Raw genomic sequence first — 93499 nt, 5'->3', positions numbered from 1 at the left:
TGACGAAGCCCGGGATTCCCAGAACCGGGCGGTCCAGACTTCGGGGTCAGCGCAGATGCCCGGGATTCCCAGAACCGGGCGGTCCAGACTTCGGGGTCAGCGCAACCAAGCATGGTCACGCTGCAAACCAGTCCGGGAAAGGGGGACCAGCTCACTCTGCCGAGCTTCGCGACTTGATCGGGACCGCTGGAGTCGACCAGAGATGCCCACGCGAGGGCTCTTTTACATGAGAATATCAAACGGCCTCTGCGCGCCATGCTCGGAAGAGAGATCTCCTGGACGGCGCGGGCGCGCGTCAGCGAGCCGCCCTCGTCCGTGGCTCACGCGAATGCGGCGAAGTCGTATGCGATGGCTCGCCCGCGACGGCATCGGAGGCGGGCGTGGCTCCCTCTTCAGCGGGGGGCGAGGAACCTGCTCGAATTCCGCCGACCAATTCGTCTATTATCTCGCCACGACCGGCAGCGATTTCCCGGGGGGACCGATTTCCTATGGACGACCCACTCTGCTTCATCCTGATGCCTTTTGGTGAGAAGCCCGATCCGATCCGCAACTTTCGCGTCGACTTCGACGCGGTCTACGAGATCGCGCTGAAACCCGGGATCGAGCGGGCGGGGATGGTCCCGCTGCGTGGAGACCTCGAAGCCGCGGGCGGAATCATCCACAAGCAATTCTTCGAACGGCTGATCTTCTGCGACTTCGCCGTGGCCGACCTGACCACATCTAACCCCAACGTCTACTATGAACTGGGCGTCCGCCATGCCGTCCGGCCGCATACGACTGTCGCCGTGACCGCGCACCCCGATCACATGCCGTTCGACGTCTCGCCCTTGCGCGCCATCGCCTACATGCTGGATGACGAAGGGCGGCTCGATTCGGGCCGGGTCGACGCCTTCATCGCGTCACTCGCGGCGGCCCTCACCGCGGCGCGCAGCCAGGCCGACGACGCCCACGGGCGCTCGGACAGCCCGCTGTTCCAGTTGGTCAATGGCTACCGCGCTCCCGACATTGCCCATCTGCGCGCCGACCTGTTCCCGGAGCGGGCGCGCAGCGAACAGGCGGTCAGCGCCCGCATTGCGGCAATCCGGTCGGGAGCCGACTTCCGCAATGTCGCTTCGGTCGCGGCGGCGGTTGAAGCGCTCGACGCGGTCCGCCGGGAATTGGGCGCGGCGGCGGGCGGCGAGGCGACGCCGGCGCTGGAGCTTATGCTGGCCTATCGCGCCCTGAAGGCCTGGGACCGCATTGTGGCGGTCTTCGACGACCTTCCCGAGCCGCTTCGCCGGCAGGCGCTTCCGCGCGAGCAGACGGCCATGGCGCTGAACCGCCTGGCCGAGCGTGCGAAGGATCGCGCGAAGGCGCACGCGCTTGCCGCTCGGGCCCTCGAACTCCTGAACGCTTTGGAGGCCGAGCGCGGAGCGAACGCGGAAACATGCGGTCTGATCGGCCGCGTGCACAAGAACCTCTGGCGCGCGGCGACGGCGGAGGGCTTTCCGATCGTCGCGGAGGGCCAGCTGGACCTCGCCATCCAGGCCTACAGGCGCGGGTTCGAGGCGGACTCTCGCGATTATTATCCCGGGATCAATCTCGCGACGCTGCTTTCGGTGCGCGCAGCGCCCGAGGACATGGCCGAGCTGGGGCGCCTGGTTCCCGTGGTGCGATGGGCAACCGAGAAAAACCGCCGCGAGGACTACTGGAAGCACGCGACGCTGCTCGAGCTCGCCGTGCTTGCCCGCGATCCGGCAGAGGCTCGCCGTCGCCTCGTCGGGGCGGCGACCCGGGTGACGGAAGGATTCCAGCCCGGCACGACCGCCGACAACCTTGAGATCATCGTCGACACGGCCGCCGACCCCGAGGCGGTCGCCTTCGCCCGCGACCTCGTCTCCGAACTCCGCCGTCTGTCGCCCTGAACGCTCTCGGCCCGCCTGCGACCGAGAGGCGGCTCAGCCGATACGCTCGGGGGACTGCGCGTCGACGGAGGCCGCAGGCAGGTCCGGCAGGGGAGAGACGATCATCTGGCGCTCGGCGGCCACGCAGCCGATCCGGTAAGCGAGGGGGATGATCGCAGGGTCATCCATCCTGCGCAGCGACCGCTCCTCCGCCGAGGCGATCCGCATGTTCAACTTGCGCGCCAGCCAGTCCTGCTCCAGCTCCACATCGAAGCGCTGGAAACGGAACAGCGGCGTGGGCCGAGGGCCGGCCGGCACGCCGGGGCGCGCGTCGATCGGCCAGGGCGCGTCGCATTCTCCCAGCCACTGGCACATCGCCAGCGCGTGGGTCTGTCCGTCCGTGATCAGACCCCGCAGAGCGCGCAGCGCCAGCGACGCTGGAAGCATCCGGCGCGGCGCGTCCGGCCCGATCCGGTCGCGGCTTCGTCCGGTCCCGACCGACACCAGGGAAAGCCTCTCCGCGCCCAGTGGCCAGCCGAAGCCATGGCCGGTCGACGTCGCGACCATCGCCAGCAGCATCGCTGGGGTGTTGTAGGGCGACACGCCGCCGTCCACGAACAGTCCCGGCCGCCGCCGCGTCAGCACCTCGATCAGCTGGGGCGCGAAGAAATAGGGCGCCGCGGTCGAGGCCCGGATCAGCGCCTTGAGCTTGTAGCGGCGGTTGCCGATATAGGCGCCGTCGGGCGGATCTTCCCAGAACGGCGCCGCGGGGCTGTTGGTGATCACCCATGGAGACGCCGTATCCAGCCACTTGGTCACCACCCCAAGACGGGTCAGCAGGTCGGGCGTGTCGAGCGTGCGCTCGCGCACCACCTTCTCGATCTCCTCCATCAGGGGGCGTGCGTCGAACCGGCTCTGCAGCCCCGCTTTACGCCAGCGCGAGCTGCGGAAGACCCTGGGCGCGAGACGCATTAGAACTCCCGCACCTCCGAGGCGGAGCGCCCCATGGCCAGCGCGCCCGCGAGGATCGCCCCGGTCGAGACGCCGCCTAAGAGATCGAAGGCCTCGGACAGCCGCTCCCGGCCCTGTGCGGCCAGCAGCGTCTCCATCCTTTCCAGGAAAGCGACGGATCCCATGCCGCGCACGCCCCCGCCGTCAAGCGCCAGGATGGCCTCGGGCCCCTCGTCCTGCATCCCGCGTTCCCCGTCTGAAATCCGGTCTTGTCTGTCCCCGCAGGCTAGCACGTTCCCGGTCTCCTCGACGGCTTGGCGCTTGAGCGTCGCCCGCGGATCCGGGCAAGGTGAACGGGCAGCCAAGGGGGCCCGCATGATTGATCCCAGACCCATAGATCCGCGTCCCGCGCCAACATTGCGCGCGGGTGTGACCGGCCACCGGCCGCCGAGGGTGACGCCCGATGTGGAGGCCCGTCTCGCCCCCCGCGTCGAGGCGCTGCTCGACGCCCTTTCACGGCTGGCGGGAGACGTCCGGGAGCGCGATCCGAGGGCCTGGCGCGAGACGCCGCCGCGGCTCCGGCTGGTGGGCTCTCTCGCGGCGGGCGCGGACATGCTCGTGGCCGAGCGGGCGACAGCGCGTGGCTGGGCCCTGGACGCGCTGCTGCCGTTCGAGCGTGACGCGTTCGCCCGCATGCAGGACTTCGACGCCCTCGCCGACGCACGGTTCCGCGCCCTATGCGCCGCGCCCGGTCGGGGCGCGCTGCTCGAGCTTGACGGCGACGCGGCCGACGAGGACGCCAGGACCGAGGCCTATGTCGCCGTGGGGCGGCGCATCGTCGCCAACGCCGACGTGCTGATCGCGGTGTGGGACGGAAAGGAGGGCCCGGCTGGCGGCACCTCGGACGTGGTCGGCATGGCGTTGGCCGCCGGTCGGCCGGTCGTCCGGCTGTCGCTCGAGGGCGAAGCGCGGCTGCTGCTGACCCCCGCCGATCGCGCCGCGCCGGACGACGGTCCCGCCGCGATCGTCGAAACCGCAGACGGACCGGCTCCCTCGGCCGACCTCGAGGCGGCGCTGCTGGCGCATCTCGCCCCCCCGACCGGAGAGAGGGCGCATCGCGACCTGCTCCTCCACCTGGAGGAGCCCACCGCGACCCGCACCGGATGGTTCCCCTTCGACCTGCTGCGGCGGCTCGCAGCCGGCCGTCGCATGTCGATCCCGGTGAACATCGCGCCCGACGACGTGACGCGCGCGCAATGGGCCGCCTTCCTCGGGCGGGCCGAGACCCTAGGGGGAGCGGTCTTCGCGGAGACCTTGCGCACGCGACTCGAGCCCTGCTGGCGGCACGCCGACTCCGTCGCCATGCGCAACGGCCACGCCTATCGCTCTGCCTATGTGGTCAACTTCGTGTTCGCCGCGCTCGCCGTGCTCGCGGGCCTGTTCAGCGTCGTCGCGTGGACGTCGGACGAAAAGTTGTATTTCAAGATCGCCTGCGTTTCAGTCGAACTGTTGCTGATCGTCGTGATCCTGATCATCACCCGGCGTGGCGGCGCGAACGGGCTCGACTGGCACCGGCGCTGGCTGCAGGCGCGTTCGGTCGCCGAGATCCTTCGTCCGGCCCGACTGACCCTCCTTCTGGGCCGAACCGATGCGCCGGAGCGCGCGGGTGAGGGTCTGGGTGAGACGGCGTGGGTCGAGTGGTACGTGCGGGCCACCCTGCGCGAGATCGCCCCGCCCACGTGCCGGCTGGATGAGGACGCCCTGCGCCTGGCTATCGACGCCGCGCTGTTGGACGAGCTTGCGGGGCAGGTGACCTACCAGCGCTCCGCCCGGGAGATCGCCGGCAAGCTCGATCACAGCCTGCATCTGTGGGGCGAACGCCTGTTCGTCGGCGCCGTGGTCGTGGGCGTCGCGTTCCTCGGCTTCGCCGGGCTCTATCACCTCGCCGACAAGGTCGAGGCGCTTGCCCCCCTCAAGGAGACGCTGGTCGCCTGCAAGACCCCGGCGAAGGCGGCCGCCACCGTTCTGGGCGCCGGGCTTCCCGCGATGGGCGCGGCGCTGTTCGGGATCCGCGCCATCGGCGACTTCCGGGTCGCCGAGACGCAGGCCGCCCGGACGCTTGAGGAACTGGAGGCCATCGGCGCGCAGCTTTGCAGTCTGCGTGAGATGCCGAGCCGGGCGGAGGCCGTTGTCCTCTTTCTGCGCATCTCCCAGGCGGAGGCGGCCGACCTGCGGGACTGGACCCGCGTCTACAGCCTCCGGCCGCTGGCGTTGCCCGGATGAGGGCCGCGATCAACCCGGCGCCCGTGCGTATCCTGCGGAGGCCTGCTGCGGCTGCGCGCTCTCCCGCGCCTGGGGAAGAGCCGTTCGGAAGAAGATGCGAAGCAGCAGGATCGCGGTGATCCAGGAGAACTCGCTGCTTTCATAGGCGACCAGCCGACCCCGCGCATCGGTGTGAAAACCGATCAGCTGCCCCGGCCGCCGTTGGCGCGCGTAAGCATCCAGCGGCGCCAGCGTCGACGTCCCGGAGGTCTGCGCGATCTGGCACAAGCGGCTGACGACAGGCTCGTACTCGTGCACGCTGCCGTAGCGGGGGTGGATGATGAAGAGCGTCTTGTCGAGATAGCCCCGCGCGATGAGGCTCTGGGCCTCCGTCCAGATACCGTCCGAATTCTCGAGCACGATGACGATCGCGCGGGCGCTGTGCATCAGGTCCTCCACCGCGCCCAGCCAGCTGCCGTCGCCGCGATACTCGCGCGCCGCTCCGAAGGGCATGCGGCCAGCGTCGTCGGGATCGCCGAGCGCGACCACCGGGCCCAGTGCGGTGCCTTCCTCCAGCAGCAGTGTGTCGATCGTTTCGGCCGGCCGTCCGAGGCGCAGCAGCCGGGTCAGGAACGAGCGGCTGCTGGGTTGAAGCCTGATCTGGTCGTCGTCGAAGCTGCGCAGGAAGAAGATCGGCCGCCGACGGTCTACGGCGGCGATCTCCTGCAGGCGCGATGCCATCAGCTTCTGCGTTTGTCGGCGCACAAAGGCGCCCAGTAGAAGGCAGGCCGCCAGCGCGGGCGCCGCGATCAGCACCAGCTTTACCAGCCAATCCTTGGCGATGTTGTCGTAGGCGGGCGCCAGTTTCTGGCGAATCGCATCCGAGATCTGGGGCTTGCTGTAGGTGCTGCCAAACTTGTCTTCCACGCCCTGCGTGAGGACATTGTGCAGCTGGCCGTATTCGCGGACCCGGCGGTCCATCTCGTTCATCAGCAGGACCGGTCCCGCCGTGATGGCGAGCGGCAACGTGGCGTAGAGAACCCCGCTCAGCGCCATCATCAGCAGCGTGCGCTTGACGTAACGATTGGTGTGGCGGAGCCGCGCCGGCACGTCGAAGACCCCCATCAGGCCGGCAAGGCTGAGAAGGCTCGCCTGTCGGGCCGCGAGCACGATGCGCTCGGTCCGCGAACTGATTCCCATCACATAGAGAAGCTGCCCGCAGATCGCGAGCATCAGCGCCGCGTAGGCCACGTAGCAGATCACAATCAGGACCGTGGTGTATGTCGAGATCGCATGGAACTCGATTGCCCGCACGGCGGCCGTCGCGGTCGCCGACATCAGCGAGAGCATGATGAGCCCGGCCATGATGCCGGCGGCGACCTTGTTGAGGTTCATGATGCCGACGATCAGCAGCCCGTAGCAGAACACGCCCCCCACCATCAGCGCCAGCAGGACCAGCGCGGTTAGAAAGGACATCGAGGCCGCGGCCGCGCCCAGCATCGGCCCGACCGCCAGCAGCAACGCCGCCCCGACCACGGCCAAGGCCAACGCGAGATAGCTTGAGATCGCAATGGTCTTGAGAAAGACGAACAGTCCCGCCAAGCCGGCGAAGCGATGTTCGAGAACGGAGAAATTCCGGATCTTCATCAGCAATCGGCGTCCTAAAAAAATGTGGAAACCAGCGCCTAGATTGGCTCGATTCTCAAAGTCACTTCCCCCGCCAATTCGACCAGGCACGGGCGATCGCACGGAAAGGACTGGCCGGGCCTCATGCGACGACCGTTGACGACCGTGCCGCCCTTGTCGCTCAGGTTGCGCAGGATGGCGCTGTCGCCCTGACGGCGGATGAGCAGGTGCTTGCGCGAGACCTTCTCGTTGCGCAGCTTCACGTCCGCCCACGTCCCGTCCCGGCCCACCTGGATGACGCCAAGTTGCCTGAATCGCAGGAATTCGCTGGCCTTGAACGTCGCCCTGCTTCCGCGGGTCCGTATCTCGATGACGAGATCCGAGGCGCGGCGCGGCGATGAGGGCGCGGGGGGCGATTGCGTCTCCAGCAGCACACTGCGGTAGACTATGCCCAGCTTCAGGTCCTGGTGCAGGGTCGAGCCGGAAAACAGGCCGCCGTTGACCACGCCGATCGTGCGCCGCGCCAGGCGCTGGGCGCGCATGCTTGCGCTCAGGGGCGCGCGGTCGACGCGACACGCGGCTAGCCCCATCGCCAGCCTGCCGAAAGTCCAACCGCCCAGAAAGATCTCGCAGACCAGGAAATAGCCCGCGATCCAGACAAAGGCGGTCAAGGCAAGCTGAACGCCGGTCAGGCTGTCGAGCCAACCGCTCTTGAGCGCCCAGATCGACACGAGCGCCAACAAGAGAATGTCGTTCAGCGTCGCTGCCGCAATAAGCCTCGACAGGGCGCGGACATGCGCTTGCGACATGGTCTTATATCCCCCGGCGACGCGCGGACGCCCTCTCTAAAATCGAGCCTGTGCGGCGAATAGGGCCAGGCCATCCTTCAGCCCAAGCTCGCAAACTCATCCCGATTCGCAATATCCTGTTGGAGCATAGCATGTCGGAGATACAGTCGATTCGCATTTAAGGGGGGTGGTTTCTAGAATGGCGGAAAAAAGCTCGCGCCTTTCGATCGGCGACTGGCTGTCCGGCTTCGGGTCGCTGGTTGCGGTGGTTACCATATTTCAGGAGCTAGGCTGGCTTGAGGCGACCCCGTTCGACATTTCGTTGGTCATGGGGCTCAATCCAGTCGTGCGCTTCTTCATCCTCGTCGTGGTGAGCGTGTGCATCGGCGCCGCGGCGGCGGTCGCGCTCGATGTCGTGGCGAGATGGGCCCGTGGCGCGCAGGCCGCCGCCCCAGTCCTCATCGCGCTGGCCTGGGGCATGGGCGTCGTCGCGGTCGCCTCCTGGCTGTTTGGCGCGGACCAGCCGCAACAGGCGGGTTTCACCGTGGTCGTCGGCTTTGGCGCGGCCAGCGCCCTGCTGGGCGCCCATCTGCGCTTCGCTCAGGGAGGCGTCGCGAAACCCGAGGACCGGGCGTTGCTGTTGCTGTTGACCGCCCCTGCGGTGTTCGTCTTCTACTTGGCCGCCCTGCTCATGCCCGCCGCCTGACAGGAGTGGTCGAAGTCGCCGGCCCGCTTAGCGTCGTCGTGGCCTCAAGCGAAGGTCGACCCGGCCCAGTCGCAGGCGCGCGGCCTCGCGCAACCCGACAGAGCGGCGCGGCGGAATCCGCCGCCCGTCGATCCATGTCCCGTTCGTCGAGCCCAGGTCCGTCAGGCGGAGACGCCCCTCCTGGAGGTGCAAGACCGCGTGCCGGCGACTGACCCCCGGTTGGTCGATGACGACAGCGCAGTTCGGGTCCCTCCCGATGACGACCCCGTCGCCACGGGCAAGGCGGGCCCGGGCGACGAACGCGTCGACACCCGACCCAACCAGCGACAGCCCACCGACCGAGGCCGGCAAGACGCCTGGCAGCGCCGACGGCCGGCGATAGGCGATAACGGCCAGGCCCGCCGCCGTTGCGGCGCCCAACCCCGCCACGGCCCAGAGCATCAGGCCGGAGACGCCAGCCCCCGAAGCCGCGTGACTCTCGCCGGTCGGGACGCAGGCCGCTCTGGTTGCGCGAACGTCAACACTCGCGAGCTGCAGCACCCGAAGGAGCGTCTCCGAGGTCAATGCGAGCGAGATCGCCCGCTCTCCTCCCCCGCCCAGCAGCGCCGTGTTCACGCCCACGACGCGGCCGCAGGCGTCGAACAAGGCTCCGCCGCTGTTGCCGGGCGCCAGCTCTGCCGTGTGCTGGATGACAGTCAGGTCGCGCCCGTCGGCTCCCCAGGCCATCGTCGTCTCCCGGCTGACCACGCCGCCGGTCAGCGAGCTCTCGGCGAAAGCCGCTTCGTCCGGGTCCAGTCGCCCGCCGTCCGCTATTGCGGGAAAGCCGAGGGCGAAGACATCCTCGCCCTTCCCCGGAACCGTCGCGGCGATCACCCCGCCTTGCCCCAAGCCCAGGTCGGGGATCCGGAGGACCGCCAGGTCCACGTCGCGATCCTCGGCCACGACCTCTGCGCTGGCGCGCAGCGGCCCGTCCGGCCCGTTGACGAAGACCCCAATCACCTCGGCGTCCATGACGTTGTGCTGGTTCGTGGCGAGCAGGCCGGGAGCGACCAGGAAGCCGGTGCCCAGGGCGATCCGTCCGTCGCGAAGACGTGCGGCGATGCGCACGGTGATACGGTCGGCCACAGCGACGGGGTCCGTTTCCTCGTTCGCAGCAGCCTCTGACGTGGGGCCCGCCACGACCATGGCAAGGAGCGTGAGCGTGATCCCGCCGACCCTCGCCAATGGGCGACGCGACACGCGCGGCCGGTTCATTGCTGCGAACTGGAAATGGCGACGGCGGCGGCCCCGACCGCGGCGAGGATCGCCATCATGATCAGGATATTCACCCAGATGCGATTACCCGCGATCGACCGACCCGAATTCGCCGTCGCGAAACCGTCGCCTTCCCGGCTGGAAAAGAACGAGGCGCCGATGTCAGCCTCCGGCCCCTCCCGAACCGTTTCGGAGCGGCGTGGCCCCGCCTCGCCGGCCGCGGCCTGGGCCGGCGCATCTCGTCTTACCCTTGCCACAGCGATCGCGAGCACCGGGGCGGCGCCCCATCCGACATGGACGCTGTGATGGGGTTTTGCCCGTCCCTCCAGCGCCTCGACCCACTCCTCGGCACGCGCCGGACGGCGTTCGGGATCAAGCGAAAGCGCCCAGTCGACGGCGCGGCAGAAGGCTGGCGAGTAGTGGCCCCGCGCCTGCGTTCCGCAGGGCGCAAAGGGGTCGGGCGATCCGTTTGACACCATCTCGTAGCGGCGCCAGGAATCCGCGGGAACCTTTCCGGTGGCGAACTGATAGGCCAGCGCGCCTGTAGCGTAGAGATCCGTCCACGGTCCTTCCTTGAGGCCGAGGCTCCGCGCCTGGCCCAGCTGTTCGATCGGTGCGAAGCCGGGCGTGTAGATCGAGGTCAGGAAATCGCGATCGCCGGTCAGCCGCGCCGCGCCGAAGTCGATCAGGACCGGGCCGCCCTTGCGGGTGATCATGATGTTCTGGGGTTTGATGTCCCGGTGCAGCAGGCGCCTGTCGTGGATGAGGGTCAGGCCGCGACAGATGCGGCGGAGGGTGCGGAACAGCTCCGCTTCCCCGACCGAGCCCGGTTGATCAAGGTAGTTCGCCAGCGGCACGCCCTCGACCAGCTCCATCAGCATGTAGATCGTGTCGTGCTTCTCGAACAGTCCGAAGACGCCGACGATGTTGGGATGGCGCGGCAGGTCGCGCAGCACCTCCGCTTCGTTCACAAACGAGCGGAAACCGTCATGGAACGATCGTTCCCGTCCAGGGATCGGCATCACATCGTTTGACCCTGGGCGGCGTTGAGCGGCTCTTTCGGGGAAGTACTCCTTCAGCACGCGCGCGGCGCCCGTCCGCTCTTCCCGCACGACATAGGTCTTGCCGAACCCGCCGTTGCCAAGAACGCGCTCGATGACGTGCCCCGCGATCCGGACGCCGGGGGGCAGGACTCCTTGCTTGGACGCGGCCATCTAAGGCGTCTCCCTCAGCTTCGCTGGTCTTCGATCTTCCCGGGGACGCGACCCGCCGCTCCGGGGACGTTCAATTCCCCGCACCCGTATCGCCGATGGCCGAAGGATCCTTCTGCTCCCGCTCGCCCCCTCCGTCCACCGCGGGATCGGCGACGCCATCGGCCTGCGACGCGCCGCCTGCCTCGGGGTCGGGGGCCGCTCCGCCGGCGCCATCATCGACTCGGTTGCTCGCTGTGGTATCCGACACCCCGTCCGAAGCTGGGCGCTGTGTCCCGGTCCTGTCTATCGCCTCGTCGACCAGCCCGGTCCCTTCCTCGTCCTCCCCAAGCGCGTCCATCGTGCTGTCGGAGCCTTCGAGCCTTGGTTCCTCGACACCGCCTCTCGGCGCCTCGGGCTGCACCGGCTCCCGATCGGAGGGCCGCTCCGCGGGACCCCTCGTCCCTTCGGCCGGGGCGGGCGGCTGAAACTCACCGGAACTCGCGGCGGGCGGGGCGGCGCTCTCGGAGGACGGTTCCTCTCCCGAGAACAGGATCCACCCTGCGCCGAGGCCCGCAGCGAACCCTGCCGCCAGGCCGCCCGCCGCCAGGGGCATCCGACCGAGGCGGAGACTCGCGGTCCGCGTCGCCGCGCGCGGTATGGCGACCGCCGCAGGCGTGCCGGGATGATCGATGATCACGACGGTCGTGTTGTCCTGGTGCGGCGCGCGTCTGGCGGTCACCTCGTCCAGAAGCGCATCCACGGCGACCGACGGCGGCTGCCTGCTTACTCGCGCCAGGACCGCCTCGATCTCGTCGGGCTCCAGCGTTTCGACTCCGTCACTGGCAAGCAGGATCCGATCGCCTGGCGCCAGAGCGATCTGGCGCAGGTCGATCTTCGAGATCGGCCGGCCGGTCACGGCCGACGTCAGCGCATGTCGCTGCGGATCCTCGCGCGCCTCTGCGGCCGACATTTCGCCCCGCCGAACCCGCTCTTCGAGGTCCGTCTTCAACGAGTGGTCAGCGTTCAGCCGCTCCAGCCGCCCACCGGCGAAGCGCCACATCGGGCTGTCTCCGACGCTGATCCAGCCCAGGCGGCCTGCCTTGATTCGCGCGGCAACCAGGGTGCAGCCCATTCCCGTCAGCATAGGGTCACGGGCAGCTTCCTCGCCGATCGCCTCGTTGGCGGCGCTCAGAGCCCTCCGCAGCCGCTCTTTCGACCCAAGATCCGAGCGCGAGCGGTAGATGCGCACGAACGTGTCCACGGCGAGCCGGCTGGCCGCCTCGCCGCCCGCGTGCCCTCCCATACCATCGGCAAGGACGCACAGCGCCCGAGGATCGCCCTCCGCGCTGGTTTCGGCGAAGAGGAAATAGTGATCCTCCTGCCGCTCGCGACGTCCGATCCAGTCCCCGCCATGCGCCAGTTCTGCGGGGGGCGGCTTCATTTTCCGTCCGCCGCGATGTCGTTCCAGTCGAAGCCGGCGCCGCAGAACGCAGCGAACCGGCAGCGTGTGTTGCGCCCGAATTCCAGGGTGTCGCCATCGCTCAGTGGCGTCAGGTTCACCACCACCTCGCCGTTCAGCCAGGTCAGGTTCTTGCCGCTGGCATGCTGGACGTAGAACTTCCGCGCGCGGTCGTCGTAGACGATCACGGCGTGATTTTCGCTCGAGATCTGGTCGTCGCCGAACGGGAGCGCGGCGCGCTCGGATCCTGCGCGGCCGACGGAATTCGCCCCGGCGCCCAGCGGGATCGCCCGGCCGCGTCCGGGACCGCCCACGATCACCAGCCACCCGACGATTGGGTCGACATCGTCCTCGAACAACGCGACGTCCGCCCCTTCCGGGCCTTCGGGCCTGGCGATGATCGTTGAGCCCAGGGGCGCGGCCGGCGGCTCCTGGAAGCCTGGCCTCTCATCGGCCTGGTATTCCTTGGTTGACCGCCAACGCTCGGCGTCGACGCTGTCGCTGCCGCCGATCGGTGGCCGCGCGCCCTGATCGGGCTCCTTCTTGTATCGCCAGAACGTCTTGTTCTTGTCCTTGTTCGACATGTTCGCCGCTCCGTGTCTGATCGCCAAGCGCGTCGGCCGTCACCTCGCCTCGAACCGCATCTCCACCTCGCCGAGACGCAGGGTGTCGTTGTGCTTCAACGCGCCTGTCTGCACCTTCTGGCCGTTGACGAAGACGTGGTTGAGAGAGTTGAGGTCGCTGATCGAAACGCCGCCGTGGCGCGGATCCGCGTAGATCTCGGCGTGATTGCGCGAAACGCTGTCATGCTGGATCACAAGGTCGTTGCCCTCTGCGCGCCCGATGCTGATGCGATCCGCGCGGAGTTCGAACACGCTCCCGCCTTCGACGGGGATCAGGCGGCCTCGCGATGGAGCGCTCATCACAGTCGCTCCGGGCGAGGCGGGCGACGCCGCGCTCGACCCGGCGCCGCTGTCGGGGAGCTCTTCGCCGTCCAGTTCGTCTTCGCGGGAGGGACGTTTGCGCAGCGCAAAGATCAGAAGCCCGACGGCGATGAGGACGGCGGCGCCCAAGCCGGCGAAGATCCACAGATCAGGCACGCCGAGGCCGAGCAGATCGTCGCTAGCGTCGGCATCGGGCGCCGGTTGACGTTCCGTGTCCGCCTTCACGTCGCTCGCCGGCGCGTCGGAGGTCGCGGCGCGCTCGGCGGCGCACTCGGCCAGCTCACGTGGGGGCGGGCACGTCGGGTCGAGACCTGCGCCAAAGGTCATTTCTACGTTCGAGCCGAAGCTCGCCTCTGCGTCTGCCTCCATCACCAGCTCGACGCCGGCGGTCTGGTAGCCGCTCTTCACGACGACCACGCCGCTGCGGTTGCGGCGCTGGTCGATCGCGGCGATCAGCGCATCCGCGCCCTGGGACGAGGCATCGCTTAGCGACACCTCCTCGAAGGCGCCTCCGGTCTCGCGTGCGAGCAGCCGCAGCGCTTCGCGGCCCCGGCTCCGCTCGGTCGAGCCATCCCCGGCCCAGAACAGGCCTAGCGCGTCCACCCTCACGCCGGCTTCCCGCGCGACCGCGGCCGCCTGGTCCGGCGTGACCAGAGAATCCTCGGCCAGGCCGTCGCTCAGCACCACGATCCTCTTTAGCGCCGCCCTTTCGGGCAGCAGCCGCTTTGTCGCGTCAATGACGCCGGAGAAAATGAACGTGCTGGATCCCTCCAGCGGCGTCGTCGAGATCCATTCCTGGACCTCCGACAGGCCGACGGCCGGCGATCGGTCGAGGCCGTTGGCGAAGCCGACGATCATCACCGCGCGCCCGGGTCGCCCGCCGACTGCGCCGGCGATCTTCTCCGCGGCCGCGCGGGTGCGGGTCAGTCGCGCGCCCTGGCCACGGCCATCGTTGCGGCTGACATCGTAGAGGATCAGCGTCAGTTCGTCGTATCCGAGGTCCCGCGCCTTGGGATCGTCCAGCCGGACGTACTCGCGCTCGATATTCTTGCCGTCCTGGTCGCGCACGGTGACGAAGGTCGCGCGCGTGCCCGTGGGCAGAGCGATCAGACATCGTCCGGCGCCGAGCGTTTCGGGGCGGCAATCGAGCGGCCCGTCGCTGCGGACCGTCGGCTCGGCTGCCAGCGCGGCCTGCGGGAGAACAAGAAGCGCCAGGAAAAATGTCGCTATCAGCGCAACTTGTCGGGCCAGAGGCCGCGCTGATGCAAGACCGAATCTCTGCACGAAAATCGCCTCGAAAATTGAAACACCTTTTGTGAACGCAAGGATAGCGTCGGTCGACTGCAGCCTGTCAATCCATCGCCGCACTTCGGGCGCAATTAAAAAAATTACCATGTCTCGATAGCGTGTTGGCGACCCTGGCGGCGCCCGCTGACGGGTCACTGACGGCCTTGGTGCAGCAGCGCCATCTCCGAGCAGCCTGCGGGTGCAGCTATGGAGCAGTAAGGGATCGGCGCGCCTTTATCGGTCGTAGAGGCGGGTCTCGAAAGCCTTGAGAATGGCGGCGCCGTCCATCATCCCGAAGCGCGCGAACCCCACCGCCGCAGCGTGGCCCTCCTTCAGAATCGCCATCGCATCGTTCTTGCGACCCAGCTCAGCAAGGAGCTCGGCCTTGAACCAGGCGATGGCCGCAGATTGGCGGAGACCCAGCGCCGAGGATCGCAGGATCGATGCGTAGTCACGCTCGGCCTGCTCGAAGGTCTGCATGGCCTCGGCGGACTGTCCCAGGCGCATCTGCGCCAACCCGAGTACGATCGCCGCATCGACCGCCTTCGGTCCGAGGCTCTGAGGCTGAAGGCTGGCGATCTCATGCAGCGCCGCCAACGTGGCGGCTCCAAGACTTGCCGCCGCCACCGGATCGCCAAGTCCCAGCTGGCATCGAGCGATATCAGCAGCGACTATTTCAGGCCAGCCTGATCCGACCTGGCTGTATCGGGTCTCCCAGTCTCGGAAAGCCTCGGACAAGGTCTCAAGCCTCAAGGCGAGCTCCTCATCCGCGCCTGCGGCGGCCTCCAGCGAGAAGGCTCTCACCCAAGGCGCGTCCCCGACGAGTCCGTCTGTCAGGCGCCTGTACTCCAATCCCCGCAGCCAAAGTCTGCTCGAAGCCGTTTGCAGGGCGGCATGGGCCATCGCCGCGAGTTCGACCGCTTCTCGCCGGAGGCTGGCCGACTGAGCGGGGCCCTCCAGGGAAAAGACGCTGCCTGCGAGCTTGTCGATGGCTCCGACGAGGTCGAGGGCGGCTTGCGGGGTCGGCTGCGCCTCGGCCAGGGCGCGGCAGATCGAGGTCGCCTCCTCGAACAGGGGGCGCGCCGCGGCGGGGCCGTCGAGGGCCTGCACCACGTCGCCGAGCCTCCCGAGCGCGATGGCCAGATCACGCCGGGCGCCGGGGGTCGGCTGCGCCTCGGCCAGGGCGCGGCAGATCGCGGTCGCCTCCTCGCGCAGGGGTCGCGCCGCGGCGGGGCCGTCGAGGGCCTGCACCACGTCGCCGAGCCTCGCGAGCGCGATGGCCAGCTCGCCCCGGGCGCCGGGGGTCGGCTGCGCCTCGGCCAGGGCGCGGCAGATCGCGGTTGCCTCCTCGCACAGAGGGCGCGCCGCGGCGGGGCCGCCGAGGGCCTGCACAACGTCGCCGAGCCTCGCGAGCGCGATGGCCAGATCGCGCCGGGCGCCGGGGATCGGCTGCGCTTCGGCCAGGGTGCGGTGGATCACGGTCTCTTCCTCGCGCAGGGGGCGCGCTGCGGCGGGACCGTCGAGGGCCTGCGCCACGTCGCCGAGCCTCCCGAGTGCGACGGCCAGATCACGCCGGACGGCGAGTGTAGGCCGCGCCTCGACCAGAGCGCGGTGGATCGCGGTTTCCTCCTCTCGCAGAGGGCGTGCCGCGGCGGGGCCGTCGAGAGCTTCCACCACATCGCCGAGCCTCCCGAGCGCGACGGCCAGCTCGTGCCGGGCGCTGGGGCTCGGCTGCGCCTCGGTCAGCGCGCGGTGGATCTCGGTTTCCTGCTCGCGCAGGGGGCGCGCCGCGTCTGGGCCGTCGAGGGCCTCCACTACGTCGCCGAGCCTCCCGAGTGCGACGGACAGCTCACGACGGGCGCCTTGGGTCGGCTGCGCTTCGGCCAGAGCGCTGAAGATCGCGGTCTCCTCCTCGCGCAGGGCTCGCGCCGCGACGGGGCTGTCGAGGGCCTCAACGACGGCGGCAAGTGCACGAAGTGCATAGGCCAGGTCGCGCGGGGCTTCGGGATCGTGTTGCGTCTCGGCCATTGAGCGGAGGATCCAGACCGCCTCTTCGCGCAGGGGCCGCCCCGCGGCCGGGCCGTCAACGACCTCGATCGCGTTACTGAGGCGCCCGATGGCAGCGGCAAGCTCTCGCCAAGCCGACGGCGATGATTCAGACTCAGCGAGCAGGCGAAAGGTTGCGGCCTGCTCTCTTCGCAAGGGAAGAGACGCAGCGGGCCCATCTAACCGACTGACCAAGTCGGCAAGGGTCGATAACGTGTTGACGAGATCGCGCTGAGACTCCGGGGTGGGTTGTGCCTCTGCCAGCACTCGTCTGATTGCAGCCTCTTCCTCACGCAAAAGGCGAACTGAGGCGGGGCCGTCGAGAGCGTCCACCATGTCGCCCAGCGACCCCAGTACGTCTGCAAGCTCTCGCTGGGCGCCAAGTGTGGGCTGCGCTTCGACGAAAGTACGTAGAGCTTCCACCGCTTCCTTGCGGAAGCGAAGTGCCGTATCGAGGTCGTCAAGGGCCTGCATAACGTCGCTTATGTCATTAAGCACCTGAGCAAGATTGCGCTGCGCTTCTTGTGTCCGACGCACTTGGGCGGCCGCACGGAGCGGCTTGGCTATCTCTTCAAATATCTTACGCTGAAAATGCAGGTCATGCGTATGCCCATCTGCGAACTCCGAGGCCAGCATCATCATCAATTTGCGGGCCAATGACCGAGAGGTCATCCTATTCTCATTTGAATTTGCACGGCGAATAAGCTCGGAAGCGATTGCAACCAGTAATAAGCTGCTTTCTGGCCCATCGGTTGGGAGGAGCATTGCACCTTCAAATGCAAGTATAAGCTCGATTTCATCTGCCTCGGAGACGGAGGTCGCAGCCTCCTTCAGCCCCTGCGCCAGAGCCCTTTCCGTTTCGGCCTCATCATGATGGTTCTCGAGATCCTCTCGGGCCGCGTCGCGATACGGACCGAGGCGGAACTCGCCCTCATCCCCAATCGTGACGAAGCTATGGGGGTCGTCGCCTTCTTTCAGCCCCGTCTCGACGTCGACCACCTTCAGCCCCTCCGCCACGCGACGGACAAGGCGCGGCGAGAAGGCGACGCCCTGGAGGCTGGCGATGGCGAGCGCCCGCCGGACATGGATCGGCGCCTCCTCGAGCCGGTCCGCAACGAATCCAGCGAAGTCCCGCGTGAGCGTCTCGGCGAGCCCTCGAGCGGCCAGCTCTCGTCCGGGGTCACGATCCACGAAGAGCTTCGGGCGACGCTCGAGAAACATCAGCATCTCGTCAAGAAGCCGGGGATTGCCGTCGGCCTTTCGGGTCAGCGCGGCGCGCTGATCGTCGGTCAAGCCAGGGAAAGAGACTTCAATCGTTGCCTCGAGCCCCTCGGCGCGGCCAAGTTCATGCACTACGTCCTCAGATGTCGCGAATGCGCCCGGCGCCTTGCCCACCGTGGCGCTGCTCCGCCACTCGGCGCGCCAGCTCGTCAAAATGAGGAGAAGCGGCCAACCCTCCTCCCGTGCCCACTGGAGCAGGGCGGGAAGGAAGCTGGCCATGCCGGGATCAGCCGACAACCACTGGACATCGTCGACGAGTATCACCAGCGGGACAGAGGAGAAGCCCTCAGGAGGCGCCATCGCGATCCGATGCAGATCTGCGAGGATCGTCTCGGTCAGCAAGTCTCTGCGCCGGCGCTCGGTCGCTGCCGGAGATGCATCCGCGTCTTCCAACTGCTCGATGTCCCGCAGGATCCCGCGCTGGGTACGGACTTCTTCGATAGCCTGCTTGCCCATTCCGAGCAGACCGAAGGTGCCTGCATTCGCAAATTCACCGATGAGGGTCTCTGCGATGCTCCACGCCATATCGACGCCAACGCCTTTGCCGCTGAGCAGGCTGCGTCGGCGCAGCGCGTCGAGTTCGACCTCTCGCGCGTAGGCCTCAAGGTGCGCCTTCAGGACATCCACGCCATGTCGTAAGGCGTCTTCGAGCCCTTGGTTACGGCTGCCGGGATCCGAGATCCTCAGGCCCCACCACAGGAACGGCATCCGCTTGCCGTCGTCGCCGCACTCGTCGAGCGCGGGATTGACCTGAAGGTTGTTCTCGCGCCGCAGCAGCTTGTCCGGCCAGTAGCCCTCGCCGCCGATGCCATCATGGACGGTGGAGAGCCAGCCGTAGAACTCCTGCGCCAGCCGGGTCTTGCCGAAGCCGCTCTCGGCGACCAGCGCCACGACACGGGTGCTACCGCCGCGAACCTCCTCGAAGGCTGTCCGCAGGATCTCCATGTCGGCTTCCCGACCAATGAACGTTCCGCGCCAATCCATGCCGCCCGCCCCAAGCGATCCTCAATGGGACGACCTTAGGCGCGGCCTTCATCAACGTGAAGCCTGAACGGCAGAACCTCGTTTCGATCCGCAGATCCGGGCGCCGGCCCTGTCTCAGGCCACCACGGCGGCGAACAGGTCCTCGGCCGAGCGTCGCTGCTGTATGAGGAACCAGTTCAGGTAACCGCCCAGATACTTCGACGCCGGGCCCCTGAAGGGCTTGATGAACTCCTTGTATCGCGAGTGCAACGCGTTGACGTTCTGGATGTGGTGAGCTGGCGAGGCGACCCGCCGCCCCGGCGCGTTCTCCACCTCGAAGTGCTCGAGCCCCTGCGTCCTGGCCTAGTGGGAGTAGGCCGAGGCCTTGTCGGAGCAGATGATGGCGTCCGGCGCCACAACCGGCCGAAGCGCAGCCGCGATCGTCGTCGTTCGCCGATCCGGAATCCTTTCGAGCAGCCGGGCGCCGCTGCGATCGACGAGCGTGAGCAGGGGCAGCTGCCAGCGCGACAGGCCGCGCTGCATCCTCAGCCGGCCGCCCTTTTAGCGATGCCACTGGAGCCGGGGCGGCCGCGGATGTCGGTCGGGATCGGCGCTGTGGCGAACCCACTCCCGGGATCCCTTCCGGCTCTCGCGCCGGTAGGCCTCATCGACTTCGACGATCCCATCGAAGCGCTCGCTGGAGGCGCCCGATATCGCCGAGAGGATCAGCATCCCCCAGCGCCAGATGGTGTCCTTCCTCCGCCCAAGCTTCTTGCCCAGCTTGCGGCAGGACGGCGCGCGCACGGATAGCATGTCCTCGACGACCTCGAGCAGCTGATCGAGGTGGCGGAGCCCGCAGACCCGCGTGCCCGTCAGGCCGGACCAGGTGCGCCCGCATCCCGCGCACCGGAACCGCTGCGCCCCGGTTCGCGTGGTTCCCCACTTCTTCCGGCTGTCGTGCCCACAGTGCGGACAGTTGCGGGTGGAGTCACCCCGTGCTTCGATCACGCCCAATGCAAGGCGGCTGGATCTGATCGCGACCGCGCGCTCCAGGAGCTCCTCGATCTGGCACGGGCTCATCCGTCGAACCGCGGCAAGGCAACGGTCGAAGGCGTGGGGCGGCACGGACTGGCTCTTGTGCATTGGGTTCTCCATTCGAGGGAACCCCAATCTTGGCCAGGCGCCTTGAAGCCGAAATCCGCCAACACGCTATCGAGACATGTCCAAAAAAATTAGGACGTCGAGGGAGAAGTCGCCTAGGCTCCAAGCAGCGCTAGCAGGCGCGAATGTGATTTGTAAAATGTCTTGGAGCGGTCATGGGCGAATCGACCCGGCCCGGCGATTTGAACTCGCCGCAACGCGCATTGCGAGACCTCGGCCCCGGCGAGCTGATTGCGAACACCTATCGGATAGAGCGCAGGATCGCGAGCGGCGGCATGGGCGCCGTGTTCCTCTGCCGGCATGAGGTGCTGGGCGACCAGGTTGCGGTGAAGGTCATACTGGACGGCGCATTCGAGGCGGAGCGCGCCGCCGCCCTCTTCCAGCGAGAGGCGGCTGCGCTTCGCAAGGTGCGCGACGACGCCGTCGTCGGCTACGAGTCGACCGGCCGCGACGCGCACGGCAACCTCTACCTGGTCATGGAGTACGTCGACGGCCTCCCGCTGTCGGCCTTTCTGCGCGATGGCCGGAGGTTGGATCCCGAAGGCGTGGTCGCGCTGGGCAGCCGTCTCGTCGCGGGATTGGCCGCGGCCCATGCCGCGGGCGTCGTCCATCGTGATCTTTGTCCGGACAATGTGCTGGTCCCCGACGAAGACATTTCCCGCGCGAAGATCATCGATTTCGGAATCTCCAAGCGGCTCGCCCCCGGCGCCGGAACCATCATCGGCGGAGAGTTCGCGGGAAAGTACGCCTACGCCTCGCCCGAGCAGATGCGCCTGTTTCCGACGCCCGTCGACGCCCGCTCCGACGCCTACAGTCTCGGGCTCGTCCTGGCCGAGATGGCCGACCTGCAGCTCGACGTCGCTGCGCGGGATCCGGTGGAGGTGATGCAGGTCCGCCGCCACGACGCTGCTTTGCCGGGCGACCTTCATCCCGACCTCCGGCGACGGCTAGCGGCGCTCTTGATCGCTGATCCGGCCCGCCGTCACCTTGACATCGCGCGCGCCTGGGACGGCGAGACCGCGGGAGCGGCGGCGCCGCAGCCTGAGGCGGTTGCCTCTGCGGGCGGGAAGGATGCCGGTCGCCAGAACGACCCGACCGGATCGGACAACGACGGCTTCTTGCCCAGCAGCGCCCCGTCGCGGTCGACGCGCGCTCCGGTTCCGCCGCCGCCCGACGGGCGCCGCGGCGGGCTGATCGTGGCCGCGGCGGCGTTGCTTGCGGTTGCCCTAGGGGTGGGCGGATGGCTGGCTTATGCGCGGCTCGTGCCGGACCAGGCTGGGGTCGCGCCGGCGACGTCTCCGTCCGAGCCGACGTCCGAGAGCGTGGCGAAGGCCCAAGACATGCTCAACAAGGACGACCCCCTCGCAGAAGCCCGCAGCACGGCCGGGAGCTCCGATCCCGTCGACCGGGAGGCGGCGCTCGCCACGCTCATGAAGCTTGCCGGCGGCGGGGACGGCGAGGCCGCGCTGGAGATCGCGCGCGCCTACGATCCCGATACGCCCCGGCAGGATGCGCTTGTCCCCGAGGCCAACCTCGCCTTCGCCCGGCTCTGGTACCGCAAGGCTGCGGACCTGGGCGTGACCGAGGCCTCGAGCCGACTTGCGGAGTTGCCGGAATGACCCGCGGTTCCCGCCACGTCCCCCAACTCATCGGTCCCGTCCCCCAACCGGCGGGGCTGGAGCCGCTTCGTGCGCTGCGGGTCCTGCTGGGGCTGCTGGCCGCCTTCGGGTGCTTGCTCGCGGCGCCAGCGCCGGCGCGGGCGGAAACGCCGCTCGTCATGGAGGGAAAGGAGACGCTGCCCCAGCGGGTCCTGACCCGGACCGAGGCGGCTCGGCGCTCCGCGCCCGGCGAGACTCCCGGGGCGACAGTGCCGCCCATGGTGCAGCTCTTCGTTTTCGAACGCGCCGAGGCGGACGGCGAGGAATGGCTCCGGGTGGCCGCCGCCGAGGCCGGCGACGACGCCTTCTGGCTGCCGGCGTCCGAGACGATCGAGTGGAGGCAGAACATCGTCCTGATCTTCGAGCAACAGGGCGGCCTCGAGCGCCTGCTGGTCTTCGAGCATCCCGATGACCTCTACGAGGTGATCGAGTCCGAGCGTCCCGACGAACTGTCGAGCACGCGCCGCGAGGACGCCGTCCGGCGCGAGCGCGGCGACCTGCCTCCGGGCGGCCCGGTCATCGCGCTGGGCCCGCGCGACGGCGTCGACCTGTCCTCCCAGTTCTATTTTCTGCCGATTCTCGACTGGGAGCCGGCGATCTTCGAGGAGAGCGGCGCACGCCTGAACGCCCTTCGCGTCGCCGTGGTGCGCGACACGGGCGAGGACCCGGCGCCGGACGCCCCCCCGCGGCGCCAGAGCAACCGCAAGCTGCTGAAGGACTTCAAGGTCGGCATCGTTTTCCTGGTCGACACCACGACCTCGATGGGGCCCTTCATCGAGGCGACCCGCGATGCGGTCGCCGAGATGTACGACCGCCTGCGCGCCTCGCGTCTGGGCGACCAGATCCGGTTCGGGCTGGTGGGTTATCGCGACTCCCTCGATGCGGCGCCGCAGGCTGGCTACCTGACCGAGGTTTTCGTCCCGGTCAGCGAAGGCGGGGATCGCGATCGCTTCATGTCGGGAATGAGCCGGATGCACGCCTCCTCGGCGCCGACCCGACATTTCCGCGAGGACGCCTACTCCGGTGTCATGGCCGCGGTCGACGACCTTGCCGCCAGCGGGCTGGACGCCGGCTGGGTCGTGCTGGTGACCGACGCCGCCCCGCGTGAGGCGGGCGACCAGTTCAGCGGCACCGGCCTCTCGGGCCGAGGCCTGGGCAACTATGCGCGCGAACGGGGAATCGCGATCGCGACCATGCACCTGCTGACTCCGGGCGGCGCCCGCTCGGGAGACCACGCCGACGCCGAAAGCTCCTACCGCGGGCTGACCGAGGTTCCCAACGTCGGGGACCTCTACTTTCCGGTCGCCGGCGGCGACCCGGGCCGCTTCCAGCAGGCCGCGATCCAGGTGTCCAGCGAGATCGCCGACGACCTCGCCCGCAATGCCTACGGCGAGCGCGTCACGCCCGACGATGGTCCCGGCGAGCGAGAGGCCGACGCCCACTTGATCGATCGAGTCGGCCGCGTCGCGGCCGCGATGCGGCTGGCCTATCTCGGGCGAGTGAAAGGCGAGTCGGCGCCTGACGTGTTCTCGGGCTGGATCGCGGACCGCGACTTCGACAAGGTCGGCCTGCGCCCGGTCTCGATGCGCCTGCTGTTGACGCGCAACCAGCTCAGCGACCTCGAACAGTCGCTTCAGTCAATCTTCGACAAGGGGCTCGAGGGGGCGGCCGCGCCAGACCAGTTCTTCCGCCAGGTCGTGGCGGCGGCCGCGGACATGAGCCGTCGGCCCGACATCGTCGGACGCAGAGCCGAGAACCTGGCCGAAGCCGGTCTGATCGCCGAGTACCTGGAGGGGCTTCCCTACAAGTCCGCCGTGATGAACATCACCGAACGCGACTGGATCCGAATGAACCCCTCCCAGCAGTTGACCTTTCTGACCGGCGTGCAGGAGCGGGCGGAGCGCTATCGTCGCTTCAACGCCTCGCCCGAGCTCTGGGTTGAATTCGAGCGTGGGGAGACCACGGAGTCCTACTACCCGATGCTGCTGGACGATCTGCCGTGACCGACCGCCCGGCGTCCGCGACGGGCGTGGGCCCGGCCGTTTCGGCCGAGGCCGTCGAAATGACGTTCGCGCAAGCTGGCGGCCATCTTACCCTGCGGCTCGAAGGGCTCGAACTGTCGGCGGGGGGCATCGCGCTCCTCGTCGGGGAGAGCGGCTCGGGCAAGAGCACCATTCTCGCCATGCTGGGAGCCGCCTTGCGCCCGACGCGCGCCGCGCGCCTTGAGCTGTGTGGGAGGACAGCCCGCCTGTCTACGCTCGAGGCCTGGCGCCAGCGGGACGAAGGCGCGCTGCAAAGGTTCCGCGCCCGCGAACTGGGCTTTGTTCTGCAGACCGGCGGCCTGCTGCCCTGGCTGAGCCTGCGCCGGAATATCGCCGAGACCGCGATGCTTTCGTCGCTCTCCGGCGGCGCCCCTCCGCCGGGGCGAGGCGAAGAGATCGCCGTCCGGCTCGGCGTCGGCCACGTGCTGGATCGCCGGCCGCGGGACGTCTCCGTGGGGCAGCGCCAGCGCGCCGCAGTGGCAAGGGCGATGGCGCACGGTCCCAGCCTGCTGCTGGCCGACGAGCCGACGGCCGCGCTCGACGGCGCCAACGCCGACGCGGTGGACCGGCTGATGATCGAGATGGCGCGCGACTACGGCATGGCGGCGGTGATCGCCACCCACCGTCCCGACCGGCCGCACTGGCGCGACCTGCCGCGGCTGACCCAGCGGCTGAGCAGCGGCCCCGAGGGCGTCGTCTCGGTCTTCGCGGCCTGACCCGGGATGGGGCGCTGGTTTCTGCACGCCCTCTCGCTCGCCTGGGCCGAACTGCGGGCAGATCCGCGCAGCACCGCCTGCTTCATGCTGGCCTTCGTCGGCGCGGCCCTGCCGCTGCTGCTGCTGCTGGCGCTCAAGCAGGGCGCGATCGGGGCCATCGTCGACGAACTCGTCGAGGATCCGCGCAACCGCGAGATCATTCCCGTCTCCTCTGCGGTATACGACGGCGACTTTGCGGCCCGCGCGATGGCGCTGGACGGCATGGGCTTCTTCATCCCGGACACGCGCAACATCTCCGCCCGGCTGGCGCTGGCGCGCAACCCTACGGCGCGCCGGTCGTATCCGGGCCTGGGGCTGCTGCCAACCGGCCCCGGAGACCCCCTCTACGACGGCCCTGCGCCGCGATGGGAGGCGCGGGAGGTGGTGCTCAGCGCCGCGGCCGCGCGCGAGCTTGCGCTTTCGCCGGGCGAGCGGATGGAGGCGCGAGCCGAGCGCATCCTGCGCGGCGAGCGACAGGCGGTGACCCTGGAACTCACCGTTATCGCCATCGCCCCGGCCGAGCGCATCGGCCAGCCTTATGCCTTTGTGCCCCTGCGCCTGCTGGAGGCGATGGAAGCATTCACCGACGACGCCTCGATCCGTCCCGAAACCTGGCTCGAGCAGCCGCCTGCCGGCTTCCATGCCAGCTTCCGCGCCTATGCGGCCTCGGTTCACCGGCTTGAAGATGTGCGCGACGGACTGAAGGCTCTGGGCGCGGATGTTCGCGTGCGCGCAGAGAACGCCGCTATTGTGCTGCGTCTCGACCGGGTCCTGACCGGCCTCTATGCGCTGATCGCAACTTGTGGGGCGGGCGGGTTCTTCCTCGGACTCGCGGCGAGCTTGCGCGCCAATCTCGAACGCCAGCGCGCCGCGTTCGGAATGCTCCGTCTGCTCGGCGCCCCGGCCCTGCTGCGCGGCGGCGTCTGCGTCGCGCAGGCTCTTGCCGTGGTTGGGGGCGGGCTGGTGCTGACGCTTGCGTCTTTCTTCATGCTTTCCGGCTTCGTCAATGTAGTGTTTAGTGACCTTGGTGGCCCGTACGGCTTGATTTACGCGGGAGCCGGGACCCTGGTCTCGGCTTGTCTGGCCGCCTTGTTTCTCGCCGTCGTCGCCGCCCTCTGGAGCGTGCGCGAGGCTATTCGGATTGGAGCGGACGAGGGGTTCCGCAGTGGTTGAGCATAACACCGCGCCGATCGCCCGGCTCGCCTCGCGCAGCGGCCCTCCCGCATTGACCCTGCGCCGGGGGATCGCCGCTGCGGCGGCCTTCGCTGCGGCAGGCTTCGTGGCCGCGCCGCCGGCCCACGCCGACACGCCACAGATTGTCTGGCAGGAGCAACACTACAACCGCACGCCGCTGGAGGACGATCTTGTCCTGCCGATGCCCTGCGGCGGAGCCATGGCGTTTCGCCCTGTCGCAACGCCCCACGCAGCGAACGCGTTGGCCGATCTCAAGATCGTGGTGGGCGAGGCGGACGGCGATCACGACTATCTTCGCGGTCTGCGCGAGGCTCATGTCTCGGGTGCGTTTCGTGACGAGGCGACGGGCTCGCGCCGCTACTACGTCGCCAAGTTCGAGGTCGCCGCGCCACAGTACGATGCGGTGATGAAGCCATGCCCGGACCCGCTGCCGGAACTCAAGCGCAGCAGCTTTCTCGCGCAGAGCGGGGTCAGTTGGTTCGAGGCCATCGAATTTACCCGCCGCTACACCGAGTGGCTCTGGACGGAGGCGCGAACGTCGCTTCCGCGCAGCGAGGGCGCGCTAGCCTTCGTCAGGCTTCCGACCGAAGCGGAATGGGAGTTTGCAGCCCGTGGCGGCGCGCGGGTCGACGACGTCGCCTTCCGCCGCAGCCTGCCGGACCTTGACGGCCGCACGCTGGCGCAGATCGCGGCGACCGGCGACACGTCCTCGGCCGGCGGACAGCTTCAGACCATCGGATATCTCGCGCCCAACCCGCTCGGCCTGCATGACATGCTCGGCAATGTCGGCGAGATGACGGAGGACGCGTTTCGCCTCAACCGCTACGGCCGGCTTCACGGCATGACCGGCGCCTTCGTCGTAAAAGGCGGCGACGCCCGCACCCCCAGCGAGCGCATCTCGCTTGGAATGCGGGACGAGTACGGGTTCTTCGATCCCGCCACCGGCCTCGCCACACGCGACCGCTACGTCGGCTTCCGCCCGGCTCTTGGGGCGGTCGTGCTCAGCTCGCAGGAGAGACTGGCTGCGATCCAGACCGGCTACGAGACGCTCCGAGCCTCGGATCCCGACAACCCTGCGCTGCGCAAGGCCGATGAAGCCATGTCGCGGATCGACGACGCCGTAACCCGCGCCGCGGAGCGGTCAGGTGACGCCGCGATGGTCGAAGACCTGCGCGAGGCACGCCGTTTGCTCCAGGAGGCGCAGGCTGAGCGGGACGCCCAGCGCGACCGCGCGCTGGGCAACCAGCTCCTGGCGGGCTCGGTCGCCTGCAACCGGATCCAGGGTCAGCTGGGCGCTGCAGAGGCCGCGCTGAAGATGAGCCTGCACGCCGCCGAGATCATCAGGGACATCGAGGCCGGCGGCGATGCCACTCAGGTCGCGGAGGGCCGCCGGCGCCAGGCCGAGATCGACGACAGCCTGCGCCAGGTCGAGTCGGCGCTTGACCGGTCCGTCGCCTTCTATGCGGCCCTGATCGAGACGCTGGCCACCGATTACGGTGAAGCGCTCGTGACATCCCAGGCCGCGGCGGTTCGGCGGCAGCAGATCGAGCGAGGCCAGACCGACATACTCGCCTGTCTGGACCACGCGCAGCGCCACGCCGCCGAGCGCCGCACGAACGGCGTCCTGGATAGGGAGGCTTGGCTTCGGGACTTCCGCAACTGACCGCTGGGGCCCGGCGCATGGGCCATGACGTGTAGCGAGGGGAAATATTGTGATGACGAGAAAATATCTGTTCAATCGAGGCGCCGTCGCGCTGGCGCTGGCGGCCATCGCAGCTGGGCCGCTGAGCGGCTGCGACCAGACCACCCGGGGCATCACCACGGTCGCGCAATCCTACGGGATCGGCTCCGACCTGACCCCTGAAGAGCAGGCGCTGGTCGACGAATCGGCCGACATCGTCGAACGCAGCATGTTCCAGGGCGCGCTCATCGGCGCGCTCGCCGGCTGTCTGGGGGGCATGTTCGTCGCGGACAACCTCGCGGTCGGCTGCGCTGCCGGGGCCGCGGGCGGCGCGGTGATCGGCGGCGTGGCTGGCGCGACCGTCGGTCAAGGCAATGCTGACGCTTCGATCACCCTCAAGGACGAGAACGAGAAGATCGCCGCGCTGCAGGAAGAGCGTCAGCGCCTCGACTCGTTCTCGGTCAAGCTCAAGAACCGGATCGCCGCTCAGGAAGCCGAGCTCCAGGAGCTGGATCGCAAATACGTCGCCCAGCAGATCACAGCCGAGGCCTACGCTCAGGACTACAACCGCATCAAGTCGTTCCGCACCCAAGTTAAGGACAACCTGGAGGCCGAGCTTGAAGACCGCGAGGAGGATCGCGCCAAGCTTGTCGAGGCCTCCACGAAGGGCGTCGACGTCTCGCGCGTAAGGCAGCCGATGGACGAGAATATCCGTCTGCTGCGCACGTTGTCTGACGCCGCCGGCGACCTCGCGCCGCCCACGGCGCCGATCCAGGGAGTTTGAGCCATGACCTGCTCGGGACCCGCGTGCAGCCGCCTCTCCCGGATCCGCCTCCGCGCGCCCGGGCGAGGCTCGGTTGCCGCGCTGATGCTGGGGCTGGCGTTGGGCGCCTGCACTGGCGCCAAGAATCCGAATGAAGCCGGCTTCCTCGATGGTCTCCGAAACCAGACCGACGGCACCTACTCCGGCCAGATCGAGGCCAGGCAGGATGAGCGGGCGGGCCTCGAGGCGGCCAACGCGCTGCTCGACGACGAGGTGACGAGCCTGGAGCGGACCAGTGACGTCAACGAGGCGAAGCTGGCCTCCGCCCGCTCGAAGCTTGGGGACCTGAAGTCACGAACGGCGCGTCTTCGCTCCCTCTACGAGTCGGACCGCGCCAGATATGCCGACGAGCTGGAAACGCTTGCGTCGGTGGAGCGCGGGATCAGTCGCCAGGAACACACGCTTTCCGGCGGGGTGTCGGAGGGCGACACTGAAGCTGCGCTTGGCCGGCTGAACCGGCTGGCCGACGTGATCGACAGTCTCCCTGGCGCCTGAGCCCCAGGCGTCAGGAGCGCGCGCAGACCGGATATCGGTCGGGATGTCGCGGCTGGTGTCCGCCGCCGCCGCTGCGCTTGCTGGCCAGTGAGAAACAACCCTGCAAGCGTTCCGCCCACGCGGTCCAGCCAAGCGTCGCGCCTCGGTCAAGGAGCTGCAAGGCGTTCGCCAGTCGGCCAGGTGCTTCGCCCGTATGCGGGAGACTGTTCGCGTTGCGGTCGGCGGCGGAGCGCTCTATGGGCCCGCGTCTTGCGATTCCAACCTGCGCAGGGTCGTGCCGGCCTCGATCAGATTGCGCGCAAGTCGGCGAGGGAAAGTGGTACCGACGCCCCGGCTCGAACGGGGGACCCCCAGATCCACAATCTGGTGCTCTAACCTACTGAGCTACGTCGGCACGCGGGGGGGTCGATAGCGCCGGATGCGTCGCAATGCAAGAGGGCCGCGCCCGGTTGCGTCGCGCACGCGCCCTTGCGTCGCGCGCCCGGCGGCAGTAGCAGCGCCCGAACCAACCGACGAGGACCGGCCAATGGGCATCGATTCCGAAAGCAACGTCTCCGCGAGCCTGCAGATCGGCCCCACCAGCGAGGGCATGGTCCGCATCTACGTCGAGGGCGAGGGATTCTCGCTCCCGCTCGACTTCGAGCCGGAGGAGGCCGAGGAGATCGCCGAGGAGCTCAGGGGCTCTGCCGAGCGCGCCCGCGCCGCGAGCAACCGGGGCGGCGGCGGCGGCGGACGCGCGAAGTCCTCTGGCCCGGGCGGCAAGTCCGCTCGCGGGCCGGGCCGCAGCGGCGGCGGGCGGCCCGAGGGCGGCGGCGGCCGGGACCGCGGCCCGCGCCGGTGATTCGAGGCGCCTGACGCGCCGCTCCGCGCGCCGTCAGATCTCTGACAGGGCGGGCAGCCCCGGGTCCAGCGCCATGCGCAGCCGGACCGAGGCCACCCGCGCCGCCTTCAGCGTCAACGCCTTGCGCCGCGCGGGCGGAAGGACGCTCGGCTCGGCGGGGTGGCGCAGGATCTCCGCGCCGAAGGCGTCGGCGCGCAGCAGGCCATGCTCGGGCGGCAGCGCCTCGTCGGGGAAGGCGTCGTCCACCGCGAAGAAGAAGCGGTCGCACCAGGCGAGGTAGCCCGGCCACTTACGGTCCGAGCGAAAGTCCGGCAGACCCGACTTGCACTCCACGATCCAGATCTCGCCCTTGGGCCCGACCGCGAAGACGTCGGCGCGCAGGCCGCGGTCGGGCGCGAACTCCGCGATCGGGGCGAAGCCGAGGTCGATCAGCAGGCGGCACACCCCGCGGGCAAGCAGCACGCCGGGCTGCGGCGGGGGGACCGAGGCAGGCTCGGGGAAGGGGGGCCGGGACATCGCACGCTCCTTGTTCGCGCTATGTTCTCCGGTCTCGCGCCATGCGTCAACACGGCCGCCGCGAAGCGGTCCGCGCGGCGAATGGAGTATGAACCCCAGCTTTCGGTGGTGTTAATATTCCGCGATTCGGTTGCGATTCGGCGACTGGTATCGTGTCGCGTACAGTTGAGGAGCCGCCCCTCATGAGATCCTGCGTTCTCGTCCCGCTCGCGCTGGCCTTTGGGCTCGCGCTTGCGCCGGTCGTCGCCCAGGCGGCCACCGTCTTCGACTTCTACTGGTCCGGGGTCGACGTCGACGACCCCGCGCATGCGTTCACCGCAAGCGGCACGATGACGATCGAGAAGGACGCCGGCGAGGCGTTCGACTTCACCGACATCAGCTCGGTGGCGATCACCCTCGACGGGGGCGTCCTCGGCAGTTTCGTCATCGACGACTGGACGTCGGGCGCCGGAACCATCGACGGAAGCGGCGCGTTCGCGACCTGGGATCCGACCTCCGAGCCGTACTTCTACAGCAACTTCAGCGGCACCACCGCGCTGGCCGACGGCTACTATTTCGGCTGCGACATCGCCGACTGCACCAGCAATGGAAGCGCCGGGGTCGCCAGCCCGATCGCGATCATCTTCGACGCCGGCGCGGTCCACCGGGTGGCCTATGACAGCCCCTCTGACGCGGCCGCGTCGATGACGCTGACCTTTGCGGCGGTGCCGTTGCCCCCGACCCTGCCGCTGGCGGCCCTGGGCCTGGCCGCGCTCGGCTGGATCTCGCGCCGCCGCGCCGCCTGAACTCGCCGCCCGGCTGGCGGCCTGGCGACCGCTGAAGACCGCGCCCGGTCGCCGAAAGGCGGCCGGGCGCGGTCGTTTCGGTCCGTCGAGGGCGGTTTCCGCGCGCGGACGGCGGCGCCGCGCCATTTACCAGTTGATAAATTTTCGAACTCGCCACAGGCTGAGTCGCGACCGGCCAGCCCACGACCTCCAGACCGAACTCTCGGGAGACCGCCAGCCATGACATCCGCGCGCCGCGCCCCCGGAATCGCCCCCGCCCGACTGCCGGCGGAGGAGCTGGCGGCCAACTTCTCAGACCTCCACCCCCGCTTTGGCGACCACGAGGCGCTGGTCGCCGCGGATCGCTGCTATTTCTGCCACGACGCGCCCTGCACCCTCGCCTGCCCGACCGAGATCGACATCCCGATGTTCATCCGCGAGATCCAGGGCGGGCACCCCAAGTCGGCGGCCAGGACGATCTTCGACCAGAACATCCTGGGCGGCATGTGCGCCCGCGTCTGCCCCACCGAGACGCTGTGCGAAGAGGCCTGCGTGCGGATGACCGCCGAGGGCGACCCGGTCGAGATCGGCCGCCTGCAGCGCTACGCCACCGACGCGCTGATGGCCGAGAACGGCCACCCCTATTCCCGCGCGCCCGAGACCGGCAAGCGCGTCGCCGTGGTCGGCGCGGGGCCCGCCGGCCTCGCCTGCGCGCACCGTCTGGCGATGCGCGGTCACGCGGTGACGGTCTACGAGGCCCGCCCCCGCCCCGGCGGCCTGAACGAATACGGCATCGCCGCCTACAAGGCCGTCGACGGCTTCGCCCAGGCCGAGGTCGACTGGCTGCTGCGCATCGGCGGCATCGAGATCGTCGAGGGCCGGCTGGGCGAGGGCCTGACGCTGGACGCGCTCGCCGCCGACCATGAGGCGGTGTTCCTGGGCGTCGGCCTTGCCGCCGTGAACGCCCTGCGCGCCGAGGGCGAGGACCTGGCGGGCGTCCAGGACGCGGTCGACTGGATCGCCGCCCTGCGCCAGGCCCCGGACTACGAGTCCGTGCCCGTGGGCCGCAACGTGGTGGTGATCGGCGGCGGCATGACCGCCACCGACGCCGCCATCCAGTCCGCCCGTCTCGGCGCCGAGCAGGTGACGCTGGTCTACCGCCGCGACCGCGAGGCGATGGCCGCCTCCGACTTCGAGGTCGAGCTCGCCGCCGCCTCCGGCGCCCGGGTGATCACCAACGCCCGCCCCGTGCGCGTGCTGGGCGAGGGCCGCGCCCAGTCCATCGAGTTCGAGTACACCGAGAGCGGCCCCGAGGGCCTCACGGGCACGGGCGAGACCTTCGCCCTCCCCGCCGACCACGTGATGAAGGCCATCGGCCAGACCCTCTCGCCCCCCGCGGGGCTGGAGATCGAGGGCGGCAAGATCAAGGTCGACGTCAACGGCCGAACCTCCCGTGCATGGGTCTGGGCAGGCGGCGATTGCGCGACCGGAGGAGACGATCTTACAGTCAGCGCTGTGGCGCAGGGACGGGACGCCGCAGAGAGCATCGCGGCATCAATGAGAGATTCATCGAACTAAACAGCAGCGCGGGGTCGAGGTGCATCCTCGGCGACATCGGGCTAGCATCCGGGACGGAAGCTCTACGTCCGATCTCACATCGGAAGGTCAAGATGTCGTCTCTATTGCTCTACATCAGCGTAGGCTTCTTTCGTCATCAGGGCCAGATCTGGTGTGAGAGCCAGGCAAAGAACGGGTTGCGTCTCTGGGCGCGTCACTTCGACCGCCTTACCGTGGTGGCGCGCTGCGATGCCGCTGCCCCGCCCGAAGGTTATGAGCCTCTTCTAGGCGACGAGGAGTGGGCGCCGCGCGTCGCTTTCGAGTGGGTGCCCAGCGCCTGGACGTTGCGGCGTTTCCTGCCTGCTCTTCCGAACGTGACGCGACGCTACCGGCGGCTGATCAATGAACATGACCGCGCGGTCTTTGGCCTTGGAGGCGTCATCGGCGCGTGGGGAGCGGTCGGCGCCGTCTTGGCGGGATGCATGGGACGTCCATACGCCGTATGGACGGACCGCGTCGTGAGCGAGGTCATGCGTGAGGACGCCAAGGCGGTCAGCGGTCTGTCAAGGATCAAGCGCGAGGTCGACTGGCGGCTTAGCCGGCGCCTCGACGCCCATCTGGTGCGCCACTCGGCGCTGGGACTGTTCCATGGCGCCTCAACCTTTGAGGCATTCAGCCCGATCTGCCCCAATCCACATATCGTGCATGACTCGCACGTTTCCGCAGCGCAGGTCCTGACCGACGCGGAACTCGCTGAGAAGCAGGATTCGCTGAAGGGCGCCGAGACGATCCGCATCGTGTATGCGGGTCGGGCCGCATTGATGAAGGGGCCGCTGGATTGGGTTAAGGCAATCGCGGGACTGAGAGAGGCGGGCATCGACCTGTCAGCGCTCTGGGTGGGCGATGGTCCCCTTCTCGAGCAAGCCAAAGCTCGAGCCAGCGAACTCGGCGTCGCCGATATCATAGAGTTTCCAGGGTTCATCTCTGACCGCGAGACTGTGCTTCGCGTCTTGAGTGAGGCTCACATCCTGATGTTCTGTCATAAGACCCCCGAGTCCCCCCGAATCCTGATCGAATCGATGTCTCGCGGCACGCCGATCGTCGGCTATGGCGATGCGTTCTCGGCGGACCTCCTGCAGTCAGTGGAAGCAGGCGTGCTGACGGAGAAGAACGACCTGAAGCGCCTGGTCGACGCTGTGGCTTCGCTTTCGGTTGATCGCCCGCGCCTCGCCAACATGATGACCGCCGCTCGGGACAGGGGGCGCGATTTCACCGATGAGGCTGTGTTCCGTCATCGTTCGGAAGTCATTCTCGAAGAGCTGCCCATCGCCTGAGCACCAACTTAAGGGAGAGAGTCGCATGGCCGACCTCGTGAACGACTTCATTGGGATTCGCTCACCCAACCCGTTCTGGCTCGCCTCCGCGCCGCCCACCGACAAGGAATACAACGTCCGCCGCGCCTTCGAGGCCGGCTGGGGCGGCGTGGTGTGGAAGACCCTTGGCCTCGACCCCCACGTGGTGAACGTCAACGGCCCCCGCTACGGCGTGATCCATGGCCCCGACCGAAGAATCCTCGGCCTCAACAACATCGAGCTGATCACCGACCGCCCCCTCCAGACCAACCTCGACGAGATCAAGGCCGTCAAGCGCGACTACCCCGACCGGGCGGTCGTCGTCTCCCTGATGGTCCCGTGCGAGGAATCCGCCTGGAAGGAGATCCTGCCGCTCGTCGAGGCCACCGGCGCCGACGGCATCGAGCTCAACTGCGGCTGCCCCCACGGCATGTCCGAGCGGGGCATGGGCGCCGCCGTCGGCCAGGCCCCCGACCTGATCGAGCAGATCACCCGCTGGTGCAAGCAGATCACCCGCATGCCGGTGATCGTGAAGCTGACCCCCAACATCACCGACATCCGCGGCCCCGCGCGCGCGGCGGTGAAGGGGGGGGCGGACGCGGTCTCGCTGATCAACACGGTCAGCTCGATCACCTCGGTGAACCTCGACACCTTCTCGCCCGAGCCCTCGATCGACGGCAAGGGCTCCCACGGCGGCTACTGCGGCCCGGCGGTGAAGCCCATCGCGCTGAACATGGTCGCCGAGATCGCCCGCGACCCCGAGTGCCGCGGCATCCCGATCTCGGGCATCGGCGGGGTCACCACCTGGCGCGACGCGGCCGAGTTCATCGCTCTGGGCTGCGGCAACGTGCAGGTCTGCACCGCGGCGATGACCTACGGCTTCCGGGTGGTGACCGAGATGGCCACGGGTCTCGAGCGCTGGATGTCCGAGGCCGGCCACCCCTCGACCGCCGCCTTCCAGGGCCGGGCGGTTCCGAACGTTACGGACTGGCAGTATCTGAACCTGAACTACGTAACCAAGGCCCGCATCGACCAGGAGGCCTGCATCAAGTGCGGCCGCTGCTACGCCGCCTGCGAGGACACCTCCCACCAGGCGATCTCGATGAGCCCCGAGCGGGTCTTCGAGGTGAAGGACGACGAGTGCGTCGCCTGCAACCTGTGCGTCGACGTCTGCCCGGTGGAGAACTGCATCACCATGGAGCGCCTGGCCCCGGGCACGGTGGATCCCCGCACCGGGAAGGTGGTCGAGGAGGGGTTCGCCGACTGGACGACCCACCCGAACAATCCGGCGCGGGTGGCGGCGGAGTGATGCTGCGATTCGAGGAGTGAGATTTGTGGAAGTAGACGAGTTTGATTTCGGCTCAGAGGACGCTCGGAACCTCAACCTTCGGAGCGAAAGCGAGCGCAGAGCTTTTGTTGATAGTTTTGTGCCACCTAGGAGATTCAAGCTTGATGATTTCTATGAAGGAGGTAAGTATTTTGTCTATGGGCCAAAGGGAGCTGGAAAAACTGCGCTCTTGCAGTACATAAGAATCAAAGCTGAGGAAGAACTCAGCGCAGCTGCCGAATTTTATTTCTTTCAAAGCTCATTCTCGGAGAGCGAGCTAAATGCCTTTAAAGCGAAAAAACGCAACGAAAACGAAGAAATCATTGATGATAGGTCGCTAGTAAATGCAGATGAAGCTGCAATTTTCTGGCGGCTCTTTTTTCTTGTCGAGGCAGCCCGAATTCTCAGACGCTCAAACGTAATCGACGGGCCTGCCAGCGACTTCCATAAAATGGTAGAGATCTCAAAACTAATATCTCAATCCAAGAATGTTGGAAAGCGCTACCCTGTATTAAAAGAGTTTCACATCAAGCTATCCAAGAACCCCGAAATTCAGATAGACGGTGATTTTGCAGAAGCGACACCGGCAGATCTATCAGTTTATCTAGAATTGGCAGAGGAAAAGCTTGATTCAGTATACCTTGAACAGCGTCCAATCTTTCTTTTTGTAGACGAAATGGAGATATACTCACACGGCGACCAACGTGACGACTTGAGAATCGTTGCAATCGGCTCTCTTGTTAGAGCGGTGAGAAATTTTAATGAAAGATTTTTTGATTCAGATATACGCATTATTGCGGCAATAAGAGACGAAGTTGCGGAGCGCGTTTCTGTGGTTCAGGGCGAGATATACAGGATCATTCGCGACAAAGGCATCAAACTTGAGTGGAACGCGACGATAAAATCAGGATTCCATCCGCTGGAAAAGATGGTTCTTGGGCGGATTGTTTGTCAAGATGGAGAGTTTTCTGGATATCGATTCCCGATTGACGATAGCGAGCTTGAAGCTGCGCACAAGAAATACTTTCCAGGCAAACACTCGCTGTCGAAATGCCTTGATCTAACATGGTACCGGCCGCGAGATCTTGCCCTCCTTTTTGAAGAAGCTTCAATCATTGACGCTGGGCGCAGCAAGTTTCGACAAAAGACTCTAAGGGAAGATGTCTTAAAATCACTAGGCGAACGGCTCTGGCAAGATGCGCTATCTGGGCTTGCCGTACAATATACAAGAACTGAATTGGATGGCATTGATCGAATTTTCCGAGGAGGCAAACCAACCTATACTCGACCAGATTTCATTGCCAGGATATCCGACCTATCCGATATGTATGACGATGTCGCAATTCTAAGCGAAATTAAATGGACCAAAATACTAGAGGATCTCTACAGAGTGGGTGTTTTGTTTACCACGGAAGAAAGCACTGGTTATAAAAATTTCTACTTCCGAGGCGATCCCCCTCCCGCTTTCTCAAAAGCGTTTACAGTGAGCGTACACCAGTCTCTTCGAAAGGAGCTATCGATTGCTTAGCTCCGCGGGTCGGGGGATCAGCTATCTTTCTGGCAAGATAGCTTGCCCCCCCTCCCCACCCCGCATACCCCTCCGGCCCACCACCCGGAGCCCCCATGACCCCCACCCGTGACCGCAGCCTCGGCCACCTGGCCATGCTGCTCTTCGCCCTCGTCATCTCCGGCAGCTTCTCGCTGGGCGGGCGCGCCGCCGCGCTCATCGCGCCCGAGGCGCTGAACGCCGCGCGGTTCGCGCTGGGGTCGGGGGTGCTCGCGGGGGCGGCGATGATGGGGCCGGGGTTGCGGCGGGCGCAGCTCGTCCAGCCGTGGCGCTATCCGCTGCTGGGGGGGCTGCTGGCGCTCTACTTCATCCTCATGTTCGTGGCGCTCAGGATCACCGATCCCGTCTCCACCGGCGCCGTCTTCACCCTGACCCCGATCCTCTCGGCCCTGTTCGGCTGGATCCTCCTGCGGCAGGCCGCGCCGCCGAGGATGGCCGGCGCCCTGGCGCTGGGCGGCGCAGGGGCCGCCTGGGTGATCTTCGACGGCACGCTCGAGCGCCTGCTCGCCTTCGAGATCGGGCGGGGCGAGGCGATCTTCTTCGTCGGCGTCGCGGCCCACGCCCTCTACACCCCCCTGGTGCGTCGGCTGAACCGGGGAGAGCCGGCGCTGGCCTTCAGCTTCTGGACCATGCTGGCGGCCTGCGGGATCATCTGGATCGTGGCGCTGGCCACCGGCTCGATCTTCTCGACCGACTGGAGCGCGATGCCCCCCATTGTCTGGGGCGCCATCGTCTATCTGGCGCTGGGGGCCACCGCGCTGACCTTCTTCCTGCTGCAGTTCGCGGCGATGCGGCTGCCCTCGGGCAAGGTGATGGCCTACGGCTACCTCGTCCCCTCGTTTATCGTGCTGTGGGAGGGGCTGTTCGCCGGCCAGTGGCCCGGACCCAGCGTGCTGGCGGGCATCGGCGTCACCATCGTCGCCATGCTGCTGCTGCTGAGGGAATAGCAGGGGCCCCGCGCCTGGCCGGGCGCCTCCCTCAGCCCGGCTGGTCGAGCGTGTATTTCTCGCGCAGCTTCTGCAGCCCCTCCTGGATGCCGTACTGGGTCTGCAGGCGGGCGAGCTCGGCGTCGCGGCGGCGGAATTCCTCGATCAGGTCGGAGGCGACGTCGCCGTCGCCCATCCGGTGCAGGCCTCGGCGGGCGAGCTCGACCGCGCTCTCGAAGGTCTCGCGCACCACCTCGTGGGCGCCGGCCTCGCGCAGCTCGACCTCGGAGAAGCGGTCGTAGGTGTCGGCGAGGATCAGGGCGTCGGGGAAGGCGTGGCGGATCTTCTCGACCGCGGCCTTGGCGCCGTCGCGGTCGTCGATGCACAGGAAGATCATGTCGGCATTGGCCGCCCCGGCCATCTTCAGCACGTCGAGCCGCCGCGCGTCGCCGTAATAGACCGTGGCCCCCATCGAGGCGCCCATGCGGATCAGCCGGGTGGAGTTGTCGATCACCGTCACGTCGTAGCCGCGCATCCGCATCACCCGGGCCACCACCTGGCCCACGCGGCCGAAGCCCGCGACGAGGATGCGGGTGTTGGGGGCGTCCTCGAGCGCGCCGGCGTCGGCCTCGCCCTCCTCCTCCTTCGGGCGCTGCCGGTCGGCGAGCTTCAGGGCGAAGGGGGTCAGCACCATCGAGAGGGTCACGATGGCCGAGAGGATCGAAGCCTCGAACCGGTCGATCAAAAGGTTGGAGGCGGCGGCGGCGAACATCACGAAGGCGAACTCGCCGCCCTGGCCCAGGGTGGCCGCGATGCGCACCGCGTCGAAATGGTCCGAGCGCGCCACCCGCGAAAGGCCGTAGAGCGCGGCGCCCTTGACCGCGAACAGGCCGAACGCGCCGCCCAGCACCACCCACCAGGCGCCGGCGACCAGCCCCCAGTCGACCGACATGCCAAAGCCCATGAAGAACAGGCCCAGCAGCAGGCCGCGGAACGGCTCGATGTCGGTCTCGAGCTGGTGGCGGAACTCGGTGTCGGCCATCAGCACGCCGGCGATGAAGGCGCCCATGGCCATCGAGAGGCCCACCGCATGCATCGCCAGCGCCGAGCCGATCACCACCAGCAGGGCCGCGGCGGTGAACACCTCGTCGGCCTTGGAGCGGGCGATGACGGTCAGCAGCGGACCCATCCCGTAGCGCACCACGACGACCAGGGCGGCCACGGCGCCCAGCGCGATGGCCCCGTTCTCGAGGTCCAGCGCGTCGCCGCGCGCGAACGGGGCCAGGATCGCGATCAGCGCCAGCAGCGGCACGATGGCGAGGTCCTGGAACAGCAGGATCGAGAACGAGCGGTCGCCGTAGGGGCGCGAGAGGTCGCCGCGTTCGCGCAGCAGCTGGATGGCGAAGGCTGTCGAGCTGAGCGCCAGGGCCGAGCCGATCACCAGCGCCGCTTTCCAGCCGAACCCGGTCATCCGCAGCACCGGGAACAGCAGCGCCCCGGTCACCACCACCTGCGCGAGGCCGAGGCCGAAGATCTCGTACCGCATCCGCCACAGGCGCGAGAGCCGAAGCTCGAGCCCGATGACGAACAGCAGCAGGACCACGCCGAATTCGGCGAACCCCACCACGGTCTGCACGTCGGCGACCAGCGCCAGGCCGTAGGGGCCGATCAGCGCCCCGGCCGCGAGATAGCCGATCACCGAGCCCAGTCCGGCGCGCTTGAAGATCGGAACCGCCATCACGGCGGCCCCCAGGAAGACGGTCGCGGTCTCGAGAAAGGCTGGATCCGCCTCGGTTGCCATCGCGCGTTCGGGTCCTTGCCAACAGGATCAGGGTACGGATTACACTATGCGCAACAGGTTAATGGCCTGTCGTGTCGAGCGGCAATCGCCAATCCCGCCCGATGCCGCGGCGCGTCGCCTCCCGGAGCGGGTCCCGGGCGACGCGCCCTCGCGGCGGCTGTTGAGAACGAGCGTGGAGCGTGCGGATGAGCGCACAGACCCGGGGCGAGGGCGCGCTGGCGGGGCCGGCGAGCGGACGCGCGGGCCTGTGCGCGCTCGCGGCGGCGTCGGGGGCGATCGGGCTCTCGGTCGCGATGTGGGGGGCGGCGTCGCGGCCGCTTCCGGCGCCATGATCGGCGCTGCGGCGCCCCCGTGGCCTCGCCCCGCCTTGCGTCCCGTGCGCGCTCCGCTATAACCCGCGCGGTCCCAGCCGACCTGACCGTTTGACGCCCGACCCTGCGCGACTCGCGCGGGCCAGAGGCGAACGAGCACCGAGGAACGCCCATATGCCCCGTCGCGACGACATCTCCTCGATCCTGATCATCGGCGCGGGGCCCATCGTGATCGGACAGGCGTGCGAGTTCGACTACTCCGGCGCCCAGGCCTGCAAGGCGCTGCGCGAGGAGGGTTACCGGGTGATCCTGGTGAACTCGAACCCCGCCACGATCATGACCGATCCCGAGATGGCCGACGCCACCTACATCGAGCCGATCACGACCGAGATCCTGACCCGGATCATCGCCGAGGAACGCCCCGACGCCCTGCTGCCCACCATGGGCGGGCAGACCGCGCTGAACGCAGCCCTGGCGCTGGACGACGCCGGCGTGCTGGCCGAATACGGCGTCGAGCTGATCGGCGCCAAACGCGCCGCCATCGAGATGGCCGAGGACCGCAAGCTGTTCCGCGAGGCGATGGACCGCATCGGCCTCGAGAATCCGGCCGCGACCATCGCCTCGACCATGCAGGAGTGCATGGACGCCATCGAGCATGTGGGCCTGCCCGCCATCATCCGCCCCGCCTACACGCTCGGCGGCACCGGCGGCGGCGTCGCCTACAACCGAGAGGACTATGAGCGGATCTGCAAATCGGGCCTCGACGCCTCGCCCGTCAGCCAGATCCTGATCGATGAATCCCTGCTGGGCTGGAAGGAATTCGAGATGGAGGTGGTCCGCGACAAGGCGGACAACTGCATCATCATCTGCTCGATCGAGAACGTGGACCCGATGGGCGTCCACACCGGCGATTCGATCACGGTCGCCCCGGCGCTGACCCTGACCGACAAGGAATACCAGCGGATGCGCAACGCATCCCTGGCGGTCCTGCGCGAGATCGGGGTGGAGACCGGCGGCTCCAACGTCCAGTTCGCCCTGCAGCCCGAGACCGGGCGCATGGTGGTGATCGAGATGAACCCGCGCGTGTCGCGGTCCTCGGCGCTGGCCTCGAAGGCGACCGGCTTCCCGATCGCCAAGATCGCGGCGAAGCTGGCGGTGGGCTACACGCTCGACGAGCTCGACAACGACATCACCAAGGTGACGCCGGCGAGCTTCGAGCCGACCATCGACTATGTGGTCACCAAGATCCCCCGGTTTGCGTTCGAGAAATTCCCCGGCGCCAAGGACGACCTGACCACCGCGATGAAGTCGGTGGGCGAGGTGATGGCCATCGGCCGGTCCTTCGCCGAGTCGATGCAGAAGGCTCTCGCCTCGATGGAGACCGGCCTGACCGGCTTCGACGAGATCGAGATCCCGGGCGTCGACGACAAGACCGCCGAGCCCGACCGCAAGCGCGCCGTGATCGCGGCCCTGTCCCGGACCACCCCCGACCGGATCCGGATCATCGCCCAGGCGATGCGCGAGGGGCTGAGCCTGGACGACATCCAGGCCGCCACCGCCTACGACCCGTGGTTCCTCGAGCAGATCTCGGAGATCATCGAGGTCGAGGCGAAGCTGATCGCCGAGGGGCTGCCTCGCGACGCCGCCGGCCTGCGGGCGCTGAAGATGATGGGTTTCTCCGACGCGCGTCTCGGCAAGCTCGCCAACATGTCCGAGGACGCGGTGCGCCGCATCCGCCACGCCATGTCGATCCGCCCCGTCTTCAAGCGCATCGACACCTGCGCGGCCGAGTTCGAGGCGCAGACCCCCTACATGTATTCGACCTATGAAGCCGACGCGATGGGCTGGGTCGAGTGCGAATCCCGCCCCACGCAGGGCAAGAAGGTCGTGATCCTGGGCGGCGGTCCCAACCGGATCGGCCAGGGGATCGAGTTCGACTACTGCTGCTGCCACGCCTGCTACGCGCTGACCGAGGCGGGCTACGAGACCATCATGGTCAACTGCAACCCCGAGACGGTCTCGACCGACTACGACACCTCCGACCGGCTGTATTTCGAGCCGCTGACCGAAGAATCGGTGCTCGAGATCCTGTTCAAGGAGCAGGAGGCGGGGACCCTGCACGGCGTCATCGTGCAGTTCGGCGGCCAGACGCCCCTGAAGCTCGCCCGTGCGCTCGAGGCCAACGACATCCCGATCCTGGGCACCACGCCCGACGCCATCGACCTCGCCGAGGACCGCGAGCGCTTCCAGCAGCTGCTCAACAAGCTGGGGCTCAAGCAGCCCCGCAACGGCATCGCCACCACCGGCGAGCAGGCCCTGCGCATCGCGCAGGAGGTCGGCTACCCGGTCGTGATCCGCCCCTCCTACGTGCTGGGCGGCCGGGCGATGGAGATCGTGCGCGACGACGAGGGGCTCAACCGCTACATCCGCGAGGCGGTGGTGGTCTCGGGCAAGTCGCCGGTGCTGGTCGACAGCTATCTCTCGGGCGCGGTCGAGGTGGACGTCGACGCGCTCTGCGACGGCGAGACCGTGCATGTCGCGGGCGTCATGGAGCATATCGAGGAGGCCGGCGTGCACTCGGGCGACAGCGCCTGCTCGCTGCCCCCCTACACGCTCTCGCGCGAGATGATCGACGAGCTGAAGGCGCAGGCCAAGGCCCTGGCGCTGGGCCTGAACGTGGTCGGCCTGATGAACGTGCAGTTCGCGATCAAGGACGGCGAGATCTACGTGCTCGAGGTCAACCCGCGCGCCTCGCGCACCGTGCCTTTCGTCGCCAAGGCCGTCGGCTCGCCCATCGCGGCCATCGCCGCGCGGGTCATGGCCGGCGAGAAGCTGGGCGCCTTCACGCTGAAATCCCCCGACATCGACCGGTTCGCGGTGAAGGAGGCGGTTCTGCCCTTCGCCCGCTTCCCCGGCGTCGACACCCTGCTGGGGCCGGAAATGCGCTCCACCGGCGAGGTGATGGGCCTCGACGTCTCCTTCGACCGGGCCTTCCTGAAGTCGCAGATCGGCGCGGGCACCCTGCTGCCCGAGAGCGGCCGGGTCTTCGTCTCGGTCCGCGACGCCGACAAGACGGCGATCCTGGAGCCGGCGCAGACCCTGACCGAGCTGGGCTTCCAGCTGCTCGCCACCGGCGGCACCGCGGCCTTCCTGCGCGAGAACGGGGTCGAGGTGGAGACGGTCAAGAAGGTCTACGAAGGCCGCCCCAACATCGTCGACGCGCTCAAGGACGGGCAGGTCGCGCTGGTGATCAACACCACCGAGGGCAACCAGTCGGTCTCCGACAGCCGCGAGATCCGCTCGGTCTCGCTCTACGGGAAGATCCCCTACTACACCACGGCCGCCGGGGCCCGGGCCGCCGCCCGCGCCATCCGCGACCGTCGGTCCGGGGCGCTCGACGTCGCCCCGCTGCAGCGCTACGCTTCCTGAGGAAAGGGGGCCCGCGACGGGCCCCCGGTTCCCAGAGGCCGCCGCGCCCGGATCGCCGGGCGCAGGGCCGCAGTCCGACCGGAGAGACCTCGTGCGCGACGACCTCCCCCCCGAGACCGTTCCCCGCCTGCACATCGTCAAGCTGTGCGTGGGCGCGGAATCGGTCGAGGATCTGGAGAGCTGGCAGCGCGCCCGCGCCGCCGAGGCGCTGGCGACCGGCCGCGATCCCCGCCCCATCCACGTCACCCGCATGTGGCCCCGCCGCGAGGACGAGATCCTGTCCTCGGGCGGCAGCCTCTACTGGGTGATCAAGGGCGTGGTGCTGGCCCGCCAGCGCATCGAGGAGATGCAGGAGGTCGACCGCGGCGACGGCGTGCGCCGCTGCGCCCTGGTGCTGGACCCCGAGATCGTGCGCACTCAGCCCGCCCCGCGCCGCCCCTTCCAGGGCTGGCGCTATCTGTCGCCGGAGGCGGCGCCGGGGGATCTGTCCTCGCCCGGCGGCGCGCCCGCCGGCGACCTGCCGCCGGAACTGGCGCGCGCGCTGGCGGATCTCGGCGTGCGATGACCACCGCGGACCCGATCCTCGCCGCCGCGCTGTCCCCCCTGCGGGAGCTGCATCTCGCCGACCTGCTGGCGCGCATGGCGCGGGCCATCGACGCCGGCGCCGACATCGTGCCCGAGCCCTGGAAGCGCGGCCCCGACGGCCGGGTGCTGCGCGACGGCGTGCTCGACCTGCCCTCGCGCCACGATTTCGAGGCCGAGGAGAGCGGCCGCATCACCCACCCCGACGTGCGCACGCCTCTGCCGCGCCAGCTGGCCGCCACGTTGACGCCGCTGGAGCTGATCGCCGCCCCGGGCCTGTCGCTGAGGGTGACGCCGTTCCGCTGGGAGGCGGCGATGCTGGCCATGGAGATCGAGGGCGGCGTGCCCGACCTCACCCCCCTGCGCCGCTGGTTCCTGGAGTTCTCGCAGCCCGGGACCGAGCAGATGGAGACCGAGGACCTGCTGGGCGTGGTCCACTCGATGTCCGACCCCGAGCCGCTGCCCGCCGGGATCGCCTTCCACATCGATTTCGGCTCGGCGCCCATCGTCGCGGTGGCGGAACTGGCCGAGGCCGCCGCCCAGGCCGGCGCCCGCCACGCCCGTCTGGGATCCTTCGACGGGATCTGAGCCGGGGCCCGCGGCCCGATCGTTCCAGACGCCGCCTGTCACACCCGCCCCCCGGGCCTGACCCGGGGCCTCGCGCGGCCGCCGCCGGGCGCTCCGCACGCAGGTTTGCGCGGGGGACGCGCGCGGGAGGACCCGGGTCAGGCCCGGGGCGCGCGCGGTCTCGATGGAGCTCCTCGCCGGAGACGGGGAGCGCGGGGCAGGCGGTCGGCCGCCCGGCTCAGCCGTCGAGCGGGTTGCGCTTCTCGCCCAGGGGGACGTTGTCGATCAGGCGCAGGTCGCCGATCTCGATGGCCGCGAAGATGCGGGCGGGGGCGCCGGAGGCGACGTCCTCGACCTCGGCCAGCGTCTCGGCGTCGCGCAGGTCGAGGTATTCCACCTCGGCCCCCGCGTCGGCGAGCGCGTCGGCGGCGGCGTCGAGCGTCGCGTCGACCTCGGCGCCGGCGTCGATCGCGGCGGCGGCGCGGCGCAGCTCCCGCCACAGGCGCACGGCGGCCTCGCGGTCCTCGCCCTCGAGGTCCTGCGCGCCGTCGGCCCAGGCCACGCCGTCCTCGTCCCGCTCGGTCGGGGCGACGCGGATCTCGGTGGCGAGGTCCAGGTCCTTCGCCACCCGGCGCAGGATCGCCAGGCGCTGCCAGTCGCGCTCGCCGATCACCGCCACGTCGGCCTGCGCCTGGCTGAGCAGGCGGGTGCAGGCCAGCGCAAAGCCCGCGAACCGCTCGGGCCGCTCCTCGCCGCAGAGCACGTCGGTCAGGCCGGGCAGGCGGATGTCGACCACGGAGCAGACCGGGAACAGGCTCTGCGCCGAGGGCAGATAGACGGCGTCGGCGCCGGCCTCCTCGACCCGCTCGGCGGCCTCGATCTCGTCGAAGCCCTCTTCGCCCGCGCCGGGCTCGGGCCGCCCTCCGTGGTCGTCGTGGCGCCAGCGGGCGACGGCGGCCAGCACCCGGTCGGCCTCGCCGCGCGCGGCGCGGATCAGGGCCAGGTGGCCTTCATGGAGCGAGCGGCCCACCGGCACCACGGCGACCGTCTCGCCGAAGGCGCGCCAGGACCGGATACGGGAACGCAGCTGGGGGGTCGATCTCAGGATCGGCAGACCTTGCATGCGGCGAAGCACCTCGAGGTGAACACGGATTTCCAGGCGACAGGAATTGCATCCGCCCGACGGCTGACCCACAGGCGAATATCGCATCGTCCGAATATGACGCTATTGTGGCGGAACGGCAGATGCAAGCGCGGGCGTTTGCAGGATTTCCGCAAGAACATCAAGGGTCTTTACCTGCGCGGCAGCCTTGGGCGCCGTCAGCGAAAGACAGAGCTGGGCCTGACTCCGCAGGATCACCCCGTCCTCCAGCGGCCGCAGCCGGTTGGCGGTCAGCGTGGCCCCCGAGGAGGTGATGTCGGCGATCGCCTCGGCGGTGCCCTGGCGGACCACGCCCTCGGTCGCGCCCTGGCTGTCGACCAGCACGCAGTCGGCGACCCCGTGGGCGCGCAGGAAGCGGCGCACCAGCAGGTGATACTTGGTGGCGATGCGCAGCGGCCGGCCGAGGCGCGCCCGCACGCGCCCCGCGACCGCGTCCAGATCGTCCATCGTCTCGACGTCGGCCCAGGCGTCCGGCACGGCGATCAGCAGGTCCGCGTGGCCGAAGCCCATCGGCGCCAGCAGCCGCACCGACGCGTCCGCGTCGGGGATCCGCTCGCGCACCATGTCCTCGCCGGTGACGCCCAGATGGATGCGCCCGGCGGCGAGCTCGCGCGGGATCTCCCCGGCCGAGAGCAGGGCGAGGTCGACCCCGTCCACCCCCTCGATCCGGCCGGCGTATTCGCGATCGGAGTCGGAGCGGACCACATGCAGCCCGCGATCCGCGAACCAGGCGCGGGCCGAGTCCATCAGCCGGCCCTTGGAGGGCAGGCCCAGGATGATGCGATCCGAGGTCATGACGCGCCTCCCGCCGGTCCGGTGGCGGCGATCATCGCCTCGGGGCGCACGATGCCGCCGACTGCGGGCAGCGCGCCATGGCCCAGGCGCTGGGTCAGCGCGTCGTAGCGACCGCCCCCGCCCAGCGGCGGCAGCGGCAGGCCCGCGGCGGTCGGGGCCGCGGCGAATTCGAAGGTGAAGCCGTCGTAATACTCCAGCCCGCGCCCGAAGGAGGCGTCGAAGGGCAGCGCCGAGGCGTCCACGCCGCGCGCCTCCAGCGCCTCGAGCCGGCGGGCGAAGCGGTCGAGCGCGGGGGACAGCGCGCCCCCCTCGTCCAGCCCGCGCAGGGTCTCGAGCGCCTCGGCCGAGGGGCCGGCGACCGCCAGAACCGCCTCCAGCCAGTCGATCTGCGCGCGGGGCAGGACCAGCCGGGCGTCGGCGGCCAGCTCCCGCGCGCGGGCCAGCACATCCTCATAGCCGCGGGCGCCGTGGAGCGGGCCCAGCGCGCGGACATGGGCGCGCAGGGCGTCCTCGCCCTGCTCGACGGCCGCGATCAGCGCGCTCCGGGCGGGGGAGGGCGCGGGCCGCTCGCCATAGGCCTCGAGCCTGCGGCGGAATTTGGCGGGGCGCCAGACATGGCGGCGCAGCGCCTGTTTCCAGCGCTCGGGCGCGGCGAGCCCCGCAATGGCCGCGAAGACGATCGAGAGGTCGCCGGTGCGTGGCCGCGCGGTCGCCGCCGCCTCGGCCAGCGCGTCGCGGATCAGGGCGAAGACCTCGGCGTCGGCGGCCACCGCGTCGGGCTCTCCCAGGATCTCGACGCCGGCCTGGAGGTATTCGGTGGGCCGGGTCGAGCCGGGCTCCTGCCGCCGCCAGACCGGGCCGGCATAACGGTAGCGCGCCGGGCTGACGCCGCCCTGCAGGTGCAGACGCAGGACGGGAACGGTGAAGTCGGGGCGCAGCATCAGCTCGCCGTCGACCGGGTCCTGGGTGACGAAGGCGCGGCCGCGGATGTCCTCGCCATAAAGCGTCAGCAGCTCGTCGGAGGGCTGCAGCGTGGCGGGCTCCACCGCCTGCGCCCCGGCCCCGGCGAACAGCGCGTCGATGCGCGCCAGCTCGCCCGCCAGCCGGTCGAGCCCGTCGCCGATGCGGCCGCCGGGGAGGTAGGCGCGCGAGGCGGACATCAGCCGCGGCCCGTCCCGGTCCCGGCGCCGCCGCGGGCGATGATCTCCTGCACGCCCTTGACGAGAGCGGCGCGGGGGATCTCCATCTGCGCGGGCTGGGCCGCCCACGCCTCATGGGTCTCGATGTCGGCGGCAAGCCGCGCGCCGAGCGCCAGGTCCTTGAGCTGGACGACGCCGCGGGCGCGTTCGTCCTCGCCCTCGATCACCGCCACGGGGGCGTTGCGGGCGTCGGCGTATTTCAGCTGCTTGCCCATGTTGCCGCCGCCCAGGAACACCTCGGCGCGGATGCCGGCGGCGCGCAGCTCGCGGGCCATGGCCTGGTAGGCGCCCATCCGGGCCTTGTCCATTGCGGTCACGATGACGGGGCCGGAGGTCGCGCTCTCGAGCCGTCCCTTGGCCAGCAGCGCTGCCAGCAGCCGGTCCACGCCGATCGAGACGCCGGTCGCGGGCACCGTCTGGCCGGTGAAGCGCTTGACCAGGTCGTCGTAGCGCCCGCCGCCTGCGACCGAGCCGAACTGGCGCGGGCGGCCCTTCTCGTCGAGGATCTCGAAGGTCAGCTCGGCCTCGTAGACGGGCCCGGTGTAGTAGCCGAGACCCCGCACCACCGAGGGATCGATGATCGCCTTCTCGGGGCCGAGGCCGGCGGATTCCAGCAGCTCTGCGATGGTCTCCAGCTCGGTCACGCCCTCGGCGCCTGCGACCGAGGCGCCGACGAGCTCGCGCAGGCGGGCGCAGGTGGCCGCGCCGGTGTCGCGCCTGGCCGAAACGAAGCCCATCACGATGTCGGCCTGCTCTTCGGACAGGCCCGCGCCCTTGGTGAAGTCGCCCGAGGCGTCCTTGCGGCCCTCGCCCAGCAGGGCGCGCACGCCGGCCTCGCCCAGGCGGTCGAGCTTGTCGATGGCGCGCAGGACGATGCCGCGCTCGGCCGCGAATTTCTCCGTGTCGGCGGGGTCGAGGACGCCGGCGGCCTCCATCACCCCGTTCAGCACCTTGCGGTTGTTCAGCCGGATCACGTAGTCGCCGGCGGGAATGCCCGCAGCCTCGAGCGCCTGGGCCAGCATGGCGCAGATCTCGGCGTCGGCGGCGGGGCTCGCCGAGCCGACGGTGTCCGCGTCGCACTGGTAGAACTGGCGGAAGCGGCCGGGGCCTGGCTTCTCGTTGCGCCAGACCGGGCCGACGGCATAGCGGCGGTAGGGGTTGGGCAGGGCGTTGCGGTGCTGCGCATAGACGCGCGCCAGCGGCGCGGTCAGGTCGTAGCGCAGGGCCAGCCAGCCCTCGTCCTCGTCGTTCCAGGCGAAGACGCCCTCGTTGGGGCGGTCCACGTCGGGGAGGAACTTGCCCAGCGCCTCGACCGTCTCGACGGCCGAGGACTCCAGCGGCTCGAACCCGTGCGCGTGGTAGACGTCGGTGATCGCGGCGAGCATCTCGGCGCGCTGGCGCACCTCGGCGCCGAACGAGTCGCGGAACCCGCGCGGGGTCTCCGCCCTGGGCCGGCGCGGTTTCTTGTCCTTGGCCATGGGAATCCCGTCGTCTGCGGACACGGTCTGCCGCGCCCCGGGCGGGGCGCAGGCGCTCCCTAGCCGAAGGGAACCCCCGGAGCAAGGCGAGGGCGGCCGAGTCGCCCCCGGGGACGGCCGTGCGCAGAGGGAATCGGCGCATGGCGCGCGCGCGGCGCCGAGGGCTCCGGCCGGGCGCGGGCGATCGCGCCCCCGTCGCGCCCCCTCCGCTCGCGCACTCGCTCCCCCTTTCGCGAACGGGGCGGCCCCGCCTGCGCGCCCGACGCGCCCGTTCGCGAACCGCGAACGGAGTTTCGCGAGCCGAGTCAGCACCTTGGCGCATCCGCTCGCCCGCTCGCGCATTTCATCTTTCGGGCCGCAGCGGGACGGGCTTTTCTGGTTCGGCAGACGGCGCAAGTCGGATGCGCCGCCCCATGCCCCGGGGCGGGAGCGTGCGGTCCGGGAGCGTGTGTGGCGCCCGGACCGCCCGCCAGACGCCCCGACACGGCGCGGCGTCCGGCGGAGCCTGGCATGGCTTTCCGTGGGCGCCGCGTTCGTATGAGGCGCCGAGTGTGGAGCGTAGAGCGTAAGACGATGTCGCATCGCGTAGCGATCAGGTGCGAAGACCCCAGACGACCAAAGCCGGGCGACCTGCGTCGCCCGGCTTGATTCCTTTCAGATTCCCCTGCGCGCAGCGCCAAGCGACAGGGGACCGATCCGCCCGCGGTTCGGAGCAGGTCGGCAGGCGTGGGGACGCCCGCCCGGCCTGGCGGAGCGGCCGGTCGGTCGGGTCGGCGGTGGGGATCGCCGGCCCGGCCGGCTCAGCCGGTCGCGTCGCGATCCGCGGCGCCGAGGAAGCGGGGCGCATCCTCCTCCAGCCAGCCCGCGGCGCGAAGCGCCTGCATGCGGGTGCGGCTGACCGGAATGCGCTCGCCGCTGGTCAGGACCAGGGTGGCGCGGTCGCCCTCCGGCTCGACCGCGCGCAGCGCCCGCCGGGCCACCCAGTGCGAGCGGTGGACCTTCAGTCCCTCCTCCGGCGCCGTCTCGGCGATCGCGTCCGAGAGGCGCATCAGCAGCATCTCCTCGCCATGCTCGGTGGCGACGCCGACATAGTGGTCGTTCATCGACAGGCGCAGCAGCGCGCCGCGCTTGCGGTGGGGCAGGCGGCGCAGGATCGCGGGGGTCTCGCGGCGGGCCGGCGTGGCGAAGGCGATGACGCCCTCGGCCTCGGGACCCTCGGTGGGCGCCTGCGGACGGGCCGAGGCGGGCGGGGCCGGAGGCATGGGGGCCGGATCGCCCGCCATGGGGGTCTGATCGTTCGCGGGGATCGGTTCGGGGCGCGCGGGGCGGGGCGCCTGCGTCGCCACCCGCGCCAGGGCCGCGGGTGAAGGCGCGGCCGCGGGACGCACGGGCGCGACGGCGACCGGCTGCGCGAGATCCTCGCCCGTCACCGCGCCAAAGCCCAGCGGCTGGCCCAGCGCCAGCCGGGTCTTGACGACGATCACGACCGCGAGCAGGGCGCACAGCGGCGCGGCCAGCGCCGCCTCGGCAAGGCCGAAGGGCCGTTGCATCAGCGAGGCGTGCGCCGGGGCCAGCAGCAGCGCCAGAGCTGGCGTGGCCAGCGCCGCCCCGACCGCGAGGCTCGCCAGCGGCCGCGGACCCAGCCGCGCCTCGGCCACGCAGACCGCGAAGGTGGTGGCCACCCACGCGCCGGCCATCGCCGCGCCCCAGAAGGCGGCCCGGCCGGCGGGGCCGAAGATCTCGCCCGTCCCCGCCGGGCCGATCGCCGCGAACAGCGCCGCCGTCAGGAAGCAGACCACCCACAGGCGGGGGCTCGTCAGCCCCTCGCGCCAGCTCCGCATCGCGTCTTCGAACCAGGTCGTCTCACGCATGGCGTCCCCACCCCTTCGATTGTCGTCCAAAGGTCTCGTCGTCTTCTTAATCTCTGGTTCATTTTCGAACAAGCGAGCGGTTGCGTCCCCACGCCCCCAAACGAGGGATTCCCTCGGGAGCGTGGCCCGGATATCCCTCTGCCCCATGGACGCCTTCCTGAACGTGGAGCGCTCCGCCCTTGGCCGCCGCTGGGTCGGGCCGGGCGCGGAGACCGAACGCCTCGGCCTCGCCATCGCCCAGCGCCTCGGCGCGCCGGAGATGGTGGGCCGGGTGCTGGCCGCGCGCGGCGTCGCGCCCGAAGCGGCGGCGGCCTATCTCGCCCCCACCCTGCGCGAGCTGATGCCCGACCCCTCGGTGCTGCGCGACATGGATCTTGCCGCCGACCGGCTGGCCCGCGCGGCCCGGACGGGCGAGACGGTGGGGCTGTTTGGCGACTACGACGTGGACGGCGCGGCCTCCTGCGCGCTGCTGGTGCGCTGGCTGCGGGCGATGGGGATCGCGGCGAAGGTCCATATCCCCGACCGGATGACCGAGGGCTACGGCCCCAACGTGCCGGCCATGCAGGCGCTGGCGGCCGAGTGCAGCCTGATCCTGTGCCTCGACTGCGGCACGCTGGCCCATGAGCCCATCGCCGCGGCGGTCGAGGCCGGGGCCGAGGTGCTGGTGATCGACCACCACCTGGGCGGCGACACCCTGCCCCCGGCGCTCGCGGTGGTGAACCCCAACCGCCAGGACGAGAGCGGCGAGCACGGGGCGCTGTGCGCCGCCGGGGTCGCCTTCCTGCTGCTGGTGGCGGCCAACCGCACGCTGCGGGCGCAGGGGGTGGCGGGGCCCGACCTGATGGGCCTGCTGGACCTGGTGGCGCTGGCGACCGTGGCGGACGTGGCGCCGCTGACCGGGCTGAACCGGGCGCTGGTGCGCCAGGGGCTGAAGGTGATGGCGCGGCGCGGTCGGCCGGGGCTGGCGGCGCTGGCCGACGCCGCGCGGCTGACCTGCGCGCCGGCGGCCTATCACCTGGGCTACGTGCTCGGGCCCCGGATCAACGCCGCCGGGCGGGTGGGCGCCTCCAGCCTCGGGACCCGGCTGCTGGCCACCGACGACCTCTCCGAGGCGCAGGCGCTGGCCGAGCGCCTGGAGGATCTCAACAAGTCCCGCCGCGAGGTCGAGGCCGGGGTGCTCGACGCGGCCCTGATGCAGGCCGAGGCGCGCGGCGTCGACGGCCCCCTGGTCTGGGTCGCGGGCGAGGGCTGGCACCCCGGCGTCGCCGGCATCGTCGCCTCGCGCCTGAAGGAGCGGTTCGACCGTCCCGCGGTGGTGATCGCGCTGGCCGGGGCGCAGGGCTCGGGCTCCTGCCGCTCGGTGCCGGGCGTGGACATCGGGGCCGACGTGGCGGCGCTGGCGGCCGAGGGGCTGATCCTGAAGGGCGGCGGTCACCGCATGGCCGCCGGCCTGACGCTCCGCACCGACGGGCTCGAGGCCGCCATGGCCCGCCTGTCCGAGCGGCTCGGCCGCCAGGGCGCGGGCCAGAGCGGCGCGCAGGACCTGCGCCTCGACGGCGCCCTTTCGCCCGGCGGCGCCACGCCTGACCTCGTCGAGATGCTGGAGGCCGCCGGCCCCTACGGCGCCGCCTCGCCCGCGCCGCGCTTCGCGCTGGCCGGCGTTCGGGCGGGCTTTGCCAAGCCGATGGGCGAGGGTCACCTGCGGTTGCGGCTGCAGGGGGCGGGCGGCTCGATCGACGCGGTGGCCTTCCGGGTGGCCGACACGCCGCTCTACGCCGCCCTGGCCCAGAGCGCGGGCACCGTCCTGCACGTGGCCGGCCGGCTCGAGACCGACGACTGGGGCGGCCGCCGCCGCGCCCGCCTGCGGATCGAGGACGCGGCGCTGGCGCGTTGAGCGGCCCTCCTGCGGCGACGCGGCCCGAGCCCGTCGCCCCGCAGGAGCCCCGGCGCGCGGCCTGCGAACGGCTCTCCCCTGCGCCGCCGCCCGGGTTTCGAGCGCAGCGGCGAAATCTCCCGCCTTTCCGGACGCTCCCGCCTCTTGCCATCCCTCCGCGCCGCCATTACAGACGCCCCCGGAGCGCCCTTCGTCTAGCGGTCTAGGACGCCGCCCTTTCACGGCGGAAACACGGGTTCGAGTCCCGTAGGGCGTACCACCTCCACCTGACAGAGTCAGAATGTCCAATTCAGCAAGGGAATTGCTGGAAAACATGGACTTAAGAGGAGGGACTGCGATACGCACTGTGATACAAACTGAGATACACGGTGTGATACGCGGGACGTTCGGTGGCACGAGCCGACTACCTCATGAAGCGCGGAAAGCGCTGGTATTTCCATCGCCGGGTGCCCGGTGATCTCAAAGACGTCTTGTCTCGTGAGTTCTGGCGAGAATCGCTGAACACCGACAGCGAGGCCGAAGCGGGCGTCCGGGTTGTCCCCCACATCCAGCGGACGAATGATCAGATCGCCCAGGCGAGGCAGGGAACGCTCCGGCGTCTCAAGGACGACCTAATCGACGAACTTTCGATGCAATGGGCCGCGCACTACGCCGAGGTCGCCGAGGAACTGATGGTCGCGGAGGTGTTCCCCCACCTTCAGGTCGGCGATGTATCCCCCTTTTCGAGCGCCGAAAGGTATGGCGAGGAACCCAAGATTGCGGTGCTGAAGAATCGCGGCCACCTCGCGTCGGAGGTCCGGCGGTGGCTGTCGAGCTACCGAGAAGAGGTGCGGGCCGAAGGAGCCGATTGGGAGAAGCTGCTCGACGCGTGTCACACGATTTGGGCAATCAAGCACGGAAACTTCTCGCAAAACTACAACGTGGAGGCGTTGCGAGTGCCGGGACTCAAGCCCGGCGAGCCCCTTACACTCGACAAGATCGAAGAACTAGCGAAGGCCAAGCATCTCCCCGCCGCGGCGGCAACGCTGGGAACCGCCTTCAAGCTCTACTTGGAAGAGAAGGCTTCCCCGGGTCGATCCAGGCCCATCTCGGACCGGACCAAACAGGAGTGGAACACCGCCCTGCGCCGCTTTTGCGAGGTGAACGGGGACTTGGAGGTCGAGCGCATCCAGCGAACGCATGTCATCGCTTTCCGCGATGCCCTCCGCAGGCTTCCGGGTCGGCCTCCCCGAGCTATCGGACAGAAGAAAGTCCAAGCCCAGATCGCTTGGGCCGAGCACAACGACCATGGCCGCCTTTCCGACACCACGGTCGCCAAGCAGATCACTGCAATCAGCACTGTTCTCGAATTCACCTACCGAGAGACCGATCTGATCGTTCGACGGTCCGAGTGGGAAAACCCGTGCACGGGTATCGCCGGAGGGTTTGATCGGGGTCAGCAGGCGACCAGAAAGCCTTTCACCGATCAGCAAATCAGAACGCTCTTCGACCCGGCGACCTATGCGTCTCGGCATGAAACCGACTTCTGGCTGCCACTGTTGCTCTACTTCACCGGAGCCCGGCTGACTGAAATCGCCCAGCTTCTGACTGCGGATGTGATTGCCGAAGGGGCGACGCCGCATCTGCGGATCACGCTCGACAATCAGCGCCTGATCACCGAGCGATTTGGGCCACGCGCTGAGAAGAGGCTCAAGAACAGGTATTCCGAGCGCTTGGTGCCGCTTCATGACGACCTGATCGAGATCGGCATTTTGGACTACGCATCAAAAGTCCGGCGGTCCGGCGAGTTGTTCCTTTTCCCGGACTTGGACCATGATAGCGGAGAGGTGCGGGCAAGGAACCTGTCCCGACGAGTTCTCAGAAAGCTTCGGCGGCTCGATCAGATTGATGAGGGCGCGCAGGTGCTCCACAGCTTCCGGCACTACTTTAAGATGAAGTCGCTGGAGGTTGGGGGCGCGGAGGGCGTCACCAAGTTGGTGATGGGGCACGATGTGAAAGACGATGTCTCGATCTCACACTACGCCCGTCACCTCCAGCATGCGGTCGACGAGTCGAAGCGTTTGATCATCGATAAGATTCCGCTGCAGGGTCTGGATGTCGGCGGTCTGAGGGCAATCGGCCAGAAGCTCAATCCGTAGGTGTTGGGCGTCGGGTCAGCCCGCAGCCGAGGGATGAGGCTTGGCTATCAACCGTTCAGCACCTCGACCTTGGCATCGAGCCGAGCCTTGATCTCGCGCCAGTCAGGCATGGCACCGTCCAGAAGGCGAGTGAACTCCGCGCCATGGTTGTGGTGCTTCAGGTGAGCGAGTTCATGGACCAGCACGTAGTCGATGGCGTCCCTGGGGGCTTTCACCAGGTTCGGATTCAGCACGATCCGGCCGTCAGGGGCGCAGTTGCCCCATTGCCGGGCCATCTCGCGGAGTTCGAACTGAGGCGGTTCAGAGACCCAGGGCAGGGTCTTGGAGAGCGCCTCGATCCTCTTGCGGAAGTAGCTGCGCGCCCGGGCGAAGCGCCAGAGACGGACCAGCGTCTGGACCGCGGTCGGGTTCGGATCGAGCAGGCGCACCTCCAGACGGTTCGCGACAAGCTTGGCCCCACCGGGGGACGCCGGGTCCACGATGACCTTCAGGACATAGCGGCGACCGAGGTGGAGGACCTGCTCGCCCGAGACGTATTCGCGGGGCGAGACATGCCGGAACCGGGCGCGGGCGTCTGCGACATGGGTGACGATCCAGCGGGCGCGGCGGCGAACGGCCTGATCGATCCTGTCCTCTGGCTCGCCTGGAGGAGCGTCGACCTGCACCGAGCCGTCGGGGTCCACATGGATGGCGATCCGGCTGGTGCGACCGGGGACCTCGTGGATCGTGTAGGGAACCCGCTCGTCGCCGTAGGTGAGAATGCCGGTCTTCATGCGGAGCCTGAGCCAAGCGAGCCCGCCCGGACGACCTCGACGATCCGGTCCAGAACCTTGTTGGCCGGGTCGAGCCCACCGAGGAGACGGAACAGGCGGGGGAGCAGGGCTTTGCGGATGGCGGCCTCGATGGCGGCGGGGCTGAGGGCGTTGGCGGCGATAGCGTCTTCCACCACTTGGTCGATGTGCAGGGCTTCCGCAGTCATCGCCTCCTCGCCCAGCGCCGCCTTTGTGGGTTCGTCGAGGTCCATCAGCAGGACGCCGAAGAGTGCCTGCGCCATCCGGTTGCCCTCCAACGCCGAGGGCATGCCCGGGGTGCGCCGGTTGCGGACCTGCTCTTCGAGGTCCTTGAACAGGGTGTATTGCTTGCCGGGATGGTCGAACAAGGCCTCGGCCTCGCGGATCGCCTGACGCAGGAGTTCGGAGAACACCTTTCGGGCGTAGGGATCGTCCAGCAGGTCCTGCTCGATGGTCTTGCGGACGCGGGTCTTGATCAGGTCGGCCTCGGTGCGGGTCTTCTCTTCCGACCAGGTCGCCGGGTCGTCGGACTGACCGAGATCGCCGAGGTTGATGAAGCCATCGGGGTCCTTGATCTGCTTGCCGATGACCTGTTGGTCGACCATGCGCCTGATCTGACCCTCGTAGACCGAGAAGTCGACCTCCTCCTGCGCATCTCTCCGGGCCTGAACCCGAAGCTCGGTGAAGAACTTGAGGTCCTGCTTGTAGGTTCGGATGAGGGCTTCGGAGAACGCGCCGTCCTCGAAGAACGAGCGGGAGGAGAGGGCCAGCTTCAGGCACATCCCGAAGGCGGTGAGGGCCGCATAGAAATCCTCCCGGACCTTCTGGTTCTGGTCGTAGGACCTGCCCGCCTCGTCCTCTCCCAGCACCGGCATGAGCACCCGTCGGAACTGTTCTCGGTCCTTCCGGTTCTTCACACCCCGGAAGATCGCCCACAGCGCGTCATGCAGGCCAGGCAAGCGTTTGTATTCGGTCGAGACGTTGGCGATGGTCCCGGCGAGATCGTCGATGTCGAAGCCCGCCTGGGTCTGCTCGGCCAGGTCCTGATAATCCCGGATCGAAGTGTCGAGTTCGGCCAGAATCCCACGGTAATCGATCAGGTAGCCCCGCTGCTTCTCCTCGTGCAGCCGGTTCACCCGGGCGATGGCCTGCAGCAGGTTGTGACCCTTCAGGTTCTTGTCGATGTAGAGCACGGCGTTGCGAGGCTCGTCGAAGCCGGTCAGCAGCTTGTCCACGACGATCAGGATGTCCGGCGGTCCGTCGGTGCCGAAATCCTCGATCACCTTGGCCTCGTAGGCTTCGGGGTCGGCCCCGACATTGGCCTTCCACCACGCCTGAACCTCAGGGGACTTGGCCTCGTCCGCCTCCTCATGCCCCTCGCGTGTGTCTGGGGCCGAGATCACCACGGCGCTGGTCACCATCCCGGTCGCGTCCAACGCCCGCTTGTAGCGGATGGCTGAGAGCTTGCTGTCCGTGGCCAACTGCGCCTTCAGGCCGAGGTCCAGCTTGGCGAAGTTCTCCCGGAAGTGCTCGGCTATGTCCCACGCGATCAAGTCGATGCGGTTGACCGCGCCATAGACCTGCCCGCGAGTGGCGAACTTGCGCTTCAGATCGGCCTTCTGGTCGTCGCTCAGCCCCTGCGTGATCTTGTCGAACCATGCGTCTATCGCCGCCTCGTTGATGTCGACCAGCGGCTTGCGTTCCTCGTAGACCAGCGGGGTGACCGCGCCGTCCTCGACCGCCCGCTGCATGGTGTAGGCGTGCAGGATCGGACCGAACTTGTTGCGGGTCTTGTCCTCCTTCAGCAGCGGGGTGCCGGTGAAGGCCACGAAGGCGGCGTTGGGCAGGGCCTTGCGCATCCGCTCATGCGCCTCGCCCCCCTGCGAGCGATGGCCCTCGTCGACCAGCACAACGATCTCGTCGGAGTCGTTCCGACACTCCGGCAGCTTGGTCGCCGAGTTGAACTTCTGCAGCAGCGTGAAGATGATCCGTTCCGACCCCGAGCCGATCCGCTGCGCCAGATCGCGCCCCGAGTCCGCCTTGGCCCGCTCCCCCTCCTTCTTCGTCGCCACGGCCGAGCCGAAGGCCCCGCCGGACATGAAGGTTCCGGCCAACTGCTTCTCCAGGTCGATCCGGTCGGTCACCACGATGACCCGGCAGTTCGCCAGCCCCTCGTCCAGCAGCAAGGCCTTGCACAACAGCACCATCAGGTTGGACTTTCCCGACCCGGTGGTGTGCCAGATCACCCCGCCCTCGCGAGCCCCGTCCAGACCCCGGCCCGCCAGCCGCGCCAGCATCGCCTTCACCCCGAACGCCTGCTGGTAGCGGGCGGCCATCTTCCCGGCCTTGGCGTCGTAGAAGATGAAGAACCGGGCGAATTCCAGCAGCCGGTCGGGACGCAGGAGGCCGACGAGGGTCTCGTCCTGCTCCGTCGCCAGCACAGGGCCTGCGTGGAGCGCTTCGTAGCGGTCGAGCGCCCATCGGGGGCGGTCGGCGAAGAGGGCGGCCTTCTGCGGCGCTGACAGCGGGGTGGAGCGGATCGCCTGTATCTCCGCCGCGCCGATCCCCTCTTCCCGCCACAGCGACCAGAATTTCTTCGGGGTGCCGGTGGTCCCGTAGCGGGCCTCGCTGCCGGAGATCGAGAGCAGAAGCTGGGCGTAGACGTAGAGGTCCTGAATGCCGTCGCCCAACTGGTTGCGCAGGTGCTGGCTTATGCCCTGCTGGACCATCGCCTCGCTGCGGGACGCGCCGGTGGGGCGCTTGGCCTCGATCACCGCCAGCGGGATGCCGTTGACCAGACAGACGATGTCCGGGCGGTATCGGCGCGTGCCGTCCGTGCGCAGGACGCTGAATTCCTCGGTCACATGGAATGTGTTGGCCGAGACGTCCTTCCAGTCGATCAGCGGCACGGTCACCGCATGGCGCTGGCCCTCGACGAACTCGGTCACCGTGATGCCGAAGCTCAGGTGGCGATAGACCTCCTGACTGGCCGGGACCAGCCCGGCGGAGAGCCCGGGCGAGGAGATCGTCCGCAGCACCTGGTCGATCCCCGCGGGCGAGAGGGCGCGACGTTCCCCCTTCCACTCGAACCGATGCCGGGCGAGACGCTCCCTCAGCACATCCTCCAGCAGCACCGAACGGTCGGAGCCGCGACGGGCGAGGCACTCGGCCGGGCCCAGATAGGTCCAGCCCATGGCCATCAGCACATGCAGGGCGGGGAGTTTTGCTGCGGCCTCCTCGCGGGTGTCGGGTGTGGCGGGGCCGTCAGGCATGGGGCCGGGCCTTGGCGGAAAGCTTGGAACCGGGCGCGAGGCTCGGGTAGACTGGCCGCGGATTGGGAATGACCCGGTCGGCGTCTGGGCCCTGGAAAACCGGGGCCCTTTCGTTTGTCTGAAACATCTTCAATGCCCGAACGCCCGCCCCCGAGGCCCGGCCCCGCCGCGAGCGCCCCCTCCCCTCTATCGCTTGCCTGAACAGGAGACGCGGCGAGGGGGCGGAATGCAACGGGATTTCGGAGGTCAGACCCGGACCCGGCGCTTGCCGGTCAGGAGTTGCTGCATCAGGGCGGATTTCTCGGTGCGGAGCTTTTCGATGTCAGCCGCCAGACGAGCGATATCCGCTTCGGCATCCGCGAGCACTTCAGCGACCCGAGGCTGCTCGTCTGGGCTGGGCAGCCTGAACACGGCTCCCTCGATCCCGTCCAGCGTCAGGCCGAACCGGATCGCGCCATTGGCCCGGGTGCCGAAGTAGTGCCGGACCCGCGGAAGCTCGAAATAGAACTTGAGGAACCGGCCGTCGGTGCCGCGCTTCGGGCGGATGATTGCGAGATGATAGCCGCAGACCAGGTCGTCGGCGGTCTCGGCCACATAGGTCGGCATGGCGATGTCGTCGGCGGTTTCCGAGTCCTTCGTGATGATCACGTCGCCGCGGCGGAGACCGAACCGTTTGATCTGCGCCGGGGTGGCGGTCGCCTCCATGAAGGTCTGGGAGGGATCAATCGTCTCGCGCTTGTAGACGTCGGTGTAGTTACACAGGCGCACGGGTCGTTCGGACGGGTCGGACTTCTTGTCGACGTTGGAGACGATCACCGAGGCGATCTCCCCCAGCCGCACCTCCCGCCACGGCTGCCCCTCGAACTCCGGGAAGCGGCGCTTACCGGTGAGGAGGGTTTGCATGAGGGCGCGTTTCTGGGTCTTGGCGGCGGCCAGCAGCGCCTCGGTCGTCTCGATGGCCCGGTCCCAGGTCGAGAGGATTTCCGCGATCTTCCGTTGCTCGGGGAGCGGGGGGAGGTGGAAGTCCCACTTCAGCCACCGGTCCGTCTTGAAGATCATCTTCTCGACGTGGACGCCAATGCTGGAATGGAAGCAGGTCTGCTGAAAATAGATCGAGTGCGCGAGGTAGCTCAGGAAGCGGAGATCGAGCCCACCGTTCGAGGTCAGCACCGCATACTCGTTCGACACGACAGAACCGTCGAGATGGTCGGGAACCAGCCCGCACGCGCCATGGACGATCTGACGTTTGGAAATCAGGAAGTCGTTCGGACGAATGTAGAACTGGGAGGTCACGGCGACCTCGTCACCTCGAAGCACTTCCCGCTCCACCACGCCGCCACGGGCGCGCTTGACCGTGACCAGCCGGTATTCCTGGTCGGGGGCGAGGCGAACCGGTCGTCGGGTCTCGATGAGGAATCGGCCGAGCGGAGCCTTCATCCAGCCATCGGGCAACTTGCCCAGCTTCGGCACGCCGGGCTGAACGGTCGGAGGGAAGGCCGACGCCTTGGAAACGGCGTTCATACGTAGCCAAGCTCCCGCAGAAACCCGTCCATGCGGTCTTCCAGATCGGCAAGCTCGGCGCGCAGGCGGGTGCGCTCGGCCCGGACCGCCATCAGGTCGATCTCCGCCTCCTCCTCGAAGGTGTCCACATAGCGAGGGATGTTGAGGTTGAAGTCGTTGGCCTCGATCTCCGCCCGCGTCGCGCGGAAGGCGTATTTTTCGATGGTCTCGCGGGCCTCCACCGCCGCGGCGATGCGGGCGACCTGCGCCTCGCCCAGGCGGTTCTGGTTGGTCCCCTCCTCGTAGTCGCGGCTGGCGTCGACGAAGAGCACGTCCTCGTCCGTCCTGCGCTTGCGGAACACCAGGATGGCGGCGGGGATGCCGGTGCCGAAGAACAGTTTTTCGGGCAGGCCGATCACCGTCTCCAGCAGGTTCTCCTCGATCAGCTTGCGCCTGATCTTGCCCTCGGCGGCCCCGCGGAACAGGACGCCGTGGGGGACCACTACCGCCATGCGACCGGTGCGGGGCTTCAGCGTCTCGATCATGTGCAGGATGAAGGCGTAGTCGCCCTTGGTCTTCGGCGGCAGGCCCCGGCGGAAGCGGCCGAAGCGGTCCTTCTCGGCGCTCTCGACGCCCCATTTCTCCAGGGAGAAGGGGGGATTGGCGACCACCACGTCGAAATGGCGGAGATGATCCTCGGAGGTCCGCAGCTTGGGGTTCCGGATGGTGTCGCCCCATTCGACCTGATGGTTCTCCTCGCCATGGAGGAACAGGTTCATCTTCGCCAGCGCCCAGGTGGAGCCGATGGCCTCCTGTCCGAACAGGGAGTAGCGGCGCTTGCCCGTGCGCTCGCGGATCAGGCGTCCGCATTTCATCAGCAGGGAGGCGGAGCCGCAGGTGGGGTCGCAAATCTCGTCGCCCTCCTGCGGGTCGACGAGGCGGGCGATCAGATCGGAGACCTCGGCAGGGGTGTAGAACTCTCCGGCCTTCTTGCCCGCGGAGGCGGCGAAGCGGGAGATCAGGTATTCGTAGGCCCCGCCGATGATGTCCAGTTGGCCGACGCGGGAGGGGCGCAGGTCGAGCGCGGGCTTGGCGAAATCCTCCAGCAGGTGGCGGAGGATGTCGTTCTTCTGCTCCTCGTCGCCCAGCTTGTTCGAGTTGAAGCTGATGTCCTGGAACACGTCCCGGAGCTTGGCGATGTTGGCTTCCTCGATGGCGTGGAGGGCCTTGTCGATCCGCTCGCCGTTGCCGGGTTCGTGACGGCGCTTGTGAAGGGCGTCGAAGGCGGCCCCGGCGGGGAGGACGAACGCCTCCTGCTGCATGAGGGCGTCGATCAGGTCGGGGTGGTCGCCATGCTCGTCCTCGTAGCGGGCGCGATGGTCCTTCCACACGTCCGAGAGGTATTTCAGGAACAGCAGGGTGAGGACGTAGTCCTTGTAGATCGAAGGATCGACCACGCCCCGGAAGGTGTCGCAGGCCCCCCAGGCGGCCTTGTTGATCTGGTCCTGAGTGATCGGATTCATTGTTGTTTTCGCCCCCGTTCGGTTGGCGGGGACGATCTCAGACAGGGGGCCCGGAGGCAACGGCGAGCGCAGTCGCGGCGCGTGCCCCGGCAATAGGGGAACGGCTCACCGACACTCGATCAACGCGGTGAAGGTGCTGGCGGCTTCGGCCAGATCGGAGGGCGACCGGGGGTCAGCGGACATCTCGATGTCGAAGTCCACCATGTTCCGGGACAGGAACGCCTTGGCGAGTTCGCCCCGGATCGCGAAGTTCACATTCTGCGGCAGGTCCCCGGAGACCTGAGCAACCACCAGCGCGTCCAGCTTGGCCACGACGACGCCGACTACCGCCCCTTGAGCGTCCAGCAGGGGGCCGCCGGAGTTCCCGGGTTGGACCTCGGCGCTGATCTGGATGACGTTGCGGTCTCCCCGGAACCCGGACAGGCTGCTGACAACCCCGCGGGTCACGTTCAGACCGCCGAGCAGCCCGTGCAGGGGGTATCCCAGCGCGGTCACATCGGCGTTCAGCCGTGCGGGACGAGGCGCGAACCTGGCGGTTCTGGGAGGGCTGGAGCCATCTCGGGTCTGGAGCAGCGCGAGGTCCAGATCATCGTCCCAGGCGACGAGCGTCGCCGGGGCGTCGGCCACCGTGATCCGGTTGCAGGATTCGACGACGTGGCGGTTGGTCAGCACGTGGCCCTGACGGGTGACGAAGAACCCCGTGCCGGTGGATGCGGTGACCGGGCCCTCGGTCGAGGTCTGCGGTTGCGGGGATCGGCGCGGGGAGACGGAGGCCGAGGCCACCGTGGGTGCGTTCGGGTCCAGAACCACGCCGGGGATGGTCTCGAAGTCGTTGAACATGGCGGTCGCGATGGGTCCGTAGGTGAGGGACGCATCGTTGTTCCACTGGAGGACGAACCCCTTGGCGGCACCGTGTTCGAGCCTGACATAGGCGTAGAGGGACTCGGCGAAGCCGCTCTTGGACACCACGAACCAGTCATCTCGGAGGGGCTTGTAGACCTCCTCCTGACCGGCGATGTCCCCGGCGATCTCAAGCGTGGTGTCGTAGAGCGACGCCAGCGATGCAGGGCCGCCCTGCATGCTCAGCAGCATCATGAACGCCTGATCGTCTCGCGACTCGTAGGGAACCAGAACCCCGTCCTGGGACCCGCGTTGAAACAGGTTTTCGGCGATGCCCACGCGGATGCCGGTCTCGTAATCGTCGACCACGCGGTAGCCGGCCCGCTGGTGCGCGGCGAGACGTCGAGCTTCCAGTTCGGCGATCTGGGGGTCGGTGAGGTAACCGGACGGGGGCTCGCCGACCCGGCGCTGGAAGCCCATGATGGCCTCGCGGGTCAGTCGGCCGAAGTCTCCATCGATCTTGCCCCGGTAGTCGCCTGACCAGATCAGCGCGTTCTGAACGCCCATCCGGGTGCGTTCGGACCAAGTGGACTCGCGTTTGACCGCGTCGACGAGGGCTGCGTCGGTGGGGGCGGAGCCGCTGCTCCAAACTGCTCGAAGATAGGTGCGTCCATCGGTGACGAAACTGTCCCCGGGCACCGTCCCGCCTGACCTGAACCGAGCCAGCGCCGCGTCCGGATCGGATGTTCCGGATGGGCCGAGCACGATGGCATACCATCCTGACGTGGTCGCATAGACCCGGACATCGGGATGCACCGATGCGAACGCCATCGCTCGGGCGGTCGCCGAGCGGATATCGGGCTCGCTGGCTATCTGCACCCACTCGGCGGCCTGCGACCGTGCAGTGAACCCCGAGGCGACCACGGCGGCGGCGAGCAGGATCGACGAGGCCCGCAACAACATCCTTGGCATGATCAACTCCCCCCGAATCCCGATCATGCTGATGAACACCCGCCGCGCAATCAAGACAATTGAGGCGACTTGGCCCTCGATCAGTCGCAACGCGAGCGACCGTTGACGGAGACCGCGCATCTCCGGACACACGACGGTGCGATGCGAATTCCAGCTTGATGAAGCTCGAAAAACAGTCGGTGATTCCACTGGTCAATACTTGAACCACGGAATGTTCCCCCATCTACCAGCGCCGGAGGTGGGTGATGCTGGTGATTTCTGTTCTCTTAGCTGCCGGTGGTTTCTGGTCCGGCCTGATCGGTCGCGGATGGTGGGCGACCGTGATCTCTCGGGCGCTTTGGCTGTGTTTGGGTCCGTTCTTGGCGTGGTCGGTCGTGACCATGGCCGGCGTGCTGGTCTCCACCGCGGCACCCGCGCTCCCCGAGATCATACCCGACCACCCTGAGGTGGCGGTGCTGGCGCTAACCGCGTTTCCGCTGATCGGGCTCGGCATGGGGGTGGCGGCGCGGCACCGCCGTTCTCACCGCCGCTTGGCCGGTCTGACCGACGTCACCGCCCAGACCTTCATGATGGAGATCGACAAGCTGGCCGTCCTCCCCGGGCTGGCCAACCACTGGTGGCTGGAGACCCACTGGTCCACGTGGACGCCGCAGCAGAAGCGAGCGTGGGTCTCGCGCCGAATGACCTCCCTCCGCGCCCTCCACCGGGAGAGCGCCGGGATGGGCTTCTCTCGCCTTGGAGGCCGGGCTGCGGATCGTCTCAACCTGATGGATCACCCCTGGGAGCGGGGGTGATAGACTCTGACATTCAAGGCAGAACCCGCGCCGGGCACCGTCGTCTCTCGACCGCGACACCCGCAGCCGCGCCGACCCCGCAGGATGATATTTTATACCACCTCGAACGCCTCGGGCAGGACCACGATCTCGCTGAACCGAGCATAGGCGGCACCGATCTGGTCCTTTCGGACGTGGGCCGTGACCACGTTCCCACAGGCCCCGGCCACCTCTGGATCGAGGCTCCAGCTAAGACCCGCCGCGACCCTCGCGGGATCGTCGTGGTATGATCCGCGGAATACGTCGAACCGGTCCGGCAGGTCGTTGTAGAATTCGAGGTCAGAGCCGTCCGGGTCCTCAATGATAAGCCGCTCCAACGGCACCACACCTCCGGCACGAAGCAGGTTCAGTCGTCGCTGCGACAACTGCCGATGCGCTCCCAGCGACACCTCGTCGGGCACCCGGAAGAACGAGCCGAACCCTTCATCATGCTCTTGCCATGCGATCCGATAGATCGACGCGAACCGGACCGGATCGATGTGGGTGCCGAATTCCTCATACAGTCGGGACAGGGGAAATACCGTGAGAGGAAAGTCGACGCCGCGATGGTTCAGGATCAACGAGGTGTCGATTTCTAGCTGCAACCGTTCGATGCCGTCGCTCGGCAGAAACAACCGACGAACACCTTCGGCAAGATTTGTGTCGAAAGACCAAGTCATCGCCACGCCCGCAGCCTGCTGAATAGCGGCCTTCGTTGCGCGTTCAACCTTCGGCGACATGTATTCGAGATGGTATTCTTCCAGAACGATTGCCATGTCCGTTGTCGTCAATCCTCGTTCCGCCCGGTCCCGTGACCGTCCATAGCTTGCCTGAGATGTTCTGGACATCCTGCGGCATCCCTCTGCTTTCTGAAGACTATCTTGCCTGTGGGAGCCGGTAGTGATCGCGGCTCCAATGGCCGAGACGTTGGGGGAGGGCGAGGGGATGCCACTGAACCATCACCGCAGGGCCGGCGAGGCATCGTGACCATGTTTCTCCGGCAACAAGAGAGGCCCGGGGCAGGCGGTTGCTTCAACCAGCATCGATCCCCGGGCCTTCGAGGGCAATCAGGTCAGGCGACCTCGAACGTCTCCGGCAGCACCACGATCTCCTCGAACCTCCGGAAGGCGGCAGCGATCTCACCCTTCCAGACCCGAGCCTTGACCACGTTTCCGTAGCTCGCTGCGATCTCCGGATCGAGCGTCCACCCGAGCCCGGCTGCGATCCGGGCGGGATCATCATGGTGAGCGCCCCGGAATACCTCGAACCGGTTGGGCAACCCTTTGTAAAACGCGGCCTCGCTGCCGTCGGGGTCTCTTAGGATAAGGTCCTCCAGCGGCACGAGCCCTCCCGCGCACAACAGGTTCAGTTTCGTCCACGACATCTTCCGATGGTCTTCGACGGAAACGGTATCCGGAACTCGAAAGTCGGGATCGAAATCCTCCACATACTCCTGCCACGCCATCCGATAGATGGATGCGAAGCGGACCGGGTCGAGGTGATCACCGAACTTCTCGTGCAGTTGGAACAGCGGCAGCACCGTGAGGGGAAAGGCGTCACCCAGTTGTGAGGTGATCAAATCGGTGTCCAACTGAAGCTGTCGCTGTTCGATGCCGTCACTCGGCAAGAACATGCGCCGAAAGCCCTCGGCCAACCGCGTGTCGAGGCTCCAATCCAGAGCCATATGCATCGCCTCACGGCGTAGTTTCTGATCCTCATCGCTAGCATTGCCTAGATCGTAGTCGAACTCATATTCATTGATAACGAAATCCATTTCGTTGGCTCCTTTCTGCCGGTTTCGGTATATTTAGCAGCAGGGTCATACAAGCGGCGGATGTTTGTAGGTCGCCCAGCCTGAGCATGACTGGCATCCGCACAACCACATGCATGGGGGGCACGAGTCCAAGTTCGTCTTAATGTAAGTAAGCGTATGTCGCTCTCAGATTCCTGAATTGGTTTCTTGACAGTGCGCTGCGCCCAAAGAGTTAAAGTCAGTCCGGCCGGTGATGTTCGTCATAAATAGGAGAAGCAGAAGGAGTATTAGGATGGATTGTTCTCGCAGAACCATTCGAGGGATCGACAGCGATGCCTGGGCGATGCTGAAGGAGGTCCGCTCGATATCTCGAACGCAGACCGGCGCTCTGGTGAGCGAGGCCCTGCGGGTATGGTATAATTCGCTGCCCGCGGAAGATGCGGATGATCCGGCTGATGCCCCACAATAGGCGCGTAGGGTGCCGCGGCACGAGGTGATTCCACCCCGGAGAGAATCACCTGAGAAAGTGCATGCTTTTCCCGCTGCCGAATCAGCAGTTGTGGAACGAGCATCGCGGTTGGGCTGGGGGGCTGAAACCTGATCGCAGGTCGGCCGATGATCGGGGAAATCGGCATCCCTTGCGCGGCGAGAGCTTGGGCTTTTTAGGGCTTCAGGGATGCGGAGACGTAGCCCAAGTGCTGGTCGGATGAGAACTCGGCATCGGCCGAGGGGTCGGCCTGCAACCGGGCGATCTCGCGCCGGTATACTTCCACCACGAGGTCCGCGACCTTCTCGGGAGACGGCTTCACCCGCAGGGCTCTGGCGGTCTCCAGCACCAGCCGGACGGAACCATGCATCCGGTTCTGGTCGACAATGCCGGGCATGGCGGTGAGTTGACCCTCGAACAGGTCCTCGACCCGCACCTGATAGAGCCGGGCCAGCGCCTCCACCCGATCCGCAGATACCCCGGACACCGCGGTTTCCATTCGAGAGAGGGATGCGGTGGAAATGCCCAGGTGCCGGGCCGCCTCATCCAGCGACAACCCTGATCGCTCCCTTGCCTTGCGCAGGGTCGCGGCGATCCGGGGTCTGGCGGGTGTTTCGGTCATGAGAGTCGAATTGCATAAAATGTAATCCCTCGCCAGCCCCTCCGGCACCGGACATTGCCCTGCATCGGCTTGACGAATCGTTACGAAAACCGCAATTCGCAACTCATGAAGCTTGGCGATTGGTTGCGAACGAATGGGATGACGGCGGTGCGGTTCGCCGAGGAAGTCGGCACCACGCCGGCCACCATTTCCCGCGTCGTGAACGGTCAGGTGGTGCCGCGACGGGCGTTGATGGCGGCGATCATCGAAGCCACCGACAGACAGGTCACCGCGGGCGACCTTGTCGGGATCGGGCCCGCGCCAGGCGAGCGTGATCGAGGGGGGAAGGCGTGACGGACGCATCGGAAGACGAGAAACCCGCCGGCTGCGTGCAGGGCTGTTTCGCAATCATCGTGCTGTTGATGACCGGAGGATCGCTGCTGGTTCTGGTCTGGCTGCTGTTCGGTGGGATCGTCACCGGGCTGATTAACTTCGTGGTATATCCTGGGTATGAATCCTGCCAGACGCAGGTCCGTGCCGGTCTGAGAGAACCCAGTTCGGGAGAATTCTCGTGGCCTCCCATCACCAGGGAGCACCGCACCGATCCTAACCGCTGGGCCTACGCGTTCGAGGTCAGCGCCCGGAACGGGTTCGGCGGTCGGAATACCCGGACCATGACCTGTGAGATCGATGACACCGGCGAGACCATGCAGGTGCATGTGCAGTGGTGATCGGTGCAGCGGTGCCCTCCCTAAGGAAACTGAAATAATACCAAATATATACCCGCTAATCGCGATGGTATATAAAATATACCCTGAAATCTCAATCGAGCCATCAAGATCAAGGGGTGAAACATGCTAACCAGAGACCTACATACCCGAGCCTCAATGCGACTTCTAAGGTATGAGGTTTCCGATGACCAACCATGCAACCGATCAGGTTATATTTTCTCGCCGGCAGCTAGCCATTGGGCAATGTCGAAAACGGGCAACTAACGGACGGATTGACCGAGCATTTGACTCAAAGAGTCCATTTTCGGAGAAATACGCCCGGCTCATCGGGTCTGACCACGAGGGCATTCTTCAGCATGTGTATCTCAAGAGTGAATTGGAAACATTCGAACGCATTCTCACTGCGCTCCAGCGTGAACCGGGTCATCACGGGGCTCAAGAACTAAACGAGATATTCAATAGGAGACCGGGGCCATCGGGTTACCAGAGCTTTCTCTGCCCGGTTGCACGCTTCGCCTACGGATGGGATATCTTTTCCGGTGCGCTGCGCTACTTCTTCGGTGAGGTCTTTAATCAACTCATGTTCTTAACAGTGGTTATGGACTTTGCTCCGGACCTAGAAACCCTCACCGAGAAAATCGAACAAGCCCGAAAGCAGATGGTGGACATTGGAAAGGGCATGGGCCGCAAGAAGCGCGGTGTCGTCATGTTCGGTGCGTTCGAACCAGACCTCCGAACCGGCAAGGACTTCGCCGAAAGAAGCGACCTCCGACACGCTGTCAAAGACCTCGGCTGGACCGTCGATGAAGCTGGCGGATGGGTGCTCAGCGGGCACTTCGTCGTTCGGGCTGTTGACGTCGACCTGTTCCGAAAGCTCGTTCGCACCAGTTACCCATCGAAGACTATGAGGCGGGTCAAGTTCAAACCATTCGACAAAAAACTCAGCGTTGGCGACAACCTCACCAACATGGTCCGGTATATCCTGAAGACCAACAAGGCATTTGATACGTTTTCCAAGGCGACACCCAAGCGCCTAAACCGTCTGCTCGATGAGCATCTAGCCAAGCCCCTCATCGCCGCTGGGGTTGCCAAAGATTCGATACCCGAAGGGATTGATCCAGACCATGCAGTTCGTCAGTTGGCGATCTTCCTGCACAATGCCGGATTCGATAAATTGATGTTCTCCTACGAGTCCGGGCATGCCCAACGATGGTATAACCAGCAGGAAACATTGATGTTTCTAGAGGATGGGCATCTTGAGGAGATGCACGGTTACTGTAAGATCGAGGTGCACCGAGATGACGGGGTGTCCGGGAAGAAGCCTCGACGCCGGGCGCGTGCCCTAACGCCAGCATCTTCAGACATGCCAATTTCGGAACGTGTCTGTGTTGGGCCGGCGGTGGGCTACCGGATCGCAGGCTAGCCGACGGATGGTCATCACCCCGCCGGGGCCACATCCCGGCGGGCGGGACAGTGACGGTAGAGGGTGGCCACGGAAACCCCCAAGACGGTCGCGACCTCGGTGGCCGGACGCCCATCCTCCAGCAGGCTCCGTGCCGCGGCGATCTTCTCGCCGGTCATCTTCACGGGCCGACCCCCTACCCGTCCTCGTTTCCTCGCAGCGTCCAGACCGACCCGAGTTCGCTCCCGGATCAGGTCCCGTTCGAACTCTGCGATGGCCCCGAAGATATGGAACACCAGTTTCCCGCCCGGGGTGCTGGTGTCGATCTCTTCGGTCAGGCTCTTCAGCCCAACTCGTCTGTGGTTAAGATCGGCGACCAGCCCGGTCAGGTGCTGCAGGGATCGCGCCACCCGGTCCAGCTTGAGCGAGACCAGCACATCCCCAGGGCGGGCATAGGCCAGAGCTTCCAGAAGAACCGGACGATCATCGCGGGCACCCGATGCCACCTCCGAGAAGATTCTCTCGCATCCCGCCCGGTGGAGGGCGTCAAGTTGGCCATCGAGAGACTGGTCCCTAGTCGACACACGGGCATAACCAATCAGCATTTTGGTCCTCTCGATTCTTGAAACTCATCTGAACTTACCGGGATCAGCGTTGGGTTTTAAGAGAGGATATTGAGACTGGTTCTGATCAGTGATTTGGTGTGTCGGTCGGGACCCGATTTGATTATCGAAAACGACCATTTCTGAGCGACTTTGACTTGATCGAGCCCCGATCCGCTCCACATTGATTTATGCACCGGCTCGGGGCCTATGACTTTGCGTCCGATAGGATTGGATCGGGTCATAGGTGGACTGCAGCCAACCCGAGCCGGTCGTAACCCAGCGCCCACCCCGGACCTATTCTCGCCCTGGTCGCGGCCATGGACTGGCGCGACCAGATGGGCCGGCTTCATCTGGTTGAACCTACTCGATCAGGCTGCAGCATTCCGATGCGGAAATCCCAGACCGACCTCACCCTGAACCGTCTCGGTGACGGTCTCCGAACCGCGTTCCAGTGGGTGGTCGAACGGAACCGTGCCGGAGAGGTCAACGATCTAGCTGACGCATGGGCCGGGATCGCCTCGGGCGGCGTGAACGGACTCCGGCTGATGTCGCCGCCCCGGGTGGATCGGATGGAGCCGTTTCTGCCCTTCATCAAGGCCCACCGGATCAGGGCCGAGAACTTCTACGTTGGTCGATCCGGGATGGGTGGAGGTCCACCGGTTGATCTGCTCCTCCAGGTCTGGCTGGACACCGAGGATGGGGTCGGGGGTTTCGGGGTGCCCATGATCATTCGGGAAATCCCGAGTTTCGGACCCATGCCCGAACCGCTCTGGGTGGAACTGCACGACACTTGCCGGAAGCTCAGCGTGGCGTCCCCGGCGACCAAGCTGGTGATGGTCGCGGCCGAGGAGGACTTCGACTGGGGTGAGAAGGCACTCGAACGACGGCACCAGGTGATCGTCTGGAGCGCTCACTGGTTCGCCGGTCTCCGCCACCCGCCGCGGCCAGCGTTTGGCCTCACCTTGGGGAATTTCCGCATCGACCTGGCGTCGGGCTGGATCGGCGACCCCTTGCTTTCAGGCAGGCCGCCATCGCCGGTGCTCGACGAGTTGTTGTCGAATTACCATGTGGGAAACTTGGTGCGCATTCACATCGAGTCCACTTAAGTAGCCTGGGGTGGGAACCCAACAGTGACTCGTGTTTGTGGGCTGATATTGCTACAGGTGCTTCACGAGTAAAGAGTTCCCCCACTTTTGGTTTAGGTATTCGACCACAAGTCGCCGATGGCAATGATGAGGCGTCGCCTCTGAGCAGAGCAAGCATGCCCCATCTAGCATATCGGGTTGAAACTTTGTTTCGATCCCGCGAGACTCCATCAGCGCAATAAATTTCCGCTCGTAGACTCGCCAGTCACCTTTGTCGCGCTTAAATGCTTTCAGTATGTCATCAGTGGGCGCTAGTATTGGCTTATGAACATACCCAATTTCCCCGATCTCCTTGAGAAAATAGGAGAGATCGGCAGCCTTGGCGAAGCCAGATAGCTGGGAGGTGTTATTGAGTCGAACATCGATTAGTGTTTTGATCCCGGCCTTCTTAAGGCGTTCAAAAAAATGTTGTGCCGTGGATTTTGTGAATCCAATTGTTGCGACTTGTGGCGGCATTTGCGACATTCGGATGTTTCCCTTGATCTCTTGTGACCCGCTCAATTTTCTGAAAACGCGGCTTTGCGCGATTGCTTCCGATACGCTATCTTGATCCTTTCATTCTCGCTTGAAAACATGTCGACTTCTGATAGCCCTGAAATCGCGAGAAGCTTGGACTCTACGTCGCTCTGTCTGATGGAGTTGCCACTTGGTAGCAGGTGTCTCGTATCAATGCGCAGTCTCTTGAGGTGCCGCCCAACTAACAGGCAGCGATGGCAGTCGAGCGGGTGGCCTTCTGAACACATCATCGCAATTCGAAATCGTTCTGCGCCTCGCAATAGTCTAGAGATTCCAGAAAGAAAGGTCTCAGTCTGAGCCATCTTTTCATAGTCCGCGATTCCATCAGTATATAGCTGGCGTGCGGCGGGGCGACCGCCAAGCTCAGTCCCAAGGAACACGTATGCAATTCCATCGCCGGAAAGTGCGTTGGACAGGTTGCTTTGGGAAAAATGCGGTTGGTGTCGCGAGTATGGCGTTGAGCGAACATCGGCAATTGCCGTGACTCCCTCGGATTTTAAGCGCCTGGCGAAGGTGGAGTATTCGAGTGTTGAGTGGCCAATGCTCAATAAATCATGCATGTTGATCGGACGCTGCTTGGTGTTTCATGGGATTACTGAGGCGATCAGCTTGTAGGCGAACCCCTGATAGGCGTCTCCCAGACTCACGCATAGCATAGCATGGCCGATGTTAAACTGTCCGTCGGGAAGGGCGAGGTATTGCGCTTCAATGATGGGGTCAGTGATCGAAAGCAAGTGCGGCGTGCCATTGTGACTGAACCTGCCTCGAACTCGACGCTTGCCGTTGCCGAATTCGGCACCCTCGACCCTAGTTGTTATCTGAAGATCATTGACTGCGATTAGACGTAGGGAGCCAGCGTTCACATCTGCGCAGTCTTCACTAACTCGGTCATTTTGGCCGCTGTAACTAGAAGACCCATTGCTCCAAAGCGGCAAGTGTTGGCCGTCTATCGCGGCAAGAGCGTCGTCGCGCGAGCCGCGGCGTTCGAGCGTCCAATAATAGCCGTCATCAATGAGATGGTTTTCGCGCTGGTAGGCGTGCGGTCTCGGTTCCTGCATAGGGATTTTTACTATGTCTAGAAGGCTTGGTTCCGATCCATTTTGAAACCGTCGCTCATCTAGAGAAACCTCTCCAGTGGCTCTCGCGCTAACTGGCCGAATCCACTCACCAAGTCCGTAATCGTTGATGGTGCGTCCGGCCACACAGCGGCCGCTGGTTTTGCGTGAGCTTGCGAGGCAGATAATCGTGACGGTGTAATTATACATTTTTAGCTCCGAACTTCAGGCTGAATAATGCTGTAACTCGTTTGGTTTGGGCTGGTCGGCTATCCCTTCGGCGGAAACGGGTCCATCCCATAGGTGTTCCGCTCGCGAATGCGGCCGTTCTCTCCATGGATCAGCATCTCGCTGCGTTCCCGGATCGCGGTCTCCCGTGCAGCCGAAATGGCCTCGACCTGGGTGGCGTGGATCGATGAGGCGCGGGCGTTTCCCTCGCCTTTCACCGCCCATCCCTTCTCGTGAGGCACGACATGCTGGTTCTTTCCCATCGGGTTGCTCCTGCCTTGATTCCTTGACCTCGGGAACAATCTGATGTTGATGGATACATCAAGTGTCGGCGTTCATCAACCGTGCGCACATACCGGGAGGCCACCATGTTCGGACAGAGGCTGAGGCTGGCCCGGAAGCGGGCCGGTCTCTCCATGCAGGCGCTTTCTCAGCGGATGTCCCCGCCGGTGACCGCGCAGGCGATCAGCAAGTATGAAGCTGACCGGATGATGCCGTCCTCGGCGGTGCTGGTCGGACTGGGCAAGGCGCTGGGCGTGTCGCTGGACTTCCTCATGGGCGGCCAGGTTGAGGCGCTGGAGAGCGTCGAATGGCGCAAGAACTCGACCGCATCGGCGCAGGATCGAGCCATGGCCGAGGCCATGGTGATCGAGAAGCTGGAAGCCTATCTCGCCGTCGAGGATATCCTGGAGCTTCAGCCGCCGCCTGATCCGTTCGAGGCGCTTCGGATCGACCAATTGGCTGATGAGGTGGAAATCGACGCTCAGGCCCGGAATCTCCGAAAGGTCTGGAAGCTTGGCATCGACCCGATCCCCAGCATGACCGCGTTGCTGGAGGACAAAGGGCTGAAGGTGATCGAGGTGCCATTGCCCGAGCGGATCAATGGCCTCGCCTGCCATGTCGAACGCAACGAGCGACCGCCCACCGAGGTCATCGTGGTGTCCCGCGACACCAACGTGGAACGGAAGCGCTTCAACCTGGCCCACGAGCTTGCCCATCGGATCATTTGCGACACCGGGAATCCCTCGCTGAAGAAGGAGCCCGCGATGAACCGGTTCGCCGGGGCTTTCCTGGTGCCGACCGAGCATCTGCTTGAGGAAGCCGGGTCGCATCCGCGAAGCGTGCCGTGGATCGAGGTCATGCGCCTGAAGCGCACCTACGGGGTCTCGGCCGCCGCCATGCTGGTGCGGCTGGGGCAGGTCGGAATCCTGTCAAAGACCTCGGTCGAGTATGCGTTCAAGACTTATGCGCGCGACTGGCGTCGAACCGAGCCCGAGCCCATTGGTCCCGGCGAAGGGTTCGGGGCATTCGAAATACCCCAGCGGTTCGAGCGGCTGGTCTGGCGGGCGCTGGGCGAGCAGGTGATCTCGCCGGTCCGGGCCGCCCAGATGCTGGGTCGTCCGCTGAACCGAGTCGAGGAGGACATCAGGGGGCCGCGCGAGCCGTGACCTGCGTGGTGGTCAACGACGCTTCCTGCCTGATTGACCTCCGGAAGGGGCGGTTGCTGCACGTGCTGCTGCGACTCCCCTGCAGCTTCGTGGTGCCGTTGCCGATCCGCGAGGAGGAGCTTCTGGACTTCACCGACCAGGAGTGGCGGATGCTCGAAGACGGCGGCATGTCCACCTACGATCTCCCTCCCGAGGAGGTCGCCGAGGCGTTCGCGGTGAAACGCCAGCATGGCCGCCTGTCCGCGAACGACTGCTTCGCCCTGGTCGCCACCGCCCACCATGCCGATGGTGTTCTTCTGACCGGCGACGGCACCCTCCGGAAGGTGGCCGCAAGCCGGGACGTTCGAGTTCACGGGGTGCTGTGGGTGGTCGACCAACTGCATGCGGGAGGCTTCTGCGAGCCCGAACTCCTGATCGCCGCCCTGACGACATGGCGGGACGATCCAGCGGTTTTTCTCCCCCTGGTTCAGATCGAGCAACGACTTCGAGGGCTGACGGCAGGCCATCGCTGATGTCATGTGTCGAACCGGCATGCCGGTTAACATGTCAGCCCAAACATGTTCGAAAATCTTGGTTTCGTTAACATGAGAGGGGTCTTCATTCGCTGGCCGCATCCGGCCTCGCGGCACCCACACATGGGAATTCCAAAATGGCGACCCTTCACGAAGGCGATTTTTCTCTAGAAATCAGGCACCGAGAATTCGAGCATGGGTGGGTCTACTACGACATCTGGCCGAGGTGGCGGGGCGAGCCGATCCTGAACGATGCGATCCTGAAGCGGCACAACACCCATTGGGCCAAGCGCGGCGTCGGGGCGATCAACGCGTGCGAGTATCGGGAGTGCGAGGTGCTGCCTCTTTTGAGGCGGGTGCTGGAGGCCAACCAGCCCGACTACTGGACGGCGACCGATCCCGACATCACGCTGGCGCTCTACCCGGACCGCGGTTTCCCGTTCCTCCCGCCGAAATCGAGGGTGGTCTATGAAGCGCCGCACATCATCGCGGAACGAGAAGCGCGGGACCGCAAGCGGTTGGAGACAGGGCCGCTCCCCGATGATCTGATCGAGATGATCCTGTTCGTGGACGTCTACAACTTCTCCGGCGCAGGCGCATACTACGGCAGCGGCACATGCTTCCGGTTCACGCCCCTGCGAGAGGAACTGCAGAAGTTCTACGACGATCTCAGGGCGGAATACGTCTTGTTCCGAGAGACGTGGAACGTTCAGGCGCTGAACGAGGAGGAGTATGGGGAGCCCTTGGAGGAGCCCTGGTTCTGAGGAGATTTCGCTCCCGCTCAGCCCCAGCCGTAGGTCGGCTTCGGCATCCTGAAAGGGTGACCCTCGTCGCGGCGCAGCGGGTCCAAAGCCTCCAGTTTCTCGTCGGCCCAGGCCAGCCAGTCCCTAAGACTACGCCCGTCGACCTCCTGATCAAGGTCCCCATCCCGCTCGCGGAGCGCTGCGATGAATGCCGCCAATCTCCGGGCCTCTTCCCAATCCGCGGCTAGACTACGGAACCGGGTCCAACGCTCGGCATCGAGCTTCGCCAGGCGTGCCCTCTCGGCCTGCTCGGCCCGCTCCTTCTCCCATCGTCGATGCTGCTCCTCTCGGGCCTTACGCTCCTCGATCAGCTTCGGCCCGGCCGCGGTGATCGAGGCGATCACCTCCGGCAACAGGTCATCCGCTTGGCGTTTCGAGGTTTCCAGCCACTCGCCGCGTTTGCCTCCGCCCATGTAGGTCTTCATCGAGAAGCGGAGGAGCCCGGTCGGATGAAGGTGGGCTTGGTGATGGCTTGAGAACGCGGACCATGCCTGTTCCTCGGTGGTGGGACGCTTGATCCGCTGACTCATCTTCTCGGCGATGGCGAACTCGACCTTCTCGCCGCTGATGTTGAATTCGATCAGTCCAACCACGCTTGCTGATTGCACCTTGCCGCCGAGCTTCTCGACGCCCCTCAGCAGCGCGCTCGTCACTCGGAACCGATATCGGTCCCGCTCCGTCAACTCGATCACCGGGGTGCGCCCGAACCAGTCGTCGCGACGGCGTCGCCTGGCCTCCCGCTCATAGTCGGCCTTCGCCTTCTCGTGATTCCGCACCCAGCGGGCGATTGCGGGATGGAGACTCTGAAGGTCCAGCGGGATGACCACCTCGACCGCGGAGGCGGCGGCTTGAACTTCCAACTCCTGCGGCGTCGGCGGCACCCTCGGCGGCGAGGCGCGCAGAACGATGTCCCGGTAGACCTTCCCCTTGGTTTTTCGCAGAGGCGTCTGGGCGACGCGCTGGCCCGCCTCCTTCTTCGCCCAGTATCCGCGGGGCGGGTAGGGAATGTCGTTGGCCCGGCAGATTTTCGCGAGCCCATTGTCGGAGAGCCCGAAGGTTGGCGCGAGTTTCGACATCGGCGTTTCCCAGACGAGCGCATAGAGGCGTTCTCGGCTCAAGGTCTCAGAGGTCATGGCGGGCTCATGTCGGTGGTTCGAAGGGCTGGCGATCATTGGCTCCCTCGGCCCGGTGACCGATAGGGCATTCTGCTCGCCAGCGCTTCATTGGTGGAGCTTTATGCCGAGGTGCAGGCTGCGGTCGCAGCAATTACCGTGATCGAAGTCTGAAAGGCCAATGCAGGCTACCGGAACGAGCACCCCGAGTAGAACACCGAGCCGCTCCCATCTGGATGCTCGATCTCGATCAGCAGGCGAACCTCGGTGAGCCCTTGGGGGTCGTACCGAAAATGCGAGGCATCGAAGCTGGCGAGATCGCCGGCACCGAGCCGTTTCTCGATCTCCGCCTTGCACCTCTGATAGGCGAAGCCCGCATCGAGTCCGGACAGCAGGGCGTCGGGGTGGAGCAGGGCGAACCCGACGATTCCGACGGTCGCGGTCTGTGCGGCGAGTGCCAGATAGGCGGGCCAGAGACGGGGCGATGAGTGTCCATTTGTCATGCAGGTATTTAGCGGAGCAGCCCAACCGCCATGTCTGTCGTCTCCACCGTCCCGAAGCACCCGATACACGACCGGGACCGCCTCATGGCCTCATGTCGCCAGCGTTGGTTTGAGCGCGATTCGCACGCTCTCCAGCGTGAACCCTGAGCCGTATGCCAGACGAGCGTGTGCGCTACTGACTGTGATACAAGCTGTGATACAGAAGGTGCAATCAAGCTTTGTATCTAATTGAAATAAAACAAATTTCAAATTACAGCGCGCCATCCCGTAGGGCGTACCACCTCCAGATTATCAAGCGATATTCGCCGCTTGCGGCCTCCGATGCGGAGGCGCGCAGGCGCGACGCCTTGGCGAGCACCCGCAGCGTCCTGCGTCGGCCCCGGACCAGGGCGAGTCACCCCGGCCTTGCGCATGCGGGCGCCGCGCGGCCTGCCGGCGGCGCCCCGACGCGCCCTCCGGCCCGGTTTCGCCAGGCGGATAGGGCCAGCGACGTCATCGCCTGCGACCTTGGCGCGGGCCCCGCGCAGACCCCGCGACGCGGCTTGCGCTGCGGGCCGCGGGGCTGGGGTCAGCCTCCGGCCAGCTCGGCCAGCAGCGCGGTCTTGAGCTTGTATTTCTCGACCTTGCTGGTGGGGGTCGTGGGCAGCGCCTCCAGGATGCGGATGTGGCGGGGGCGCATGTACTTGGGCATCACCTCGGCGGCGTGGGCGCGGAGCGCGGCCTCGTCGAGCGTCGCGCCCTCGTGGGGCTCGACGAAGACGGCGATGTCGTCCTCCTCGCCCTCGCGGGCCGGCACGGGGACCGCGGCGCAGGCGCGCACGCCGGGGTGACGGGCCATCGAGGTCTCGACCTCGAAGGACGAGACGTTCTCCCCGTGCACCCGGAAGAAGCCGCCCATGCGGTCGATGAAGACGTAGTCCTCGCGGTCCGCAGCCACGAGGCGCACCGCGTCGCCGGTGTGGAACCAGCAGTTCTTCAGCGCCTTCAGCGTCGCCTCGGGCTTGTTGAGATAGCCCTCGGGCAGAATGCCGGGGACGCGCGGCCGCAGGCACAGCTGGCCGACCTCGCCCGGGGCCACGGGGCGGTCGTCCTCGTCCAGCACCGCGGCCTCGTAGAGGGGCGACGGGCTGCCCATGATCCCCTTGGGCAGATCCTCGCGCCCGTCGTAGATCAGACGATCATGGGCGCGGGCGATCGCCCGGAAGTCGGCCTTGGACAGGCCGCGGCGCCACTCGGGGGCCTTGGCCTCGCCTTCGGGAAACTCGTCGATGACCGAGGAGAAGACGTGCCCCGCCTCGGTCTGGCCGAAGCCGACCGTCATCCAGTCGACGCCGAAGCGCTCGGCGAACGCGTGATGCTGGGCGTTGTAGGGCTGGATATGGATGCGGCGCAGGGGGTTGGCGCGGTCGGAGTCGCTGGGCGGCCGGGCCATCAGGTAGGGGACCATGACGTCGAGCAGGATGCCCGCGGTGGCCCCGACCTCGTGCACCCGCTCCCAGTAGCGGTTGGGGCTGAAGCGGTCCCACAGGCCGACCGTGCAGCCGGTCCACACCGCCCGGCCGAGCATGAAATAGGCCCCGCCCACGTGGTACATCGGCAGGTCGCAATAGATCACGTCGTCGGGCGCGTCGAACATCCGGAACATCTGCGTGTACTGGTTGATCCAGCGATAGCTCTGCAGCACCCCCTTGGCCGGTCCCGTGGTGCCCGAAGTGTAGATGATCGAGCAGGGATCGGAGGCGCGACGCGCGACCTGCGGGCAGGGCTCGTCCCGCTCCAGGTCCGCCAGCGGGATGGCCGAGGGCGCGAGGCGCGCGACGGTGGCCGCCTGATCCTCGATCTCGCCATGGCCGCCGGGGGCGGGCAGGTGCAGGACGATGCGCTCGGGGGCCCAGTCGCGCGCGATCGCCTCCAGCGGCGCGAGGAACGCGGGGTCGGTGATCAGCAGGCGCGGGTCGGCGTCCGAGAGCTGGTAGGACAGCAGCGCCCCGGTGAGGTTGAAGTTGACCGGCGCGAAGATCGCCCCCGCCCGCCAGATCGCGAACATCGCCAGCGCCGTGACCAGCGAGTTGCGCGTCAGCACCGCCACCCGGTCGCCCGGCCGCACGCCGGCATGGGCGAGCCCGGCAGCCATGCGCTCGGACTTTCGGCGCGCCTGCTCCCAGGTGACCTGCGTGCCGTCCTCGCCATAGTGCAGGAAGACCTTGTCGGGATGGGCGGCCGCGGCCTCGTCGAGCTTGTCGAGGATGATCTCCCCGTCCCGGACCAGCAGCGCGTGCAGGTCCGAAAGCGGATCGGCGGGGCGCGCATCGCTCATCGCGCCGCTTCCGGCGCGAGCGTGAGGACGGCGCGGGGCGCGCAGGACGCCTGTCCGCGGACGGGCTCGGGGCCAGGACCCATGAATTCCTCCCAGTCTCGTGGCCTCTTGGGCGGGCCGCGATTTGACACGGCAGGCGATCATCCCCGCGGGGCCGCGTCAACGGTCTTGCCGGGGGGCCGGGGCGTGACGCGCGCGCATCGATTTCGCGGCGCTGCATCCAGGGAGGCCGCGTTGCGCGTATCCCCAGACGACCGCACTTGCTAGGAAGTCTCCAGGACACGGTCCGGGGGAACGACCGGCAGGGGAGGCGGGTGCTGAAATGGTCCGAGAGGACATCGATCTCGAGGCGCTGCTTGACCGCTGCGCCGCTGGCGACGAGTCCGCGTTCAAGGCGCTGTTCGACGCCGAGGCCGCGCGGATGAAGGGAATCGCGATGCGGGTGCTCCACAGGAGCGACATGGCCGAGGAGGCGGTGCAGGAGGCGTTCCTGCAGATCTGGCGCAATGCGCGCCGGTATGACCGCGCGCTCGGCTCTCCGCGCGCGTGGATGTTCACCATCGTCCGCTTCCGCGCCATCGACCTGCTGCGCTCGCGCCCGCAGGAGGATGCGCTGCCCCCCGAGGAACTGGACCGCCTGCGCGAGGCCGCCGTCGACCATGCCTGGGACGGGCTGGACCGCGAGGGCCGTCTGGCGGGCTGCCTCGCCGCGATCGAGGCCGCGCCCCGCCGCTCGCTGCTGCTGTCCTACGTGGTCGGCCTGACGCAGGAGGAGATCGCCGGTCGCCTGGGCCGTCCGCTGGGCACGGTGAAAAGCTGGATGCGCCGCGCGCTGCTCTCGCTGCGGGAGTGTCTGGGATGACCGCGCTGCGCGATCTCGCCGAGGACTACGTGATGGGCCGGCTCGACCCCGAGCCCCGCGCGCAGGTCGAGGCCCGCATCGCCGCGCCCCAGGGCGACGACGACCGGGCGCTGGCGCTCGCGGTGCGCGATCTTGCGGCCGATTGGCACGCGGTGGACCTGACCGCCGCGCCCGAGCCGATGTCGGCGGGCGCCTGGGAGAGCCTGCAGGCGGCCCTGGCCGCCGGCGCCGCGGAGGGGTCCGCCGAGACGACCCCCGAGGCGACCCCCGAGACGTCCGCAGAGACGTCCGCCGCGCCGCGCCCCGCCTCCGCCCCGCCGCTGCGCGCCGGCGCCCGGACCGCTGCGCGCCCGACCCGGGGCGAGCGTTCCGTGCGCGGCTGGCAACGCGCCGCGGGCGGCGCGCTGGCCGCCTGCGTGGCGCTGGCTGCGGCGCTGTTCTTCCAGGTGTTCGCGCCGCAGCCCGCGGTGATGGCGATCCTGCTCGACGACGACGGCGGCTCGGTCGCGCTGATCGAGGCCTTTGTCGACGACAGCCTGCGGGTCACGCCGCTCGAGGATTTCTCGCCCGAGGGCGCCCAGGTCCTGCAGATCTGGACCAAGCCCGACCCCGACGGCCCGCCCGTCTCGCTGGGCGTGCTGGGCCGGGCGATGCGCGCCCATGTCGAGGGGCCCGACCTGCCGCGCCCCTCCACCGGGCAGCTCTACGAGATCACGGTCGAGCCGCCGGGCGGCTCGCCCACCGGCCTTCCCACCGGCCGGATCGTGGGCAAGGGGCTGGCGCAGCGCCCGCTGTGAGCCCGGTCCGGGACGCCTTCACGGGGCCTCGCGCGGCGACGCGCGGGGCCCTTTGATTTTTTCTTAAGATTTTTTGCTCCGCCTGCATCCATAGCGGCCCCGCCCACCGTTTCCCTTCTCGACCCCACCTGCACGCCGGACGCGCCGGCGGTCGCGACGGGGCGGGAAACAGAGGAGGACGTGCCTTGGGCATGCTCGGAAAACTCAACCGGTTGTTCCGCGGACCGGACAGCGAATTCGAGATCGGCTTCTGGGCCAGCGCCACCGGCGAGCACGCCATGGCGCTGGGCAAGCGCACGGAAGCCTCGGCTGACGACGCCATCGCCATCGGCAAGCGCGCGTCCGCCAGCGGCGACGCCGCCGTCGCCATCGGCAAGAAGGCCGACGCCTCGGGCTCCGACGCGCTGGCGTTCGGCAAGAAGGCCGAGGCCTCGGGCGACCAGTCGGTGGCCCTGGGGATGAAGTCCAACGCCTCCGGCCAGGACGCCCTGGCGCTGGGCGCGCAGGCGAGCGCCGTGGGGACCTCCTCCACCGCGGTCGGCGCGCTGAGCACCGCCAGCGGCACCGCCGCGACCGCGTTCGGCTGGCAGTCCTCCGCCGTCGGCGAGCGGGCCCACGCCATCGGCCATCTGGCCTCGGCCACCGGTGAGCGCAGCCTCGCCATCGGCGAGGCGGCCACCGCGGCGAGCGCCAACTCCACCGCCATCGGCAACATGGCCATGGCCGACGGCGTCGACGCGCTGGCGATCGGCGACAACGCCATGGCGACCGGCCCCTCGACCACCTCCATCGGCGGCGAGTCGATGACCGAAGGTCCCGGCGCCACCGCCATCGGCTGGCAGGCCTCGGCCACCGCCGAGCGGGCGCAGGCCTTCGGGCATCTGGCCAGCGCCGAGGGCGTTCGCTCCCTCGCGGTCGGCGAGGCCGCGACGGCCGCGTCCGACAACTCGACGGCCATCGGCAACCTCGCGATGGCCGACGGCGCGGATGCGCTGGCGATCGGCGACAGCGCCATGGCGACCGGCCCCTCGACCACCTCGATCGGCGGCGAGACCGTGACCGAAGGTCCCGGCGCCACCGCCATCGGTTGGCAGGCCTCGGCCACCGCCGAGCGGGCGCAGGCCCTCGGGCATCTGGCCAGCGCCGAGGGCGTGCGGTCGCTCGCGGTCGGCGAGGCGGCGACGGCCGCGTCCGACAACTCGACGGCGATCGGCAACCTCGCGATGGCTGACGGCGTCGACGCGCTGGCGATCGGCGACTCGGCCATGGCGACCGGCCCCTCGACCACCTCGATCGGCGGCGAGACCGTGACCGAAGGCCCCGGCGCCACCGCCATCGGCTGGCAGGCCTCGGCCACCGCCGAGCGGGCGCAGGCCTTCGGGCACCTGGCCAGCGCCGACGGCGTGCGGTCGCTCGCGGTCGGCGAGGCGGCCAACGCCCAGACCGACAACGCCACGGCCATCGGCAACATGGCCGTCGCCTCGGGCATCGACGCTATCGCGTTTGGCGACGCGGCCATGGCCACCGGCCCGTCCACGACCTCGGTCGGCGGCGAGTCGATGACCGAGGGGCCGGGCGCCACCGCCATCGGCTGGCAGGCCTCGGCGGGCGCCGAGCGGGCGCAGGCCTTCGGGCATCTCGCCAACGCCGACGGCGTGCGGTCGCTCGCGGTCGGCGAGGACGCCAACGCCACCTCGGACAACGCCACCGCCATCGGCAATCAGGCCTCGGCCTCGGGGACCGATTCGCTGGCCATCGGCGACAACGCCATGGCCAACGGGACCTCGACCACTGCGGTCGGCGGCGAGAGCGTGGCGTCGAACACCGCGGCGACCGCGTTTGGCTGGCAGGCCGAGGCGACCGGCGAGCGGGCCCATGCGCTGGGTCACCTGGCCGAGGCGGGCGGCGACTTCTCGCTGGCCGTCGGTGAGGCGGCGAGCGCCAACTTCGCCAACTCGTCGGCCATCGGCAACGGCGCGACGGCGACCCAGGCCAACGAGTTCGTGCTCGGCAACGCCGACAACACCTACACGCTGGCCGGGTTCTCGGACGACGTCGCCGACGGCACGTCGGAGTACCTGATGGTCAACGGCGACGGCTCGCTCTCCTCCACCCCGATGCCCCCGATGGCCCTGTTTGCGGCCGAGGAGGCGGACATGGAGGCCGCGATGTCCGGCCCGGCCGAGATCGAGCCCGACCTCGACGTCCCCGCGCCCGCCGCCATGGCGATGCCGGAGATGCCGGACGTGGACGACGACGCCTCCGCCTTCGCCTGAGCGACCGGCCGCGGCGCGGATCCCGCGCCGCGGCCTCACTCCCCCCCGAATTCCCCCAGGTCCGGAGACTGCGATGCCCGCGAAGCCCCCCGAACAGGACGTCGAGCTGCGTGGGAAACTGCGCGCGGCGCTCGCCCCGCACCTGGGCCTCGCCATGGTGTTCAGCGTGGCGGTGAACACGCTGTTCCTCGCCTCGCCCCTCTACATGATGCAGCTCTACGGGCGGGTCCTGAACTCCCGCAGCCTCGAGACGCTGGCCTCGCTGTCGGTGGTGCTGGTGCTGGCGCTGGCGGCGATGGGCGCGGCCGACGCCGCCCGCGGCCGGCTGCTGGCCCGCGCCGCGAGCCGGGCCGAGCGACGCCTGGCGCAGGCGACCCCCGAGGGCGCCGGCCGGCAGACCGAGCGGCTGCGCGACCTCGGCGTGCTGCGCGGCTTCCTGTCGGGGACCGGCGCCACGACGCTGTGCGACGCCCCGTTCACGATCCTGTTCCTGTGCCTGCTGTTCCTTCTGCATCCGCTGCTGGGCCTGGTGGCGACGCTGGGCGCGGTGACGATCCTCGCCGCCGTGATGGTCGGTCGCTGGATGGCCGCCGCGCGCGAGCGGCGGATCGCGGCCGGCGAGGCCGAACTGCGCGACCTGGGCGGGATGCTCGACGCCGACCGCGGCGACCTGGCGGCCTTCGGCGCGCGCCCCGGCCTCTCGGCCCGGCTGACCGGGGGCGTGCTGGCGCTGGGCGGTCTGCGCCAGAGTGTCGACGAGGGCTCGGCTTCGGTCGGCGCCTTCACCCGGACCGTGCGGATGATCGCCCACAGCGCGGCGCTGGCCGCGGGCGCGGTGCTGACGCTCGATGGGCAGTTGGCGCCGGCGGCGATGCTGGCCGCCGCGATCCTCGCCGGCCGCGCGCTGGGGCCGATGGAATCCCTGCTCGGCGCCCTGCGCCAGGCCGCCGCGGCGCGCGCCGCGCTCGACCGGCTGACGGTGCGCCGGCCCGCCGCCGCCCCCGCCTCGCCGGTGCGGCGCGAGGCGCACGGCGCCGCCGTCGACGCCCGCCGCGCGATGGTGGTGATCCCCGGCGTGCGCCGCCCGGCGCTGCGCGGGGTCTCGGCCTCGATCGCCGCGGGCGAGGCCATCGCCGTGGTCGGCGAGAGCGGATCGGGCAAGTCCACGCTGGCCCGCGCGCTGGCCGGGGTCGCGCCGCTCGACGGCGGCCAGGTGCTGGTCGCGGGCGTCGAGCCGGCCGCGATGGACCCGCGCGAACGCGCCTCGCTGGTCGGCTGGATGCCCCAGGACGTGGTCCTGCACCCCGGCAGCGTGGCCGAGAACATCGCCCGCTTCACCGACGCCTCGCCGGAGGAGGTCCACGCCGCCGCCGAGGCCGCCGGCGTGCGCGCCGCGATCGAGCGTCTGCCCGGCGGCTTCGGTTTCGAGGTCGGCCCCGGCGGCCAGGCGCTGACCCCCGGCCTGCGCCAGCGGGTGGCGCTGGCGCGCGCGCTGTTCGGCTCGCCCGCGCTGGTGATCCTCGATCAGCCCACCGCCCACATGGACGCCGAGGGCGAGGTCGCCACGCTGAACGCGATCCGCGCGCTCAAGGGCGCCGGCGTGACCACGGTCACCATCTCCCACAAGCCGGTGATGGCCGCGCTGGCCGACCGGATCCTGATGATGCGCGAGGGCGCGGTCGAGCACTTCGAATCCCGCGAGCGGGTGATCGAGCTGATGCGCCGGACCATCGGGCCGGCCGGCGGCCCCGCCTCTGCGCCCGCCCCCGCCCCGCAGCCTGCAAAGGAGGCCGCCGGATGAGCGACCGACCCAACCCCGTGAAAGACGCCGCCCCCAGCGACGGCGTCGCCCGTCCGCTGCTGCGCGCGGGCCTGGTCCTGGGCCTCGCCGCCGCCGGCTTCGGCGCCTGGCTGTGGAGCGCCCCCCTCTCGGGCGCCGTGATCGCCGAGGGGCGCTTCAAGGTCGACGGCGACGTGAAGACCGTGCAGCACCTCGACGGCGGCATCGTCGCCTCGATCGCGGTGCGCGACGGCGACCGGGTGCAGGCCGGCGACACGCTGATGCGCCTCGACACCACCGAGGCCGAGGCGACGCTGGGCGCGCTGGCCGCCGAGCGCGACGCGCTGCTCGCCCGCCGCGCGCGCCTCGAGGCCGAGCGCGACGACGCCGAGACCCTCGATTTCGCCCCCGCCCGCGCCCTGGGCGACCCGGAGCGTCCCGACCTCGCCTCGGCCATCGTCAGCCAGCAGGCGCTGTTCGAGGCCCGCCGGGCCGAGATCGCGGCTGAGGACGAGGTGCTGGACGGCGCGCTCAAGCGCCTCGCCGCCCGTCTGCGCGCGCAGGAGGCCGAGCTGCGCTCGCTCGACAAGCAGCGCGGCCTGGCGGAGGAGAACGCCCAGGCCGCCCGCACCCTGGCCGAGACCGGCCGCCTCGCCCGCCCCCAGCTGAACGCGCGCGAGCAGGAGCTGGTCTCCCTCTCCGGTCTGGGCGAGGCCCTGCAGGCCGCCATCGCCGAGACCGAGGCCGCGGCCGGCGAGGCCCGGCTGGGTCACGCGCGCGCCCGCTCGCGCCGCCTGGCTGCGGTGTCGACGGAGCTGTCGGAAGTGGTCGGCCGGCTGGCCGAGCTCGCCCCCCGCGTCGAGGCCGAGCAGGCGCGCATCGCCCGCGCCCGCGTCTCGGCGCCCGTCTCGGGCGTGGTGGTGGGCTTGCGCGCCTCCACCGTCGGCGGCGTGGTCGGCGCTGGCGAGCCGATCCTCGAGATCGTGCCCGCGGACGGGGTGCTGGTGGCCGAGGCGCGCCTCGCCCCCGAAGCGCGCGAGCGGCTGCGCGCCGGCATGCCGGCCGAGCTGCGCCTGCCCGGCGTCCGGGCCCGCGAGGACAGCGGATTTCCCGGCGCGATCGAGCTGATCTCGGCCGAGCTGACCGAGGATCGCGAGGACCCCGGACGTGACGCCAAACCCACCTACGCCATGCGCATCGCCTTCGCCGACGTGCCCGCGGGCGTCAGCCTCGAGCCCGGGATGCCGATGACCGCGGTGATCCCGACCGAGGCGCGCACCGCGCTGGAATACCTGCTGGCCCCGCTGTCGGACGCGCTGGCCCGCTCGTTGAGGGAGCATTGAGCATGAGCGAGACCGCCCGCCCCAAGCCTCCGCCCGACCGGCGAGAGATCGCCCGGGATCTGTTTCGCGATCACCTCGACCTGACCCGCATGGCCCGCGCCATGGCGATGGCCCGGGCCGAGCGCGAGAGCGAGGCCGCGCGCCAGCCGCGCGCCTCCGCAGGCGGCAGGCCCCCCGGTCCCCGCGGGGCCTGAGCCCCGCAGATCCCCCGAGAGCGCTGCGGGCGCTCCGCGGGATCGCAACAGGATCGTCGTCGTCGCGCCCTGGGGGTCGCGGCGGCGACGCGCCCGGCATCCCCCCCGTCGCTTCGGGCCCAGGTCTGCTTTGGGGAGCAGGCGGACGGTCCGGGCGAAGCCGGGCGCGCCCCGCGGGAGGCATCCCGCGGGGCGCAACCTTTTCCGGGGCGCCGCCGCAGGCCGGCGCGGCGGCGTCCCGGCCTCAGGGCAGCATCTTGCCGGGGTTGAGGATGCCCGCGGGATCCATGGCGGCCTTCAGGCGGCGCATCAGGGACATCTCGACCGGGTCCTTCAGGCGCGCCATCTCGTGCATCCGCAGGCGGCCGACCCCGTGCTCGGCGGTGATCGAGCCGTTCATCTCCGCCACCAGATCGTGGACGATGCGGTTGATCGCGCCGGTCTCGGCCTTCCAGGCGGCGTCGGTCCAGTCCTCGGGCCGGATCGGGTTGTAGTGCAGGTTGCCGTCGCCGGCGTGCCCGAAGGTGCAGGGGCGGAAGCCGGGATAGACCGCGGCCAGGGCGGCGTCGGCGCGCGCCACGAACTCGGGGATGCGGCTGACGGGGACCGAGATGTCGTGCTTGATCCCGGCGCCGGCGCGCTGCTGCACCTCGGCCTGATCCTCGCGGATCCGCCACAGTTTCGCGACCTGATCGAGGCTGGAGGGCAGCGCGGCGTCGACCGCCACGCCCGCCTCCATCGCCTCGGCGAGCGCGGCCTGCAGGGTCTCGGCCATCCGACCCTCGGGGCCGGGACCGTCGACCTGCAGCAGCACGCGCCACTCGTGGCCCGGCAGCGGGTCCTCGTGGCCCATGGTCTCGCGGGCCAGCGTGAAGCAGATCTCGTGCATCAGCTCGAAGGCGGTGACGGTCTCGCCCATCGCGGACTTCAGATGGGCTAGCAGCTGGATGCCGGCCTCGGCGGAGGGCACGGCGACCAGCGCCACGGCGCTGTCCTTCGGCCGGGGCATCAGCTTCAGCGTCGCCGCGGTGATGATCCCCAGCGTGCCCTCCGAGCCGAGGAACACCTGCTTCATGTCATAGCCGGCGTTGTCCTTGCGAAGCGCCCGCAGCCCGTCCCAGATCTCGCCCTGGGCGGTGACCACCTCCAGCCCCAGCACCAGCGCGCGGGCGTTGCCGTAGCGCAGCACCTGCACCCCGCCGGCGTTGGTCGACAGGTTGCCGCCGATCTGGCAGGTCCCCTCGGCGGCGAGCGACAGCGGGAACAGGCGGTCGTGGCGCGCGGCCTCCTCCTGCACGCGCTGCAGGATCACCCCGGCCTCGACGGTCATCGAGTCGTTCAGCGGATCCACCGCGCGGATCCGGTTCATGCGCGCCAGCGAGAGCACGATCTCCGAGCCGCCCATGTGCGGCTGCCCGCCCCCGGTCAGGCCGGTGTTGCCCGACTGGGGCACGATCGCGACCTCGGCCTCGGCGCAGATGCGCACGATGGCGGCGACCTCCTGCGTGGTCTCGGGGCGCATCACCAGCGGGACCTCGCCCTGCCAGCCGTCGCGCCAGGCGACGACATGGGGGGCGATCTCGGCGGGGTCCTCGGCGAAGCCGCGCGGACCGACGGCGGCCTTCAGGCGGGCGATCACCTCGGGCGGGACGGCGGAGGCGCCGGGCAGGGGATAGAGACGGTCGTCCATCGGGCTCTTTCAGATCCTGGAGAATTTCTGCAGCGCCTCGCGGAAGGAGAGGCCCTCGCGCATCTCCTCCATGGCGCGGGCGTCGTCGCTTGCGTAGCCGCGGGCCAGCTCGGCGATCTCGGCCGCGCGCTCGGCGGGCAGGACCACCACCCCGGTGCCGTCGGCGACGATCACGTCGCCGGGGCGCACGGGGATGCCGGCGGCGACCACCGGCTCGTTGATCGCCTCGACCCGGATGCGGGTCTTGCCGGGGGTGGGGACCATGTGGGCGGAAAAGACCGGGAAGCCGAATTCCAGGATCTCCTCGCGGTCGCGCACGCCGCCGTCGACGATCAGCCCCTCGATCCCCTTCAGCTTCGCGGCGTAGGAGGCCATGCCCCCCCAGGTCGAGACGGGGGCGCCGCCGTTGGCCACCACGATCACGTCGCCGGGGCCGGCGGCGTCGATCATGTGGCCGACCTTGAAGTCCTCGGTGGGGAACGAGCCGGCGGGGCCGGTGACCTCGCGCGCGGTGATCGCGCGGCCGACGCAGCGCAGGCCGGGGCCCGCGGCGTGCAGGCCCAGCATCACGCCCCCCGCCCCGGTGGTGTCGATGGCGTTGGCGAGCGTGGGGGTGGCGAGACCGCGCAGGGTCTCGAGCACCTCGTCGGGAACGCGGGTCATGGGCGGGGCTCCAGGTCCAGGGCGGCGTCGATCAGGGCGGTTTCCTCGGCCGCGTGCCAGGCGTGCCAGCCGACGGCCGGCGAAGCGGCGGGCGGGCGCGAGACCAGCCGGGCGGGGCGGCCGGCCGCCCGCTCGATCCGGCGGTCGAGCCAGGGGAAGGGGCCGAGGTTCTCGGGCTCCTCCTGCGCGAAGACCAGCTCTCCGGGGGCGTCGAGCGCTTCGGCCAACGCCTCGGCCGGGAACGGGTGCAGCTGTTCGAGGCGGATCAGCGCCACCCGCCCCTCCAGCCCCCGCTCGGCCCGGGCCTTGGCCAGCAGCCAGTAGATCTTGCCCGAGCACAGGATGATCCGCTCGGCCGCCGAGGCGTCCTCGGCCAGCACGGGGGCGAAGCCGGTTCCGGGGGCGAACTCCTCGGGCGCGGAGGTGCAGGCGGCCAGGCGCAGCAGCAGTTTGGGGGTGAACACGGCCAGCGGCTTTGGCGCGGGCAGCGCCATCTGCCGGCGCAGCAGGTGGAAATACTGGGCGGGCGTCGAGGGGTTGGCCGCGATCAGGTTGGCCTTCGCGCAGCGGGCCAGCACCCGCTCGACATGGCCGGTGGAATGATCCGGCCCGCCGCCGTCCCAGCCATGGGGCAGCAGCATCGTCAGCCGCGAGGTCAGCAGCCAGCGGTCCTCGCCCCCCGTCACGAACTGGTCGAACATCGGCTGGAAGACGTTGAGGAAGTCGCCGAACTGCGCCTCCCACACATCGAGGCCGGGGAAGACGGTCGAGAGGCCGTATTCGAACCCCAGCGCCGCGTTCTCGATCAGGGGGGAGTTGAAGACCTCCGCCTCGCCGAAGCCGGCCAGCGTGTCATGGACCTCGCCCGTCTCCTGGTCGTGCAGGCGCAGGTGGCGCTGGGCGAAGGCGCCGCGCACGGCGTCCTGGCCGGAGAAGCGCAGGCCCGTCCCCTCGGCCAGCAGCGAGGCGAAGGCCAGCGCCTCGGCGAAGGCCCAGTCCACGGGCGCCTCGCCGCGGGCCATCTTGCGCCGCCGGGCCAGCACCTGCGCCACCTTGGGGTGCAGGCGCATCCCCGCGGGGGGCGTCGCCAGCGCGCGGGCGAGGCGCTGCATCTCGTCGAGCGCCACCCCGGTCGCGTGATGGGCGAGCAGGGGCGCCTCCGCCCCCTTGGCCAGACCCGGCGCCTCGGGGGCGTTGGGCGTCTCGGGGCGGGCGGCGAAGGCGGCGTCGAGCTCGGATTTCAGGGCCGAGAGATCGGGGGCGGGCAGGCCGGCGGCGCGGGCATAGCGCTCGGACAGCGGGGGCAGGGCGTCGATGGCGGCGTACATGCGCGGCTGGGTGAAGCGGGCCTCGTCCATCTCGTTGTGGCCGCGGCGGCGATAGGCGATCAGCCGCACGAGGATGTCCTCCCCCCAGCGCGCCCGCCAGCGGGCGGCGGCGCGGGCGGCGAGCAGGATCGCCTCGGGGTCCTCGCCGTTGACGTGCAGGATCGGCGTCTCGGTGATCTTGGCGACGTCCGCGGCGGTGCGCGAGGAGCGCGCCTCGGCCGCCTCGGTGGTGAACCCGACCTGGTTGTCGAGCAGCAGGTGCAGCGTTCCCCCCACCGCGTAGCCGGGCAGGCGCGCAAGCTGCAGCATCTCCATGTTCACGCCCTGGCCGGCCAGCGCCGCGTCGGTGTGCAGAATCATCGGCAGCACGCCCGGGTCGCGCCCCGCCCCCTCGGCCCGCGCGCGCCCCAGCGCCACGGGGCCGACGATGGACAAATGCGAGGGATGCGGCGCCGTCCACACCTCCACCCCGTCGGCGCGCAGCCCCTCGAAGCCCAGGTGATAGGGCACGTCGGAGGCGGCGCCGAGGTCGGCCGGCAGGTCCGGCGCCCCGCGGAGTTCTGCGGCGATGCGGGTCAGGGGCTTGCCCAGCACCAGCCCCATCTGGGTGATCCGCCCGCGGTGCATGCCCCCCGCCACCACCCGCCGCGCGCCCGAGGCGCGGATCGCCTCGTCCATCAGCAGCACGAACCCCTCCGCGCCCGAGAGGCCGAAGGTCTTGGTGGTGGGCAGCCGGCGGCGGATGTCGCCCTCCAGCAGCTCGGCCGAGGCGATCAGGGCCAGGGCGCGGTCGCGGTCGGCGGGGGCGGGGGGCTCGGCCGTTTCCGCCTCCGCGGCCAGCCAGTCGAAGCGCGCGGCGTCCTGGACGTGGCCGATCTCCCAGCCCAGCCCGCCCGCGTAGATCGTCGAGAGCGCCGCGCGCAGCGCCTCGGGGCCGGGCAGGTCGAGGGGGGCGGGACGCTCGGGCGCGGCCAGGCCCAGCGGGTCCAGTCGCGCCGCCCGCCAGCCGTGGCGCCGCCAGGCGTCGCACAGCCGCTGGGCGGCCGGGTCCTGCGCCCAGCTCTCGGCCTCCGTCCCGGCGCCGCTGTCGTCGCGCATCGCTTGCCTCCCGATCCCGGGGCCTTATGCTGGCCTTACCTGTCGGCCGAAAGACAATCACGCGGCCGGGCCGGGGTCAAATGCCGGGGCCGGTCCCCGGGATCGGAAACACGACGAGGAGGACACTCATGGCGCTGCCGGCGGGCGGAACGGTCGAGGGCGCGCGGAGCCGCGCCGGGGGGCGGGCATGAGCGATCCTCTCCCCCTCAGGGGCCGGCTGGTGCTGGACCTCAGCCAGGGCATCGCGGGCCCCGCCTGCGGCATGGCGATGGCCGAGATGGGCGCGCGGGTGATCAAGGTCGAGCCGCCTTCGGGCGACTGGATCCGCAACCTCGGGGCCGCGGCGGCGCCGGGGGCCAGCGGCTTCTCGCTCTACTACAACCGGGGCAAGGAAAGCCTGACCCTGGATCTGAAGTCGAAGGGCGGGCTCGAGGCCGCCCTGAAGCTCGCCGCCCAGGCGGATCTGCTGATCGAGAGCGGCCGCCCCGGGGTGACCGCGAAGATGGGCCTGGGGTTCGAGGCGGTGAAGGCGCTGAACCCCGGCATCGTCTATCTCACCATCTCCGGCTTCGGGCTCGAGGGCCCGCGCGCGCATGAGCCGATGGTGGACACCTACGCGCAGGCGTTCACCGGGATGATGGCGATGACCCGCGACGACCGCGGCGCGCCGGTGCGCTTCGGCCAGCCGCTGATCGACGCGCTGACCGGCCTATACGCCACGCAGGCCGCGCTGGCCGCCCTGTTTCCCACCGAGGGTCCGCGCCAGGCGCGACGGCTCGACGTCAGCCTGGTGCAGTCGGCCGCAGCCCTGATGGGCCCCAAGCTGCTGGAGTGGGAAATCACCGGCGGCCGCGTGCAGTCGATCAACCCGCCGGCGGGCATCTACATGGCCTCCGACCGCCACCTGGCCCTGACCCTGGTGCGCGAGGTCGAGTGGGCCGGCATCTGCCGGGCGCTAGACCGCGAGGCCTGGATCGAGGATCCCCGCTACGCCTCCTTCGCCCTGCGCAACGCCAACTGGGACGAGCTGCGCGCGCAGCTCGAGGCGATCTTCGCCTCCGACACCGCCGAGGCCTGGAGCGACCGGCTGACCGCGCAGGGCGTCCTCGCCCGCCCGGTCAACGACTTCGCCGACTGGCTGACGGACCCCCAGGTGCTGGCGGCCAACGCCGCCCCGGTGATGGACCTGGGCGCGGTCAGCCTGCCCACGCCGCGCACCCCCTCGCGCCAGCCCTTCGCGGCGCCGGCGCCGGGGGCGGGGCAGCACACCGCCGCGCTCTCGGACGAGTTCGGCCTGGTGCTCGACTGACCGGCCGGGGCGGGCGCCCGGCGCGCCCGTCCCCGACGTTGACGCCGCGGCGCATTGAAATGCGCCCTACGGGCCGCCTCCGCGCGGCGCGCTTTCAGGAGCCCTCCATGACCGACGCCCCCCGGACGATCGACCCGCTTTCCCTGCGCCCCTGCGCCACCCGCTGGTTCGAGGACTACGAGGTCGGCGAGGTGTTCTACATCCCCTCGCGCACCATGACCGACGCGCTGTTCTCGGCCTTCCAGCTGGCCTCGGGCGACAACCACCCGATCCACTACGACCGCCACTGGTGCGCCGCCCATGGCCACCGAGAGCTGCTGGCCCACGGCTATCAGGTGGTGATCCAGACCTGCGCCGGCGCGGGCCAGCTGCCCCATGTGATGGGCGACGCGCTGGTGGCGTTCCTCGAGCAGGGCTCGAAGTTCCTCGGCGCGGTCTACGCGGGCGACACGCTCTATCCCCAGCTCAGGATCTCCGAGCTGACGCCCGGCCGCTCCACCGGGGTGATGACCTGCGAGGCGACGGTCTGGAACCAGGACGGCAAGACCGTGCTCGAGGGGTTTCACAAGTACCTCCTGAAGAAACGCCCGGCCTGACGCCGGCCGCCCTCGCTTCGCCGCGTCCGGGGCCTGACGCCCGCGCCCCGGACGCGACGCCGGCGCGTCCAGCGCGCGACGCCCGCCCCAGGGGCCAGAGGCGACG

General features: G+C 68.4%; 75 protein-coding genes, 2 tRNA genes and 1 pseudogene. 39 read left to right on the top strand and 39 right to left on the bottom strand.

Annotated features, from left to right (window positions below):
• Window positions 1-488: 488 nt before the first annotated feature.
• A complete protein-coding gene (locus tag AAC134_RS09710) occupies window positions 489-1904 on the top strand; it encodes a TRAFs-binding domain-containing protein (RefSeq protein ID WP_339948887.1) in 1416 nt (471 codons plus the stop codon).
• A 33-nt stretch (window positions 1905-1937) separates the two neighbouring features.
• On the opposite strand, the gene AAC134_RS09705 is transcribed toward AAC134_RS09710, so the two are convergent.
• Both AAC134_RS09705 and AAC134_RS09700 read right to left on the bottom strand, forming a co-directional pair.
• Window positions 1938-2855, bottom strand: coding sequence for a patatin-like phospholipase family protein (locus AAC134_RS09705; RefSeq protein ID WP_339948886.1), 918 nt, complete (start codon window positions 2853-2855; stop codon window positions 1938-1940).
• A complete protein-coding gene (locus AAC134_RS09700; RefSeq protein ID WP_339948885.1) occupies window positions 2855-3076 on the bottom strand; it encodes a patatin-like phospholipase family protein in 222 nt (73 codons plus the stop codon). Before AAC134_RS09700 ends, AAC134_RS09705 begins: the two co-directional genes overlap by 1 nt.
• A 133-nt stretch (window positions 3077-3209) precedes the next feature.
• On the opposite strand from AAC134_RS09700, the gene AAC134_RS09695 reads away from it, so the two are divergent.
• On the top strand, window positions 3210-5117 hold the full coding sequence (locus AAC134_RS09695) for a hypothetical protein (RefSeq protein ID WP_339948884.1): 1908 nt from the start codon (window positions 3210-3212) through the stop codon (window positions 5115-5117).
• A 9-nt stretch (window positions 5118-5126) separates the two neighbouring features.
• Here AAC134_RS09695 and AAC134_RS09690 read toward each other — a convergent pair whose 3' ends face one another.
• Entirely contained in the window at window positions 5127-6749 is a 1623-nt protein-coding gene (locus AAC134_RS09690; RefSeq protein WP_339948883.1) for a hypothetical protein, read from the bottom strand.
• A 32-nt stretch (window positions 6750-6781) separates the two neighbouring features.
• The gene (locus AAC134_RS09685; RefSeq protein ID WP_339948882.1) at window positions 6782-7531 is read right to left on the bottom strand and encodes an FHA domain-containing protein; all 750 of its coding nucleotides are present in this window, start codon (window positions 7529-7531) and stop codon (window positions 6782-6784) included.
• A 178-nt stretch (window positions 7532-7709) separates the two neighbouring features.
• On the opposite strand from AAC134_RS09685, the gene AAC134_RS09680 reads away from it, so the two are divergent.
• The gene (locus AAC134_RS09680; RefSeq protein ID WP_339948881.1) at window positions 7710-8216 is read left to right on the top strand and encodes a hypothetical protein; all 507 of its coding nucleotides are present in this window, start codon (window positions 7710-7712) and stop codon (window positions 8214-8216) included.
• A gap of 27 nt (window positions 8217-8243) precedes the next feature.
• Here AAC134_RS09680 and AAC134_RS09675 read toward each other — a convergent pair whose 3' ends face one another.
• The 9 genes from AAC134_RS09675 to AAC134_RS09635 form a co-directional block, all read right to left on the bottom strand.
• On the bottom strand, window positions 8244-9341 hold the full coding sequence (locus AAC134_RS09675; protein WP_339948880.1) for a trypsin-like peptidase domain-containing protein: 1098 nt from the start codon (window positions 9339-9341) through the stop codon (window positions 8244-8246).
• Window positions 9342-9466: 125 nt separating this feature from the next.
• Window positions 9467-10684 carry a serine/threonine-protein kinase gene (locus AAC134_RS09670; protein ID WP_339948879.1) on the bottom strand — a complete coding sequence of 406 codons (1218 nt, stop codon included), beginning with the start codon at window positions 10682-10684 and terminating at the stop codon, window positions 9467-9469.
• Window positions 10685-10754: 70 nt separating this feature from the next.
• Complete coding sequence (locus AAC134_RS09665) at window positions 10755-12104, bottom strand: protein phosphatase 2C domain-containing protein (RefSeq protein ID WP_339948878.1); 1350 nt, start codon at window positions 12102-12104, stop codon at window positions 10755-10757.
• Window positions 12101-12706, bottom strand: a complete 606-nt coding sequence (locus tag AAC134_RS09660) for an FHA domain-containing protein (RefSeq protein WP_339948877.1) — start codon at window positions 12704-12706, stop codon at window positions 12101-12103. Before AAC134_RS09660 ends, AAC134_RS09665 begins: the two co-directional genes overlap by 4 nt.
• Window positions 12707-12745: 39 nt before the next feature.
• Entirely contained in the window at window positions 12746-14461 is a 1716-nt protein-coding gene (locus AAC134_RS09655; protein WP_339948876.1) for an FHA domain-containing protein, read from the bottom strand.
• A gap of 126 nt (window positions 14462-14587) precedes the next feature.
• Window positions 14588-18625, bottom strand: a complete 4038-nt coding sequence (locus AAC134_RS09650; RefSeq protein ID WP_339948875.1) for a hypothetical protein — start codon at window positions 18623-18625, stop codon at window positions 14588-14590.
• 153 nt (window positions 18626-18778) lie between these two features.
• Window positions 18779-18913, bottom strand: a complete 135-nt coding sequence (locus AAC134_RS09645; protein ID WP_339948874.1) for a hypothetical protein — start codon at window positions 18911-18913, stop codon at window positions 18779-18781.
• Between the two features lie 93 nt (window positions 18914-19006).
• Window positions 19007-19186, bottom strand: a complete 180-nt coding sequence (locus AAC134_RS09640) for a hypothetical protein (RefSeq protein ID WP_339948873.1) — start codon at window positions 19184-19186, stop codon at window positions 19007-19009.
• Window positions 19187-19204: 18 nt separating this feature from the next.
• A complete protein-coding gene (locus AAC134_RS09635; protein ID WP_339948872.1) occupies window positions 19205-19786 on the bottom strand; it encodes a hypothetical protein in 582 nt (193 codons plus the stop codon).
• 173 nt (window positions 19787-19959) lie between these two features.
• Here AAC134_RS09635 and AAC134_RS09630 point away from each other — a divergent pair, with 173 nt between their 5' ends.
• Genes AAC134_RS09630 through AAC134_RS09600 form a run of 7 tightly spaced genes read left to right on the top strand, consistent with a single transcriptional unit; the run spans window position 19960 to window position 28452 of the window.
• The gene (locus AAC134_RS09630; RefSeq protein WP_339948871.1) at window positions 19960-21423 is read left to right on the top strand and encodes a serine/threonine-protein kinase; all 1464 of its coding nucleotides are present in this window, start codon (window positions 19960-19962) and stop codon (window positions 21421-21423) included.
• Entirely contained in the window at window positions 21420-23465 is a 2046-nt protein-coding gene (locus AAC134_RS09625) for a vWA domain-containing protein (protein WP_339948870.1), read from the top strand. Before AAC134_RS09630 ends, AAC134_RS09625 begins: the two co-directional genes overlap by 4 nt.
• Complete coding sequence (locus tag AAC134_RS09620; RefSeq protein ID WP_339948869.1) at window positions 23462-24220, top strand: ATP-binding cassette domain-containing protein; 759 nt, start codon at window positions 23462-23464, stop codon at window positions 24218-24220. The genes AAC134_RS09625 and AAC134_RS09620 overlap by 4 nt, the downstream gene beginning before the upstream one ends.
• A 6-nt stretch (window positions 24221-24226) precedes the next feature.
• A complete protein-coding gene (locus tag AAC134_RS09615) occupies window positions 24227-25432 on the top strand; it encodes a hypothetical protein (protein ID WP_339948868.1) in 1206 nt (401 codons plus the stop codon).
• A complete protein-coding gene (locus AAC134_RS09610; RefSeq protein ID WP_339948867.1) occupies window positions 25425-27116 on the top strand; it encodes an SUMF1/EgtB/PvdO family nonheme iron enzyme in 1692 nt (563 codons plus the stop codon). The genes AAC134_RS09615 and AAC134_RS09610 overlap by 8 nt, the downstream gene beginning before the upstream one ends.
• A 52-nt stretch (window positions 27117-27168) precedes the next feature.
• Window positions 27169-27918 carry a hypothetical protein gene (locus tag AAC134_RS09605; RefSeq protein WP_339948866.1) on the top strand — a complete coding sequence of 250 codons (750 nt, stop codon included), beginning with the start codon at window positions 27169-27171 and terminating at the stop codon, window positions 27916-27918.
• Between the two features lie 3 nt (window positions 27919-27921).
• A complete protein-coding gene (locus AAC134_RS09600) occupies window positions 27922-28452 on the top strand; it encodes a hypothetical protein (protein ID WP_339948865.1) in 531 nt (176 codons plus the stop codon).
• Between the two features lie 317 nt (window positions 28453-28769).
• On the opposite strand, the gene AAC134_RS09595 is transcribed toward AAC134_RS09600, so the two are convergent.
• Window positions 28770-28846 (bottom strand) — tRNA-His (locus AAC134_RS09595).
• A 132-nt stretch (window positions 28847-28978) separates the two neighbouring features.
• On the opposite strand from AAC134_RS09595, the pseudogene AAC134_RS09590 reads away from it, so the two are divergent.
• A pseudogene (locus tag AAC134_RS09590) lies at window positions 28979-29155 on the top strand (DUF6324 family protein); the annotation flags it as partial.
• A gap of 171 nt (window positions 29156-29326) precedes the next feature.
• On the opposite strand, the gene AAC134_RS09585 reads toward AAC134_RS09590, so the two are convergent.
• Window positions 29327-29809: an MmcB family DNA repair protein gene (locus tag AAC134_RS09585; protein ID WP_339948864.1), complete on the bottom strand. Its 483-nt coding sequence runs from the start codon at window positions 29807-29809 to the stop codon at window positions 29327-29329.
• Between the two features lie 182 nt (window positions 29810-29991).
• On the opposite strand from AAC134_RS09585, the gene AAC134_RS09580 reads away from it, so the two are divergent.
• The 6 genes from AAC134_RS09580 to AAC134_RS09555 all read left to right on the top strand — a co-directional run bounded on the left by AAC134_RS09580 (window position 29992) and on the right by AAC134_RS09555 (window position 37323).
• Entirely contained in the window at window positions 29992-30594 is a 603-nt protein-coding gene (locus tag AAC134_RS09580) for a hypothetical protein (RefSeq protein ID WP_339948863.1), read from the top strand.
• Window positions 30595-30813: 219 nt separating this feature from the next.
• Window positions 30814-32151 (top strand): NAD(P)-dependent oxidoreductase, encoded by a 1338-nt coding sequence (locus AAC134_RS09575; protein ID WP_339948862.1) that lies wholly within the window; start codon window positions 30814-30816, stop codon window positions 32149-32151.
• Between the two features lie 104 nt (window positions 32152-32255).
• Window positions 32256-33464: a glycosyltransferase gene (locus tag AAC134_RS09570; RefSeq protein WP_339948861.1), complete on the top strand. Its 1209-nt coding sequence runs from the start codon at window positions 32256-32258 to the stop codon at window positions 33462-33464.
• A gap of 25 nt (window positions 33465-33489) precedes the next feature.
• On the top strand, window positions 33490-34791 hold the full coding sequence (gene preA, locus AAC134_RS09565; RefSeq protein WP_339948860.1) for an NAD-dependent dihydropyrimidine dehydrogenase subunit PreA: 1302 nt from the start codon (window positions 33490-33492) through the stop codon (window positions 34789-34791).
• Window positions 34792-34816: 25 nt separating this feature from the next.
• Window positions 34817-36337: a hypothetical protein gene (locus AAC134_RS09560; RefSeq protein ID WP_339948859.1), complete on the top strand. Its 1521-nt coding sequence runs from the start codon at window positions 34817-34819 to the stop codon at window positions 36335-36337.
• Between the two features lie 95 nt (window positions 36338-36432).
• A complete protein-coding gene (locus AAC134_RS09555; protein ID WP_339948858.1) occupies window positions 36433-37323 on the top strand; it encodes a DMT family transporter in 891 nt (296 codons plus the stop codon).
• Between the two features lie 31 nt (window positions 37324-37354).
• On the opposite strand, the gene AAC134_RS09550 is transcribed toward AAC134_RS09555, so the two are convergent.
• Window positions 37355-39103 carry a monovalent cation:proton antiporter-2 (CPA2) family protein gene (locus AAC134_RS09550; protein ID WP_339948857.1) on the bottom strand — a complete coding sequence of 583 codons (1749 nt, stop codon included), beginning with the start codon at window positions 39101-39103 and terminating at the stop codon, window positions 37355-37357.
• Between the two features lie 485 nt (window positions 39104-39588).
• Here AAC134_RS09550 and carB point away from each other — a divergent pair, with 485 nt between their 5' ends.
• The 3 genes from carB (at window position 39589) to AAC134_RS09535 (ending at window position 44013) form a co-directional block, all read left to right on the top strand.
• Window positions 39589-42843: a carbamoyl-phosphate synthase large subunit gene (gene carB / locus AAC134_RS09545; protein WP_339948856.1), complete on the top strand. Its 3255-nt coding sequence runs from the start codon at window positions 39589-39591 to the stop codon at window positions 42841-42843.
• Between the two features lie 91 nt (window positions 42844-42934).
• Complete coding sequence (locus tag AAC134_RS09540) at window positions 42935-43408, top strand: DUF1489 domain-containing protein (RefSeq protein ID WP_339948855.1); 474 nt, start codon at window positions 42935-42937, stop codon at window positions 43406-43408.
• Window positions 43405-44013, top strand: coding sequence for a hypothetical protein (locus AAC134_RS09535; protein ID WP_339948854.1), 609 nt, complete (start codon window positions 43405-43407; stop codon window positions 44011-44013). Before AAC134_RS09540 ends, AAC134_RS09535 begins: the two co-directional genes overlap by 4 nt.
• Before the next feature lie 217 nt (window positions 44014-44230).
• Here AAC134_RS09535 and AAC134_RS09530 read toward each other — a convergent pair whose 3' ends face one another.
• The 5 genes from AAC134_RS09530 to AAC134_RS09510 form a co-directional block, all read right to left on the bottom strand.
• Window positions 44231-45115 carry a pantoate--beta-alanine ligase gene (locus tag AAC134_RS09530; RefSeq protein ID WP_339948853.1) on the bottom strand — a complete coding sequence of 295 codons (885 nt, stop codon included), beginning with the start codon at window positions 45113-45115 and terminating at the stop codon, window positions 44231-44233.
• A 102-nt stretch (window positions 45116-45217) separates the two neighbouring features.
• Window positions 45218-45949: an ATP phosphoribosyltransferase gene (hisG, locus tag AAC134_RS09525; RefSeq protein ID WP_339948852.1), complete on the bottom strand. Its 732-nt coding sequence runs from the start codon at window positions 45947-45949 to the stop codon at window positions 45218-45220.
• Window positions 45946-47109 (bottom strand): ATP phosphoribosyltransferase regulatory subunit, encoded by a 1164-nt coding sequence (locus tag AAC134_RS09520; protein ID WP_339948851.1) that lies wholly within the window; start codon window positions 47107-47109, stop codon window positions 45946-45948. The genes hisG and AAC134_RS09520 overlap by 4 nt, the downstream gene beginning before the upstream one ends.
• Window positions 47109-48626 (bottom strand): histidine--tRNA ligase, encoded by a 1518-nt coding sequence (gene hisS / locus AAC134_RS09515; protein WP_339948850.1) that lies wholly within the window; start codon window positions 48624-48626, stop codon window positions 47109-47111. The genes AAC134_RS09520 and hisS overlap by 1 nt, the downstream gene beginning before the upstream one ends.
• A gap of 800 nt (window positions 48627-49426) precedes the next feature.
• A complete protein-coding gene (locus AAC134_RS09510) occupies window positions 49427-50497 on the bottom strand; it encodes a LytTR family DNA-binding domain-containing protein (RefSeq protein ID WP_339948849.1) in 1071 nt (356 codons plus the stop codon).
• 145 nt (window positions 50498-50642) lie between these two features.
• Between AAC134_RS09510 and recJ the strand changes: the two genes are divergently transcribed.
• The 3 genes from recJ (at window position 50643) to AAC134_RS09495 (ending at window position 54529) form a co-directional block, all read left to right on the top strand.
• Window positions 50643-52391 carry a single-stranded-DNA-specific exonuclease RecJ gene (gene recJ / locus AAC134_RS09505; protein ID WP_339948848.1) on the top strand — a complete coding sequence of 583 codons (1749 nt, stop codon included), beginning with the start codon at window positions 50643-50645 and terminating at the stop codon, window positions 52389-52391.
• 183 nt (window positions 52392-52574) lie between these two features.
• Window positions 52575-52650 (top strand) — tRNA-Glu (locus AAC134_RS09500).
• Between the two features lie 151 nt (window positions 52651-52801).
• Window positions 52802-54529, top strand: coding sequence for a DUF6538 domain-containing protein (locus AAC134_RS09495; protein WP_339948847.1), 1728 nt, complete (start codon window positions 52802-52804; stop codon window positions 54527-54529).
• Between the two features lie 47 nt (window positions 54530-54576).
• Here AAC134_RS09495 and AAC134_RS09490 read toward each other — a convergent pair whose 3' ends face one another.
• From AAC134_RS09490 to AAC134_RS09470, 5 genes are all read right to left on the bottom strand, one after another.
• On the bottom strand, window positions 54577-55302 hold the full coding sequence (locus AAC134_RS09490; protein WP_339948846.1) for a SprT family zinc-dependent metalloprotease: 726 nt from the start codon (window positions 55300-55302) through the stop codon (window positions 54577-54579).
• Window positions 55299-58592: a type I restriction endonuclease subunit R gene (locus tag AAC134_RS09485; protein WP_339948845.1), complete on the bottom strand. Its 3294-nt coding sequence runs from the start codon at window positions 58590-58592 to the stop codon at window positions 55299-55301. The genes AAC134_RS09490 and AAC134_RS09485 overlap by 4 nt, the downstream gene beginning before the upstream one ends.
• A gap of 246 nt (window positions 58593-58838) precedes the next feature.
• Window positions 58839-60113 (bottom strand): restriction endonuclease subunit S, encoded by a 1275-nt coding sequence (locus tag AAC134_RS09480; protein WP_339948844.1) that lies wholly within the window; start codon window positions 60111-60113, stop codon window positions 58839-58841.
• Window positions 60110-61615 carry a type I restriction-modification system subunit M gene (locus tag AAC134_RS09475; protein ID WP_339948843.1) on the bottom strand — a complete coding sequence of 502 codons (1506 nt, stop codon included), beginning with the start codon at window positions 61613-61615 and terminating at the stop codon, window positions 60110-60112. Before AAC134_RS09475 ends, AAC134_RS09480 begins: the two co-directional genes overlap by 4 nt.
• Window positions 61616-61720: 105 nt before the next feature.
• Window positions 61721-63517, bottom strand: coding sequence for a serine protease (locus AAC134_RS09470; RefSeq protein WP_339948842.1), 1797 nt, complete (start codon window positions 63515-63517; stop codon window positions 61721-61723).
• A gap of 155 nt (window positions 63518-63672) precedes the next feature.
• On the opposite strand from AAC134_RS09470, the gene AAC134_RS09465 reads away from it, so the two are divergent.
• Window positions 63673-64221, top strand: a complete 549-nt coding sequence (locus AAC134_RS09465; protein WP_339948841.1) for a hypothetical protein — start codon at window positions 63673-63675, stop codon at window positions 64219-64221.
• A gap of 92 nt (window positions 64222-64313) precedes the next feature.
• Here the strand turns inward: AAC134_RS09465 and AAC134_RS09460 are convergent, their stop codons facing one another.
• The 3 genes from AAC134_RS09460 to AAC134_RS09450 form a co-directional block, all read right to left on the bottom strand.
• On the bottom strand, window positions 64314-65015 hold the full coding sequence (locus tag AAC134_RS09460) for a hypothetical protein (protein WP_339948840.1): 702 nt from the start codon (window positions 65013-65015) through the stop codon (window positions 64314-64316).
• A gap of 296 nt (window positions 65016-65311) precedes the next feature.
• Window positions 65312-66013 carry a hypothetical protein gene (locus tag AAC134_RS09455; protein WP_339948839.1) on the bottom strand — a complete coding sequence of 234 codons (702 nt, stop codon included), beginning with the start codon at window positions 66011-66013 and terminating at the stop codon, window positions 65312-65314.
• Between the two features lie 641 nt (window positions 66014-66654).
• Window positions 66655-67101, bottom strand: coding sequence for a helix-turn-helix transcriptional regulator (locus tag AAC134_RS09450; RefSeq protein WP_339948838.1), 447 nt, complete (start codon window positions 67099-67101; stop codon window positions 66655-66657).
• A gap of 105 nt (window positions 67102-67206) precedes the next feature.
• On the opposite strand from AAC134_RS09450, the gene AAC134_RS09445 reads away from it, so the two are divergent.
• The 3 genes from AAC134_RS09445 (at window position 67207) to AAC134_RS09435 (ending at window position 69234) form a co-directional block, all read left to right on the top strand.
• Window positions 67207-67434 carry a helix-turn-helix transcriptional regulator gene (locus tag AAC134_RS09445; protein ID WP_339948837.1) on the top strand — a complete coding sequence of 76 codons (228 nt, stop codon included), beginning with the start codon at window positions 67207-67209 and terminating at the stop codon, window positions 67432-67434.
• The gene (locus AAC134_RS09440) at window positions 67431-67811 is read left to right on the top strand and encodes a hypothetical protein (RefSeq protein ID WP_339948836.1); all 381 of its coding nucleotides are present in this window, start codon (window positions 67431-67433) and stop codon (window positions 67809-67811) included. Before AAC134_RS09445 ends, AAC134_RS09440 begins: the two co-directional genes overlap by 4 nt.
• A gap of 184 nt (window positions 67812-67995) precedes the next feature.
• Window positions 67996-69234: a hypothetical protein gene (locus AAC134_RS09435; protein ID WP_339948835.1), complete on the top strand. Its 1239-nt coding sequence runs from the start codon at window positions 67996-67998 to the stop codon at window positions 69232-69234.
• Between the two features lie 14 nt (window positions 69235-69248).
• Here the strand turns inward: AAC134_RS09435 and AAC134_RS09430 are convergent, their stop codons facing one another.
• Complete coding sequence (locus tag AAC134_RS09430; protein WP_339948834.1) at window positions 69249-69818, bottom strand: recombinase family protein; 570 nt, start codon at window positions 69816-69818, stop codon at window positions 69249-69251.
• Between the two features lie 317 nt (window positions 69819-70135).
• On the opposite strand from AAC134_RS09430, the gene AAC134_RS09425 reads away from it, so the two are divergent.
• Window positions 70136-70924: a hypothetical protein gene (locus tag AAC134_RS09425; protein ID WP_339948833.1), complete on the top strand. Its 789-nt coding sequence runs from the start codon at window positions 70136-70138 to the stop codon at window positions 70922-70924.
• 51 nt (window positions 70925-70975) lie between these two features.
• On the opposite strand, the gene AAC134_RS09420 is transcribed toward AAC134_RS09425, so the two are convergent.
• From AAC134_RS09420 to AAC134_RS09410, 3 genes are all read right to left on the bottom strand, one after another.
• Complete coding sequence (locus tag AAC134_RS09420; protein ID WP_339948832.1) at window positions 70976-71428, bottom strand: DUF488 domain-containing protein; 453 nt, start codon at window positions 71426-71428, stop codon at window positions 70976-70978.
• A 635-nt stretch (window positions 71429-72063) separates the two neighbouring features.
• Entirely contained in the window at window positions 72064-72744 is a 681-nt protein-coding gene (locus AAC134_RS09415; RefSeq protein ID WP_339948831.1) for a hypothetical protein, read from the bottom strand.
• 59 nt (window positions 72745-72803) lie between these two features.
• Window positions 72804-73025 carry a DUF2188 domain-containing protein gene (locus AAC134_RS09410; protein ID WP_339948830.1) on the bottom strand — a complete coding sequence of 74 codons (222 nt, stop codon included), beginning with the start codon at window positions 73023-73025 and terminating at the stop codon, window positions 72804-72806.
• A 105-nt stretch (window positions 73026-73130) separates the two neighbouring features.
• Between AAC134_RS09410 and AAC134_RS09405 the strand changes: the two genes are divergently transcribed.
• From AAC134_RS09405 to AAC134_RS09395, 3 genes are all read left to right on the top strand, one after another.
• Window positions 73131-74210, top strand: a complete 1080-nt coding sequence (locus AAC134_RS09405; RefSeq protein ID WP_339948829.1) for an XRE family transcriptional regulator — start codon at window positions 73131-73133, stop codon at window positions 74208-74210.
• The gene (locus tag AAC134_RS09400; RefSeq protein WP_339948828.1) at window positions 74207-74722 is read left to right on the top strand and encodes a type II toxin-antitoxin system VapC family toxin; all 516 of its coding nucleotides are present in this window, start codon (window positions 74207-74209) and stop codon (window positions 74720-74722) included. Before AAC134_RS09405 ends, AAC134_RS09400 begins: the two co-directional genes overlap by 4 nt.
• A gap of 137 nt (window positions 74723-74859) precedes the next feature.
• Window positions 74860-75486 carry a hypothetical protein gene (locus tag AAC134_RS09395; RefSeq protein WP_339948827.1) on the top strand — a complete coding sequence of 209 codons (627 nt, stop codon included), beginning with the start codon at window positions 74860-74862 and terminating at the stop codon, window positions 75484-75486.
• A 17-nt stretch (window positions 75487-75503) separates the two neighbouring features.
• Here the strand turns inward: AAC134_RS09395 and AAC134_RS09390 are convergent, their stop codons facing one another.
• The 3 genes from AAC134_RS09390 to AAC134_RS09380 all read right to left on the bottom strand — a co-directional run bounded on the left by AAC134_RS09390 (window position 75504) and on the right by AAC134_RS09380 (window position 79457).
• A complete protein-coding gene (locus AAC134_RS09390; protein ID WP_339948826.1) occupies window positions 75504-76658 on the bottom strand; it encodes a hypothetical protein in 1155 nt (384 codons plus the stop codon).
• A 167-nt stretch (window positions 76659-76825) separates the two neighbouring features.
• Window positions 76826-77140, bottom strand: a complete 315-nt coding sequence (locus AAC134_RS09385; protein ID WP_339948825.1) for a hypothetical protein — start codon at window positions 77138-77140, stop codon at window positions 76826-76828.
• Window positions 77141-77708: 568 nt separating this feature from the next.
• Window positions 77709-79457: an AMP-binding protein gene (locus AAC134_RS09380; protein WP_339948824.1), complete on the bottom strand. Its 1749-nt coding sequence runs from the start codon at window positions 79455-79457 to the stop codon at window positions 77709-77711.
• A gap of 322 nt (window positions 79458-79779) precedes the next feature.
• Here AAC134_RS09380 and AAC134_RS09375 point away from each other — a divergent pair, with 322 nt between their 5' ends.
• The 6 genes from AAC134_RS09375 (at window position 79780) to AAC134_RS09350 (ending at window position 86709) form a co-directional block, all read left to right on the top strand.
• Window positions 79780-80319 (top strand): sigma-70 family RNA polymerase sigma factor, encoded by a 540-nt coding sequence (locus AAC134_RS09375; RefSeq protein WP_339948823.1) that lies wholly within the window; start codon window positions 79780-79782, stop codon window positions 80317-80319.
• On the top strand, window positions 80316-81116 hold the full coding sequence (locus tag AAC134_RS09370; RefSeq protein ID WP_339948822.1) for an anti-sigma factor: 801 nt from the start codon (window positions 80316-80318) through the stop codon (window positions 81114-81116). Before AAC134_RS09375 ends, AAC134_RS09370 begins: the two co-directional genes overlap by 4 nt.
• A 191-nt stretch (window positions 81117-81307) precedes the next feature.
• Window positions 81308-83392, top strand: coding sequence for a hypothetical protein (locus tag AAC134_RS09365; RefSeq protein WP_339948821.1), 2085 nt, complete (start codon window positions 81308-81310; stop codon window positions 83390-83392).
• A gap of 73 nt (window positions 83393-83465) precedes the next feature.
• Window positions 83466-85193: an ATP-binding cassette domain-containing protein gene (locus AAC134_RS09360; RefSeq protein WP_339948820.1), complete on the top strand. Its 1728-nt coding sequence runs from the start codon at window positions 83466-83468 to the stop codon at window positions 85191-85193.
• On the top strand, window positions 85190-86515 hold the full coding sequence (locus AAC134_RS09355; RefSeq protein ID WP_339948819.1) for an HlyD family type I secretion periplasmic adaptor subunit: 1326 nt from the start codon (window positions 85190-85192) through the stop codon (window positions 86513-86515). The genes AAC134_RS09360 and AAC134_RS09355 overlap by 4 nt, the downstream gene beginning before the upstream one ends.
• 2 nt (window positions 86516-86517) lie before the next feature.
• Window positions 86518-86709, top strand: a complete 192-nt coding sequence (locus AAC134_RS09350; protein WP_339948818.1) for a hypothetical protein — start codon at window positions 86518-86520, stop codon at window positions 86707-86709.
• 244 nt (window positions 86710-86953) lie between these two features.
• Here the strand turns inward: AAC134_RS09350 and AAC134_RS09345 are convergent, their stop codons facing one another.
• Genes AAC134_RS09345 through AAC134_RS09335 form a run of 3 tightly spaced genes read right to left on the bottom strand, consistent with a single transcriptional unit; the run spans window position 86954 to window position 91488 of the window.
• Complete coding sequence (locus AAC134_RS09345; protein ID WP_339948817.1) at window positions 86954-88399, bottom strand: FAD-binding oxidoreductase; 1446 nt, start codon at window positions 88397-88399, stop codon at window positions 86954-86956.
• A gap of 9 nt (window positions 88400-88408) precedes the next feature.
• Entirely contained in the window at window positions 88409-89062 is a 654-nt protein-coding gene (locus tag AAC134_RS09340) for a hypothetical protein (RefSeq protein WP_339948816.1), read from the bottom strand.
• A complete protein-coding gene (locus AAC134_RS09335; RefSeq protein WP_339948815.1) occupies window positions 89059-91488 on the bottom strand; it encodes a thiamine pyrophosphate-dependent enzyme in 2430 nt (809 codons plus the stop codon). Before AAC134_RS09335 ends, AAC134_RS09340 begins: the two co-directional genes overlap by 4 nt.
• Window positions 91489-91675: 187 nt before the next feature.
• Between AAC134_RS09335 and AAC134_RS09330 the strand changes: the two genes are divergently transcribed.
• A complete protein-coding gene (locus AAC134_RS09330) occupies window positions 91676-92797 on the top strand; it encodes a CoA transferase (protein WP_339948814.1) in 1122 nt (373 codons plus the stop codon).
• A 107-nt stretch (window positions 92798-92904) separates the two neighbouring features.
• Window positions 92905-93393, top strand: coding sequence for a MaoC family dehydratase (locus AAC134_RS09325; protein ID WP_339948813.1), 489 nt, complete (start codon window positions 92905-92907; stop codon window positions 93391-93393).
• The last annotated feature ends 106 nt before the right edge of the window (window positions 93394-93499 follow it).

The sequence above is a fragment of the uncultured Albimonas sp. genome (assembly GCF_963977235.1).
In the GTDB taxonomy this organism is placed as follows: Bacteria; Pseudomonadota; Alphaproteobacteria; order Rhodobacterales; family Rhodobacteraceae; genus Albimonas.
The sequence above is the reverse complement of the archived record's forward strand: the minus strand, read 5'-3'. Positions and strand labels throughout refer to the sequence as shown.

What these genes read in the sequence shown, in the direction of transcription:
- AAC134_RS09615 (WP_339948868.1), top strand. Translation starts at nt 24,227, where the DNA reads ATGGGGCGCTGGTTTCTGCACGCCCTCTCGCTCGCCTGGGCCGAACTG.
- AAC134_RS09635 (WP_339948872.1), bottom strand. Translation starts at nt 19,786, where the DNA reads ATGCACAAGAGCCAGTCCGTGCCGCCCCACGCCTTCGACCGTTGCCTT.
- hisG (WP_339948852.1), bottom strand. Translation starts at nt 45,949, where the DNA reads ATGACCTCGGATCGCATCATCCTGGGCCTGCCCTCCAAGGGCCGGCTG.
- AAC134_RS09710 (WP_339948887.1), top strand. Translation starts at nt 489, where the DNA reads ATGGACGACCCACTCTGCTTCATCCTGATGCCTTTTGGTGAGAAGCCC.
- AAC134_RS09665 (WP_339948878.1), bottom strand. Translation starts at nt 12,104, where the DNA reads ATGAAGCCGCCCCCCGCAGAACTGGCGCATGGCGGGGACTGGATCGGA.
- AAC134_RS09650 (WP_339948875.1), bottom strand. Translation starts at nt 18,625, where the DNA reads ATGGAGATCCTGCGGACAGCCTTCGAGGAGGTTCGCGGCGGTAGCACC.
- AAC134_RS09585 (WP_339948864.1), bottom strand. Translation starts at nt 29,809, where the DNA reads ATGTCCCGGCCCCCCTTCCCCGAGCCTGCCTCGGTCCCCCCGCCGCAG.
- AAC134_RS09385 (WP_339948825.1), bottom strand. Translation starts at nt 77,140, where the DNA reads ATGACAAATGGACACTCATCGCCCCGTCTCTGGCCCGCCTATCTGGCA.
- AAC134_RS09655 (WP_339948876.1), bottom strand. Translation starts at nt 14,461, where the DNA reads ATGGTAATTTTTTTAATTGCGCCCGAAGTGCGGCGATGGATTGACAGG.
- AAC134_RS09355 (WP_339948819.1), top strand. Translation starts at nt 85,190, where the DNA reads ATGAGCGACCGACCCAACCCCGTGAAAGACGCCGCCCCCAGCGACGGC.
- AAC134_RS09490 (WP_339948846.1), bottom strand. Translation starts at nt 55,302, where the DNA reads ATGAAGACCGGCATTCTCACCTACGGCGACGAGCGGGTTCCCTACACG.
- AAC134_RS09330 (WP_339948814.1), top strand. Translation starts at nt 91,676, where the DNA reads ATGAGCGATCCTCTCCCCCTCAGGGGCCGGCTGGTGCTGGACCTCAGC.
- AAC134_RS09425 (WP_339948833.1), top strand. Translation starts at nt 70,136, where the DNA reads ATGGACTGGCGCGACCAGATGGGCCGGCTTCATCTGGTTGAACCTACT.
- AAC134_RS09705 (WP_339948886.1), bottom strand. Translation starts at nt 2,855, where the DNA reads ATGCGTCTCGCGCCCAGGGTCTTCCGCAGCTCGCGCTGGCGTAAAGCG.
- AAC134_RS09410 (WP_339948830.1), bottom strand. Translation starts at nt 73,025, where the DNA reads ATGGGAAAGAACCAGCATGTCGTGCCTCACGAGAAGGGATGGGCGGTG.
- AAC134_RS09480 (WP_339948844.1), bottom strand. Translation starts at nt 60,113, where the DNA reads ATGAACGCCGTTTCCAAGGCGTCGGCCTTCCCTCCGACCGTTCAGCCC.
- AAC134_RS09395 (WP_339948827.1), top strand. Translation starts at nt 74,860, where the DNA reads ATGGCGACCCTTCACGAAGGCGATTTTTCTCTAGAAATCAGGCACCGA.
- AAC134_RS09495 (WP_339948847.1), top strand. Translation starts at nt 52,802, where the DNA reads ATGAAGCGCGGAAAGCGCTGGTATTTCCATCGCCGGGTGCCCGGTGAT.
- hisS (WP_339948850.1), bottom strand. Translation starts at nt 48,626, where the DNA reads ATGGCCAAGGACAAGAAACCGCGCCGGCCCAGGGCGGAGACCCCGCGC.
- carB (WP_339948856.1), top strand. Translation starts at nt 39,589, where the DNA reads ATGCCCCGTCGCGACGACATCTCCTCGATCCTGATCATCGGCGCGGGG.
- AAC134_RS09360 (WP_339948820.1), top strand. Translation starts at nt 83,466, where the DNA reads ATGCCCGCGAAGCCCCCCGAACAGGACGTCGAGCTGCGTGGGAAACTG.
- AAC134_RS09430 (WP_339948834.1), bottom strand. Translation starts at nt 69,818, where the DNA reads ATGCTGATTGGTTATGCCCGTGTGTCGACTAGGGACCAGTCTCTCGAT.
- AAC134_RS09680 (WP_339948881.1), top strand. Translation starts at nt 7,710, where the DNA reads ATGGCGGAAAAAAGCTCGCGCCTTTCGATCGGCGACTGGCTGTCCGGC.
- AAC134_RS09600 (WP_339948865.1), top strand. Translation starts at nt 27,922, where the DNA reads ATGACCTGCTCGGGACCCGCGTGCAGCCGCCTCTCCCGGATCCGCCTC.
- AAC134_RS09535 (WP_339948854.1), top strand. Translation starts at nt 43,405, where the DNA reads ATGACCACCGCGGACCCGATCCTCGCCGCCGCGCTGTCCCCCCTGCGG.
- AAC134_RS09630 (WP_339948871.1), top strand. Translation starts at nt 19,960, where the DNA reads ATGGGCGAATCGACCCGGCCCGGCGATTTGAACTCGCCGCAACGCGCA.
- AAC134_RS09335 (WP_339948815.1), bottom strand. Translation starts at nt 91,488, where the DNA reads ATGCGCGACGACAGCGGCGCCGGGACGGAGGCCGAGAGCTGGGCGCAG.
- AAC134_RS09685 (WP_339948882.1), bottom strand. Translation starts at nt 7,531, where the DNA reads ATGTCGCAAGCGCATGTCCGCGCCCTGTCGAGGCTTATTGCGGCAGCG.
- AAC134_RS09420 (WP_339948832.1), bottom strand. Translation starts at nt 71,428, where the DNA reads ATGTCGCAAATGCCGCCACAAGTCGCAACAATTGGATTCACAAAATCC.
- AAC134_RS09550 (WP_339948857.1), bottom strand. Translation starts at nt 39,103, where the DNA reads ATGGCAACCGAGGCGGATCCAGCCTTTCTCGAGACCGCGACCGTCTTC.
- AAC134_RS09455 (WP_339948839.1), bottom strand. Translation starts at nt 66,013, where the DNA reads ATGGATTTCGTTATCAATGAATATGAGTTCGACTACGATCTAGGCAAT.
- AAC134_RS09580 (WP_339948863.1), top strand. Translation starts at nt 29,992, where the DNA reads ATGAGATCCTGCGTTCTCGTCCCGCTCGCGCTGGCCTTTGGGCTCGCG.
- AAC134_RS09695 (WP_339948884.1), top strand. Translation starts at nt 3,210, where the DNA reads ATGATTGATCCCAGACCCATAGATCCGCGTCCCGCGCCAACATTGCGC.
- AAC134_RS09445 (WP_339948837.1), top strand. Translation starts at nt 67,207, where the DNA reads ATGAAGCTTGGCGATTGGTTGCGAACGAATGGGATGACGGCGGTGCGG.
- AAC134_RS09450 (WP_339948838.1), bottom strand. Translation starts at nt 67,101, where the DNA reads ATGACCGAAACACCCGCCAGACCCCGGATCGCCGCGACCCTGCGCAAG.
- AAC134_RS09530 (WP_339948853.1), bottom strand. Translation starts at nt 45,115, where the DNA reads ATGCAAGGTCTGCCGATCCTGAGATCGACCCCCCAGCTGCGTTCCCGT.
- AAC134_RS09520 (WP_339948851.1), bottom strand. Translation starts at nt 47,109, where the DNA reads ATGTCCGCCTCGCGCGCCTACCTCCCCGGCGGCCGCATCGGCGACGGG.
- AAC134_RS09325 (WP_339948813.1), top strand. Translation starts at nt 92,905, where the DNA reads ATGACCGACGCCCCCCGGACGATCGACCCGCTTTCCCTGCGCCCCTGC.
- AAC134_RS09340 (WP_339948816.1), bottom strand. Translation starts at nt 89,062, where the DNA reads ATGACCCGCGTTCCCGACGAGGTGCTCGAGACCCTGCGCGGTCTCGCC.
- AAC134_RS09700 (WP_339948885.1), bottom strand. Translation starts at nt 3,076, where the DNA reads ATGCAGGACGAGGGGCCCGAGGCCATCCTGGCGCTTGACGGCGGGGGC.
- AAC134_RS09485 (WP_339948845.1), bottom strand. Translation starts at nt 58,592, where the DNA reads ATGCCTGACGGCCCCGCCACACCCGACACCCGCGAGGAGGCCGCAGCA.
- AAC134_RS09435 (WP_339948835.1), top strand. Translation starts at nt 67,996, where the DNA reads ATGACCAACCATGCAACCGATCAGGTTATATTTTCTCGCCGGCAGCTA.
- AAC134_RS09380 (WP_339948824.1), bottom strand. Translation starts at nt 79,457, where the DNA reads ATGAGCGATGCGCGCCCCGCCGATCCGCTTTCGGACCTGCACGCGCTG.
- AAC134_RS09390 (WP_339948826.1), bottom strand. Translation starts at nt 76,658, where the DNA reads ATGACCTCTGAGACCTTGAGCCGAGAACGCCTCTATGCGCTCGTCTGG.
- AAC134_RS09345 (WP_339948817.1), bottom strand. Translation starts at nt 88,399, where the DNA reads ATGGACGACCGTCTCTATCCCCTGCCCGGCGCCTCCGCCGTCCCGCCC.
- AAC134_RS09370 (WP_339948822.1), top strand. Translation starts at nt 80,316, where the DNA reads ATGACCGCGCTGCGCGATCTCGCCGAGGACTACGTGATGGGCCGGCTC.
- AAC134_RS09625 (WP_339948870.1), top strand. Translation starts at nt 21,420, where the DNA reads ATGACCCGCGGTTCCCGCCACGTCCCCCAACTCATCGGTCCCGTCCCC.
- AAC134_RS09510 (WP_339948849.1), bottom strand. Translation starts at nt 50,497, where the DNA reads ATGCGTGAGACGACCTGGTTCGAAGACGCGATGCGGAGCTGGCGCGAG.
- AAC134_RS09640 (WP_339948873.1), bottom strand. Translation starts at nt 19,186, where the DNA reads ATGCAGCGCGGCCTGTCGCGCTGGCAGCTGCCCCTGCTCACGCTCGTC.
- AAC134_RS09555 (WP_339948858.1), top strand. Translation starts at nt 36,433, where the DNA reads ATGACCCCCACCCGTGACCGCAGCCTCGGCCACCTGGCCATGCTGCTC.
- AAC134_RS09405 (WP_339948829.1), top strand. Translation starts at nt 73,131, where the DNA reads ATGTTCGGACAGAGGCTGAGGCTGGCCCGGAAGCGGGCCGGTCTCTCC.
- AAC134_RS09415 (WP_339948831.1), bottom strand. Translation starts at nt 72,744, where the DNA reads ATGTATAATTACACCGTCACGATTATCTGCCTCGCAAGCTCACGCAAA.
- preA (WP_339948860.1), top strand. Translation starts at nt 33,490, where the DNA reads ATGGCCGACCTCGTGAACGACTTCATTGGGATTCGCTCACCCAACCCG.
- AAC134_RS09660 (WP_339948877.1), bottom strand. Translation starts at nt 12,706, where the DNA reads ATGTCGAACAAGGACAAGAACAAGACGTTCTGGCGATACAAGAAGGAG.
- recJ (WP_339948848.1), top strand. Translation starts at nt 50,643, where the DNA reads ATGGACGCCTTCCTGAACGTGGAGCGCTCCGCCCTTGGCCGCCGCTGG.
- AAC134_RS09475 (WP_339948843.1), bottom strand. Translation starts at nt 61,615, where the DNA reads ATGAATCCGATCACTCAGGACCAGATCAACAAGGCCGCCTGGGGGGCC.
- AAC134_RS09350 (WP_339948818.1), top strand. Translation starts at nt 86,518, where the DNA reads ATGAGCGAGACCGCCCGCCCCAAGCCTCCGCCCGACCGGCGAGAGATC.
- AAC134_RS09365 (WP_339948821.1), top strand. Translation starts at nt 81,308, where the DNA reads ATGCTCGGAAAACTCAACCGGTTGTTCCGCGGACCGGACAGCGAATTC.
- AAC134_RS09375 (WP_339948823.1), top strand. Translation starts at nt 79,780, where the DNA reads ATGGTCCGAGAGGACATCGATCTCGAGGCGCTGCTTGACCGCTGCGCC.
- AAC134_RS09465 (WP_339948841.1), top strand. Translation starts at nt 63,673, where the DNA reads ATGCTGGTGATTTCTGTTCTCTTAGCTGCCGGTGGTTTCTGGTCCGGC.
- AAC134_RS09670 (WP_339948879.1), bottom strand. Translation starts at nt 10,684, where the DNA reads ATGGCCGCGTCCAAGCAAGGAGTCCTGCCCCCCGGCGTCCGGATCGCG.
- AAC134_RS09605 (WP_339948866.1), top strand. Translation starts at nt 27,169, where the DNA reads ATGACGAGAAAATATCTGTTCAATCGAGGCGCCGTCGCGCTGGCGCTG.
- AAC134_RS09460 (WP_339948840.1), bottom strand. Translation starts at nt 65,015, where the DNA reads ATGGCAATCGTTCTGGAAGAATACCATCTCGAATACATGTCGCCGAAG.
- AAC134_RS09575 (WP_339948862.1), top strand. Translation starts at nt 30,814, where the DNA reads ATGACATCCGCGCGCCGCGCCCCCGGAATCGCCCCCGCCCGACTGCCG.